Annotated in this window: 138 protein-coding genes and 1 tRNA gene (1 of these 139 only partly in view); 80 read left to right on the top strand and 59 right to left on the bottom strand. The window is 59.1% G+C overall.

The annotated features are described in order from the left end of the window. From pstS to BM70_RS0111360, 6 genes are all read left to right on the top strand, one after another. Positions 1-186 carry the end of a phosphate ABC transporter substrate-binding protein PstS gene (pstS, locus tag BM70_RS0111385; protein WP_025856132.1) on the top strand. Its footprint begins 843 nt before the window's first position, so the window shows 186 of its 1029 coding nt (coding positions 844-1029); its start codon lies beyond the left edge, outside the window; the stop codon is at positions 184-186. Between the two features lie 74 nt (positions 187-260). Further along, positions 261-1226 (top strand): phosphate ABC transporter permease subunit PstC, encoded by a 966-nt coding sequence (gene pstC / locus BM70_RS0111380; protein ID WP_025856131.1) that lies wholly within the window; start codon positions 261-263, stop codon positions 1224-1226. Further along, positions 1226-2119 carry a phosphate ABC transporter permease PstA gene (gene pstA, locus BM70_RS0111375; protein ID WP_025856130.1) on the top strand — a complete coding sequence of 298 codons (894 nt, stop codon included), beginning with the start codon at positions 1226-1228 and terminating at the stop codon, positions 2117-2119. Before pstC ends, pstA begins: the two co-directional genes overlap by 1 nt. A gap of 76 nt (positions 2120-2195) precedes the next feature. After that, positions 2196-2957 (top strand): phosphate ABC transporter ATP-binding protein PstB, encoded by a 762-nt coding sequence (gene pstB / locus BM70_RS0111370; RefSeq protein WP_218187290.1) that lies wholly within the window; start codon positions 2196-2198, stop codon positions 2955-2957. Positions 2958-2989: 32 nt separating this feature from the next. Next, positions 2990-3688, top strand: a complete 699-nt coding sequence (locus BM70_RS0111365) for a hypothetical protein (RefSeq protein WP_025856128.1) — start codon at positions 2990-2992, stop codon at positions 3686-3688. After that, on the top strand, positions 3688-4278 hold the full coding sequence (locus BM70_RS0111360; RefSeq protein WP_025856127.1) for a hypothetical protein: 591 nt from the start codon (positions 3688-3690) through the stop codon (positions 4276-4278). The genes BM70_RS0111365 and BM70_RS0111360 overlap by 1 nt, the downstream gene beginning before the upstream one ends. A 59-nt stretch (positions 4279-4337) precedes the next feature. Here BM70_RS0111360 and BM70_RS0111355 read toward each other — a convergent pair whose 3' ends face one another. After that, complete coding sequence (locus BM70_RS0111355; RefSeq protein ID WP_025856126.1) at positions 4338-4943, bottom strand: cysteine hydrolase; 606 nt, start codon at positions 4941-4943, stop codon at positions 4338-4340. 255 nt (positions 4944-5198) lie between these two features. On the opposite strand from BM70_RS0111355, the gene BM70_RS0111350 reads away from it, so the two are divergent. From BM70_RS0111350 to BM70_RS0111315, 7 genes are all read left to right on the top strand, one after another. Further along, positions 5199-5996, top strand: coding sequence for a helix-turn-helix transcriptional regulator (locus tag BM70_RS0111350; RefSeq protein ID WP_051556752.1), 798 nt, complete (start codon positions 5199-5201; stop codon positions 5994-5996). A 46-nt stretch (positions 5997-6042) separates the two neighbouring features. After that, the gene (locus BM70_RS0111345) at positions 6043-7425 is read left to right on the top strand and encodes an aspartate aminotransferase family protein (protein WP_025856124.1); all 1383 of its coding nucleotides are present in this window, start codon (positions 6043-6045) and stop codon (positions 7423-7425) included. A gap of 148 nt (positions 7426-7573) precedes the next feature. Further along, on the top strand, positions 7574-8953 hold the full coding sequence (locus BM70_RS0111335; RefSeq protein ID WP_025856123.1) for an APC family permease: 1380 nt from the start codon (positions 7574-7576) through the stop codon (positions 8951-8953). 25 nt (positions 8954-8978) lie between these two features. Beyond that, on the top strand, positions 8979-10469 hold the full coding sequence (locus BM70_RS0111330; protein WP_025856122.1) for an aldehyde dehydrogenase: 1491 nt from the start codon (positions 8979-8981) through the stop codon (positions 10467-10469). Positions 10470-10565: 96 nt separating this feature from the next. Further along, the gene (locus BM70_RS0111325; RefSeq protein ID WP_025856121.1) at positions 10566-10763 is read left to right on the top strand and encodes a hypothetical protein; all 198 of its coding nucleotides are present in this window, start codon (positions 10566-10568) and stop codon (positions 10761-10763) included. 296 nt (positions 10764-11059) lie between these two features. Continuing rightward, positions 11060-12274, top strand: coding sequence for an efflux RND transporter periplasmic adaptor subunit (locus BM70_RS0111320; protein WP_051556751.1), 1215 nt, complete (start codon positions 11060-11062; stop codon positions 12272-12274). A 7-nt stretch (positions 12275-12281) separates the two neighbouring features. Continuing rightward, positions 12282-15473 (top strand): efflux RND transporter permease subunit, encoded by a 3192-nt coding sequence (locus BM70_RS0111315; protein WP_025856119.1) that lies wholly within the window; start codon positions 12282-12284, stop codon positions 15471-15473. A 262-nt stretch (positions 15474-15735) separates the two neighbouring features. Here BM70_RS0111315 and xerC read toward each other — a convergent pair whose 3' ends face one another. The 10 genes from xerC to BM70_RS31855 all read right to left on the bottom strand — a co-directional run bounded on the left by xerC (position 15736) and on the right by BM70_RS31855 (position 21691). Continuing rightward, positions 15736-16770, bottom strand: a complete 1035-nt coding sequence (gene xerC, locus BM70_RS0111310; RefSeq protein WP_025856118.1) for a tyrosine recombinase XerC — start codon at positions 16768-16770, stop codon at positions 15736-15738. Further along, positions 16771-16983 carry a DUF4224 domain-containing protein gene (locus BM70_RS0111305; RefSeq protein WP_025856117.1) on the bottom strand — a complete coding sequence of 71 codons (213 nt, stop codon included), beginning with the start codon at positions 16981-16983 and terminating at the stop codon, positions 16771-16773. An 83-nt stretch (positions 16984-17066) separates the two neighbouring features. Continuing rightward, on the bottom strand, positions 17067-17717 hold the full coding sequence (locus tag BM70_RS0111300) for a hypothetical protein (RefSeq protein WP_025856116.1): 651 nt from the start codon (positions 17715-17717) through the stop codon (positions 17067-17069). Positions 17718-17781: 64 nt separating this feature from the next. Continuing rightward, complete coding sequence (locus tag BM70_RS0111295; protein ID WP_025856115.1) at positions 17782-18117, bottom strand: hypothetical protein; 336 nt, start codon at positions 18115-18117, stop codon at positions 17782-17784. 49 nt (positions 18118-18166) lie between these two features. After that, positions 18167-18802: a hypothetical protein gene (locus BM70_RS0111290; protein WP_025856114.1), complete on the bottom strand. Its 636-nt coding sequence runs from the start codon at positions 18800-18802 to the stop codon at positions 18167-18169. Then, complete coding sequence (locus BM70_RS0111285) at positions 18799-19122, bottom strand: hypothetical protein (protein WP_025856113.1); 324 nt, start codon at positions 19120-19122, stop codon at positions 18799-18801. Before BM70_RS0111285 ends, BM70_RS0111290 begins: the two co-directional genes overlap by 4 nt. Before the next feature lie 46 nt (positions 19123-19168). Further along, complete coding sequence (locus tag BM70_RS0111280; RefSeq protein WP_025856112.1) at positions 19169-19636, bottom strand: hypothetical protein; 468 nt, start codon at positions 19634-19636, stop codon at positions 19169-19171. Between the two features lie 287 nt (positions 19637-19923). Continuing rightward, entirely contained in the window at positions 19924-20256 is a 333-nt protein-coding gene (locus BM70_RS0111270; protein ID WP_025856110.1) for a hypothetical protein, read from the bottom strand. 10 nt (positions 20257-20266) lie between these two features. Beyond that, the gene (locus tag BM70_RS0111265) at positions 20267-20824 is read right to left on the bottom strand and encodes a hypothetical protein (RefSeq protein ID WP_025856109.1); all 558 of its coding nucleotides are present in this window, start codon (positions 20822-20824) and stop codon (positions 20267-20269) included. Positions 20825-20878: 54 nt separating this feature from the next. Beyond that, on the bottom strand, positions 20879-21691 hold the full coding sequence (locus BM70_RS31855) for a DNA cytosine methyltransferase (protein ID WP_025856108.1): 813 nt from the start codon (positions 21689-21691) through the stop codon (positions 20879-20881). 96 nt (positions 21692-21787) lie between these two features. Here BM70_RS31855 and BM70_RS0111255 point away from each other — a divergent pair, with 96 nt between their 5' ends. Further along, positions 21788-22033, top strand: coding sequence for a hypothetical protein (locus BM70_RS0111255; protein ID WP_025856107.1), 246 nt, complete (start codon positions 21788-21790; stop codon positions 22031-22033). Positions 22034-22081: 48 nt separating this feature from the next. Here the strand turns inward: BM70_RS0111255 and BM70_RS0111250 are convergent, their stop codons facing one another. From BM70_RS0111250 to BM70_RS0111190, 12 genes are all read right to left on the bottom strand, one after another. Continuing rightward, positions 22082-22567, bottom strand: a complete 486-nt coding sequence (locus BM70_RS0111250; protein WP_025856106.1) for a hypothetical protein — start codon at positions 22565-22567, stop codon at positions 22082-22084. Positions 22568-22636: 69 nt separating this feature from the next. Then, entirely contained in the window at positions 22637-23230 is a 594-nt protein-coding gene (locus BM70_RS0111245) for a hypothetical protein (RefSeq protein WP_025856105.1), read from the bottom strand. Continuing rightward, entirely contained in the window at positions 23227-23844 is a 618-nt protein-coding gene (locus BM70_RS0111240) for a lambda exonuclease family protein (protein ID WP_025856104.1), read from the bottom strand. The genes BM70_RS0111245 and BM70_RS0111240 overlap by 4 nt, the downstream gene beginning before the upstream one ends. Beyond that, positions 23828-24610, bottom strand: a complete 783-nt coding sequence (locus BM70_RS0111235) for an ERF family protein (RefSeq protein ID WP_025856103.1) — start codon at positions 24608-24610, stop codon at positions 23828-23830. Before BM70_RS0111235 ends, BM70_RS0111240 begins: the two co-directional genes overlap by 17 nt. A gap of 7 nt (positions 24611-24617) precedes the next feature. After that, positions 24618-25721, bottom strand: a complete 1104-nt coding sequence (locus tag BM70_RS0111230; protein WP_025856102.1) for a hypothetical protein — start codon at positions 25719-25721, stop codon at positions 24618-24620. 43 nt (positions 25722-25764) lie between these two features. Continuing rightward, complete coding sequence (locus BM70_RS0111225; RefSeq protein WP_025856101.1) at positions 25765-26274, bottom strand: zinc-finger-containing protein; 510 nt, start codon at positions 26272-26274, stop codon at positions 25765-25767. A 131-nt stretch (positions 26275-26405) separates the two neighbouring features. Beyond that, a complete protein-coding gene (locus tag BM70_RS0111215; protein ID WP_025856100.1) occupies positions 26406-26981 on the bottom strand; it encodes a hypothetical protein in 576 nt (191 codons plus the stop codon). Beyond that, a complete protein-coding gene (locus tag BM70_RS33335) occupies positions 26978-27127 on the bottom strand; it encodes a hypothetical protein (RefSeq protein WP_010566434.1) in 150 nt (49 codons plus the stop codon). The genes BM70_RS0111215 and BM70_RS33335 overlap by 4 nt, the downstream gene beginning before the upstream one ends. Further along, positions 27124-27315: a hypothetical protein gene (locus tag BM70_RS0111205; protein ID WP_025856099.1), complete on the bottom strand. Its 192-nt coding sequence runs from the start codon at positions 27313-27315 to the stop codon at positions 27124-27126. Before BM70_RS0111205 ends, BM70_RS33335 begins: the two co-directional genes overlap by 4 nt. Beyond that, positions 27312-27749, bottom strand: a complete 438-nt coding sequence (locus BM70_RS0111200) for a hypothetical protein (protein ID WP_025856098.1) — start codon at positions 27747-27749, stop codon at positions 27312-27314. Before BM70_RS0111200 ends, BM70_RS0111205 begins: the two co-directional genes overlap by 4 nt. Positions 27750-27768: 19 nt before the next feature. Beyond that, positions 27769-27966 (bottom strand): hypothetical protein, encoded by a 198-nt coding sequence (locus BM70_RS0111195; RefSeq protein WP_025856097.1) that lies wholly within the window; start codon positions 27964-27966, stop codon positions 27769-27771. Positions 27967-27997: 31 nt separating this feature from the next. Continuing rightward, complete coding sequence (locus BM70_RS0111190) at positions 27998-28531, bottom strand: HNH endonuclease (RefSeq protein WP_025856096.1); 534 nt, start codon at positions 28529-28531, stop codon at positions 27998-28000. An 886-nt stretch (positions 28532-29417) separates the two neighbouring features. Here BM70_RS0111190 and BM70_RS33070 point away from each other — a divergent pair. Beyond that, positions 29418-30050: a hypothetical protein gene (locus BM70_RS33070; protein ID WP_155952150.1), complete on the top strand. Its 633-nt coding sequence runs from the start codon at positions 29418-29420 to the stop codon at positions 30048-30050. Positions 30051-30544: 494 nt separating this feature from the next. Next, positions 30545-30856, top strand: a complete 312-nt coding sequence (locus tag BM70_RS0111180) for a DUF1654 domain-containing protein (protein WP_025856095.1) — start codon at positions 30545-30547, stop codon at positions 30854-30856. Positions 30857-30912: 56 nt separating this feature from the next. Here BM70_RS0111180 and BM70_RS33065 read toward each other — a convergent pair whose 3' ends face one another. The 7 genes from BM70_RS33065 to BM70_RS0111140 form a co-directional block, all read right to left on the bottom strand. Next, a complete protein-coding gene (locus BM70_RS33065; protein ID WP_025856094.1) occupies positions 30913-31140 on the bottom strand; it encodes a helix-turn-helix domain-containing protein in 228 nt (75 codons plus the stop codon). Positions 31141-31734: 594 nt separating this feature from the next. Continuing rightward, the gene (locus BM70_RS0111165; RefSeq protein ID WP_025856092.1) at positions 31735-31998 is read right to left on the bottom strand and encodes a hypothetical protein; all 264 of its coding nucleotides are present in this window, start codon (positions 31996-31998) and stop codon (positions 31735-31737) included. A gap of 179 nt (positions 31999-32177) precedes the next feature. Next, a complete protein-coding gene (locus tag BM70_RS0111160; RefSeq protein ID WP_025856091.1) occupies positions 32178-32762 on the bottom strand; it encodes a hypothetical protein in 585 nt (194 codons plus the stop codon). 5 nt (positions 32763-32767) lie between these two features. Next, positions 32768-33823: a hypothetical protein gene (locus tag BM70_RS0111155; RefSeq protein WP_025856090.1), complete on the bottom strand. Its 1056-nt coding sequence runs from the start codon at positions 33821-33823 to the stop codon at positions 32768-32770. Between the two features lie 108 nt (positions 33824-33931). Next, complete coding sequence (locus tag BM70_RS0111150; RefSeq protein WP_025856089.1) at positions 33932-34147, bottom strand: hypothetical protein; 216 nt, start codon at positions 34145-34147, stop codon at positions 33932-33934. 4 nt (positions 34148-34151) lie between these two features. Further along, positions 34152-34397 (bottom strand): hypothetical protein, encoded by a 246-nt coding sequence (locus BM70_RS0111145; RefSeq protein ID WP_025856088.1) that lies wholly within the window; start codon positions 34395-34397, stop codon positions 34152-34154. Between the two features lie 4 nt (positions 34398-34401). Next, a complete protein-coding gene (locus BM70_RS0111140) occupies positions 34402-35262 on the bottom strand; it encodes an XRE family transcriptional regulator (RefSeq protein WP_025856087.1) in 861 nt (286 codons plus the stop codon). A gap of 83 nt (positions 35263-35345) precedes the next feature. Here BM70_RS0111140 and BM70_RS0111135 point away from each other — a divergent pair, with 83 nt between their 5' ends. From BM70_RS0111135 to BM70_RS0111055, 16 genes are all read left to right on the top strand, one after another. Beyond that, a complete protein-coding gene (locus BM70_RS0111135; protein ID WP_025856086.1) occupies positions 35346-35585 on the top strand; it encodes a hypothetical protein in 240 nt (79 codons plus the stop codon). 81 nt (positions 35586-35666) lie between these two features. After that, positions 35667-36089 (top strand): phage regulatory CII family protein, encoded by a 423-nt coding sequence (locus BM70_RS0111130; protein WP_025856085.1) that lies wholly within the window; start codon positions 35667-35669, stop codon positions 36087-36089. Then, positions 36089-36388, top strand: a complete 300-nt coding sequence (locus tag BM70_RS0111125) for a hypothetical protein (RefSeq protein WP_025856084.1) — start codon at positions 36089-36091, stop codon at positions 36386-36388. The genes BM70_RS0111130 and BM70_RS0111125 overlap by 1 nt, the downstream gene beginning before the upstream one ends. 136 nt (positions 36389-36524) lie before the next feature. Continuing rightward, a complete protein-coding gene (locus tag BM70_RS0111120; RefSeq protein WP_025856083.1) occupies positions 36525-37334 on the top strand; it encodes a Rha family transcriptional regulator in 810 nt (269 codons plus the stop codon). Beyond that, positions 37334-38083: a DnaT-like ssDNA-binding domain-containing protein gene (locus tag BM70_RS0111115; RefSeq protein WP_025856082.1), complete on the top strand. Its 750-nt coding sequence runs from the start codon at positions 37334-37336 to the stop codon at positions 38081-38083. The genes BM70_RS0111120 and BM70_RS0111115 overlap by 1 nt, the downstream gene beginning before the upstream one ends. Further along, the gene (locus tag BM70_RS0111110; RefSeq protein WP_025856081.1) at positions 38080-38793 is read left to right on the top strand and encodes a replication protein P; all 714 of its coding nucleotides are present in this window, start codon (positions 38080-38082) and stop codon (positions 38791-38793) included. The genes BM70_RS0111115 and BM70_RS0111110 overlap by 4 nt, the downstream gene beginning before the upstream one ends. Beyond that, the gene (locus BM70_RS0111105; protein ID WP_025856080.1) at positions 38790-39242 is read left to right on the top strand and encodes a hypothetical protein; all 453 of its coding nucleotides are present in this window, start codon (positions 38790-38792) and stop codon (positions 39240-39242) included. Before BM70_RS0111110 ends, BM70_RS0111105 begins: the two co-directional genes overlap by 4 nt. Further along, positions 39239-39478 (top strand): hypothetical protein, encoded by a 240-nt coding sequence (locus tag BM70_RS0111100; protein WP_025856079.1) that lies wholly within the window; start codon positions 39239-39241, stop codon positions 39476-39478. The genes BM70_RS0111105 and BM70_RS0111100 overlap by 4 nt, the downstream gene beginning before the upstream one ends. Next, positions 39471-39941: a hypothetical protein gene (locus BM70_RS0111095; protein WP_025856078.1), complete on the top strand. Its 471-nt coding sequence runs from the start codon at positions 39471-39473 to the stop codon at positions 39939-39941. The genes BM70_RS0111100 and BM70_RS0111095 overlap by 8 nt, the downstream gene beginning before the upstream one ends. Next, a complete protein-coding gene (locus BM70_RS0111090; RefSeq protein WP_025856077.1) occupies positions 39938-40207 on the top strand; it encodes a hypothetical protein in 270 nt (89 codons plus the stop codon). The genes BM70_RS0111095 and BM70_RS0111090 overlap by 4 nt, the downstream gene beginning before the upstream one ends. After that, complete coding sequence (locus tag BM70_RS0111085; protein WP_025856076.1) at positions 40204-40791, top strand: recombination protein NinG; 588 nt, start codon at positions 40204-40206, stop codon at positions 40789-40791. Before BM70_RS0111090 ends, BM70_RS0111085 begins: the two co-directional genes overlap by 4 nt. Further along, positions 40788-41465: a hypothetical protein gene (locus BM70_RS0111080; protein WP_025856075.1), complete on the top strand. Its 678-nt coding sequence runs from the start codon at positions 40788-40790 to the stop codon at positions 41463-41465. The genes BM70_RS0111085 and BM70_RS0111080 overlap by 4 nt, the downstream gene beginning before the upstream one ends. A 1085-nt stretch (positions 41466-42550) precedes the next feature. Then, on the top strand, positions 42551-42922 hold the full coding sequence (locus BM70_RS0111070) for a chemotaxis protein (RefSeq protein WP_025856073.1): 372 nt from the start codon (positions 42551-42553) through the stop codon (positions 42920-42922). Further along, positions 42922-43239 carry a hypothetical protein gene (locus BM70_RS0111065; protein ID WP_025856072.1) on the top strand — a complete coding sequence of 106 codons (318 nt, stop codon included), beginning with the start codon at positions 42922-42924 and terminating at the stop codon, positions 43237-43239. The genes BM70_RS0111070 and BM70_RS0111065 overlap by 1 nt, the downstream gene beginning before the upstream one ends. Positions 43240-43288: 49 nt before the next feature. Next, entirely contained in the window at positions 43289-43480 is a 192-nt protein-coding gene (locus BM70_RS0111060; protein ID WP_025856071.1) for a hypothetical protein, read from the top strand. Continuing rightward, positions 43477-43731, top strand: coding sequence for a hypothetical protein (locus BM70_RS0111055; protein WP_025856070.1), 255 nt, complete (start codon positions 43477-43479; stop codon positions 43729-43731). Before BM70_RS0111060 ends, BM70_RS0111055 begins: the two co-directional genes overlap by 4 nt. Positions 43732-43770: 39 nt before the next feature. On the opposite strand, the gene BM70_RS0111050 is transcribed toward BM70_RS0111055, so the two are convergent. Continuing rightward, positions 43771-44022 carry a hypothetical protein gene (locus tag BM70_RS0111050; RefSeq protein ID WP_025856069.1) on the bottom strand — a complete coding sequence of 84 codons (252 nt, stop codon included), beginning with the start codon at positions 44020-44022 and terminating at the stop codon, positions 43771-43773. A 91-nt stretch (positions 44023-44113) separates the two neighbouring features. Between BM70_RS0111050 and BM70_RS0111045 the strand changes: the two genes are divergently transcribed. The 16 genes from BM70_RS0111045 (at position 44114) to BM70_RS0110970 (ending at position 55177) form a co-directional block, all read left to right on the top strand. After that, the gene (locus BM70_RS0111045; protein WP_025856068.1) at positions 44114-44737 is read left to right on the top strand and encodes a putative metallopeptidase; all 624 of its coding nucleotides are present in this window, start codon (positions 44114-44116) and stop codon (positions 44735-44737) included. Positions 44738-44768: 31 nt separating this feature from the next. After that, positions 44769-45230, top strand: a complete 462-nt coding sequence (locus tag BM70_RS0111040) for a DUF2280 domain-containing protein (protein WP_025856067.1) — start codon at positions 44769-44771, stop codon at positions 45228-45230. Further along, positions 45217-46518 (top strand): terminase large subunit domain-containing protein, encoded by a 1302-nt coding sequence (locus BM70_RS0111035; protein WP_025856066.1) that lies wholly within the window; start codon positions 45217-45219, stop codon positions 46516-46518. Before BM70_RS0111040 ends, BM70_RS0111035 begins: the two co-directional genes overlap by 14 nt. Then, positions 46515-47933: a DUF4055 domain-containing protein gene (locus tag BM70_RS0111030; protein WP_025856065.1), complete on the top strand. Its 1419-nt coding sequence runs from the start codon at positions 46515-46517 to the stop codon at positions 47931-47933. The genes BM70_RS0111035 and BM70_RS0111030 overlap by 4 nt, the downstream gene beginning before the upstream one ends. Continuing rightward, a complete protein-coding gene (locus BM70_RS0111025) occupies positions 47908-48993 on the top strand; it encodes a minor capsid protein (RefSeq protein ID WP_025856064.1) in 1086 nt (361 codons plus the stop codon). Before BM70_RS0111030 ends, BM70_RS0111025 begins: the two co-directional genes overlap by 26 nt. Positions 48994-49076: 83 nt before the next feature. After that, the gene (locus BM70_RS0111020; RefSeq protein ID WP_025856063.1) at positions 49077-49805 is read left to right on the top strand and encodes a hypothetical protein; all 729 of its coding nucleotides are present in this window, start codon (positions 49077-49079) and stop codon (positions 49803-49805) included. Positions 49806-49817: 12 nt separating this feature from the next. Next, positions 49818-50780: a major capsid protein gene (locus tag BM70_RS0111015; RefSeq protein ID WP_025856062.1), complete on the top strand. Its 963-nt coding sequence runs from the start codon at positions 49818-49820 to the stop codon at positions 50778-50780. Positions 50781-50826: 46 nt separating this feature from the next. Next, complete coding sequence (locus BM70_RS0111010; protein ID WP_025856061.1) at positions 50827-51417, top strand: hypothetical protein; 591 nt, start codon at positions 50827-50829, stop codon at positions 51415-51417. Positions 51418-51476: 59 nt separating this feature from the next. Continuing rightward, positions 51477-51980, top strand: a complete 504-nt coding sequence (locus tag BM70_RS0111005) for a DnaT-like ssDNA-binding protein (protein WP_025856060.1) — start codon at positions 51477-51479, stop codon at positions 51978-51980. A 17-nt stretch (positions 51981-51997) separates the two neighbouring features. Beyond that, positions 51998-52369: a hypothetical protein gene (locus tag BM70_RS0111000; protein ID WP_025856059.1), complete on the top strand. Its 372-nt coding sequence runs from the start codon at positions 51998-52000 to the stop codon at positions 52367-52369. Beyond that, complete coding sequence (locus tag BM70_RS0110995; RefSeq protein ID WP_025856058.1) at positions 52366-53022, top strand: hypothetical protein; 657 nt, start codon at positions 52366-52368, stop codon at positions 53020-53022. The genes BM70_RS0111000 and BM70_RS0110995 overlap by 4 nt, the downstream gene beginning before the upstream one ends. Continuing rightward, the gene (locus BM70_RS0110990) at positions 53019-53438 is read left to right on the top strand and encodes a phage tail terminator-like protein (RefSeq protein ID WP_025856057.1); all 420 of its coding nucleotides are present in this window, start codon (positions 53019-53021) and stop codon (positions 53436-53438) included. The genes BM70_RS0110995 and BM70_RS0110990 overlap by 4 nt, the downstream gene beginning before the upstream one ends. A gap of 72 nt (positions 53439-53510) precedes the next feature. Beyond that, entirely contained in the window at positions 53511-54167 is a 657-nt protein-coding gene (locus tag BM70_RS0110985; RefSeq protein WP_025856056.1) for a phage tail protein, read from the top strand. 3 nt (positions 54168-54170) lie between these two features. Beyond that, positions 54171-54551, top strand: coding sequence for a phage tail assembly chaperone (locus tag BM70_RS0110980; protein ID WP_025856055.1), 381 nt, complete (start codon positions 54171-54173; stop codon positions 54549-54551). A gap of 47 nt (positions 54552-54598) precedes the next feature. Further along, positions 54599-54877, top strand: coding sequence for a DUF1799 domain-containing protein (locus BM70_RS0110975; RefSeq protein WP_025856054.1), 279 nt, complete (start codon positions 54599-54601; stop codon positions 54875-54877). 60 nt (positions 54878-54937) lie between these two features. After that, positions 54938-55177 (top strand): hypothetical protein, encoded by a 240-nt coding sequence (locus tag BM70_RS0110970; protein WP_025856053.1) that lies wholly within the window; start codon positions 54938-54940, stop codon positions 55175-55177. On the opposite strand, the gene BM70_RS0110965 is transcribed toward BM70_RS0110970, so the two are convergent. Continuing rightward, positions 55174-55443: a hypothetical protein gene (locus BM70_RS0110965; protein ID WP_025856052.1), complete on the bottom strand. Its 270-nt coding sequence runs from the start codon at positions 55441-55443 to the stop codon at positions 55174-55176. The two genes, BM70_RS0110970 and BM70_RS0110965, sit on opposite strands and share 4 nt — an antisense overlap. Positions 55444-55564: 121 nt before the next feature. On the opposite strand from BM70_RS0110965, the gene BM70_RS32320 reads away from it, so the two are divergent. From BM70_RS32320 to BM70_RS0110890, 15 genes are all read left to right on the top strand, one after another. Beyond that, on the top strand, positions 55565-55828 hold the full coding sequence (locus tag BM70_RS32320) for a hypothetical protein (protein WP_081782056.1): 264 nt from the start codon (positions 55565-55567) through the stop codon (positions 55826-55828). Positions 55829-56178: 350 nt separating this feature from the next. After that, positions 56179-56535, top strand: coding sequence for a VOC family protein (locus BM70_RS0110955; RefSeq protein WP_025856050.1), 357 nt, complete (start codon positions 56179-56181; stop codon positions 56533-56535). A 379-nt stretch (positions 56536-56914) separates the two neighbouring features. Next, positions 56915-57670 carry a hypothetical protein gene (locus tag BM70_RS0110950; protein WP_025856049.1) on the top strand — a complete coding sequence of 252 codons (756 nt, stop codon included), beginning with the start codon at positions 56915-56917 and terminating at the stop codon, positions 57668-57670. Next, entirely contained in the window at positions 57660-58004 is a 345-nt protein-coding gene (locus BM70_RS31850) for a hypothetical protein (protein WP_155952149.1), read from the top strand. The genes BM70_RS0110950 and BM70_RS31850 overlap by 11 nt, the downstream gene beginning before the upstream one ends. A 63-nt stretch (positions 58005-58067) precedes the next feature. After that, complete coding sequence (locus tag BM70_RS0110940) at positions 58068-61283, top strand: phage tail tape measure protein (protein WP_025856047.1); 3216 nt, start codon at positions 58068-58070, stop codon at positions 61281-61283. A gap of 2 nt (positions 61284-61285) precedes the next feature. Beyond that, entirely contained in the window at positions 61286-61624 is a 339-nt protein-coding gene (locus tag BM70_RS0110935; protein ID WP_025856046.1) for a phage tail protein, read from the top strand. A gap of 10 nt (positions 61625-61634) precedes the next feature. After that, positions 61635-62384, top strand: coding sequence for a phage minor tail protein L (locus BM70_RS0110930; protein WP_025856045.1), 750 nt, complete (start codon positions 61635-61637; stop codon positions 62382-62384). 2 nt (positions 62385-62386) lie between these two features. Further along, a complete protein-coding gene (locus BM70_RS0110925) occupies positions 62387-63142 on the top strand; it encodes a C40 family peptidase (protein ID WP_025856044.1) in 756 nt (251 codons plus the stop codon). Continuing rightward, on the top strand, positions 63139-63720 hold the full coding sequence (locus BM70_RS0110920) for a tail assembly protein (protein ID WP_025856043.1): 582 nt from the start codon (positions 63139-63141) through the stop codon (positions 63718-63720). The genes BM70_RS0110925 and BM70_RS0110920 overlap by 4 nt, the downstream gene beginning before the upstream one ends. Before the next feature lie 57 nt (positions 63721-63777). After that, complete coding sequence (locus BM70_RS31195) at positions 63778-67344, top strand: phage tail protein (RefSeq protein ID WP_043274210.1); 3567 nt, start codon at positions 63778-63780, stop codon at positions 67342-67344. 331 nt (positions 67345-67675) lie between these two features. Then, positions 67676-68332: a hypothetical protein gene (locus BM70_RS32305; RefSeq protein WP_081782054.1), complete on the top strand. Its 657-nt coding sequence runs from the start codon at positions 67676-67678 to the stop codon at positions 68330-68332. Positions 68333-68341: 9 nt separating this feature from the next. Next, the gene (locus tag BM70_RS33600; protein WP_025856042.1) at positions 68342-69550 is read left to right on the top strand and encodes a hypothetical protein; all 1209 of its coding nucleotides are present in this window, start codon (positions 68342-68344) and stop codon (positions 69548-69550) included. After that, entirely contained in the window at positions 69547-69888 is a 342-nt protein-coding gene (locus BM70_RS0110900; RefSeq protein ID WP_155952148.1) for a hypothetical protein, read from the top strand. Before BM70_RS33600 ends, BM70_RS0110900 begins: the two co-directional genes overlap by 4 nt. Positions 69889-69945: 57 nt before the next feature. Next, positions 69946-70479: a glycoside hydrolase family 19 protein gene (locus BM70_RS0110895; RefSeq protein WP_025856040.1), complete on the top strand. Its 534-nt coding sequence runs from the start codon at positions 69946-69948 to the stop codon at positions 70477-70479. Next, a complete protein-coding gene (locus BM70_RS0110890; RefSeq protein ID WP_025856039.1) occupies positions 70476-70991 on the top strand; it encodes a lysis system i-spanin subunit Rz in 516 nt (171 codons plus the stop codon). Before BM70_RS0110895 ends, BM70_RS0110890 begins: the two co-directional genes overlap by 4 nt. Before the next feature lie 16 nt (positions 70992-71007). Here BM70_RS0110890 and BM70_RS0110885 read toward each other — a convergent pair whose 3' ends face one another. The 3 genes from BM70_RS0110885 to BM70_RS0110875 all read right to left on the bottom strand — a co-directional run bounded on the left by BM70_RS0110885 (position 71008) and on the right by BM70_RS0110875 (position 72119). Continuing rightward, positions 71008-71481: a hypothetical protein gene (locus BM70_RS0110885; protein ID WP_025856038.1), complete on the bottom strand. Its 474-nt coding sequence runs from the start codon at positions 71479-71481 to the stop codon at positions 71008-71010. Positions 71482-71658: 177 nt separating this feature from the next. After that, positions 71659-71868 carry a hypothetical protein gene (locus tag BM70_RS0110880; RefSeq protein WP_025856037.1) on the bottom strand — a complete coding sequence of 70 codons (210 nt, stop codon included), beginning with the start codon at positions 71866-71868 and terminating at the stop codon, positions 71659-71661. Positions 71869-72032: 164 nt separating this feature from the next. Next, positions 72033-72119: transfer RNA gene (locus BM70_RS0110875), tRNA-Leu, on the bottom strand. Between the two features lie 386 nt (positions 72120-72505). Here BM70_RS0110875 and BM70_RS0110865 point away from each other — a divergent pair. After that, entirely contained in the window at positions 72506-72697 is a 192-nt protein-coding gene (locus tag BM70_RS0110865) for a hypothetical protein (RefSeq protein WP_025856036.1), read from the top strand. Between the two features lie 52 nt (positions 72698-72749). Here the strand turns inward: BM70_RS0110865 and BM70_RS0110860 are convergent, their stop codons facing one another. Together BM70_RS0110860 and BM70_RS0110855 are read right to left on the bottom strand one after the other, a co-directional pair. Further along, positions 72750-73031, bottom strand: a complete 282-nt coding sequence (locus BM70_RS0110860) for a hypothetical protein (RefSeq protein ID WP_025856035.1) — start codon at positions 73029-73031, stop codon at positions 72750-72752. 220 nt (positions 73032-73251) lie between these two features. After that, a complete protein-coding gene (locus BM70_RS0110855; protein ID WP_025856034.1) occupies positions 73252-73779 on the bottom strand; it encodes a DinB family protein in 528 nt (175 codons plus the stop codon). A gap of 124 nt (positions 73780-73903) precedes the next feature. Here BM70_RS0110855 and BM70_RS0110850 point away from each other — a divergent pair, with 124 nt between their 5' ends. After that, a complete protein-coding gene (locus tag BM70_RS0110850; RefSeq protein ID WP_025856033.1) occupies positions 73904-74593 on the top strand; it encodes a tellurite resistance TerB family protein in 690 nt (229 codons plus the stop codon). Here BM70_RS0110850 and BM70_RS0110845 read toward each other — a convergent pair. The 5 genes from BM70_RS0110845 to BM70_RS0110830 form a co-directional block, all read right to left on the bottom strand. Then, on the bottom strand, positions 74590-75411 hold the full coding sequence (locus BM70_RS0110845) for a hypothetical protein (protein WP_025856032.1): 822 nt from the start codon (positions 75409-75411) through the stop codon (positions 74590-74592). The two genes, BM70_RS0110850 and BM70_RS0110845, sit on opposite strands and share 4 nt — an antisense overlap. Before the next feature lie 18 nt (positions 75412-75429). Next, positions 75430-75777 (bottom strand): DUF2493 domain-containing protein, encoded by a 348-nt coding sequence (locus BM70_RS0110840; RefSeq protein ID WP_025856031.1) that lies wholly within the window; start codon positions 75775-75777, stop codon positions 75430-75432. Positions 75778-75913: 136 nt separating this feature from the next. Then, positions 75914-78628, bottom strand: coding sequence for a magnesium-translocating P-type ATPase (gene mgtA / locus BM70_RS0110835; protein WP_025856030.1), 2715 nt, complete (start codon positions 78626-78628; stop codon positions 75914-75916). Between the two features lie 223 nt (positions 78629-78851). Beyond that, positions 78852-79145 (bottom strand): hypothetical protein, encoded by a 294-nt coding sequence (locus BM70_RS32295; protein ID WP_081782053.1) that lies wholly within the window; start codon positions 79143-79145, stop codon positions 78852-78854. A 398-nt stretch (positions 79146-79543) separates the two neighbouring features. After that, on the bottom strand, positions 79544-80827 hold the full coding sequence (locus BM70_RS0110830) for an arsenic transporter (protein WP_025856029.1): 1284 nt from the start codon (positions 80825-80827) through the stop codon (positions 79544-79546). Between the two features lie 250 nt (positions 80828-81077). Between BM70_RS0110830 and BM70_RS0110825 the strand changes: the two genes are divergently transcribed. The 4 genes from BM70_RS0110825 (at position 81078) to BM70_RS0110810 (ending at position 82894) form a co-directional block, all read left to right on the top strand. Further along, positions 81078-81293, top strand: coding sequence for a hypothetical protein (locus BM70_RS0110825; RefSeq protein ID WP_025856028.1), 216 nt, complete (start codon positions 81078-81080; stop codon positions 81291-81293). Between the two features lie 71 nt (positions 81294-81364). Beyond that, positions 81365-82060, top strand: a complete 696-nt coding sequence (locus tag BM70_RS0110820) for an AzlC family ABC transporter permease (RefSeq protein WP_025856026.1) — start codon at positions 81365-81367, stop codon at positions 82058-82060. Next, a complete protein-coding gene (locus BM70_RS0110815; RefSeq protein WP_025856025.1) occupies positions 82057-82368 on the top strand; it encodes an AzlD domain-containing protein in 312 nt (103 codons plus the stop codon). Before BM70_RS0110820 ends, BM70_RS0110815 begins: the two co-directional genes overlap by 4 nt. 172 nt (positions 82369-82540) lie before the next feature. Continuing rightward, positions 82541-82894 carry a hypothetical protein gene (locus BM70_RS0110810; RefSeq protein WP_025856024.1) on the top strand — a complete coding sequence of 118 codons (354 nt, stop codon included), beginning with the start codon at positions 82541-82543 and terminating at the stop codon, positions 82892-82894. A 144-nt stretch (positions 82895-83038) separates the two neighbouring features. On the opposite strand, the gene BM70_RS0110805 is transcribed toward BM70_RS0110810, so the two are convergent. The 7 genes from BM70_RS0110805 to BM70_RS0110775 form a co-directional block, all read right to left on the bottom strand. Continuing rightward, positions 83039-83743 (bottom strand): YoaK family protein, encoded by a 705-nt coding sequence (locus tag BM70_RS0110805; RefSeq protein ID WP_025856023.1) that lies wholly within the window; start codon positions 83741-83743, stop codon positions 83039-83041. 204 nt (positions 83744-83947) lie between these two features. Beyond that, positions 83948-84985 carry a DNA topoisomerase IB gene (locus BM70_RS0110800; RefSeq protein WP_025856022.1) on the bottom strand — a complete coding sequence of 346 codons (1038 nt, stop codon included), beginning with the start codon at positions 84983-84985 and terminating at the stop codon, positions 83948-83950. Between the two features lie 78 nt (positions 84986-85063). Then, positions 85064-86143: a molybdenum ABC transporter ATP-binding protein gene (modC, locus tag BM70_RS0110795; protein ID WP_025856021.1), complete on the bottom strand. Its 1080-nt coding sequence runs from the start codon at positions 86141-86143 to the stop codon at positions 85064-85066. A gap of 5 nt (positions 86144-86148) precedes the next feature. Then, entirely contained in the window at positions 86149-86829 is a 681-nt protein-coding gene (gene modB / locus BM70_RS0110790) for a molybdate ABC transporter permease subunit (RefSeq protein WP_017734225.1), read from the bottom strand. Then, entirely contained in the window at positions 86830-87588 is a 759-nt protein-coding gene (gene modA, locus BM70_RS0110785) for a molybdate ABC transporter substrate-binding protein (RefSeq protein WP_025856020.1), read from the bottom strand. 119 nt (positions 87589-87707) lie between these two features. After that, positions 87708-88766, bottom strand: a complete 1059-nt coding sequence (locus BM70_RS0110780) for a nitronate monooxygenase family protein (protein WP_025856019.1) — start codon at positions 88764-88766, stop codon at positions 87708-87710. Between the two features lie 109 nt (positions 88767-88875). Continuing rightward, complete coding sequence (locus tag BM70_RS0110775) at positions 88876-89754, bottom strand: alpha/beta fold hydrolase (RefSeq protein WP_025856018.1); 879 nt, start codon at positions 89752-89754, stop codon at positions 88876-88878. 174 nt (positions 89755-89928) lie between these two features. Between BM70_RS0110775 and BM70_RS0110770 the strand changes: the two genes are divergently transcribed. Together BM70_RS0110770 and BM70_RS0110765 are read left to right on the top strand one after the other, a co-directional pair. Continuing rightward, complete coding sequence (locus BM70_RS0110770; RefSeq protein WP_025856017.1) at positions 89929-90522, top strand: ABATE domain-containing protein; 594 nt, start codon at positions 89929-89931, stop codon at positions 90520-90522. A gap of 20 nt (positions 90523-90542) precedes the next feature. Further along, entirely contained in the window at positions 90543-91025 is a 483-nt protein-coding gene (locus BM70_RS0110765) for a GyrI-like domain-containing protein (RefSeq protein ID WP_256220889.1), read from the top strand. Here BM70_RS0110765 and ada read toward each other — a convergent pair. From ada to BM70_RS0110745, 4 genes are all read right to left on the bottom strand, one after another. After that, positions 91022-92074 (bottom strand): bifunctional DNA-binding transcriptional regulator/O6-methylguanine-DNA methyltransferase Ada, encoded by a 1053-nt coding sequence (ada, locus tag BM70_RS0110760; RefSeq protein WP_025856015.1) that lies wholly within the window; start codon positions 92072-92074, stop codon positions 91022-91024. The two genes, BM70_RS0110765 and ada, sit on opposite strands and share 4 nt — an antisense overlap. Before the next feature lie 75 nt (positions 92075-92149). Next, positions 92150-92815 carry a DNA oxidative demethylase AlkB gene (alkB, locus tag BM70_RS0110755; protein WP_025856014.1) on the bottom strand — a complete coding sequence of 222 codons (666 nt, stop codon included), beginning with the start codon at positions 92813-92815 and terminating at the stop codon, positions 92150-92152. Between the two features lie 4 nt (positions 92816-92819). Beyond that, positions 92820-92987, bottom strand: coding sequence for a hypothetical protein (locus BM70_RS33330; RefSeq protein ID WP_177326550.1), 168 nt, complete (start codon positions 92985-92987; stop codon positions 92820-92822). Positions 92988-93012: 25 nt separating this feature from the next. Then, on the bottom strand, positions 93013-93315 hold the full coding sequence (locus BM70_RS0110745; protein WP_003191319.1) for a DUF1883 domain-containing protein: 303 nt from the start codon (positions 93313-93315) through the stop codon (positions 93013-93015). A gap of 212 nt (positions 93316-93527) precedes the next feature. On the opposite strand from BM70_RS0110745, the gene BM70_RS0110740 reads away from it, so the two are divergent. Both BM70_RS0110740 and BM70_RS0110735 read left to right on the top strand, forming a co-directional pair. Continuing rightward, complete coding sequence (locus BM70_RS0110740) at positions 93528-93881, top strand: hypothetical protein (RefSeq protein ID WP_012724161.1); 354 nt, start codon at positions 93528-93530, stop codon at positions 93879-93881. Positions 93882-94101: 220 nt separating this feature from the next. After that, positions 94102-94332 (top strand): hypothetical protein, encoded by a 231-nt coding sequence (locus BM70_RS0110735; RefSeq protein ID WP_025856013.1) that lies wholly within the window; start codon positions 94102-94104, stop codon positions 94330-94332. A gap of 9 nt (positions 94333-94341) precedes the next feature. Here BM70_RS0110735 and BM70_RS0110730 read toward each other — a convergent pair whose 3' ends face one another. Together BM70_RS0110730 and BM70_RS0110725 are read right to left on the bottom strand one after the other, a co-directional pair. Beyond that, entirely contained in the window at positions 94342-94623 is a 282-nt protein-coding gene (locus tag BM70_RS0110730) for a hypothetical protein (protein ID WP_025856012.1), read from the bottom strand. 142 nt (positions 94624-94765) lie between these two features. Further along, positions 94766-94951 (bottom strand): hypothetical protein, encoded by a 186-nt coding sequence (locus BM70_RS0110725; protein WP_025856011.1) that lies wholly within the window; start codon positions 94949-94951, stop codon positions 94766-94768. A gap of 310 nt (positions 94952-95261) precedes the next feature. Here BM70_RS0110725 and galU point away from each other — a divergent pair, with 310 nt between their 5' ends. Both galU and gorA read left to right on the top strand, forming a co-directional pair. Next, positions 95262-96101, top strand: coding sequence for a UTP--glucose-1-phosphate uridylyltransferase GalU (galU, locus tag BM70_RS0110720; RefSeq protein WP_003173830.1), 840 nt, complete (start codon positions 95262-95264; stop codon positions 96099-96101). Between the two features lie 105 nt (positions 96102-96206). Further along, entirely contained in the window at positions 96207-97565 is a 1359-nt protein-coding gene (gene gorA / locus BM70_RS0110715; protein WP_025856010.1) for a glutathione-disulfide reductase, read from the top strand. Between the two features lies 1 nt (position 97566). Here the strand turns inward: gorA and BM70_RS0110710 are convergent, their stop codons facing one another. Then, entirely contained in the window at positions 97567-98574 is a 1008-nt protein-coding gene (locus BM70_RS0110710) for a DNA-binding protein (protein WP_025856009.1), read from the bottom strand. 170 nt (positions 98575-98744) lie between these two features. Between BM70_RS0110710 and BM70_RS0110705 the strand changes: the two genes are divergently transcribed. The 3 genes from BM70_RS0110705 to ahpF all read left to right on the top strand — a co-directional run bounded on the left by BM70_RS0110705 (position 98745) and on the right by ahpF (position 102080). Further along, positions 98745-99677, top strand: coding sequence for a site-specific integrase (locus BM70_RS0110705; RefSeq protein WP_025856008.1), 933 nt, complete (start codon positions 98745-98747; stop codon positions 99675-99677). A gap of 145 nt (positions 99678-99822) precedes the next feature. Further along, positions 99823-100386 (top strand): alkyl hydroperoxide reductase subunit C, encoded by a 564-nt coding sequence (gene ahpC, locus BM70_RS0110700; RefSeq protein ID WP_010210361.1) that lies wholly within the window; start codon positions 99823-99825, stop codon positions 100384-100386. A 128-nt stretch (positions 100387-100514) separates the two neighbouring features. Beyond that, complete coding sequence (ahpF, locus tag BM70_RS0110695) at positions 100515-102080, top strand: alkyl hydroperoxide reductase subunit F (protein WP_025856007.1); 1566 nt, start codon at positions 100515-100517, stop codon at positions 102078-102080. 50 nt (positions 102081-102130) lie between these two features. Here the strand turns inward: ahpF and gloA are convergent, their stop codons facing one another. Continuing rightward, entirely contained in the window at positions 102131-102652 is a 522-nt protein-coding gene (gloA, locus tag BM70_RS0110690; RefSeq protein WP_025856006.1) for a lactoylglutathione lyase, read from the bottom strand. 196 nt (positions 102653-102848) lie between these two features. Between gloA and BM70_RS0110685 the strand changes: the two genes are divergently transcribed. Next, on the top strand, positions 102849-103385 hold the full coding sequence (locus BM70_RS0110685) for a DUF4946 domain-containing protein (RefSeq protein WP_025856005.1): 537 nt from the start codon (positions 102849-102851) through the stop codon (positions 103383-103385). 111 nt (positions 103386-103496) lie between these two features. On the opposite strand, the gene BM70_RS0110680 is transcribed toward BM70_RS0110685, so the two are convergent. Further along, positions 103497-103862, bottom strand: coding sequence for a histone-like nucleoid-structuring protein, MvaT/MvaU family (locus BM70_RS0110680; protein WP_025856004.1), 366 nt, complete (start codon positions 103860-103862; stop codon positions 103497-103499). Between the two features lie 198 nt (positions 103863-104060). After that, entirely contained in the window at positions 104061-105602 is a 1542-nt protein-coding gene (locus tag BM70_RS0110675) for an EAL domain-containing protein (RefSeq protein ID WP_025856003.1), read from the bottom strand. A 389-nt stretch (positions 105603-105991) separates the two neighbouring features. On the opposite strand from BM70_RS0110675, the gene hppD reads away from it, so the two are divergent. Next, the gene (hppD, locus tag BM70_RS0110670) at positions 105992-107068 is read left to right on the top strand and encodes a 4-hydroxyphenylpyruvate dioxygenase (protein WP_025856002.1); all 1077 of its coding nucleotides are present in this window, start codon (positions 105992-105994) and stop codon (positions 107066-107068) included. The last annotated feature ends 14 nt before the right edge of the window (positions 107069-107082 follow it).

Here is a 107082-nt window from a genome sequence, read left to right as displayed (position 1 = left end):
ATCACTTCCTACACCTGGATGATCTTCCGCAAGGACAACGGCAACCCGGCCAAGGCCAAGGCCATGCGTGAAATGGTCGAGTACAGCCTGACCGAAGGTCAGAAAATCGCCGATTCGATGGGCTACATCCCGCTGCCTCCATCGGTTGTCGATCAAGTTCGCAAAGCTTCCGCCAACATCCAGTAAGGCTCGCCAGGCCGCTTCCGGTGTGGGCTGTCAGCCACGCCGGGGGCGTTCCCCCCTTGTTCCGGAATTAGCCAATGAACACACCTTTTGTCGTACCGGTTAACCCGGATTCTGCGTGCCAGCCACCTTCTACGAAGGACTTCCTGGTTGACCGCACCTTCCGTGCGCTTGCACGCATAGGCGTGGTGCTGGTGCTGGCGCTGGTTTTCGCGCTGGTCTTCGAAGTAGGGCGCAAGGCACTTCCAGGCATGGAAAAGCACGGTTTCGACGTGCTGTTCGGCAGCGTCTGGGATGTTAACCAAGGCAAATACGGCATTCTGCCGGCAATTTGGGGCACGCTTTACAGCGCCCTCATCGCGTTGCTGATCGCGGGTTTTTTCGGCGTCAGCATGGCGATCTTCCTCACCCAGGATTTCCTCCCGGCCAAGCTGGCTGCGGTGTTCCGCACCATCGTTGAATTGCTCGCCGCCATCCCCAGCGTGGTCTACGGCCTGTGGGGCATCTATGTGGTGATCCCGGCGATCCGCCCGCTGACCGCGTGGCTGAACAGCGAGCTCGGCTGGATTCCCTTCTTCGGCACCTCCTTGAGCGGGCCGGGGCTGTTACCGGCAGCGCTGGTGTTGGCCATCATGATTCTGCCGACCATCGCTGCCGTCTCCCAGGACGCCCTCACGGGTGTGCCGATGAAGACCAAGCAAGCGGCCTACGGCATGGGCACCACCCATTGGGAAGCGATTCTCAAGGTGATGGTGCCGTCCGCTGCGACCGGCATCTTCGGTTCGCTGGTGCTGGGCCTGGGCCGCGCACTGGGTGAAACCATGGCGTTGGCCATGCTGGTGGGTAACGCCAACAACATTTCGCTTTCTCTGTTTGCACCGGCCAACACGTTGGCGGCCTTGTTGGCGCTGAACTTCCCCGAAGCCGGCCCGAACGAGATCGAAGTGTTGATGTACGCCGCACTGGTGCTGATGTTCATCACGTTGCTGGTGAATATCATCGGTTCGATGATCATGGTCTACGCCCAGCGGGGTAACAAATAATGACTGACCTCTCATCCCCAATCACCGCGATGCCGAGCCTGCAGCGCCGGTTCGAAGGCCGTGCCCTGCGCAGCCTGGTGTTGACCACTCTGGTGTGGTTCGGCGCGCTGCTGGCCAGTGTGCCGTTGATTTCCGTGCTCTACATGCTGATCACCCGTGGCGGCGCGCGCCTGAGCCTGGAAGTGTTCACCGAGCTGCCACCCACCGGTTTCGAGACCGGCGGCGGCTTCGGTAACGCCATGGCCGGTACCTTCGTGATGGTCGGCATTGCGGCCGCCATCGCCGTGCCGGTGGGCATCCTGGCCGCGATTTTCCTCGCGGAGCTGGGCCCGGACAGCAAGCTGGCGAACGCTTCGCGCTTTGCCGCCAAAATGCTCACTGGCTTGCCGTCGATCCTGGCGGGTGTGTTCGCCTACGCCCTGGTGGTGATGACGACCGGGACTTACTCGGCACCGGCCGGTGGCGTGGCGCTGGCCGTGCTGATGCTGCCCATCGTCGTGCTGACAGCGGAAGAGTCGATGAAGATGGTGCCCAAGATCATGAAGGATGCCGCCTACGGGATGGGCTGCACCCGTTCGCAGGTGATCTGGAAAATCGTCTTGCCCACCGGCATGCCGGCAATTCTCACGGGTGTGATGCTCGCCGTGGCGCGTGCCGCCGGCGAGACCGCGCCGCTGTTGTTCACCGCGCTGTTCAGCAACTACTGGATCTACCACGACGGCAACCTGGCAGTCATGAATCCGACGGCATCCCTGGCCGTGCTGATTTACAACTTCTCCGGCATGCCTTTCGACAACCAGCTCGAGCTCGCATGGGCGGCCTCGTTGGTACTGGTAATGATCGTGCTGGTCGTGAATATCGTGAGCCGTATTTTCGGCAAGCCCAAGTATTAAGAACGGGAGCATCTGAATTTTGAACATGTCATCTGCGCAAGTAGCCGCTCCGTTTATCACCCAGTCGCCTGTGGTCATGGACTGCAAGCTGGACAAGATTTTCTACGGCAACTTCATGGCCGTCCGTGACAGCCATGTGCCGATCGAGAAGAACAAGATCACCGGCTTCATCGGCCCGTCCGGCTGCGGCAAATCCACCGTACTGCGTAGCCTCAACCGCATGAACGACCTGGTGAAGGGCTTCCGTTTCGAGGGCCACGTGCACTTCCTCGGCCAGGACGTCTACGGCAAGGGCGTTGACCCTGTCGTCGTGCGCCGTTACATCGGCATGGTGTTCCAGCAGCCGAACCCGTTCTCGATGAGCATTTTCGACAACGTGGCCTTTGGCCTGCGCCTCAACCGCTACAAGGGCGACCTGGGCGACCGCGTCAAGCACGCGCTGCAAGGCGCCGCGCTGTGGGATGAGGTCAAGGACAAGCTCAAGGTCAGCGGCCTGTCGCTCTCCGGCGGCCAGCAGCAACGCCTGTGCATCGCCCGTGCCATCGCTACCGAGCCGGAAGTGCTGCTGCTGGACGAACCCTGCTCGGCGCTGGACCCGATCGCCACGCGTCGGGTCGAGGAGCTGATGGTCGAACTGAAGAAGGACTACACCATCGCGCTGGTGACGCACAACATGCAGCAGGCGATCCGTGTGGCCGATACCACCGCGTTTTTCTCGGTGGATATCTCCCAGGGCACGCGCACCGGCTATCTGGTGGAAATGGGCCCGACCACACAGATCTTCGAAAACCCGCGCGAACAAATGACCGGGGACTACATCAGCGGCAAGTTCAGCTGATCCTGCCATCCACCGTTTCTTCAGGATTGCCAATGACTGCAACACGTCGTCTTGATTTGCTTGCGATCGAACGCGCATTGCGTGCGGTACAGGGCCGTTTTGCCCAGCTCAGCCGGGACTTTACCGAGCCACGCGACCCATTGACAGACGAAGTGCTGCAGAATGTGCTTGAAGGCTATGCCCTGATTGACGACTATGTGGCGCGCGGCGTCGACTTGTTCGACCTCCAGCAGTTGAACCTGATGCTGGAGATCAATGCCACCGTGCTCTGCGGCACAGACCCGGTTCGCAGGCAAGAATACGCCCAGCACCTGGCCGCCACCGAAGTGCACTTTTTCAACAATGTCGAGGGCGGTATCAAGGATTTGTATCACTGGTACTGCAAGCATCACAGTGAATCGGTGTGGAAGCGCGCAGCCGGTGTCTATGTGCGAGTGCTCAGCAAGCCGCAGTTGTTCATCGAGGGCAATCACCGCAGTGGGTCGTTGATCGTCAGTTACCTGCTGATGCGCGAGGGGTTGGCGCCTTTCGTACTGACGCTGGACAACGCCGAGGGGTATTTCAACCCATCCTCGGTCATTCGCAACTCCGCCAAGCATGGCGTAATGGCCTTGTACGAATTGCCCAAGATCAAGAAAAAATACGCAGCGTTCCTGGAAGACAAAGCCCCTGATCCCATGGCGTTTTTCCTGGACGACGCACCAGCGCCCGCCTACCAGGGGGGCCATTGATGGGAAGGTTTCCAGTGCTCGACACAATCACGCGTGTGATCAAGCGTCAGCGCATCCGTATTTCATTCGATATCGATGACACGCTGGCCTGCCAGTTGCACCACAGCGCGACCGAACACAGCCGGCTGCCAGCCTGTGTGCATCGCTGGCTCGGCGAGCCGCTGCGCAGCGGTACCCGCGCCTTGACCCGTGAACTGCGTCGCCAGGGCTGCAGCGTCTGGGTCTATACCTCGTCCGGTCGCACGCCGTCCTACATCCGCCGTTGGTTGTTGCTGTATGGCATCCATGTCGACGGCGTGGTCAATAGCGTGCGGCACAACCAGGCCCTCACTGCGCGTGGGCTGGCGACAACGCCGTCGAAATTCCCGCCGGCTTTCGACATCGACTTGCACGTCGATGATTCCGAGGGGGTACAGCTTGAAGGCTTCGATCACGGCTTCCGCGTCGTGGTGGTGGACCCGGAAGATGCGCAATGGGCGCAACGCGTGCTGGATGCCGTCGCGCAGGTGCAGGTACAGCTGGCCCGCCAGCAACCGCAGCGGCACAAGCTGCCTGTGCGGGCCTATCCGGGGCTGACGTTGAACGGATAAGCGATTGCCTGGGCCAAGCAAAAAGGGGCGACTGATCAATCAGTCGCCCCTTTTTTTGCTTATTGGGCGTTCAACGCCCCAAGAAACTCGGTATGGCGCAACGTCTGCGAAAACATCGGCAGCGTGAAGTTCTCGGCAGCCTTTTGCTGTTCATCGGTGAACGTCGCCGTGCAGTCGGTCAGGGTCACCACGTTGTAACCCTTCTCATACCCTGAACGCACCGTCCCTTCGACGCAGCAGTTGGTCAGAAAACCGGCCACCACCAGGTTCTGGATGCCGTTGTTGCGCAGCACCAGGTCCAGGCCGGTGGTGGCGAAGCCATCCAGCCCGCGCTTGCCTTCCACGAGGATATCGCTGGCTTCACGCGTCACCGCGTCGGTGATGTCGGCCCCCCAACTGCCGGCACGGAAGGCGCTGCCATCGGCAACGCCTTTGAGGATCCCGTAGTGACGCGTCGTCAGTTCCGGGTAGCCGTCGGCAAACTGGATCGGCAGATGGATGATCTTCACCCCCAGTTTGCGCGCTTGTTGCACTGTGGTGGCGGTGTTGGCCAGCATGTCGGAGGTGTGCATGACGTCTTTGACGGCGTCATGGAACACGCCACCGGGCGTGGTGAAGTCGTTCTGGAATTCGATCAGGACAAGGGCGGTGGTGTGGGGGTTCATGGTGGGTCTCCGATAAGTGGGTTCAATCACTGCGTTCGAGTGTCAAGCGTAGGAAACTTTCAACGCCACGGTGAGATTGTTACCGCGCGCCGGTGCAATCGCCCGAAAACACTACGCCTGGGCTAACAACGTGGCCAGCTCACCCTATCGGGTGATTTCGATGATTTCCCGGGTGTGGGAGCATCCTTCACGTTCTTTCAGCGAGTCTTTGAAGTGGAAAACGACCGGCTTTCTTCTGCGCAATGGTTCGAACAGATGGCCCGGGTCACCGAAAGCATCGGGCAGGCAAGCTTTGCCGCCACGTTGTTCGAGGCCCTCGGTTGTATCTGGCCGATCCAGGCTACCACGCTGTACCTGTATCCCCACGGCGGCATGCCCAGTGCATTGTTCGAGTTGGAAGGGCCCTGGTTGCCCCAGGGCAATGTGCGCCAGTACCTGTCCGGTTTCTACTTGCTCGATCCGTTTTATGGGGCGTGCGTGGAGGGCGTCGCTTCAGGCTGCTACGACCTGGCGGATGTCGCGCCCGATCACTTCGAACTCAGCGAGTATTTCCAGTCGTTCTACCGGCATTCGCACCTGGAGGATGAGCTGAACTACATCCTGCAATCGAGCGCCGGGTTGAGCCTGTCGGTGTCACTGGCGTTCACGCAGAAGCTGGACGCGGCCACGACCCAGCAATTCAAGCGTATCGCGCCGTGGGTGCTGGCGGTGCTGGGCAAGCATTTCGTTGGCCTGGATGCGCGGGGTGCACGCTTTGAAAGCCTGTTGGAGCAGCGTATTCACTCGGCACTGAACAACTTCGGCTCATCGATCCTGACCGAGCGCGAATGCCGCATCGCCCAACTGATCCTGCGTGGCCACTCCACCCGATCGCTGGCCGAGCGTCTTGGTGTGTCGGAAGACACCATCAAGTCCCACCGCAAGCACATCTACAGCAAGCTCGACATCGGCGCGCAGTCGGAGCTGTTTTCCTTGTTTATCGACTCCCTGGCCGAAGCCCAGGGCGTGCTGAGCAAAGACCCCCTCGAGAACTACATGAACAAGATCCGCTGAGCGGGTCTGCCAACCCTTGCGTCACTACTAACAAGAGAGAAAAGGCATGAACCTACCCTTCGAACCGAAGCGCCAGACCGAGGATTATCAGAAATCCGACGCGGCCCACCATATCCACGCGTTTCTGGATCAAAAGGCGCTGAATGCCGAAGGCCCGCGCGTCATGGTCCGTGGCGAAGGCCTGTACCTGTGGGACAGCGAAGGCAAGCGCTACCTGGACGGTATGTCGGGCTTGTGGTGCACCCAGCTCGGTTATGGTCGCAAAGACCTGACCGCCGCCGCTGCGGCGCAGATGGACCAACTGGCGTACTACAACATGTTCTTTCACACCACCCACCCGGCGGTGATCGAACTGTCCGAGTTGCTGTTCAGCCTGCTGCCGGGTCACTACAGCCACGTGATCTACACCAACTCCGGTTCTGAAGCCAACGAGGTGTTGATCCGCACGGTGCGCCGCTATTGGCAGGTGGTCGGCCAACCGCAGAAAAAGATCATGATCGGCCGCTGGAACGGCTATCACGGTTCGACCTTGGCGGCGTCCGCGCTGGGTGGCATGAAGTTCATGCACGAGATGGGCGGTCTGATTCCGGACGTCGCGCATATCGATGAACCCTACTGGTACGCCCAGGGTGGTGAGTTGACCCCGGCTGAGTTTGGCCGTCGTTGCGCACTGCAACTGGAAGAAAAGATTCTTGAACTCGGCGCCGAAAACGTCGCGGGCTTTATCGCCGAGCCGTTCCAGGGCGCCGGCGGCATGATTTTCCCGCCGCAAAGCTACTGGCCGGAAATCCAGCGCATCTGCCGTCAATACGACGTGCTGCTGTGCGCGGATGAGGTGATCGGTGGTTTTGGCCGCACAGGCGAGTGGTTCGCCCACGAGTACTTCGGTTTCGAGCCGGATACCCTGTCGATCGCCAAGGGCCTGACGTCCGGCTACGTGCCCATGGGCGGCCTGGTACTGAGCAAGCGCATGGCGGATGCGCTGGTGGAGCGGGGTGGGGTATTTGCCCACGGCCTGACCTATTCCGGGCACCCGGTCGCGGCAGCGGTGGCCCTGGCCAACCTCAAGGCGCTGCGCGATGAAGGCATCGTGCGCACGGTGAAAGAAGACACCGGGCCGTACTTGCAGCAGATCCTGCGCGAAGTGTTCGCCGGCCATCCGATGATCGGCGACATCCAGGGCGCGGGCCTGCTCGGGGCCTTGCAGTTTGCCGAGGACAAGGCCACGCGCAAGCGCTTTGCCAACGAAAACGACCTGGCCTGGCAGTGTCGCACCTTTGGTTTTGAGGAGGGCGTGATCATTCGCTCCACACTCGGCCGCATGATCATGGCGCCGGCCCTGGTGGCCACGCGGGCGGAACTGGACGAGCTGGTTGAAAAGACCCGCATCGCGGTAGACCGCACCGCGCGGATCGCCGGAGCGCTGTGAAGTGAGCTGTTCACCCCCTCGCTGAGGGGGTGAACGACAGCGCCGCATCGCCCAGCGTGCCCATAGGGCGGTTCACTCTTGAACGGATAACGGTATCGATCTCATCGCATACCGCGGCGCCCTGCATTCCAATTTCCAGGAGTCAGCAATGAATACAATAAAAAACGTGGCCGATACTCCCTCCCATCACACACCCTTCGCAGCCGCTTCGTCGCGCAGGTTCCGCCAGCCTCTGGGGCTTGTCGGGCTGGTGCTGTTCGGCCTGGCGTACATGGTCCCCCTGGCGGTGTTCACGACCTACGGCCTGGTCACCCAGATGACCAAGGGGCACCTGCCAACCGCCTACCTGCTGACCCTTGCGGCCATGCTGCTGACGGCCTACAGCTATGGGCGCATGGTCCAGGCGCACCCTTATTCGGGGTCGGTCTACACCTATACGCGCAAGGCGTTTGGCGCCTATTTCGGCTTCATTGCCGGATGGACCCTGTTACTGGACTACATTTTCCTGCCGCTGCTCAGTTACCTGCTGATCGGCATCTACATGTCCGAATACTTTCCCGGGGTGCCCACCGCCGTGTGGGTGCTGGGCTCCATCGCCCTGGTGACGGCGCTCAACCTGTTCGGTATCGAGTCGATCACGCGGGTCAACTGGGTGCTTATCGTCGCCCAACTGGTGTTCATCGTGGTGTTTGTGGTGCTCTCGATCCATAACCTGAGCGCGCAATCCGCGCCGGTATCGCTGCTTGGACCGTTTCACCATGAAGGCTTCAGCGTACCGTTGATCATGACCGGCGCGGCAATACTCTGCCTGTCGTTTCTCGGTTTTGATGCCGTGTCGACCATGGCCGAGGAAACGCCCAACCCGCGCCGGACCATCCCGATCGCCATCATGGCGGTGTCGCTGCTGGGGGGCTTGCTGTTTCTCGTCGTTTCATATTGCGCGCAGATGGTCTTTCCGGAATGGAACAGCTTCGCCGACCCCGATTCGGCGTCCGTGGACGTGATGCGGCGCGTCGGCGGTGAACTGCTGGTCACGGCCTTTACCGCCACCTACGTGGCGGGGTGCTTTGCTTCGGCGATGGTCTCCCAGGCGAGTGTCTCGCGCGTGTTGTTCGCTATGGGGCGCGACGGCGCACTGCCGCGTGTGCTCGGCAAGCTGGTGTCGAAAAAACGCGTACCGGCCACGGCAATCATGCTGGTCAGCCTGTTCTCGCTGATTGCGCTGTTCATCACCCTGGACACCGTCGCCAACATGATCAGTTTCGGTGCGCTGTTCGCGTTCTCGGCGGTGAACCTGGCCGTGATCAAGCACTACCTCGGCGACCAGAAGCTGCGCGGCACCCGCAACTACCTGCTTTACGCCGTGCTGCCGGCCCTGGGGTTCCTCAGCACCCTCTGGCTGTGGACGAGCCTGTCCGGCATGTCGTTCACCATCGGCTTGTGCTGGATGGGCTTGGGGCTCGTTTGTTTGCTGGGGGTTACACGTGGCTTTCGCTTGAAGATGCCTGAATTGCAGATCGCAGAATAAAAAGTCACCCACTCGGGAGTACACCATGTTTGACCTTAACCACTGGCAGCAACGTGCTGCCCGCCAGGTATTCATCGACACAGCCCTGATCGACGGGAGGCCAGTGTCGTCGCTATCCGGCGCGACGTTCGATGCCATCAACCCGGCCAACCATCAACTGCTGGCACGGGTTGCTGCATGCGGTATCGAGGAGGTCGACCTGGCGGTGCGCTCCGCCCGCCGAGCCTTCAATAACGGGCCCTGGCGGCGTATGGCCCCAGGGGAGCGCAAGAAAATCCTGATCAAGCTGTCCGAGCTGCTGATGACTCATCGCGAAGAGTTGGCGTTGCTGGATTCGCTGAACATGGGCAAGCCGGTGATGGATGCCTACAACATCGATGTGCCCGGCGCCGCGCATGTCTTCGCCTGGTACGGCGAAGCGCTCGACAAGGTCTACGATCAAGTGGCGCCGACGGCCCGCACTGCACTGGCGACCATCACCCGCGAAGCCCTGGGCGTGGTCGCCGCCGTGGTGCCGTGGAACTTTCCATTGGACATGGCCGCCTGGAAGCTGGCGCCGGCCCTGGCGGCTGGCAACAGCGTGGTGCTCAAGCCGGCCGAGCAATCACCGTTCTCGGCCTTGCGCCTGGCCCAACTGGCCCTCGAAGCCGGTGTCCCGGAAGGCGTGCTGAACGTGGTGCCCGGCCTCGGCGAAAGCGCAGGCAAAGCCCTGGGGTTGCATCCAGACGTGGATTGCCTGGTGTTTACCGGGTCCACCCAGGTGGGCAAGTACTTCATGCAATACGCTGCGCAGTCCAACCTCAAGCAGGTGTGGCTGGAGTGCGGCGGCAAGAGCCCGAACCTGGTGTTTGCAGACTGCCAGGACCTGGACCTGGCTGCGGAGAAAACTGCCTTCGGCATTTTTTTCAACCAGGGCGAGGTGTGTTCGGCCAATTCCCGCTTGTACGTGCAACGCTCCATTCACGACGAGTTCGTCGAGCGCCTGGTCAGCAAGTCGCGGGCCTGGATGCCCGGTGATCCCCTGGACCCCGGCAGCGCCGCCGGGGCGATCGTCGACAGTGAACAGACCGCCCGCATCATGCATGCAATCGGTGAGGCGCGCGCTGACGGCGCCAGGCTGGTGTGCGGTGGCGAGCAGTTGACCATCAACGGCTCTTCCAACTTCATGCAACCGACGATCCTCGGCGGCGTGACGGGCGACATGCGCATTTCGCAGGATGAGGTGTTTGGCCCGGTGCTGGCGGTAACTGCCTTTGACACCGAAGAGGAAGCCATACAGCAAGCCAACCACAGCATCTACGGCCTGGCGGCGTCGGTATGGAGCGATGACCTCAATCGTGCCCACCGCGTGGCCCGCGCCCTGAATGCCGGTACGGTGTCGGTCAACACCGTCGATGCGCTGGATGTGTCGGTGCCCTTCGGGGGTGGCAAGCAGTCGGGTTTCGGCCGCGACCTGTCGCTGCATTCGTTCGACAAGTACACGCAGCTGAAAACCACCTGGTTTCAATTGCGTTGAAACCGGCGCCATTCGTCTATTGCCTGGCACTCTGGATGCTGTGCTGTCTCTCACTAGTAAGCGCGGATACCCCGAGCGTACGACCGGAGAGCCAGCATGGACATCAATGAGAACGCCCCAGGCAACCTTTCACAGCAGGACGTCACTCGCGGCACCGATAACGAAACAGGCCACGACCCAAGGCGCGACGAGGACAATATCCCGTTGCCGCCGGACGACGATGCACCGTTGGAAGAAGACATGTCGGATGTGGACGCCGCCGATTCAGTCGCCAGCGAACACCCCGATAACTGACAGGTTCAAACATTGCTGCTCGCCCTGGTCAACAGGGTCGAGTGGTTCCACTGCTTCGGGCAGCACGATCCACACAGGCGCCTGCTTGGCTTATACGGGCCAGGCAATCGATCTGCGCCAGACTGATGAGATTTAGTTCATACCGTATGCGGTAATTCCCCCGTTATCACGCCCCAACCCTCCCGATAAAGTTGCGATGTTCCCGGTGGTCCGTCTCGCTGTGCTGTGCTGTGCACGTGGCGATTGGCCCGATTCCGGAATATTCGAGTCGGCTTTATTCGTAGAGAGGTGCAGCGGTGAAAACTAACCTGTGGTTACGGCGTTTGCCTGGGGCGTTGGTCGGTGTCGTCGTGCTGGGCGCAGCGGCCTACGGGTGGAGTCGCCCGTCCTCCACACCCGGTGCTGCACCAGTCGCGGCGGTGCCCCTGGCGGTTTCGGTGGCGCAGGTGGAGCGCCAGGACGTACGCGTCTGGAGGCAGTTTTCCGGTCGGCTGGAAGCGGTGGAGCAGGTGGTGGTGCGTTCACGTGTGGTGGGCGAGGTAAAGGCGCTGCATTTCACCGAAGGTGAGTTGGTCAACAAGGGCGATTTGCTGGTGACCATTGATCCGCTGCCTTACGCCGCCGAGGTGCAACGCGCTGAAGCGCAAGTGGCCGGCGCCCAGTCGCGGCTGAGCTTGGCCGCGGCCGACCTGGCGCGAGCGCAACGCTTGTGGCCTGCGCGGGCGATCGCGGAACGCGAGCTCGACGAGCGTGCCAACGCCCAGAAAACCGCCGCCGCCGACCTGGCATCCGCCCAGGCTTCGTTGCAGATGGCGCGCTTGAACCTCGGCTACACCGGCATTCGAGCGCCCGTGGCCGGCCGGGTAGGGCGCCGCGAGGTCACCGTGGGCAACCTGGTGGACGCCGGCCCCAACGCGCCGGTATTGACGACGCTGGTGTCGGTCAACCCCATCTATGCCAGTTTCGATGCCGACGAAGCCGCCGTGAACCAGGCTTTGAACAGCCTGGAGCAAGCACAAGACCGCCAGGGCCAACTGGCGCAGATCCCGGTGGACATGCAAGTCGACGGCAGCGCACAGCCTTCCCGGCAAGGGCGTTTGCAGTTGATCGACAACCACGTGGATACCCGCAGCGGCACGGTACGGTTGCGGGCACGCTTCGATAACGCCGATGGCAGGCTGACGCCGGGGCAGTTCGTGCGCCTGAACCTGGGGCAGGCGCATGCCCGCACGGCCTTGCTGGTCTCCGAGCGCGCCATTGGCACTGACCAGAATCGCCGTTACGTGATGGTGGTGGGCACCGACAACGTCGCCCAGTACCGCGACGTGGTGGTCGGCGACAGGGCCAATGGCATGCGCATCATCACCCAGGGGCTTGAACCCGGCGAACAGGTCGTCGTCAACGGCCTGCAACGCTTGCGCCCCGGCATGGTCGTGGCGCCGCAGGTGGTGCCGATGCTGGCGTCGGACGCAGCGCTCGCACCTGTCACTCCCGATAACAACCGGACTTGATCGCCCCATGGACTTCTCCAAATTCTTTATCGACCGGCCGATCTTTGCCTGTGTGCTTTCGGTGCTGATCCTGGTCGCCGGGTTGATCGCCATACCCAACCTGCCGGTGTCCGAATACCCCGAAGTGGTGCCGCCCACGGTGGTGGTCACGGCGCGCTTTCCGGGTGCCAGCCCGCAGGTGATCGCCGACACGGTGGCCACGCCACTGGAAGAGTCGATCAACGGGGTCGAGGACATGCTCTACATGAGCAGCCAGACCACTACCGATGGGCTGCTGACACTGACGGTCACTTTCAAGCTGGGCATGGACCCGAACCTGGCGCAGCAACTGGTGCAGAATCGCGTCTCCCAGGCCGAGTCGCGCCTGCCCGACGACGTGCAGCGCCTGGGCGTCACCACCGTCAAGAGCACCCCCGACCTGACCTTGGTGGTGCACCTGTATTCCCCCGATGGGCGCTATGACATGGCCTATCTGCACAATTACGCCTACCTGCATATCCGCGATCGCCTGGCACGCATCGAGGGCGTCGGCACGGTACAGGTGCGCGGTGCCGGCGAGTACTCGATGCGCATCTGGCTCGACCCGCAGAAGCTCGCCGAACGTGGCTTGGCGGCCAGCGACGTAGTCACGGCGATCCGCCGGGAAAACTTCCAGGCCGCCGCGGGGATTGTCGGCGGGTCCCCGAACGGGCTGGATATCGACACGCAGATGTCCATCAGTGTGCAGGGCCGCCTGCAGAGCGAAGAAGAGTTTGGCGACATCGTCGTGCGCAGTGGGGCGGACGGCGCGGTCACGCGTTTGCGCGATGTGGCGCGGGTCGAATTGGGCACCGCCGAATACGCTGCTCGGGCCTTGCTCGACAACCAGCCGGCGGCGGCCTTGTTCGTATTGCAGGCGCCGGGTTCGAACACCGTCAATATCGGCAACGATGTTCGCGCACTGATGCTTCAATTGAAGAAAGAGATGCCCGAGGGCGTTGATTACCGCATCGTGTTCGACCCTACCCAGTTTGTCAGCGCTTCCATCCACGCGGTGGTCCAGACCTTGCTGGAGGCCATCGCGCTGGTGGTGCTGGTGGTGATTCTGTTCCTGCAAACCTGGCGGGCGTCGATCATCCCGTTGTTGGCTGTGCCGGTATCGGTGATCGGCACGTTCGCGGTGATGCAGGTGTTCGGTTTTTCGATCAACACCCTGACGCTGTTCGGCCTGGTGTTGGCGATCGGCATTGTGGTCGACGACGCGATTGTGGTGGTGGAAAACGTCGAGCGAAACATCGAGGCCGGCCTGAGCCCGCTGGAGGCCAGTTATCAGGCGATGCGCGAAGTGTCGGTGCCGATCATCGCGATCGCGCTGGTACTCTCGGCCGTGTTCGTGCCGCTGGCGTTCAGCAGCGGGCTGACGGGGCAGTTCTACCGGCAGTTCGCCTTGACCATTGCCATTTCCACGGTGATTTCGGCGTTCAACTCGCTGACCCTGTCGCCTGCGCTGGCGGCCTTGCTACTCAAGCCCCACGACGCTCCCAAGGACTGGCTGACCCGTGCCATGGAGCGGCTGCTGGGTGGTTTTTTTGCACGGTTCAACAGGGTATTCGCCCGTGGTTCCCAGGGTTACGGCACCGGCGTGCGCAAGGCCCTCAGCCATAAGGGCTGGATGCTGGGCCTGTATATTCTGCTCACGGCCGGTGCCGTGTGGCTGTTCAAGGAAGTGCCCAGCGGGTTCGTGCCGGCGCAAGATCGCACCTACCTGCTGGCAGTGATTCAACTGCCGGATGGCGCGACCCTGGATCGCACGGAAAAGATCGTGCGCCAAGTCAGCGAGATCGGCCTGGCCAACCCGGATGTCCGTGCGTCGCTAGCGTTTCCGGGCATGTCCATCAACGGTTTCACCAACAGCTCGAATGCCGGGATCGCCTTTCTCAATCTCAAGCCATTCGATCAGCGCGTCGGGCCCGAGCACAGTGCTGCCAGCATTGCCGCGCAGTTGAACCGGCAGTTCGTGCAGATCCAGGACGCACGTATTGTGATCTTCTCGCCGCCTCCCGTGCGCGGCCTGGGCACCACGGGTGGCTTCCGCCTGCAACTGGAGGACCTGGCATCCCTGGGTTATCCGGCGCTGGACGCGGCGACCAAGCGCTTTATTGCCGCGGCCAGCCAGGCGCCCGAGCTGACCGGATTGTTTTCCAGCTTCCAGGTCAACGTGCCGCAGCTGCAGGCCAACATCGACAGGACCAAGGCGCGCCAGCTGGGGGTTGAGGTGTCTGACGTGTTCAGTACCCTGCAGATCTATATGGGCAGCCTCTACGTGAATGACTTCACGCGCTTCGGTCGTACCTACAGCGTGCGTGCGCAAGCCGATGCGCCTTTTCGCGCGCATGCCGAAGATATCGGCGAGCTGCGGGTCAAGGCTGGCAACGGGGTGATGGTGCCGCTGTCCGCGCTGATCACGGTGAAGCCCGGGTTCGGCCCGGAAAGGGCCATGCGCTATAACGGTTTTCCAGCGGCGGATGTCAGCGGCGCGGCGCGTCCAGGGTTCTCCAGTGGCCAGGCGCGGGCGGCGGTGGAACGGGTGGCGGCGAGCACGCTGCCGCCGGGTATCGGGTTTGAATGGACTGACCTGGTGTATCAGGAAATCCTCGCCGGCAGTTCCGGCCAGTGGGTGTTTCTGCTGGCCGTATTACTGGTGTTCCTGGTGCTGGCGGCGTTGTATGAAAGCCTGACACTGCCCTTGGCAATCATCCTGATCGTACCCATGGCGCTTCTGGCCGCGATGTCGGGGGTGTGGCTGACCTCGGGCGACAACAACATCTTCACCCAGATCGGCCTGATGGTGTTGGTGGGGCTGTCGGCCAAGAATGCCATCCTGATCGTCGAGTTCGCCCGCACACTGGAGTTCGAAGGCCGTTCACCGATCCAGGCGGCGATCGAGGCCAGTCGCTTGCGCCTGCGACCGATCCTGATGACCTCGATGGCGTTCATCATGGGCGTACTGCCGCTGGTGTATTCCAGCGGGGCCGGCTCCGAGGTGCGACGGGTGATGGGGGTTACCGTGTTTTCGGGCATGCTCGGGGTGACCTTTTTCGGCCTGTTCCTGACGCCGGTGTTCTATGTGCTGATGCGCGGCTTGACCGGCAATCGTGCGTTGCGGCATCACGCCGGGGCATCGAGCAACTCACCCGGCAGCGAGCTGGGAACACACTGACAAAGATTCCGAGCACAAAAAAACCTGCGCAATGCAGGTTTTTTTGTAGGTTCCAAAGACGTCCTGGGAGGTCTTGAAACCGAGAGATGGTGCCCGAACCCGGAATCGAACCGGGACGCCCTTACGAGCGGGGGATTTTAAGTCCGCAAAGTATTTACGTTAAATCAATAGTTTAGCGATTGTTCTGCACCGCTATGCACGGACATTGCCTCCCTTGCAGCCCTTTGTTTTAAAGGGGGTAAAAATGATTGCGGTGCAGAAATCACTTGGTCGGCGTGACCTTTTTGCCGATCCTTTTCCTGATGTAGTTCTCGGTCATGACAACCGTGGTGTGCCCAAGTTGGTCGCGCGCCTGGAGAATGTCACCACTCGATTCCGCTTTGTCAGTACCCGCCTTAGCGCGTAGATCGCGCATCTGAAAATCTCCCTTCTCAACACCCGCCGCTTCTCTGGCCGCGTCAAACCTCCCGCGCAACATGCTGCTGGTCATTGGCTGACCGTTGTCCATAACAATGAGCCTGCTTGTTCGGATCTTGTGTCCGGCCTTTCTGGCCAGGATTCGATCAATCACGACCTTCAACTGCCCAGTAATTTCAATCCTCCTTTTCACATTGGTTTTACCCTGCATGACGGCCAGCCGGTTCTCGCGGATGTCACGCTCATCCATTTTTAGGGTGTCGGCGATCCTCTGCCCGGTCAGGTAGAACAGGTCTAGGGCATCCCGCAACGGTTGTTCGGCGTGCTCGTAGACGAGGGCGAACATCTCGTCCTCAATGTACTGGTCACGCCCAGCTTCCTTATGTCCCTTGACGCCGGCGCACGGGTTGGCCAGGGCCGTATAGCCACTGCTTCGGGCAAAGTTCCAGATCGCGCTGAGCAATGCCTTTTCTCGGTTGGCGCGCACTGGCGCTGTCTTGCCGCGCTGACGGAGATATTGAACGACATGTTGCGGCTCAATCGCCTCTAAAGGCGCTGGTGGATCATCGAAGAACTTCAGGAGTTGCTTAAGCTCCCGCGCATTGTCCTTCTGTGTTGCCGGGCTCTTAGTGGGCACCACCTCGTCCATGTAGATGTTTGCGACATAGGCGAACGTCAGCACTGCCTGCACCATGGCAGATGAGGCTCGACTCTTTTCCAGCTTCGCGTATTCGACAATCGCCAGTCCGTAGTCACTGCCCAGGGCGATTTCCTTCCTTGGAGATCCGCCGATGTCGTAGTAGTAATAGATGGTCCCGCTGCGCTGCTTGCGCTTCCTGAGGCGTGTAACGCTGTCAGGGTTGGTTGGCTTCCTTCCCATTTAACTCACCAGCCGCGGCTGCCATTTTGGCTTCTCTGCTGATACGGCAACCGCCTCGCCAGTGAGAGCGGAAGCGATGACGCATGGCCATCCACTGCGCTTGATGGTGTGGCGAATTCCGTTTTTCTTCAGTACCTGCAACTGGCCGGCTTTGGTTCTGGCGCCGGTGAGCGTGCAGACGTCTTCGTGCGACAGGAAGTGAATTCCGTCCATAGCTACCTCCCGCAGCCCATTTCGGGCCACGCTTCATTGATGTTAATGGGGTGTCCTTGCCGCGCTGGGCGGCAGAAGGTGGTTTATTCGTCGTCTTCGTCGTCAGCGGTACGCCCTGTCAGATCGAGCGCGAAAGCTTTCCATTTGTCCCGCTCTGCTTGGCTCATCTGGTTCCAGCTGGGCGCGACGTCCGACTTGATGATCTCGCCGGCTTTGAAAATCAGGGTTCCGCAGTTGCTACCGATGTCTTCATCGGCGAACCGTAGCGTTATTTCGGCTTCTGGATGAAGGCCGGAGAGCGCCTTGATTACTGGTTCGGGACATGACCACGCTGTATCAAATTGGAAAGCGCCCTGATCTAAATCAACCAGCTGGCTATAGGCGTTCCATTTGGTGCCCCACTTATCGCGGGCGAAATCCAGAGTGTGAAAGTGCCCAGTAGCACGCTTGTTTCGCAGCATCTGCACGAACTGTTCGAATTGCTCGTCGCTGCACCCTGAGATGCTGGCTCTGCTCCTGCTGTCATGCTGCAGCGAGGCGACTAGAGGATGATCATTCAGCGGGGTTCCGGTGATTGCTTCTGCGCAGGTCTCGGCCAGGCCGTCGATCCCGCACCAATCAAACTTACCTAGGAAGGGGATCAGGGTGTTGAAGTCGATCTTGCCTTCGGCATTCAGAAGGGAGGCGAGGACTTCTTTCGGGGCGTCGAGTTTGTTGGTGATATGGTTTGGCATGTGCATAGCTCCGCCCGCCGCTCACCGGCAGGCATGTAGGGGGATTGGGGTTGGGGCTAAAGGATTACGGTTTCCAGCTTTTGCCCACGCGGAAAACCATCATCAGGTTGTGATGGAGAGGGACCTTGAGAACGTGGTCGAAGAACTCGCCCTTGCCGGTGATGAACCCCGTAGGCACCTTGCTTTCAGCGGTACCGAATTCCCGCCAGCATTCTTCGCCACCGTTCTTTTCCCAGTAGGCGCGTTCGCGTTTCGGAATCTCATCGTAGGTTTTATAAAACACAGAGTGATCGGGGATATCACAGATGCGGCGCCATGCGGGATGGCGCTTGCACCACTCGGCGGCATGCTGAGAAGCTTGCTCGGTAGAGTAAAATTCTTTGATGTTTTGCTCGGTCATGGCCTGGGCCCTCGGTAGATGAACACGTAGGCGAACCAGAGGGTGGCGATCATGGCGTCACCCGCTTGAACTCGACCACCCAGACCCACGGGTTGGCTTGCCAGTCGCCGCCGACGGATGACCACAGCAGTTCGAACGATTTGCGCGGATCAGCGCTGTATGTCTCGATCCCCTCGACGTGCCACCAGTCACCCAGTTCGGCATGATCGGTGTACAGACGCACGCCTTCCGCCTTGGCCTGCTCTTCGCTGATGTCCTGCAATCGCTCGACGCGCACGTCGGTGATCTCCAGCAGGATGCGGCTGGCCCAGCGCGGCATGTGAATGCTTGGTCGCCACCGGATCAGTTCCTCTTCTCCCTCCCAGTCCGGTGTTCCATCGGCCCGGTAGATGATTTGGCAATCCGCTCGCTCTGCCTCGGGCACGCCTCCGTCGCGGAAGTCATTGATAAGGCAGGTCTCGCGCACCCAAAGCCGGTCACCGGGTCGTCCATGGGGGCACTCCGGGTTGGGCTTCGTAACATCCGGGTGTCGAATGAATGGCTGGCCCAGGCCGTAGCTGCCGATGTCGGCTTTCGAGCGGGGCTGAATCTTCAATGCCCGCCGCGTGACCGTCTTCCGGCCTTCCAGGATGGCGCGCACCATCGGCGCCGAGAACAGGATGGGGCGTTCTTTGATCTGGCTCACGGTGCCACCGCCTGGCGCACCCACACGCAGATAGGGCCGTCGTCGGTGTCGTGAATCGAGAAGATGAACCAGCCTTCGCCAGGAGGATTGGTCGGGTGCCAGGCCGCACAATCGGCGATACCTTCAGCAAGCCAAGACGCCTGCACTTCCTCTGACGCGTCGTATTCGAAAGCCAGTTCGCGCGCTTCCAGACCGCGCGAGTCAAACCAGGCGTATGGGATCAACTCGTCTTCGGTTGATGGCCAAGCCGGGTGGGTCCAGTAGCCGTGTGCGTCACGCTCAACTGGCTGCGATTGGATCAAAACAGTTTCTTCAGGCATGACTTCGTCCTTGCCGCTATAGCGGCTGACTTTGAAGGGGGAGTGGTTACAGATAGGGGTTGAGGCGTTTCAGCTCGTCGAGGCAGGCGTTCCAACCGTCCGCACTTGCGCGTTTCTCGACAAAGTCCAGCGGATCGAAAGTTCTGCGCTCAGGCATCACCACCGCTACCGGCGCGGGCTGCTCGGCGTAGAGCGGGCCAAGCTGGCGCACGGCATGCTCGTATGCGTTCCATCCATGCCGCCACCCATTCGCATACATGTCGTTCTCAGCTGTGCCAAGTGATTCGTCACGAGCTGGCAACCTCACTGCCACTGGCTCGCCCTGGGGCTGGGCGGCTGTCGCGCAAGAACCATCACAGCCGTCGAGTTGCACGGGGCACGGATGCGCATCCAGCAGGGCGCGTAGGAACTCTCTCATCCCTATCAGCGCTTCCTTGTGTTCGCTACGCGTACCGTTTACGAGGTCTTGCAGCATCTTGAGCGGCACGCCGTCAATCGTTTGGTTGGTGGTCATGGCTTCGGCTCCTTCAACTCAGGTACGAGCCTCTTGAGGTTCGGTAAGATCCAGGAGCAGCTCCATAGCCGGTATCTTTCGATAAGTTCGGCCTCGACTAGCATCTTCTGTTCTTCTGTCAGGCCGGCGTCACTGAAATTCATGCTGTAGCTCGGTCCTTTCGTTGCGGTCTTTAGAAGCTCGGCAGCTCGTTGTTTTCGGGTCGGGTTGTAGTACATAAATCACCTCAGCAAATCAGTTGTGCCAGTGCCAGCAGGCACCAGCAGTAGGCGGGGAGTTGGTGCATATCAGCCTTCCTCGCCGCAGCAGTCGGGGCAGTCCATGACATGGCCTTCCAAGAGATTGCTCGGTACGGTCTTCCTGTCCAGGCACAGGAGGCAGTTCGGCTCATTTCTATCCTCTGCTGGCTTGAGTGCGGCGTCGATACGGCGACAGTCCTCTCCCGTAACATGGGTATCGACCCAAGCCATTCGCAACATAATCAACAGGTCAGACGCCCGCTCATCCGCTGCGGTCAGGAGCTGTTGCAGGGCGTCACGCTCCTTGATTGCCTGGGCATGCTTACCGCGCCAGTGCAGCACCGCATCCAGTTCTTCAACCGTTTGAATTGGCTTGCTCATGCTCATAACCTCAATTGTCTGTGCCGGTGTAGGTGCGCCATGGCACCTTCACGCCGTTGACCAGAAAGCCCCAGTCACCACGCCACTTGCTGGTGATGAAGAGGGTGTAGACGCCGCCTGGTGATATCTGGTCGATGCGGTGGTACTCGCCGTGGTTGAGGCGGGCGGTGTCGCCGGCGCGCCGATCGATGTACTCGGTGGCCTGGGCGCCTAAAGGAACGTTGATGCCCGACAACACCGGGTCTTCGCTATCGAGCAGTCGCTGCTCCACATACCAGCCGCGCAGGATGATGGTGCGGGCGTTCCACGGGTGGTCGTGCAGGTCCCGGTCTTCGTCGTGCCGCATGATGTGGTGGACGCGGAACGACCACGGGCACCACCACAGCGCCGGCTTGTGCGTGTCGCGGGAGTAGGGGTTGAACAGCCACCAGCGGCCCATGTACATCTCGGCGCCGTCGGCGGACATGATGTGCAGGTAAGGGGAGCGCTGGGCGCGGGCGATGAGCCAGGCGGCAACCGCCGGGCGCGCAAGCAGCTTGGCGACGATGCGCCAGAACAAGTTGATCACGGGGAGTCCTTGCCGGGCCATGCCCGGGCGGTGGAGTGGGGGAGTTATGCGGCGTCAGTCGTTGTTGATCGAGAGCAAGGGGAATGCTGTTGCTGCCACTCGAGGAACTTGTCCATTGCCAAGGGCTTTAATTCGGTCCACCCGATGGGCCACCCCATCAGCCACTCGACCCATTCTGGGTTCAACTGGCCACCGACTGTTTCGTTCAGGGGCTTGCCACGTGTTTGGCTGGCCCGCTTGGCTTTGCCGGCTTGGGAGAAAACCCCGCTCTTTCCGTCCCGTGCCAGTGGAGTCGGCCAAAGCTTCACGGCTGAACTCAGCCCCCAGCCGGCATTCTTGCTGCTGCCAGGCTGGTTGTGGTTGCCGTGCACGGTTATCGTTGGCCACAAGCCAGCATCGATCGCGCTGATGGGGCGCTCCGCAGTCGGATGCTGAAACAATGCACCATTGAGCGTCATACCCCATTTCGGCAAGGTCACCGAGGACCACGGCAAGTCCTCTTCCCACAAGCAAAGGTGAGTTTTCCAGGTATGCCTTTTTAGGTCGTACCTCGCCGATGATTCTCGCCATTTCACGCCAGAGCCCAGAGCGGGCGCCGTCGATTCCAGCGCCATTCCCGGCAACTGATATGTCCTGACACGGGAATCCGCCAGAAACCACGTCAACAAGGCCGCGCCATGGTCTTCCGTCAAAACTGCACACGTCAGACCAAATCGGGAAAGCTGGGAGGGCTCCATCGTTTTGTCGTTGCGCCAGAACTTGTGCGGAGTAGGCATCACGCTCAACGGCGCCGACGGTGCGCCACCCGAGCAGGTGGCCGCCGAGTATTCCGCCACCAGAGCCTGCGAAAAGAGCCAGCTCATTCATTTATCCTCCGGGCAGCCGACAACCTTGCCGGCTGGCGTGATTCGTTCATATGGGGTATTACGGGTGACCGGCATGGGGCCAATTCAAGGAGCGAAGATGTTTGCGAAAATAGTTGTGGGGATACTGATCGGCTTTGTCGTAGGTTTCGTTGATTCTAAAGGACCATTCTGGACAAAGAGGGCTGAGACTATTCTGCAGGTCCTGATTCTCCTTGTTGGTCTCTCGTTCCTCGCGTCGTCCTTCATCGCCGGCGTAATTTACGGCGTGATGGCAATTGCCGAGATCGGTCTCGGCTTCTGCGCGTATGGAATAGTATTTAGAGCAAGAAGGGGATACTTCTAGCTTCCATTTAGTAGGGCTCCACCCGCCGGATGCAGCGAGTAGGGTGGGTTATTCGTCGCCGTCGTCTTCGGCGTTCATTTGGAGAGATTCAGCGAAGCCTGCTTGGCGTAATTTACGCGCCACGTTTTCAGATACGGTCATATCGTGGCGCGGAATTGCGAGCAGGTAGGCGGACTTCTCGGCACCAAGCGAGTGGGCGTGTGCGATCAACCGCCAAATGGTGGACCGGTCTTTCGTCTCGCCCAGGTCGGCGGTGAGCGCCGCCAGTCGTTCACGCATCCTCTCGCGGAAGTAGTGGCGGATGATGTCGGACGGGCCTTTGACTTTCGGCGCCGCCGCCGGCAAGTCGTCGGCCCGACCGTTCAGCACCAGCAGCTGCACCGCCTCGCTCGTTTCCTTGATCTTATGCCAGTGCATCAGCTCGTCGAGCATCTTCCGGGCGCCGTATGGCACCGTGTGCCGCAATTCCTGCTCGCCCAGCTCCTGCCGTTTCTCGGCAAGCCTGGCCGTTCGTTCTTCCTGGGTCACAGCCATGGCCTACCTCTTCTATTCCGCTGGCCGGCAGTGCGAGCCAGGTTTGACGTTTTCGTTGCTGGGTGCGGGCTATGCGGCGCATGAGGTGCTGCCGCGCCGCGCTTTTGGGTAGTCGATGCCGTGGGCGGCGATGATCCGCTCGAAGGCCTTATTGCCGATCGCCAGCTTTCCGCAGCACTGACGCCGGGTGATGCCCAACTCCAGGAAGGCACGGATGCGCTCGGCGAGCTTGGCGTCGCGGGTTTCGTCAATCTCCCTCCGCACAAGATTGTGGGCGCCGCCTCGGGTTGGCGCCTTGAACGTGATGTCGTACCGGGCAGCGTAGTTGTAGATCAGCCGTCGGCTTACACCAAGCTCAGCGGCGACCTCGGTCTGGGTGAGCGTTACGCCCAACTGGCGTATCTGCTCGGCCATCCTGAGGCGCGCCTGGGTGCGGATGTCGGTCTTGTCCAGGGGCAGGGGAGTAGTCTCAACTTTGCGCCGAACAAATGGTTTCGGCGCCGGCGGCATCTGGTTGCTGTAGGTGATCGGCTTGGGCTTGTAACCGATCGGCTCGGCCACTTCGATCTTGCCGCCGGCCGCCAGGTACTGCTCGACCTGGGCGGCCAGTTCATCCGATGCTGGCCGTAGTGCCTCGACCAGGCTGAGGTGGTTGCTGATCATGCTGCGATCCCCAGTACTTGGTTCATGCGGTCTTCGAGGATTTCGTAGAAGGTCTTAACCCGCTCGGTGATCTTGCGAATCATCGCCTCATCCCGGTACGCGCGCTTGATGAACAGCGGCATGCCCGGCCAGTAGCAAACAAAGTCGATCCACTCGCGCTCCGAAACCCACAGGCCACCCTGGCACTGGGCGACGTGTTCTTTTGGAATCTCGCCCGACAGGATTACTTCGACCTGAAATTTAGGCAGCTTGGTTTTAATTTCCGTCAGGCCCTTGGGCCCCACCAGCGAGTCAGGAGAATAGCCGGCGCCGTGGTTGAGGATGATTGCCACCTGGTTAGTTTCAACTTCCTCGCGCTGCTCGTAGAGCTTGCGGGCAACACCTTCCAGCTCGTGGCCGCGCTCTGTGTGGCGGTTGCCCGTGAACGTGTCGGCGGCCTCACCGGTGATGCGCTCGCCGATCAGCGTGTGCATGTAGGTAAAGGCGCCTACACCGAAACCGGCTTCGCCCTTACCGTTGGTAAGCAGGCATTCCAGTTCAGAGCAGGTGACGATACCCAGGCGCAGGGCCAGCCATTCCGGCGAACCCTGCTCAACCTCAGTGATTATCTGCATCATTGTTCTCCTGAGATGCGGCGTGTTGTGCTGCTGACTTGGTGAGCATGCCCAGCACCTGATCAAATACCGCCTTCTCAACGGAAGCCGGTGCACCATGAATTTTCTTAAATGCTTCCTTGGCCTTGTCGCTGCACTTATCCAGCAAGGTCGCCAACTGTGTGGCTTGGGCCGACGTGACGCGCGGCGTGATCTGGGCGGCCGGCCCGTTGCCGTCATCATCTTCGCCAGTAGTGGTGATGTTCAGCAGCAATCCGGCGGTATAGCGCTTGCCGTAGCTGACGCTGGAGGCCACGGCCTGTACGCCGTTTTTGCTGCCAGTGGCATCTACAGGAAGGACGATTGAGGTCACTTCACGGTGCCCGGCGCGGTGACTGAGAACGCCCTCAACCTCAATGCCTCGCTCGTTGCGAGGCGTGCGAAAGGTGATGGCGAACCCGTGTTTCGCCATTACCGGCTTGATCATCTCGTTTACGTCCTCCCAGAGCGCATAGGTGCTTTGGATGCGTCCGTTTTTATCCTTGATCCCGCCTCGCTCGCCGATTACGGGCATTTCCTCCTGCATCTGTGCCAACGCTTCGTCGTACATCTGTTTCGCGCTCTGCGCCTGCATGCGCTCATGCATTTCCATCAGGCGCTCAAGCTTGTTGATGTCGCAGGAAGGATCGGAGGCGGCGCGGCTGATTACCGCCATGATGCTGGTGTCGGAACTGATGGGAACCACCGCTTGGCGCCGCTGATCCGGCATGATGATTTCTGTGCTCATGGAAACCTCAGTATGAAATTGAAACGGCTGGAATCTTGCGTTGGGCGATCATGGTGACCGCCTGCTTGGCACAAGCCTCCGGCATGCCGCCGGCAATGAACGCTTCCAGGGCGGCGCGATTGATCTTCGCTTGGTGAGCCTTGTCGGCCTCGCGGGCTGCTGCCTGGCGCAAGATTTCGTCGGCGGCTGCGTCGGCGCGAGCCTTCTCGTCCAAGCGGGCCTGCTCAACAGCCCGCTTCTGGTCTTCGATGCCTTGCAGGCGGTCGCGCTCCGCCTTCTGCTCTGCCTCGACCTTTTCGCGCTTCGACTGTTCTGCCTTGCGCTCGGCGTCGGCGGCCTGCAACTTCAGGTCGTTCTCCCGCTTTTCGGCGGCGGCCTTTTCATCACGGACGCGCTGTGCTTCGGCTTCGCGATCCTGCTGGGCCTTTGCCTCGGCCTTGCGTGTTGCTTCCTCGGCTGCTTCGCGGGCAATGCGATCCTCGTTGTCCTTCTTGTCGCGGGCTTCCTTCTCCAGCCGCAGGCGGGTCAGTTCGGCCTGTTCGGCTTCGTACTGAGTTCGCTCGGCGTGCAGGGTGCGCAACTTCGCCAGGGTCTGGTCCTTCACCTGGGCAGCTTCGGCCAGGAACTCTTCCCAACCATCGTTGATTTCGATGGCTTCGAGGTCGGCGATCATCCGGGCAACTACGGACGCCGGAGGCGTTGCGCCGAACAGCGCCATATCCTTCATGCTGTCGATACCGTCGACGTGCTTATCTTTGCGCGCCTGCTCGGCGTTTTCCCAATCAGTCAGTGGCTGGCGGGTGGAATCGCGCAGGTTGTCCATCTTGGTGACGAAATCGCGCAACTCGGCCTCGACCACCTTCGGCATTTCCTTGAGGCGGCGCAGGTAGTCACGGCCCGGCTTTTCCACGGCTGCTTTCGACTTGCTGACTGTGGCGGCCAGGGAGGCGATACGCTCCCGGCCCTTGCGGGTGGTGAGGTCAGGCACCTCGCCGGTAACCTCGGCCTTCACCGCGTCGAAGAACTGGCCCAGACCGCCAGCTATGTAAATGGCCGGCGCGTTGTCGGCGCTGATGTCGTCGATGGTGATTACTTGCTGTTGTGCGGACACGGTGACTCCCTGCCGCGATGCTCGCAGCGATTGAAGGTGTGGGTTATTGAGCCTTGGCGAACGCCTGGGCCATTGCTGTCTGAGGCGAGGACTGCTCGACGACCTTTTTAGCCGCTAGGCATTCGGCATGATCGAACCACCCAAAGTGGCAGACGCCGACGTCGATGTTCATTTGGCCGGCGAGCCATTGGTAGGCGCCGGTTCGACTCATGCCGGCTTTCTTCATGTAGTCGTGAAAAACAGCCTTGGTCTTGTTGCGCACTGCTCGTAGCTTGTCGTCGGCTAGCGTGCCCAGCGGAATATCAGTGTCAGGGTGGAGACCTACATAGGCCCTGCACCCTTGGCAGAGGTAGGCGTAAGGCCAATCCCCATAACTGCGGCCGTTGTAGATTTCTGAGTTGCACACCAGGTGGACCTCATCACCGCAATAGCGGCAAACGGTCGGCGCAGGGATTGGATTCTTCACGCGTTTGAGTGCGCGGCGGCTGATGTGAGGCAGCGGTGCAGGCGCAGCAATGCGCTCGGGGGCGTGTGCCCGAGGATCGATCGACATGGTGTGTACCTATTGAGTGATCAGGCCGCCAATGGCTGGGCCCAGTAGAACGATGGTGAGGAAGGTCAGGCCAACGATGGCCGAGGTCCAGCGGATGGCGCGGCGCCGGTGCCGCTGGTGGGTATTCATGGCTACACCTGCTTACGCCAGCCAGCGTCGTACAGATTGATGCACGCTTCTTCATGAATCCTAAGCTGGGTCAGATGATCAACACCGTGTCGGCCTCCAGGGTGATCCTTGATTGCGCCGATCATTAGGTTTAGCTCGACGAGGCGCGCCTCCTCGGCGATCTGCTCGGGCGTGCGGATGGGTCGGAAGCAACCGTATGCGCCTTGAGTGACTTGCAAATATTCGAACTCAGGAGGCGCAAAAAAGGTGAATGCAGCCACCTCGAAAGAGCCGCTCATGAAGTGGGCTATCACCGTTACTTGGTCGCCAACACGCGGATCCGTCGGCATGGTTTCCTCGGGATTGAAACCGGCGAACTCGCATACCGTCCCAACAGGCGGAAGGCCTCCGCCGGTCCAGGGTTCAGGCTGGGCAATCTCGAGATAGGAGTTGCTCATGCACCCGAAGCCCATCTCCCACTCGCCATTTTTGAAGAACTGATAGCTGCCAGAATTTCCACCAAAGCATTTAATCCAAAGGCCGGAATGCGGGTTTATGTGGGTGGCGCCTTCGGGCTTTTTGGTCAGATCAATCTTCATGCCTTAACCTCATAAGCGACAGTCCACTCACCGCACAGGCAGGCTCGGCGGCTCCAGGCGTGGACGTTTTCGATACCAGCGTCGTAGGCCAGCGACAGGGCGCCGAGCCAGGACTTGTGAGTGAAAGCGAGGGTCATGCTATTCATGCGGCCTCCTTGCGCTGCCTGGTGATCTTCAGGAGGCGCTGGCAGTAGTGGGCGAACTCTTCGTTGGTGATGGCGTTGCCGGTGAGCATGTTGGTGATCATGGTCAGGACGACGCGCTGGGCGCCGGGCTCGCTGGCGGGATGCTCCAGGGCTTCGAGAGCTTCATCGATAAGGATGTGAGGGCTCATAGGTCGTTATCCACATCGTCTTCGGCCTCTTCCCGCTCTGCTGCCACTGCATCGGCGGCGTAGGGCCTGAGCAGGTCCATGGCGAATTTCTCGACCGTTTCTACTGGGCGCTCATTGCCGATCAAGTCACATGCATGACCGCGCGCCTCGCTGTGGCTGCCTAGGATTGCCGATAGGAACAGGCGGGCGAACGAATCACGATCATCCAGTCCTTCGATCTGGCGCTGATTCAGGACACCCTGCAGGTACGTGCAGAACCGGTCGAACGTCACCACCTGCGGCTGGCCATAGCGGCGCTTCCACTTGATGTCCATGCCGCACACCAACTGTTCCGCCGAGTGTTCCAGCCACTCCTGTTCCGCGCTCGCCTCGCTGACCTCTGGAGGCAACTGAGCGTCGAAACGCTCCTGGCATATCTTCAATGCTGCGTTCATGGTTGCCTCCAGGGTGGCGTTATTCGGTGGGAATCAGCTTGAACAGCTCGATCTCGTCGATTGGGTAAGCGCCGTTTTGCTCGCCGTAGAACCAGCGCTTGCGGTCGTTAGGCTCGGTCACCTCGACACACTTCTGCTCAGCACCATCCAAAATCATCAGGTATGAGGCGCCCGGCTTGGCCTCTGGCAGATCCTCAACCTTGATCCAATCGCTCATGGCGACCTCCAGTGTTTGGGGTTAGGCGGAATCAGCGGCCGTGATTTGGGTGAAAGCCGTGGCGAAACTCTGCCGACTTCCTGGCCGCTGCTGCGTCAATTAGGGTTTTGTGATAGCCGAGGTAGATGTGTTTCCTGTCTACGACTATGTGGGCTTGGAATCTGTTGTAGCGGTGGAGGAACACGACCCCGTGCAGTCCGCTGGTGTTGCGGTGTGAAAGCCTCATGTTCCGGTTGTTTTCGGTAATTGTTACGGCGCGCAGGTTGGCGGCACGGTTGTCCCGGCGATCGCCATTTACGTGGTCTATCTGCATGCCATCTGGGATGGGCCCGTGGAGCAGCTCCCAAACTAGCCGGTTGGTACGGAATTGATTTCCGCCCACTCGTATCACTTCGTAACCGTCGCTGTTCGACGATCCGGCACGCTTGTCGGCGTACCTCCTGTTCCAGTTATCAAGCATTTCGGGGCAGTTAACTTGATGCGACTGCCTGGTCTTCCAGTACATAGCGCCGTCGGATGGGTCGTAACGGAGCAAACAAATAACGTAGGAGCTGCTTATGCTCATCTGCACCTCTGATCTGGTAGGGCGGAGGGGATGATGGGTAGAGGTGGGGAAGGGGGATGCAGATGCCGGAGCTGATCCCGGCCTTTCAGGTTCTGCCAGCGCGCTTAGCAACGATCGTCACGCAACTGCTGGCAACATAGAGCCTCGTTTTGCTCCGTCCTCCTGACTACGTCTTCACGCATCAGCCTGCGCGTTCATCTGCATCGGGGTGTGATCTGGCCGGTGCTGGTCTCCGGCTTTCGATTGTCCTGACCTTGATCAGAGCCTGAGCCGTGATCGCCACGCTCCTGTCCGACTGGAAGCAATGTCGGTATGGGTGCCAGTCAGTTATTGCGCATCAGCCTGCGCACTCAGATCACACTCCGATGCAGCCTGGTGCTGGGGAGTACCAGGGCCTCGGGCAGTTAACGACAGGCTGTCGTGGCGCTGGTTGGTCTTGCGATTACCGCCATGGGTAGCCCGGGTACGGCTCTCCAGTTAATCCATGCTCAGCCTGTGCGGCCAATTTTTCCCAAAGTGACTTCAGTCGCTTGCGGCCCTTCTTGGTCTCTTGATCGGGTATTACTGTTTTGGCCAATTCCAATCCGCATTCTTCGCTGCAACAGCTGAAGCAGTGTCCCCAGGACGTGCTCCACATGCGTGCGCCGCCCCATTCGTCCTTGGCATCTTTCGCACCGCATTGCGGGCAATCGTGGGTGAGGTAGTACTGTCTGGTGCGCATGTTGCTGCCCTCGGTTGATTTCCCGTCAGGCCCTCTTGCGAAGGCCTATCGGTGAAATCCCAGGCCCGCTACTGGCGACGGCCTGGGCTGGTGGTAGCGCTTTGCCGCTGGTAATCTCGAGCAATTGCAAATTTCGCGATGCAGCCAGGGAACGGGCTTTTCCATATGGACGCTAAGATCCACAAGAAGCATCAGCGGTCGTTAAAGGGGGCTCCTGACTCGGATGCCGTCGCAGATGCTCATGTCGCTGGACGAGGCTTCAGCGAGGAATCAGCACGGTTCTTTGCTGGTGTCGGGGCCAAGAAGCGCGACGATATTCAAAAGCAATTTTCGCAAGACGAAACGCCTGAGCCAGCTAATGCAGCCAGACCTGATCACGAGTTGGATAGGGTGACGCTGCAGCTCAGAAGAGAATTCGCACTGCTGAACAGGATCTTCGAACTCCGGGAGATGGCCCGGGACCGTAGTAGTAAAAAACTTAGTCGCAAGGCTTCAAGGGACGCGATAAAACAGGCGAAAGAGGCTGGCGCCGCCAAAAAGCCGAAAAAAGTCCAGCCATCAAAGCGTACGAAACCTTCTACAAAGGAGGCTGAATCAAAGTGGACTCGAAAGACCTGCTGGCGCTGTAATTCAAATTTTTCGATTCATGCTGACTGGGAAAAGCCTCCAAGCCTTTGTCCGGCATGTTCGAAGGACATCAACGAAACTTATCTCCCTTCTGCGCCAGAACGATCAAGCCCCGTCGGCTGGGTCCGCATTGTTAATGGCGGCGCCCCTGGTTTAGGGAGGCGCCGGTAGCTGCTCTGCAGTTGGCTTCCGAAAGCGCCTGATTCAGGCGCTGACGTGAAATCTTCTGTTGGCCGGCTTCTCGCTACTGGCGTCGGTCACCGGCTTGAATCAAATGTTCTTCCAGCCGCGGGCCTTTCGGCTTGTTCTCCCGCTGGATAACTGTTCTTGGCGCTTTACGCTGCACGCCCGGGTCAGTTGCCAACCCTCTGAACCGTTTAGGCCGGTTCATCGCTGCCTTTGAATCTGGGCCGGTGGTGATCCGGCAAGGGGTGTCGCTAAAGAGCGGCGGGCGGTAGCCCTTCGCAGTGGCGGTGTGTCGCTGCGATGGATTAAATATGAACTACAGGTTCACGTTCAGTCAAGTACCAAAAGTACATAATTTCTGGTTCACTTTCGAAGGGAGGAAAAACGGCGGACGAAATGGGATTTACGCTGAACCAACGGTTCGCTATGCTCGCGCCACAACTGTACGCATATACAGTATTTAGTCAGGAGGGAGTTTCATGGCAAAGAAGCAGGCGGCACCGGCAGCGCGGCAAGACATGAGCGGAATTGAGCGGCTTGCACTACGCGTCTCATCGATGATCAATCACCCGGTCGCGCAGGCGCAGCGCTGGGTGACGATTCATCGCCTTGACACGGATGGTGATCGGGAATGGGATGAGGTGCTGGGCGTGATCGCTGATACCGACGAGCTTGAGCTGACACTCAATGACGACGGCAGCGTGACGGTCAGGTGGGAGCAGCAGGAGGTCGAGCCAGTGGGGAGGGGAGAGGTCGAGTTTGAGCCAGAAGAAGAGACGGCGCCTTTCTGACGGGCACAAAAAAGCCCGCTCAGTGGCGGGCTATTCAGTTCAGCAAAGGGGGGGCCTTAGGATTTGGGCGACCCAGAACAGGGTGTTCGCCCGCCTGTCAAAATATAAAGCACGTCTACTCCACCCGTTGCTATGCTGGCCAGGTAGATCGCGTTAGGAACCCTTAATCCTCGCTCGTAGATGCTCTGCGCGTTCACTTTAACCCCGCCTAGGGTCCCAAGCTCTTCCTGAGTGAGTCCGAGGCGCTTACGCTCTTCGCGTAGACGCTGCGCAATCTCTTTCATTGGATCCCCCCATAATTGAGCCCGCACTCTACCATCCGTGGCGTACGGCCACCATTGGTCGAAAGCTAGGCTTTAGCATTGCCGTCGCGACTAAGCTGAATCTGCCTAGAGCCGTGATAGAGGCTGAGATGAGAGAAAAGCATCGTAAGTTGTACATGTCGGCCTGGTGGGAGCTCTTTGCTTTGGACCAGGGCCAGCATCAAGCCGAAGACAAATACTTCCAACTGCTCAGCGCCGCTGACGATATGGAGCGCAGGCAACTTATTACGAGCGACGAATGGAGATACCTTATCCGCCGGGCGGGCACTTGCCTGAGTGATGGATCTGAAGGCTTTGATCTGATAGGGATGCTAAAAGCTAGGCGTGCGCCTCAAGACTCATGAAATAACGGCGGTGTTTACAGCTCATAAAAAAGCCCGCATGCGCGGGCAAAAAGGGATGAACCAAAAGGAGTGCGTATTACATATCATATATATTTCAGTTTTATTAAAGCATTCTGGGTTTTGCTAAATTTGCTGAAATCGAAATTCACCACTCGAAGCCTCTAAATTGTAGGGCGGCGCAGATAGAAGTCGCTCACGACAAGACTGGCATTCATTTCTCAAGAAAGGTGATGTAGCGCCGAGAGGTCTGTCGCGATATCACCATTTCCTCAAGGATTTCCCTGGCGAGCTTATTGATACCTGCCTCCCCATGGTATTGGCGGCGATCTATATTCACGACTGTGAACTGATCCGACTCCGGCCCCGTCACGTCGATTGACAGCGTGTTGTCAGCGCTGATCGTGCATGAAATTACGCAGTTGGGGAGGCGACTGGTGAGGACGGCCTCAATCTCGGCCCTGCTTAACGTGTCCATACGTCCTCCAAATTCCAGGGCATGAGCTGTAAATCCTAGACTCTTTAGCAAGGTTGTAAATGGTGCCAATGCTTCGCCGACGAATCTGGTGAAAGAGATACGCCTTCGGCTGCCGGCGAAATCTAAGGCCTTGCATTAGGTGCAGGCAGATACAAGAAGCCCGGCACTGGGCCGGGCTCTTATTTCTGGGGTGGTAAAATTTGACCATACCCATCAGGCAGCGCCCTTGGCGCTTTAGCATCAGCCTGAACAGCCTTCACTTTCACCGCTGCTGATCGTTTAGCCGCGTTGACGACCAACTCGCCTCGAAGATGGTGAAGAGAAAGCATACCTTCGAATAAGCCGAGCATCTTTACCATTACAAAGCACGTAGTACTTGCGATCAGGAAGCATGGAATGCTGGCATATGTAAAACCATGCCATTCCTGTGGGAGCGTCTCAAGACGCGTCTTCAGCGCGGAACTAATGATGATCACCATCATTGCAAATATGGCACTGCTCAGAAGGGCGATCCAATAGTGCTGCTGTTTGGTGAGGGATCGAGTAAGGCGCTCTGCCTCAGTGGGGTTCAGTTGGTCGGACTGAAGGAAATTGGCCGTTATGGGCATGACCTGCACGACAGCTGCACAAAGGAAACCCAAGAAGGCGATTAATCCTTCTTTCATGTCAAACCAGAACGCCAGTGGCGTCCAGTAGGCCGCTGCGACCCCTGATGCGAGAGGGAGGGTAATCGCAGCTAACCTGGAGATCACGATAAGCCGCATTTTGCCTACTCAGGTATTTTTCCATTTGCCAGAAAATTTGAATACGCCTCAACTGTAGCACGCTGCACATCTACAGGGTCCAAAAGCGTGCCAATGATTTGATTGTCGCCATCTTGAGCTTTGATAAGGCGAATGGAAGCGTTGTGATGAAGCCTGATTGAGCCGTCTGCGCCTATTTTCCCACCCTTAGCACGAACTTGAAGCTGGCTATCAGGAAGATTGCGCAACCCAGTTTCCAACTGTGCCAGCGCTACACGGTCTATTTTCCTTTTTTTCGTCTGAAAGCCGATATGGACTTGGACATTCAGCTCTGCGTCAGGAGGAACTGACTCCATCAGGGAAGCAACGTTGGCATCACCACCTAGCAGTTCACTTAGTATTTTCCGCGCCGTTGCCCATCCTGTACGTCTGCCCGTATCAATCTGTCCGGTCTGGGTAACCTCGCTGACTCTTTCTACGGTTCGCGGTGGCTCATCAGGTACCGTCGGAGGTGGTGTGGCTACGCCTCCAATAATAATTTCCTGAATATCTTCTAGATCGCCTCCCACTTCTTGGACGTCGAATTTAGAGTTCAGTGTTATTGCCGCCGTTGCAGGAAGGGTTGTTGTCTTGCTCTTAAGTAGCCACGACAAATATTCTTCAAATTCAGCTGTTTTTAGCGACATGCTCTGCACAATGAACGCATGATCATCTTTTACCATCCAGAACATCTCAGAATGGACATATTCCGATTGCTCTGGAGCTCGCAGTTGATGGACGGGGACGAGTTCGGCTGTATCATCCGCCGTCTGACACAGCGCCTGAAGATGGCCTTTTGTAAAGTGCAATATATCGCCAAAAACGAAGGTGGTTTGTTCGTTCGAGTCGTTATACCAATTGATGAATAGGCTATCGTTGCCTTGTTCGTATAGCCTCTCAAGGTAACGAGTTTTAATAGGGCTGCCGGATGTCCCAATCGACTCCATCGCTGACCTGATCATTGCCTCAAGAGTTACCGTCACCCCGGCAGGTCGAGAAAATTTTCGGTAGTGGATGGTTACCGGCTTGCGTTCCAATGCCATGTTGATGTCCTTGTAGGTTCTCGAGTCGTTAGATTTTTAATCTGCGGTATCTTTAATCACTCTACACGCCTGCCGGGCTGCCGCCCTACCGTACAATGCCTCCCGTCTTCACCTCACCCACACGCCACCATAAAAGTGGTTCAGCGCTATCAGCTCAACCACCGCGACGATGGTGCAGAGCACAACGAAGCCGGGGCTGAAGACTCGCTTGCGATTAGATGAACCATCACCCAGCCAGAACGCGCCGGTGCAGCTGGTAACGACGGCCATGAACGCCAGCCAGGCCCAGACCCAAAACTTGCTCCAGAAGCTCTCCTCTGCCATGCAGTTATTTTTTCTGTTCCGCAGCGCGAGTTATTCGGCCGTTCTTCACCTCATCCGCATAACCCGCCAGCCGATCCTCATCCGCATGAAACACGGTACACATCCTGAGTACGGCCTGGGCGTCTACTTCATTCCCTGCAAGACTCAGCCGCTCAGCAATCCTCATCAGCTCTACGGCTGACCACTTGAGATCGGAGGCAATGCCTTGCAGGTCGCGCTTGAGGTCTTGGTTGGGCTTGGTCAGAGACATAGCTTCATACCGGCTGTCCGTTCCACACGTAAAGCACCCGGGCCAGGATGTGGGTGTCATCCACACGGATGTCCTCGGGGTCGTGATGTTTGTTGTCCGAAATCATCTTGAAGCGGTCCTTGCCTTTCTTTTGCAGGCGCTTCACGTACAGCATTTCGTCGTGCGAGAAGAGGTAGATACCGTCGCCTGTGAACTCCCGGATCGTGATGTCCACGAGTAGCGGGTCGCGGTCCTTGATCGTGGGCGCCATGGACTGGCCCCACCCGGTGATCATCTTCAGGTGAAAGTGTTCTTTGAAGGTAAGGCCCAGGTCGCGCAGGTGCTTGGGGCTGACCCTTATGTCCTGGAGCATTTCCGGGTATTCGTGCGGGATCTGCCCGCCGCCCATCGCTGCGCGTACGTCGTAGTGAGCAATCCATACCTCGTCACCGACCTGGCCGGGGCGAGAGAAGTCGACGGTTATGACGTTGCTCGCGGGTTCATTTGCTGCCGTCGCAATGCGCTGACGGACCTCTTTTGGCAGTCCTTTTCCGTGCTTTTCAAGCATTTCGCGCACTAGATCGGCTGCAGAAGGGGCGTCTACGCTCATCGGGGTCGAGGACTTGCCCAGGCTGGAATGGCCAGGCTCATCACCCGACCCATGCTGTAGCCACTCAATTTTCACATCGAGCGCCTCGGCGATAGCCTGCATTTTGGCGGGACCGGGAATGGACTCACCGTTCAGCCATTTGCTCGCTGCCTTCGGTGTGACTTTGGCTATTTCAGACAGCCGAGCGCCAGCGCCCCATTGGTCGATGCCTTTTGCGGCAACGGCTTTTTTGAGGCGGGAGGCAAACGCTGCGCGTATCTCTTCGATTTGAACCATAGGTTCAATATCGCATGGCCTTGCATGTACTTTCAGTTCCGACATAACATGTACTGCAAGTTCATATTTCGCTTGGAGGCCACATGAGCCCGCTTAAGAAATCAATTGATGATGCCGGCGGCGTTCCGGTGGTTGCTCTGGCATGCGGCAAGACGCCTCGGGCCGTTTACAAGTGGCTTGCCGCCGACTGCCTGCCCCGCACCGAATACACCGGAGAGACACGGTACGCAGAAAGAATCGCCGCCCTGGCTTCTGCAAATGGCAAGCCATTTGAGCCTTCTTGGCTTCTTTCCGAGGCCCATCCGAAGAAGACGGCCGCCTGACATCTCTGTCGCCGATCCATTGAGCAAATGATCGCCTCTGCACCTGCGGGGCGCCACGTAAAGAATTTCGAGGTTTTAGGCATGCAAGATTTTTTGAGGGCTTGCGACACCGTCGTCGAAGAGGCGAACACCAAAAATCTCGCCACGTTGATGAGCATGCCACCGGTGAGCTTGCTCCAGCGCGCCAACGCGAACTACGACGGCGCATGGTTCAACGTGAAGCACCTGTACTCCTTGCTTCTGCACACGGATGACATGCGCCCCTTGGCTGCATTGGCTGGCGAGTTTGGTTATTCGATCCTCAAGACAGATCAGCCCAAGGCGATCGACATCCACGAAGCGCTTGGGCGAGCAACCTTGGAGTTCGCCGAAGTCACTGTCGAGACGCATGCAGCCATGGCTGATGGCCGAGTAGATCAGGTCGAGCGCGCACGAATCCTGCGCGAGATCGACCATGCCGAGAGCGCTCTGGCACAGCTGAAAGCCTCCGTGAAGGTCGCCTGATGAAAGCCGAACTGAAACTTCAACTGAACGCTCAGCCCGGTCTTTCCGAGCTTGAAGGGTTATTTGCCGCCCTTGAACAGATTCTCTCCGATGTTCCGCACCTTCGCTTGAAGGTCCTCGATCTGCTTTTCACCCTCAGCGACGGCAGCCTCAAACCCGGCTTTGTCGAGTTGGTGGCGATTCCCGCATTCGGGGCAGATGGTCATTCGGTCATTGAGCTTCAGATAACCGACCGAATGAGGGAATTGGTGGGCGCACTCGCCGCAGGTGATGTTGAAGTTTTGAGTATCTATCAATGACATGTCCGGCCTCCTGGCCTTCGTTTGTGGAAATTCGAAATTACCACGGATGCGCCGGACACCTATAACGCCTGAATTTCAGGCACAAAAAAGCCAGGTTCGTGGCCTGGCTCATTGCTACATCAGCGAGGCAATAATGAATACACAATCGATTCCCGTCAATACCCCTGCCAATCCCGCGCCACGTTTTTCGCAATCTGAAAACGTGGCGCGGACTATGTCGTCACGCGAGATCGCGAATCTCACCGGCAAACGTCACCCAGACGTGAAACGCGATATTCAGGCCATGGCCGTAGAGCTGAAAGTAGATGTGAGCGAATTTGCTCACATTTACAACGACAGCCGGAATCGAGAGCAGGTTGAGTATCTGCTTGACCGCGAACACACGGATTGCCTGCTGACAGGGTACAGCGCTGGCCTACGCATGAAAGTGATCCGTCGCTGGCGTGAACTGGAACAGCAGCAGGGTGCTCGCGAACAGGTCCAACTCACCGGCACCAAGGTAATCGGCGAGATCGCCATCATGGAGTGTTTCACGCACCTGCTGAAGCCTGCCGCGTCCTGTCAGATGGCAATGCTCACCAAGATCGCCCAGAACAATGGCCTGGATCCTAAGTTCCTCCCAGGGTACGCCGTTGACGCCGCCCCCGATGCCGCTGGTGGCTCTTCGATGCCCACCAAGGCAATCACCGCCCTGATCAAAGATCACGCCATCGCCAGCACCGCCCGCGCCTTCAACCTTGCACTTGAGGCCCACGGCTTCCTCAAGGTGCTCCAGCGCAAAAACTCCAAGCAGGAAATGGTGGACTTCTGGTCCGTGACCGAGAAGGGCATGGCCTACGGCAAGAACCTCACCAGCCCTCAAAGCCCCCGCGAGACGCAGCCTCACTGGTACGTGGATCGCTTCCTCGAATTGGCCGGCCTTGTCGGCAAAGGAGCCAAGTAATGGCCGGTGATTGGATAAAATTCGAACTGTGCACCCTGGACAAGCCAGAGGTTTGCCAGATCGCGGAGTGGGCTGGTATCGATCCAGATGCTGTCGTGGGCAAGCTCATGCGCGTTTGGGGCTGGTTCGATCAGCAGACAGAAAATGGTAACGCTCCGAGCGTTACTAAAAAGTTACTTGATCGTCTCGTTGGCGTTAACGAGTTCTGCGACTACATGAAACTGGTCGATTGGATGGTTGAGTGCGAGGGTGTTATCAGCCTCCCTCATTTCGACCGTCATAACGGGAAGACCGCTAAAAACAGGGCTTTGACGGCTCGCAGGGTTGCCGGACATAAGTCAGGTAACGCAAAAGGTAACGCTGCCAGCGTTAAAAGTGCGTTACCTAAAGAAGAGAAAGAGAAGAATAAAGAACCTCTCTCTGCGCGTGAGTCGGTTGACCCTCGCATGCCCAGCGAAATGACCCTCGACTGGAATCCTGATCACAAGCTTCTGAAAACCTACTCGGTTCACTCTGGCGTGGCGCTGGACCTGTTCACCGAAGAGGCGCGGCGCGCATTCACTGCTCACTACGAACCTCGCGGCCAGGTGAATACTCAGGCCGAGTGGGTGCAGATGCTGGTGAAGTGGGTGCTGAACGACCGAAATCGCGCAGCGGCATCGAACATCAGGCAGTTCCCGGCACGCCAAAGCAATGAGCCCGACTTCGACAGCAACGCCTGGGCCGAAGGGATTGTGGTGAGCCCATGAAGCCAGCCAACCAACTGATGGCTACCATGGGCAACCTGCCTGCCGTAGAGCCTCGCCAGCCTCTCCAGGTGACGCCGCAGACGGCGGAAGTGGTGAATGACCTGTTCCGTCGCCTGCGCGGGATCTTCCCTGCATGGCGCCAAGCCTGGCCATCCACCGAAGCGCTCGACGCCGCCAAGGCCGAATGGATCAAGGAGTTCGCCGACGAGGGTATCCGCACCCTGGAGCAGATCGAGTTCGGTATCCAGAAGTGCCGCAAGCTCAAGAAACCGTTCGCTCCGAGCGTCGGTGAGTTCATCGCCATGTGCACACCAGGGCCTGAGGACTTCGGCATGCCAGCCGTTGGTGACGCCTGGATTGAAGCGCTGATGACCACGTACAGCCACGAAGCGGTGAAGCTGGCCGCCGAGGCTACCGGTCTATTCGACCTTCGAGGCGCCAAGCAGGAAGACAAGGGGCTGCGCGCCAGGTTCGACCGCAACTACGAAATCATCCTTCGCCGTGCCCAGGCCAGGTTGCCGCTCGACGGCCGGATCGCAACCGGAATCGGTCACGACAGCCAGAAGACCGAATTCGAACTGGCCAACGAACTGGCTGACCAGCGGACCCAAGCGCGAATCCTCAAGCAGGGCATCCCGGCCGACGGCAAGTCCGCCCGCGAACTGCTGCTGGCCAAGTTTGGCAAGAAGACCACGGAGCAACGGACATGAGCGAAATCACCAGAGGTGCAATCGGAATGCCTTTCGAGATGGCAATGGAAAGCGAGTTGTCCCGCCGTCAGTTCCATTCCATAGCCCAGGCACTGCTGGTCGAGCGCGACCAGCTCAAGGCCGAGAACGAAGTGTTCGAAGAAGGTATGCGCTCCCTGGCGTCGACTTTGGGTGCTGGCGGCTACAACGCCGAAACGCTGACCGCCATTCAGCTAGTTGGAAAGGTCCAGTGGGGCGTTAACCACCTCGCTGATACCTCCGCTCGCATAGCTGATGATCTTCGGGCCGAGAACGATGCGCTGCGCAAGCATCAGCCAAGCGACGAAGTGATTTGGTGTGCGTGCGGTGATGGTCATTCAGCGAACAGCTACGGCGCTGGGTTCATGGATGCGAACAACGGGGCTTGCGCAAACTGCGACGCCGCCATGGGCAAGGGGCAGCAGTCATGACAGGTATGGCGAAAAGCGTATTCAACATGCTGGAAAAGGTTTTCGCGGCTGAAATTGAAAACCGCCTTCCATACCAGACCAAATCCAAGCTTGCCGTGGAGATGGAAGAGTTCGGGTATCTGGAGTTCGGCAGCGAGCGAAAAGGCATCGTCAGCGTTTCTGGTTACTACCTGACTCATGCTGGGCGGCTTGCCTACTGCGAAGAGTGTCGGGACGTGGAGGTGCCGAATGACTGACAAAATCTCCGTCAACTGCCGCTCCATGCTCACCGAGGCAATCACCCGCATGTCCAAGATGTTCGAGGACAAGCACTTTGTGGTGGTGAGCCTTCGCCCGGGCAAGGACCGCACCCTCGACCAGAACCGCCTTTGGTTCGCCATGTACAAGCGCATCGCCGAGATGACCCAGATCGGCGACGCCGCCGACGCCCGCCAGTACTGCAAATTGCACATCGGCGTGCAGATCCTGCTGAACGAGGACGCCGGCTTCCAGGCCGAGTGGTACCGGGTGATGCGCCACCTTCCTTACGAAACGAAGCTGGCCATGATGGGGGAGTGCAAGCTGTTCGGCCCTGACGGCTTCCCGGTGACCAGCCTATTCAATCGTGCCCAGGGCATCGCCTACACCGACCGCATCGTCGCTCGCTTTGCACCGCAGGGCGTGTACTTCTCTGACCTGCTTAGCCAGGAGGCCGCATGAGCCATAACTTCAAGCCGGGCGACCTGGCGCTGGTTATCAATCACACCTTCCCACCAGTGATCGGCACATGCGTCGAGTTGATAAGCCGTCATCTGGTGAGTCCCGTGGATCGCAAAGACCCAATGGATCCAGGTGTGTATGAGCAAGAAGGTGGCGATCCGGTATGGGTCGTGAGCGACGACAAGGCCATCGTTTGGGAAAAGTGGTTGATGCCCCTGCGCGGCGACTTTGCTCCCGAGCAGCGGAAAGCCAAGGAGGCTGTATGACCATCGAAAGGAAGCCGGCCAAGCCGAAAAAATGCCGCGTTGCTACGTGCAGGGCCTCATTCGTCCCTTCGCGCATGGGCCAGGCGGTATGCAGCCCGGCCTGCGCAATGATCGACGCGCCCAGGCATGAGCCGAAGGCGCGCAAGGCCTTGGCCAACATCGAACGCAAGGACATCAAGGTCCGCAAGGAGAAGCTGAAGAGTAGGGCGGACCACCTCAAAGACACGCAACAGGCCTTCAACGCCTGGATACGGGCGCGTGATGCTGGTCGGCCATGCATCTCATGCGGCACCACTGCAGACGTTCAGTATTGTGCCGGCCACTACAGGACGACCGGATCGTGCCCAGAGCTCCGCTTTGAGCCGCTGAACGTGCACCTCCAGTGCAACAAGAACTGCAACCTATCGAAGTCCGGCAACATCCTCGGCTACCGCCCGCGCTTGCTGGAAAAGATTGGCGCCGAGGCAGTTGAGTGGCTGGAAGGTCCGCATGAGCCGAAGAAATACACCATAGAGCAACTGAAGGCGATGACCGCCGACTACCGGGCAAAGACCAGAGAACTGAAAAAGGGGCTCGCAGCATGAAACTGATCAACGCAAGGCAGGTATGGACTGAGGCTCAGCACGAATCGAATGCGTCGATCAGCGCTGTAGCCATCGACAAGGCCCAATCAGCACCGATCAAGAAGGGGCAGCGTATGCGCCGGGCCGAGGCGGTGTTCGCTGCGCTGGGGGATGACAAGGAAGAGCGCATTCAGGTTGTGCGCCAGAAGATTAGCATAAGCGAGACGCGCGGTACGCCCGCCGGCCGCTCCACTGCTCGCGCCGCGCACCTGGCCACCATCGGCAAAGTACTGCGCGCCATCGACACGCTTCCGTTCCAGGTGCAGCAGTTCGGGCACTACCTGTACCACCCGGCGATGAACATGAAGCATCTGTTGAACGCGGTGCTGCTGATAACCGCCAAAGCCGCGCTGCCTGACCTGACTTCGGCCAAGCGCGTGAAGGCGCAGTACCTGGTCACCCTGGCCCTGCAATCGTACAAGGGGGAGGTGCACGGGGCTGCGGAGTGGGGGCCGGCGCGGGTAGCCGCTGAGATGAATGCGTTCTTCGGCGTGACCATCGACCCGAAGAACTGGACGCGTGACTGGCTCGACCTGTGGGAATCTCTGAAAGAAGTGATAAAGGAAGTGGATATTCAAGCTCAACAACCACTATGGCAGGTGATTCACTCGGAAAAAGATCAAAAGGCGGCATAATAATATTGACATGATGGGGTTTTGCGCGTACTTTTCCCATAGTGCACAAGTAACGCGAAACGCACACGAAACCCTGAACCCGGCCAAGCGTCGGGTTTTTCGTTTTATAATGGCATTAAGCCATTGAGTTTTTTACTCCGATTGATAAGACTCCACCTTTCATGAAAGGAGTCTTAAAGTGGCAAAAATATCTATCGCAGCTTTCGAGCAAAAGGTTTTTGAAATCGAGGAGATGAGGGTTGTCGTTCGCGGAAACCCTAATGAGCTCGTCGAAGATTATGACTATGATCGGGCTACCAGCTCTCGTACCAGTATTACCAAGTGGCTTGAAAACCGAATCAGGCCCTGCGTTGGGGAGCACGTTGTAGTTGTGATCGCCGGTGAAGGGACGATTCCTAACGGCCGAACTCACGTTAGCAACCTGCGCAAAAGTTACGTGGAATAATACCGAATACCTAAAACCCGGCATGTTGCCGGGTTTTTTATTGCCTGAGTTTCACTGCAGCCAGGACAGCATCAGGGAAGGTAATTCAGTGCATCAATAGTGCGATCCCTGTTTATCGAAGCGGTAGCTATGTTCCATCTAACGCTTCTGATGTTCCTTCGATCGGCTACTCGCTTGGCTTGCTCTAGAGTGGTTAGGGACGTCAGCTCTTCAAGGAATGCGCCCTCATATAGAGATGCGATCAGCCATGCGCTCATTTCAGTCATGCCTTCTCGACGAAACAAAACTACTTTCTTGGACCGACCTTGCATGTAGTGAATCTCATAAAGTCGCAATGGACGATCGCTCGTGTAAGTGGTGCCCGGTGGAATTGGACGCTGGTCTAAAAGAAGCGAGGCCAGACACATTTAGAAATAGTCGAGATTGTTTTTTGGTCCCATTAGGAAATTTCTATCGTGTCGATTATAAAAAAACAGAACTCGTCGTTGGATGAGTCTGAAAATACAGCACAACCACTCTAAGGCTCGCCATAACGGCGGGCCTTTTCGTTTTCGGTTCCGCCACTCCCTTCGCTCTGAGCTGGGAGTGCCGCCGGGGCTGACCTATTACTGGCCAAGGCCAATTTCTTCATGGAGTGACGATGGATCCTACTGACCTCGGCCCAGGCACAGCTACCTGGCTGGGCGGTAGCGCCACCGTTGTACTGGGCGGCCTGCTTTGGCTGCGCCGCTTCCTTTCCAAGGATGCGACCGATCGCGCAATGGATAGCGCCGATATCGGTACGCTGAAGCGCCTGAACGAGTTGCTGAACCAGGAGCGAGCCGCCCGCAAAGAAGCCGAGGCCCGTGCCGATCAGTTCGCGAAAGAGCGGAATGACCTGGCAGCCGCCGTGGGGCGCATGGAAGGGAAGATTGAGGCACTGACCAGCCAAGTCGCCCAACTCACTGACCGCGTGACGCAGCAGAGCGACGAGATCACTCGCCTGCGCACCAAGCTGGGAGGAATCGCCTGATGGACAGATGCGCACTGGAATTTATCGCCCGCCGCTGGTGGCGACGGGCCGAGGTCTGGGCTATCGCCATTTTGCTGGTTGGTGGCGGCGCCGTTCTCGGCTACCAGGCTGCCTACTGGTCTCTCGCCGAGAACCAGAGCAATCAGGTCAAGGGCATCCGCGAGGCATACGACACCGCGATGACTGAGCGTGACAAGCGCTTGGAAGAGCTTACTCGCCAGACTGGCACCGCAGCAGAGAAGGCCACCAAGGCAGCAACGTCTGCAGCCCAGGCAGTCGACAAGGTGGACGAAGCTCTAAACCGGACAGCCCAGTAATCCGCGCCACGTTTTCGAATGCGTCAAATCGTGGCGCGAGGTTCTGCAGATGAACAAAGTCACCCGCCTGCGCCACGCGCTACCGATGAGCCCTGACATCAGCAGGGCCGTGAACGATCTGGATGGCGCCATCGCCAAGGCGGTAGACACTGCGAAGACTGCCGGAATTCCCCAAGGCCTGATCGTCGGATTGCTCCACGGTCATGCACACGCTCAGACACACCAGATGGTGACCGCATGACCATCAAGGTTCTGGAGTTCAAGCGGGAGGGCTGGCGCGATGCTGCCAAGACTCTGCGCAAGATCGCCGACAACCTTGATGCCGGTGAGCATCCCGAGTGCACCGTAGGCGCCTTGACGCTGATCGGCGCGAAGGGAGAGGTCACGGTATTTGGCCTTGGCCCAAAGTGCGACGACCTACAGTGCTTGGGTGCGATGCGCCTGGGGGAGCAGAAGCTGATCGATGTGCTGCTGAAGGGTGGGGAGGGGTAGGTGTGCCGCAGGTGAGAGCGGCACGCTTTTAGGTTAAGACTATTTGATCACTTTCACCGTGGCGGTGATCTCGTAGGTAGAGAAGCCCTTAGACTGGAAGTCATCCCAAACAGTTTGGGGGTCGAAGCCGATGAGTTTTTCGGATGTATCGAGCTCTCTGAGCTGCTCCTCCACTTGCGGGCCTATCCAGAGCTTTTGCTCATCCGATAGATCGTTCAGCGTTTTCTCATCTGGAATGGCTAGCGCCCGATGTTTTGACTGGTTGTAGTAGGCCTTTACCTTAAACTTCATCGTCTTGCTCCTTGAGTGTTGGAGCAGCATCAATACTGGTAAATGGTCGCCTCATCAAGTTACGCGCAGCTTTCAAGAGGGTGATATGACAATAGCTCGTCCATACCCTCCATCGACACTGCTTGAGCTGTCCGATCTATCCGACTTCGGCATTCGCCTTACTCCAGCCCCTGAAGTATGGGAATGGCTCCAAGCCGAGATCCTTGCCGACACCGGCAGCATTCACAACGAAGACCATGCCCACCTTCTGGATGCAGACATCCGGGTCATGTGGGCGTCGTCCAGCTTCGAGAGGCAGGGCCGGACAGTCCTGGGCCAGGCCGAACAGGTAGCGTTCCGCGCCGGCGGTTGGCAGAAGGCACGGATGGAGCAACAGATGCGCGATTGGTTCGGCGACGTGCCGGCCTTCATCATCACCTTGGCTGCCGACTACTGCGCCGAGTGCAGCGACACCGACTTTTGCGCCCTTGTTGAGCATGAGCTTTATCACATCGCTCATGCCCTGGATAAGTACGGCCAACCAGTCTTCACCAAGGACGGCGCACCCAAGCTGGAGATGCGCGGCCACGACGTAGAAGAGTTCGTCGGTGTCGTCCGCCGCTACGGCGCGAGCCCTGACGTTCAAGCGTTGGTGGATGCTGCAAACAGTCCTGCTGAGGTGGGGAAATTGAACATTGCGAGGGCCTGCGGAACCTGTCTGCTCAAGCTGGCTTAATCCTTGACAGCCCTTGACGGAAAACGAATCTATGGCAGCCCTGAAAGATGAGGTGAAGGCCTTTATTGTCCAAGCCCTGGCCTGCTTCGACACCCCCAGTCAGGTTTGTCAGGCCGTCAAGGAGCAATACGGCATCGAGTTGTCCCGCCAACTGTGTGAGCGATACGACCCAACCAAGTATTCCGGTCGTGACCTAGGGCAGAAGTGGAAAACGTTTTTTGAAGAGTGCCGCAAGCGCTTCAGGGAAGAGACTGTCGATATCCCGATCGCCAACCGTGCATTTCGCCTCCGCGCCATGAACCGCTTCGTGGAGAAGGCCGAATCGATGAAGAACATCGGCCTGGCCATGCAGATCCTCGAGCAGGCCGCGAAAGAAACCGGCGATATGTTCGTCAATCGCTCCAAGAAAGAAGAGGCTGGCGACGAACCGGTAATCCCGACCCGCATCCAGGTCGACGTGGTGGACGCGAGGAAGCCGAATGCCGAGCCTTAATGTTCCGCAGGCTCAGTTCCTCACGCTGCCCCACAAATTCCGTGCGTTTGTTGCCGGGTTCGGATCAGGCAAGACCTGGGTCGGGTGCTCGGCGCTGAGCAAGCACTTCATGGAGTGGCCTGGCGTTAACGCTGGATACTTCGCACCGACTTACCCGCAGATCCGGGACATCTTCTACCCGACCATGGATGAGGTGGCCTACGACTGGGGGCTGAAGACCAAGATCAACCAGGCGAACCACGAAGTTCACATCTACAGCGGACGGCAGTATCGCGGCACTGTGATTTGCCGGTCGATGGAGAAGCCGCAGACCATCGTGGGTTTCAAGATCGGCCATGCCCTGGTGGATGAGCTGGACGTGCTGACTGCTGTCAAAGCACAGCAGGCCTGGCGCAAGATCATTGCCCGGATGCGCTACAACCTGCCTGGGCTGAAGAACGGGGTGGATGTCACCACGACGCCGGAAGGCTTCAAGTTCGTCTTCCTGCAGTTCGTGAAGCAGCTGCGCGACAAGCCGTCGCTCAAGGAGATGTATGGCCTGGTGCAGGCCAGCACGTTCGACAACGAGCTGAACCTGCCGGATGACTACATCGCCTCCCTGATGGAGTCGTATCCGCCACAACTGATCATGGCATACCTCAAGGGCCAGTTCGTCAACCTGACTTCCGGCACGATCTACACGGCCTACGACCGCAAGCTCAACGAGTGCTTCGACACCGTGCAGCCTGGTGAGCCCCTGTTCATCGGGATGGACTTCAACGTCGGCAAGATGGCGGCGATTACTCACGTTAAGCGCGACCAGGGGTTGCCCAGGGCCGTAGATGAGCTGATCGATGGCTACGACACGCCCGACATGATCCGCCGCATCAAGGAACGCTACTGGCAGCACGACGGCAACGACTTCAAGAAGACGTGCGAGATCAGGATCTACCCGGATGCCTCGGGTGATTCACGCAAGTCCGTGAACGCCAGCATTACCGACCTGGCCATGCTGAAACAGGCCGGTTTCGCGGTCATCGCTCCAGCGGCAAACCCGCCGGTGAAGGACCGAATCAACGCAATGAACGCCGTCTTCTGCAATGCGCAGGGCGAGCGCCGCTACCTTGTCAATCCGTTCACCTGCCCAACCTACGCCGACGGCCTGGAGCAGCAGGTGTGGGGCGCGAACGGGGAGCCAGACAAAAGCGCCGGAATCGATCACGCGAACGACGCCGGCGGCTACTTCATCCACCGCGAGTACCCGATCATCAAACCGGTCACCGCTATCAAAATGGGATACGCCCGATGAGCAACGACGTCTCCTTCAAGCGGGCGGAATACACGGCAGTGCTGGACCGCTGGGCTACCGTCCGCGACGTCTGCGCGGGTCAGCACCGTGTAGTCGATCGGCTGCCGTACATCAACGCACACGACAAGTCGCCGGAGAACGAAGACCGGAACCGGGCCTACCGCGAGCGGGCAGTGTTCAAGAACGCCACCGGGCACACCCGTAACGGGCTGCTGGGCCTGGCCTTCCATAAAGACCCGACGCTGACAGTGCCCAAAAAGCTGGAATACCTGCAAGACAACGCCAACGGTTCCGGGGTGAGCATTTACCAGCACTCCCAAGGCACGCTGGAAAAGGTGTTGGAGGCTGGCCGGCATGGCCTGTACGTCGACTACCACCAAGACAACGGTATCGGTGGGCACGCTGTGATCCTCACCTACTGCGCCGAGGACATCATCAACTGGCGCACCGGCATGGTAAATGGTCATAGCGTTCTGACCCTGGTGGTGCTGAAGGAGTCGCCGGAGATCCCTGACGGCTTCGGCTTCAAGACGGTTGAGCAATACCGGGAGCTTGCCCTGGAGGATGACGGCTTTGTTTGCCGTGTCTGGCGTCGGTCAGGTCCTGAAAGTGGCGGTCCGTTGACGATTGTCGAAGAGTTCCAGCCTGTAGGTGCCGGCGGGCGACTGAAGGAAATTCCGTTCACCTTCGTCGGTGCGCAGAACAACGATCCAAGCATCGACGAGTCGCCGCTGTACGACATTGCCATGATCAACCTGGGCCATTACCGCAACAGCGCTGACTATGAGGACAGTGTGTTCTGGTGCGGGCAGGCCCAGCCGTGGATTAGCGGACTCGATGAGTCTTGGCGCGACTGGATGGAGAAAAACGGCATTTATGTCGGCTCCAGGGCCCCGATGATGCTGCCAGCTGGCGGCCAGTTCGGTTACGCGCAGCCACTACCGAACACGCTGGTTAAGGAGGCAATGGCCGACAAGAACCAGATGATGATCGAACTGGGCGCCCGGATGGTGGTGGCATCACTCGCCACCAAGACCGCCACCGAGTCGCGCGGGGATCAATCAGCATCGACGTCGGTCCTTGCCGGCTGCGTGGCAAACGTCAGCGAAGCCTACACGCGAGCCATCATGTGGTGCTGCGCCTACATGGGCATCGCTGACAAGAAGGTTGCCTACCAGGTCAACCAAGAGTTCGTTGAGCTGACAGCTGATCCGCAAATGATCACGGCCCTGGTTGGCTTGTGGCAGAACGGCGGCTTCGCCAAGGCCGATCTGCGGGCATACCTGCGCAAACTGGGGCTGATCGCGCCGGAGCGCACTGACCAGCAGATCGACGGCGAGCTGGAAGAGCAGGGCGACGGCCTGGGCCTAGAAGATGAGGGCAAAGTAGATGGCGGCGAACCAAGCGATACTTGATGCCACGATCCGGCACGCTGTCTTCCTCGAAAAGCTGAAGGCAGGGGAGGTGGGCAAGTTCGCCCCCTTCCTCAAGGAGATTGACCGCTCGATCCGTGACCGGCTCACCCAGTCGGACCTGACTGAGTACAACGTTAAGCGTCTGGAAGCGTTGCTGAAGGAAGTGGACAGCCTGTTGCTGGGCATCTTTGACCGCTACAGCGCGCAACTGAACCTCGACCTGGTGGATATCGCGAACTACGAGGCTGAGTTCGAGGCGACCAGCCTGGCCAAGTCTGCACCGGTGGGCGTTTCGCTCGATGTCGTGGCACCCACTGCTGCGGCAATCCGCACAGCGGTGCTGACGAACCCACTCAGCGTGCGCGGCACTGGTGGCGGGAAGCTACTCAAGGCCTTCATCAAGGGCTGGACCAGTGCTGAGCGTGAGCGAGTCACCGGCACCATCCGGCAGGGCTTCTTCGAAGGGCAGACGAACTTCCAAATCATCCGCAACATTCGCGGCACCAAGGCGGCCGGATACAAAGACGGCGTCCTAGCGACCACCAACCGCAATGCCAGCACCATCGTGCACACCGCGATTCAGCATGTGTCGTCTCAGGCGCGCATGGAGGTGGCAAAGGCCAACACCGACATCGTGTCCGAGATCCAAATCGTTGCGACGTTGGACAGCAAGACCAGCCAGCAATGCCGCTCACTGGATGGTCGGCGGTTTCCCGTAACGTCAGGGCCGCGACCGCCGTTTCATCCGAATTGCCGCACCACGTTTGTCTTGCTGACCAAGCTCAGCGATATGTTCGCCAAGGGGGCGACACGTGCGGCAGTAGGCGCAGGCGGAGCAGGGCAGGTCAGTGCCAGTCTCGACTACTACAACTGGCTCAAAGATCAGCCAGCAGCGTTTCAGGACGAGGCAATCGGGCCGATGCGGGCAAAACTGTTTCGCGAGGGTGGCCTGACAGTTGAGCGCTTCACCGAACTGCAACTTGATCGCAACTTCGCGCCGCTGACTCTGGTGCAGATGAAGGGCTTGGAGCCTTTGGCCTTCGAGCGCGCCGGAATTTAACCGAACACATTCAATCAGCCGGCCATGCGCCGGTTTTTTATTGCCTGCAAAGCGGGCAGAACATACCTAAGGGGTGCATCACCGTGGCAGAAGAAAACGCAATCGACCTGGAAAACCCGGCAATCAAGGATGCTATCGCGACTGCCGTTGACGCATCTGTTTCCGGCCTGAAAGCCAAAAACTCCGAGCTGCTGGGAAAGCTGAAGGACACCACCACCAAGCTTACCCAGTTCGAAACCCAGTTCGAAGGCATCGACATCGACGCCGTGAAAGGCTTGCTTAGCCGCGCCGGTCAGGACGAAGAAACCAAGCTGCTGACCGAGGGCAAGGTTGACGAAGTGTTCAATCGTCGTACTGAGCGCCTGCGCGGTGACTACGACAAGCAACTGAAGGCCGTCACCGGCCGCGCCGAGAAGGCCGAAGCCTTCGCCGCCAAGTTCCAGGGCAAAGTCCTGGGCGACTCGGTGCGCGGCGCGGCCTTGAAGGCTGGTGCACTCCCCGAAGCAACCGACGACATCATCCTGCGCGCCAAAGGCGTGTTCTCGCTGAACGAAGAGGGCGAAGCGGTCGCTGTTGACGAGAATGGCCAGACCATCCTCGGCAAAGACGGCAAGACTCCTCTGACCCCGCTCGAATGGGCGGAATCCTTGCGCGAAAGCGCACCTCACCTGTGGCCTAGGGCTTCAGGGACACAAGCCCCGGGCGGGGGTGGCGGCCAGGCTGCATCGAAGCGCTCCGAAATGACCTCCGAGCAGAAGCGCGATTTCCAGCGCAAGCACGGCCAAACCGCATACCTCGCATTGCCCAAGTAAGGGGAAAGACCCATGCCAACGACTGTAAACAGCGACCTGATCATCTACAACGATGAGGCGCAAACCGCATACCTGGAGCGTATTCAGGACAACTTGGACGTGTTCAACGCCTCGTCCAACGGCGCAATCGTCCTCGACAACGAACTGATCCAGGGTGACTTCCGCAAGCGCGCTTTCTACAAGCTCGGCGGGGGCCTGGAACACCGTGACGTCAACTCCGATGGCAAGGTAACCGCCAAGAAAATCGGCGCTGGCGAGGCCGTAGGCGTCAAGGCGCCGTGGAAGTACGGCCCATACCAAACCACCGAAGAGGCGTTCAAACGTCGCGGCCGTGCGGTGGAAGAGTTTTCCCAGATCATCGGTGCCGACGTGGCTGATGCCACCATCGAAGGCTTCATCGAGTACGCCACCGGAGCGCTCAAAGCTGCCATCGGCTCGAACGCCTCCATGGTGGTTTCCGCCAACATTGAAACCGACGGCAAAAAGACCCTGACCCGTGGTATGCGCAAATTCGGCGACAAGTTCGGCCGCATCGCGCTGTGGGTCATGCACTCGTCGGCCTACTTCGACATCGTTGATGAGGCGATTGCGAACAAAGTCTACGAAGAAGCTGGCGTCGTGATCTACGGCGGCCTGCCTGGCACCCTTGGCAAGCCGGTTCTGGTGACCGACAAGGCACCAGTGGACGCGATCTTCGGCCTGCTGCCGAACGCCGTGGTCATCACCGAGTCCCAGGCCCCTGGCTTCCGTTCGTACGACGTGAACGACGAGGAAAACCTGGCAATCGGCTACCGCGCCGAGGGCACCGTCAACATCGACGTGCTGGGTTACAGCTGGAAGGAAACTACTGGTGGCACCAATCCAACCCTGGCGGCCGTCGGCTCTGCTGCGAACTGGGTTAAGCACTCGGACAGCAATAAGGTCACCGCAGGCGTGATGATTAACCTCACCACCACGCCACCAGTCGGCGGCTGATTACCACCCCAGCAAGCGGCCAGCGATGGCCGCTACGGAGATTCCGATGGAACTTGTATACACGAACCAGCTTGACGGCTTTGAGCCCGGCAAGCGTTACCGCGTCCCCGGGCTGTTCCGCAGCGTAGAGCGTGATGCTACGGCAGTAACCGTGGTAGGCGATTATCCTGAAATCGTCACGGCATACGAAAATGCCGGTGTCGACGTTGAGGTGGTCGCGTTGCCGGCGCCTGCTATTGTCGGCACGCAGGCGGTTGCAGATAGCGAACTATCTAAGCTGCTGGCCGATCTGCAGGCCGAGAGCGGCGCAATGGTTCTGCTGATCGACGGCCTGGAGGCTGGCGAAATCCACCGTCCAGAAGCTGGCGAGTTGGCGTTGCGCTTGTTTGAAGTGTTGGGAACCATCCATAACTCGGTTGGCGAACTGACCGCCGAGCGTGATGGGCTGGTGCTGACGGTCGACACGCTGCGGGGAGAGGTCGAAGCGCTCAAGAAAGCTGCAATCGCGCCGCCGGCTGATGAAGCCGGTGAAATCTCGGCGCTGAAAGCAACGCTGGACGAAGCCAAGGTGCAGTACCGGGCCAACGCCTCGAAAGAATCCTTGGAAAAGCTCGTCGCTGATCTGCCCAAGGCGTGATAATGCTGGCTGCCGGTGACTCGGTGGCCAATCTTCAAACCATTCCAGCGAGTTGACGCATGACACTCATCATCGAGGACGGTACCGGTAAGCCGGACGCCGAAAGCTACGCGAGCGCCGAGGACCTGGCCATGTATGCCGTGAAGTTCGGCACGGTCATCCCCGCGGGCGTTCCCGAGCAGGAAGCGTTGTTGCGCCGGGCCGCCTTGGCGATGGATGGCAAAACCTGGAAAGGCCGCAAGATGAGCAGCGAGCAGGCGCTGGCCTGGCCGCGTCGGGGTGTTGAGCTGGACTGCCAGATCAAGCCAGATAACTACCTGCCGGCGCGGATCCAGTACGGCCAGATAGCCCTGGCCGCCGAGATCCATCAGGACGACATCGACCCAATCGACAAGCGTAAGGGCGCTGTGACGCTGGAGCGTGTCGAAGGTGCGGTAACCCGCGAATACGCGACGATCTCCAACACCAGCAATCGGCTTTTGCCGGCGGCGCCCGATCGACCGAGCGCTACTCAATTTGCCGACTACCTACAAAAGCGCGGGTTGTTCGCGATTCGCGCATAGCTGCAATGGAGACCACCATGGCCACCTTCTACGACGAAATGGCCGTGACGGCTCTGGATATGATCACAGAGTTCGGCCAGCCCGTGACCATCAGCAAGACTGAGCCGGGCGAGTACGACCCGGAGACGGGCGGGGAAGCGCCTGGCGCAACTGTCGAGCAAATCGCCCAGGGCATCCTGCTCGACTTCACCGGCCAAGAATTTCAAAACAACAGCCTCATCAAGCAGGGTGACAAGAAGCTCAAGATTGCCGCACAAGGATTGGCCTGGGTACCGGGTCTACTCGACAAGGTGGTGGCCCAGGGCCGCACCTGGTCAATTGTTCCTCCGCTGAAAGAGGTCAACCCAGCCGGGACGCCCATCTTGTATGAGCTGCAGGTGCGGTCATGACGAACAAGTACGCGAGCATGAACGGCAGCTTTGCCAAGAACATTCGTGACTTTGCTGAGAGAGCGAAGGCCGGAATCGACGCGACCATTCGAGAGATCGTCATCGAAATCGGCAGCAGCGTTATTCGCATGTCACCGGTGGGCAAACCCGAGATCTGGGCAGCGAACGTCATTCACCGCCAGGCGAACAAGCGAGCCGCCGATGACTACGACTTCAAGGTCGCAGTGCGCAACACGATCATCAACCTCAACGAATCGAACTTCACCAAGGCCGGCAAGCTGCGGCGCGGTGTGAAGTACGCAAAGCCCCTGACAAAGACAGAGCGCGACCAGAATTTCAACGTGAACGGTTTGGTAGCGGGCAAGGATTATGTAGGCGGGCGGTTTCGCGGGAACTGGCAGTTTTCGATTGATACGCCGGCCGAGGGAGTGCTTGATCAGATCGATGTCAGCGGTACCGTCAGCATCGCCGTGCTCAAAGCACAAGTTCAATCCCTGACAGCGGGTCAAACTGCCTACATCGTGAATAACCTGCCCTACGGTATCGCACTAGAATATGGACACAGCACACAGGCGCCGGGCGGAATGGTCCGGATCACGCTGGCCCGCTTCCAACAGATCGTCGACGAAGCCATCAGGAACAACCAGGTATGAGCCATAACCTAATCGCCTCGATCTACGAGGCCAAGCTGATTGCCTGGAGCAAGGCCCGGGCGGAGCTGATTAAGGTTGTGTTCGAGAACGTCCAGTACGATCCGGCAGACGGCGAGACCTATCTTCGGGCGTTCTTGCTCCCGGGCGATACCGCGAGCAGCACGCTCGCTGGCGACCACCGAGCATTCATCGGCGTCTACCAAGTCAGCATTGTGGCCCCGGCCAATACCGGCAAGACCAAGACGAACCCGCTTGTGGCTGAACTGACCGCGCTATTCCCGCTGTATGCGCGAGATACAAAGGCCGGCCTCACCGTAGTTACGATGTCGCCAGTAGATCCTGGACCGGGCATTCCTGATCCACCCACATATACCGTGCCGGTGTCGTTCGAGTATCGAGCTGACATCGCCACCTGAATACGCCCGTTGGGCAAACCCCGAAACCCGCCTCAGTGCGGGTTTTGTCATTTCTGAAAAGAGGAAACACCCATGGCCGGCATCCAAATGCCCAACGGCGCCACCTTCGAGATTGCAGCCACCTATGGTCCCGCGATCCCATTCACCGCTTTGACTAACGCCAATCCAGCCGTCGCTACCGCGGCAGCGCATGGCCTGGCCGAGGGTGATGTTATTGCCGTCAACTCCGGCTGGACCCGACTTGAAGGGCGGGGCGTTCGTGTCGGCGAGATCGCCAGCGGCACTTTCGCGTTGGAAAACGTGAATACCCTCAACGTCCAGCAGTATCCGGCCGGCTCAGGCATTGGCTCGGTGCGGGAGGTGACCGGTTTCACTGAGATTTCGCAAATCACCGAGCTGAATTCCAGCGGCGGCGATCAGCAGTTTCTGACCTTTGGTTTCTTGGCTGACGACGATGATCGCCAGATGCCAACGACTAAGAATCCGATCACGCTGACCATCACCGTCGCCGATGATCCTTCCAAGCCCTATGTGGAAGTCTGTGAGGCCGCTGACGACGACAAGCAAGCACGCCTGCTCCGACTCAACCTTCCTGGCGGCAGCAGCATCATCTACAACGGCTACGTATCGATCACTTCGACGCCGACCATGTCCCGTAACAACCTGATGACCCGTGTTATCAGCATCGCCCTGACCGGTCGTCCAACTCGCTACGCGGCCACGGTGTAATCCATGGCCAAGTTCAAGTTGATCCAGAAGCCGACCTTCAAGGCGCCGGTGATGATCCAGCGCGCAGGCTACAACGCCGAAAAGGTGGAGTTCGAGTTCAAGTACCTGGACCGAACCGCGCTGGCCGAGCTTTACACCAACTGGAACGAGCGGCACGACGAGCTGGGCAAGCAGGTTGGGGATATGGACCTGAAGGACTTCACGGCTGCTCAGATCGCCCTGCAAGCAGACCAGTTGCTGGATGTGGTGGTGGGATGGGATATCGAAGAGGAATTCACGCCTGAAAACGTGCGCATCCTCGTTAATTCGATCAACTCGGCGCCGAAGGCAGTGTTGAATGCTTACGCCGAAGCCTTCAGCGAAGCCCGCCTGGGAAACTCCTAAGCGCCTCCCGCGCGCTGTATGAGCCGGGGCCGTCAGATGCAGATCTGATGGCTTTCGGCTTATCGCGTCAGGACATCCCCGACAAGGACGTCGGAATCTGGCCGGACAACTGGGAGGCCTTCAAAGTCTTCGAGGCCATGAGCACCCAGTGGCGCACAGGCGCGTGCGGCGCAACAGGCATGGACTACAGCGTTCTCCCCGGTGTGATTCGGATGAGTGGCGTACCGATCAGCCAGCGACAAACCATTTTCAGCGACTTCCGGCGGATGGAGGCTGAAGCCCTGCAGGTGATGGCGGAGCAGCGGGAGAGTGCGAGGGGCGCCTGATCCTCAGGCATAAAGACGCAAAATAACCAACATGACGCGGCATGGCCGCAGGAGCAGGATATGACTCAGCCGTTTGCATTCGATGAAGAAGGGCGAGTTTTCATTAGCGAAGCGGAGATTCTGAAAGGCCAAATGTTTGTCTCGGCTGTCGGAGTTTCTTTGTCGCCTGATTTAGCTGAAAAGGCGCAGGAGAAAGCCGACCTACTGGAGCGCCGGCTTCGCCGTATCGAGCTTGCCCTTGGGATAGGTGCCACACCAGAGAGCACGGCAGCACTCGAAAAAGCGTTAAATCACCTTTAACTGGATGGATTCATGAGCGCCTTTACCCGTGTGGCAGTCTTCAACGCTTGATGGATCGGTGCCTCAAAGTTCTTTCGAACTTCGGGGTCGGCATTTTGGAAAATCTCCGAGTCGAGCGCTGCTGTAAGTGCACGCACAACAACATCGCTATCTTTGCCAGCCAGTTGTTGAACGGCCCTAGTCAGTGCAATCGTAACGGCAAGTGTGCCTAGACCGATTGGCGAGCTAAGTCCCTCAAGTGGATCGAGCATTCCGTCTTTTGACATTTGACCTCCAGGTCATAAACGCGCCGAAATTGGCGCAACCCCAGTCCTTGGGCTTGCAGGCGAAGGACTGGGGAATCCTTAAATTCATTTCTCACTGCCCGCCCGGCAGAAGGGGGGCTGGATGCAGCCAAGCCAGCGTTACTTGCTAACCATTCACGACCTTTTCACCGTTATCGACGGACATATCTGCGGGGCTGAAGCCGAAGTCGCCATCCTGGACGGCGGTGCCGAGATCGATCGCATGAAATTCTCCGGCAAGTGCCAGAGCAAAGGTGGTTACAGTCGTAGTTACACAGGCAAACCTGGGCTTACCGCTGAGGTTGCGTCTGGTCCTGGGGTAGTCCATTTCGAAAAAGCGAATCGTCATGCGATTTCGGTGGTGTAAGGCCGCCGACGAATTCGTTGGTGCCGATGCAGTGAGATCCATACTCGACGATATTGCGAGGACCTCTAGCGGTGGCCTCAGCCCGTGCTGCATCCTCAGATGCATAGATACCGATGAATCTCCAGGGTGATTTTTGAATAACCCCCCAGCCGAGGACAGACCCCAAGTTGTCGGGATCCTTCGGAAGATTATTGAAAAGGCAGATGACTGGCATGACCGATCCTTGGCGCTTGATGACGTCGTAACGCTACTACGGAGAGTGTGGAAGCGGCTACTGGCATTCCATACACGCTGGATGCCTGGCCAGGATCGAGTCATGATGAGGCTTTTGTACAGCAAGGAGGTGAATCATGAGTGTTAGAGGAAACGATCATCAAATCGACAATGTCGAGTTCAACGTTAGCGACATTTCCCGCAGTAAAGCTTTCTATGGCTCGGCATTTGGTTGGACATTCGTAGACTACGGGCCCGGCTATACCGAATTCAGCGATGGCAGGCTCACCGGAGGATTCACAACTGGAGAGCCCGTTCGACCTGGCGGTCCGCTAGTAATTCTTTATGGTGATGATCTTGAGGAAACTCAGCGTCGTCTCTGCGCAGCAGGAGCGACAATAAACCGGGAGATTTTTTCGTTCCCTGGGGGCAAAAGATTTCATTTCATTGACCTGGATGGATATGAGTTGGCGGTCTGGAGTGCGGAGTCATAAACGTTTGCTAGCCCAGCCCTGCGCTGGGCTTTTTGTTGCGCGCCCTTTTATTTTTTGACATTGTACAAGCCTGGATTCCAATTTCGACTAACCGATCCGCCAATGAGGCGTTGGAGTCGGAGTGCAGATCAGGCCCAGCCCACGCGCTGGGCTTTTTGCATCTGGCAATTCCCAACGACACCGCCTAGCCCCCCACAATCCCGAAGAACCCCGCCCATGCGGGGCTTTCGTGTTGGCGTTTCAACAGTCAATCCGTCAGTGGTAGAGTCTCCCGTCTTTGAACAGGGATGCTCGCGATGTGAACATATTAAAGCTGGTCCAACCTTATTTGCTTGAGCCTCACGAGACAGTAAATCCAACTGACCGAGAGTGCTATCGCTTGACGGCTGATGACAAGCGGCAAATCGAATCGGCCATCGAAAAGCATGGAGCTCGTGCCCTTGAAAACGTCACCAAAGGCGGTGCGATGCTTTACCTTCGGTTCCCCATGCGCTTTGCTGGTGCTGATGAAAAGTATCTGAGGTCGCTATTTGCGCCCGAAACCCTGGAGCGTGGGCCGTGGGCAGGGCCAGAGGAAATTGTTCTCAACGTGTCAGACACAGGGAAAATTGGCGCAGACGGTAAGCGCATTCAATTGGTCGAGACGTTTAACCCCTTTGTCGAGCGGTATTACCGTCTTCCATATCGCAACATGCTTGCCCCATCGGGCAATATAGTCGGCTACCGCTTTGTTGCCATGCCTTGGAGAAATAACCGGCTTCATATCCTCCGGCAGCATGGGCGCATCGAGTGTATTCCCCCGGGAATGCTGCCCATCTTCATCGAAGAGGACTGGCAGGGAGGTTGGCACCCGATCACCAAGAGCCAGATCGAATTCAAGGGCTGGCAGCAAATGTCCTCAGATATCGGTTCCATTCACGTGAGTGGTGGCGACTACCTGCGTTTTTTGCTCATGGCCAAGACCATTGGCTCGACGATATGCAGCTACCGGGAAAAGCTTGGACTCCTTGAGGGGATGAGGGTTATGTGCGGATCGGACGGTCACTTCTTTGATGACTTCATTGAGAAGGTCGGCGGCTTTCGAGGCCTGGTTAGAATTATGGAAACGGAATGCGAGGATGAGGATGAGGAATAAATACGCGATGCTCTGGCCCGTGGTTGTTGTTTCGGCACTGCTTGGCGGGTGCGGCAATGGCGACGTGCAGCAGGCAAGAGAAGAGGTTAAGCGGAATCTATTTGATGCGGGCTCTGCGCAGTTCAGAAATGAGCAAGTGTATCGAGTGGGTAATGAGGCCGTGGTCTGCGGGGAGGTGAACGCAAAGAACCGCGCCGGCGGATATGGCGGGTACGCAATGTACGTGGTTGAGGGTATTGGCCTGTACCCAGTTGCGAAATTCACCGCCGAGAGCCAGGCAGATATTAAAACCACCTGCCAACTTGCTGAGAAGAACGCCAGCTTGAAGAAATAGCCACCAAACCAATGTTCAAACAAGCCCGCCATTGAGCGGGTTTTTTATTGCCCGGAGAAAATGATGAGCACTAACTTCGCCTCCTTGGGCATTGCCGTTGAGTCATCGCAAGCGGCAAAGGCTGCAGACGACCTGAATAAATTGGTGGACTCGGCAGAGGGCGCCCAAAAGGCGATTGATGACCTGGGCAAGACTGGTGAGGGCTTGGCCAACACGGGCAAGAAGATCACTCAGGCAGAAAATGAGATAGCCCAGGGCGTCGATAAGTCGACTGCCGCGATAGATCGCAGATCCGGTGCGAGTCGCAAAGCAGCCGATAGCGCTGTCTCTGAAATCAACGTGATTGGCCAGCTTGATCGAGCCATGACCAGCAACATTACTAGCATGGAGTCGCTGATTCAGGCAGAAGGCTTGCTTGAGCGCGCACGCAAGGGCGGATTGGTCACTATCGAGGAACAGGCCAAGTACCAGGACCAGTTGGGCAAGGCCTACGACAAAATCGAAAAGGCCGAAGCTAAGGAGTTGGCGCAGAAGCAGAAGCTGATCGATGCCGAAAACCGCCAGATTGAGGCGCTGAAACGAACTGTCAATGGGATTGACCCGGTGACTGCCAAGCTGGCGAAGCTTGAAGCTCAGGAGAAAGCCCTCAACGATCTGCACAAGTCTGGTCAAATTGACGCCGATCGTTACAACGATGCGCTGGCCAAGATTGGGAAGGATCGTGCAGGGCTGACGGACGCCGCGGGAGCTTTTGACAAACTCAAGCTCGGCACCCGCCAGGCTCAAGAAAACGTCATGCAGCTGACGAACGCCATCCAAGCCGGCGACTGGGGAAGTGGCGCTAGAGCTATTGCGCAACTTGGCGCTGGAGCGGGGGCATCAGCATCTAGCATGCTGGCTTTGGCTGCGCCTGTAGGCATTGCCGCAGCGGCTGTTGGAGCACTTGCTTATGCGTATTACAGCGGGATCAAGGAAACAGAGGCCTTCAATAATGCGATTATCCAAACTGGGAATTTTGCAGGCACGAGCTCTGGCCAACTAAGTGTAATGTCCAGGCAGGTGAGCGCGACAGTGGGCACCACGGGAGCCGCTGCTGATGTTCTCGCATCCTTGGCAGCCAGCGGAAAATTGGCCAGAGAAAGCTTTGTAGAGATCGCCGAAGCTGCTCTCTCAATGGAGAAGGCGACAGGAAAATCCGTTGACGCGACGGTCGCGGAGTTCGTCAAAATCGCGGAAGATCCTGTATCGGCAGCGAAATCCCTAAACGATCAATATCATTTTTTGACTGCGGCAGTTTATTCGCAGATTGTGGCTCTGAAAGAGCAAGGCAACGAGATCGGCGCAACAAAGCTGCTGACCGATACATATGCCGAGACTGTCCAATCTCGTTCGGCCCAAGTCATACAGAATTTGAGTCTCTGGGAAAAAGCCTGGAGAGGCATAAAAAGCGCTGCAAGTGGTGCGCTGGATGGCCTTGGAGATGTCGGTCGCGAGAAAACGCTTGAAGACCAGGTAAAAGAACTGCAATCAAAGCTAACCGGATCTGACGCTTTTGATGTTGGTGGCGTTCGGATTAACTCTCAGGAGGTAAGCCCTAAAGAAAGAGCAGCCATTCAGGCGCGCATTAATTTTCTCCAGCTTCAAATTGAGGGAGAGAAAGCCAAGAACAAGTACATAGGCGACAGCAGAAAGACCGAAGACGATGCGATTGAGGCCGCCCAAGGCTTACATACAAGTTATCTGGCCGGGCTTGATAAAGAGCAGAAGAAAAAGCTCGAAATTGAAGAGTTGGATCGTAAAAGGGCCAAGGCTCTTGCCGGTAGTAATGTCGATGCGGATCGCATTAATCGTGAGTACGCGGTGTCGCTTAAGTCGGTCAGCGACAAGTACAAAGACCCCAAGGCCGCCAGCTCTCAAGTCGATCTGTCCAGCTTCAACAACGCCAAAAACAACCTGTCCGACATCGTCAATGAATACCGGAATGCCCAGAAGGAGCTGGAGGCTGAGCAGAAGGCTGGTGTGGTATCGCTGTCGGACTATGCCAAGCAACGGTCGGCCCTGATCAGCCAGGAAAAGGATGATGTCACTGCGGCTTACCAGGCCGAGATCGACGCTTTGGAGGCTGCCAAGGCCAAGAAAGGCACAACGGCGGCTCAGAGCATTCAGCTTGACCAGAAAATTGCCGATGCACGGCAGGGGATGGTCAAGGCTCAGAAGGATGCAGACAGCCAACTGACGGTTATCGCCACAAACGAGAAGGGTCGCGTGGAGCAGCTGAAGGCCGCCTCAAAGGCGTACGTCAATCAGCTGGAACGTCAGCGTGCCGCACTGGAAGCTGCTGGCTCCCGCGCAGCAAACGGTCTGGGCCTGGGAGACCGGCAAGCAGCACTGCAAGCGAGCCTCGACGCAACCACGGACAAGTTCAACGACGAGCGCGCCAAGCTTCTGGATCGTCGCAAGACCGCGCCTGACAAGTACAGCCAGGAAGACTACATGCGCGACCTGGCCAGCCTTGAGGATGCGGAAAGGAAGTACCGCGACACCGTGGTCGATAACTACGACAAGATGTCGGAGGCCCAGGGTGACTGGCGTAGTGGAGCATCGTCGGCTTTCCAGAACTATCTGCAATCTGCAAACGATGTGGCGGGACAGACCAAGAGCCTGTTTACCAATGCCTTTTCCAGCATGGAAGACGCAGTCGCGAATTTTGCCATCACCGGAAAACTTTCGTTCTCGGACTTCACCAAGTCGATCCTGGCGGACATGGCGCGCATCGCTACTCGGCAGGCAGCATCCAGTATTTTTTCGAGCATAGCGGCTGCATGGGGCGGGGGAGGCACCAGCTTCGGCTCCAGCATTGGCAGTGCCATTACTGCGAACGCCAAGGGCGGCGTGTACGACTCGCCAAGCCTTTCCAGCTTCAGCAACCAGGTGCACGACAAGCCGCAGATGTTCGCCTTCGCAAAGGGCGCGGGCATCTTCGCCGAGGCTGGGCCAGAGGCAATCATGCCGCTGACCAGGACGGCTGGTGGTGAACTTGGTGTGCGCGCGCTAAGCGGCGGTGGGGTATTGGGTGGGGGTGGAAACACCGAGTCGAAGACGGAGATCACCATCAACATCAATCGTAATGGCGAAGCCGATGCGACCGCAGATACTGCGCTGGGTCAAAAGTTGGCCCCGCAGTTCCTCACCTTGATCCGGGCTGAGATCGCAGCAAATGAGCGCAGAACGTTGAGCCCCAGTGGGGGCGCAACGTGGCGCGTGATCAACGGGAGATAACCATGGCGATTGAAACGTTCACTTGGGCCACCCAGCACGGAGAGGCACCCGATATTACCTATCGGGTGCGCACCTCGCAGTTCGGGGACGGCTACAAGCAAGAGGTCGGGGATGGGATCAACAACAAAGTCGATTCCTACCCGATCACCCACACGGGCGGGCAGGCAAGAGCGCTGGAAATTATGGCGTTCTTCGACCGTCACAAGGGCGCCAAGGCCTTCTTGTGGACCACGCCGCTGGGCCAGCTTGGCCTGTTCACCTGCAAAAACCCAACCCCGACCCCCATGGGTGGGGGCGTATTCAAAGTGACGGCGACGTTTGAGCGCGCCTTCCACCCGTAAAGGTCAATCCATGTCGCTGATCAACGCTATCCAGACTCTTGAGCCTGGCAACGAAGTCATTCTGTTCGAGCTGGACGGCAGCGATTACGGCGCCGATGTGCTGCGCTTTCATGGTCATGCAATCCCGCATACGCCTGCTGAACTGATCGCCGCCGGCGGCAATGCTGACCAACTGCCGGCCAAGTCGATCTGGTGGAAGGGTGAAGAGTACGGCGCCTGGCCCATGCAGTACGAGGGCAGCGAGGCGAATGGCGACGGTACGGCGGTGCGCCCCAAGTTGTCGGTTGGCAACGTGAACGGGCGCATCACCGCGCTTTGCCTGGCCTTTGAGGACCTGCTCGAGTTCAAGCTGACCATCCGCAACACCTTGGCCGAATTCCTCGACGCGCTGAACTTCGAAGGCGGCAACCCTACGGCCGACCCTACCCAGGAATCGATTGAGGTCTGGTACGTCGACCAGAAGACCAATGAGGACGGCGAGACGGTCAGCTGGGACTTGGCCAGCCCGGGCGATGTCGGCGGCGAAACGATCGGGCGGCAGATGACCACGCTATGCCACTGGTGCCTCACGGGGGGGTACAGAGGCCCCAACTGTGGCTACACCGGCCCCTACGTCACAAAGGACGGAGTTGTCACGGATGACCCGGAACTAGACGAGTGCGACGGTACGCTTGGCAAAGGTTGTGACCCACGATTCGGCATAGGAAACCCCGCCTCATTCGGTGGATTTCCAGCTGTGTCACTTATTTCCCGGAGCTAAACATGCGCAAACACATCATTGCGGCCATCCAGGCGCATGCGGCAGCCGAGTACCCGAAAGAGTGCTGCGGGCTGATCCTGGCCGTGGGGCGGGCGCAGAAGTACTTCCCTTGCCGGAACACAGCCACTGAGCCAAACGAAGAGTTCAGGATTGATCCGGAGGACTACGCCGCGGCGGAAGACCTGGGCCAGGTGATCGGGATTGTGCACTCGCACCCGGACGCCACCAGCCGCGCGTCATCGCGCGACCTTGCGATGTGCGAGGCCACGGCGATGCCCTGGCACATTCTGTCCTGGCCCGAGGGCGACCTGCGAACGATCACCCCGACCGGCAGCACGCCGCTACTCAAGCGCCCGTTCGTACACGGCGCCTGGGATTGCTGGCAGGTCTGCGCTGATTGGTATCAGCGTGAGTGGGGCCTTGAGTTTGAGACCTTCCAGCGCGCTGATGGCTGGTGGGAGAGTGCAGACAGCACCAGCCTTTACGAGGCGAATTACGCCGCCGCCGGTTTCGAGCAAGTCGACAGCCCACAGCGAGGCGACATGATCGTGATGGAGGTGGGCCGCACAGTTCACCCTAACCATGCTGGAATCTACCTGGGGACTGACCCGGCGCTGCCCGGCGAAAAGTCTGGCGTGTTCGGCCCTGGGCCTTTCGTCCTGCACCACCTCTATTCACGGCCTTCTGAGGTCATCGTCTACGGCGGGCCGTGGCTGCAGCGCACCCGCTTAATTCTTCGACACAAGGAGGCCCGATGAGCGCCATCGTTTATTCACCGATGACCACCATCAAGCTGTCCGGCTCGCTGGCTCAGAAGTTCGGCCGGCTGCACCGGCGGCAGGTTGCGTCCGGCGACACCTGGGAAGTCTTCCGTGCGCTGAAGGCCACCATTGAAGGATTCGAGGCAGAGATTCGCCGCCTTGACCGTCTGGGCCTGCGCTTCGCAATTTTCCGCAATCGCAAAAACGTTGGGGCGGATGAATTCGGCATGGGCGGCGCCAAGGAGATCAGGATTGTACCGGTGGTGGAGGGTGCCAAACGTGCGGGCCTGCTCCAGACAATCATCGGGGTTGTACTGATTGCGGCGTCCTACTTCACTGGCGGATCGACCCTCAGTACAGGTATCGCGCTGGTCGCGGGCGGCGTAATCCAGATGCTGAGTCCTCAGGCTTCTGGACTTAAGCAGAGCGCGTCCCCGGAAAACATGCCCAGCTACGCGTTCGGCTCTGCCAAGAACACCACGGCCAGCGGCAACCCCGTTCCTATTTGTATCGGCGAGCGTCGCTGGGGCGGGGCGATTATTTCGGCTTCCATTTACGCCGAAGACAAGACATAGACGTAACGCAGCAAATGAGCCGCCCTCGAGGCGGCTTTTTATTGCCTGGAGGAAAGTATGGGCGCAGCAGCACAGATCGAAATACGCGGCGAGAAGGGGGGCAGCAGTAAGCCGAAGTCGCCAGTCGAAGCCAGTGATAGCCTGCGCTCGACAAACCTAGCGAAGCTGCTCATCGCTGTCGGGGAAGGTGAATTTGACGGCACACCCACCGATTACGACATCTACCTGGACAACACGCCCATTCGCGATGTCAGCGGCAACTACAACTTTACCAACGTGAAGTGGGACTGGCGCCCGGGCTCGGTTGATCAAACTTATATCCCTGGCATTCCGGCCGTGGAGAGCGAGACCTCTCTAAACATTGAGTTGCGCAGCGATACGCCCTGGGTGCGCTCGATCACAAATCTTCAGCTGTCAGCGGTTCGTGTGCGCTTTGCATGGCCTGCGCTGCAACGCTCGGACGATGAGGGCAATGTCGGTGGATACCGTATCGAGTACGCAATCGACCTGGCCACGGACGGCGGCGCTTATCAGCAAGTTTTCCCGGACGCCGTAGACGGCAAGACCACGACGCGCTACGAGCGCTCCCGTCGTGTTGATCTGCCTCCCGCCACCACGGGATGGCAAATACGCGTACGCCGCCTGACACCAAACCAGAACAGCAACAAGGTTGCGGATACGATGCTGATCGCCGGCATCACGGAGGTGATCGACGCCAAGCTGCGCTACCCGAATACAGCACTCTTGTTCATTGAATTCGACGCTGAGCAGTTCACCAATATTCCGGCGGTAACGGTGAAGTGCAAGGCCCGTCGCTGGCAGGTGCCCAGCAACTACGATCCGGTGTCCAGGACGTACACAGGTGCTTGGGACGGCACTATGAAGGAGGCTTGGACCAACAACCCAGCCTGGGTAACCTTCGGCATCTGCACCCAGGATCGCTTCGGCCTTGGCCGGCGCATCAAGCCATGGATGGTGGACAAGTGGGAGCTCTACCGCATCGCACAGTACTGCGACCAGCAAGTGTCTGACGGGGCTGGAGGAGTTGAGCCGCGCTTCCTGTGCGACATGAATCTTCAGGGCAAGGCTGATGCCTGGTCCCTGTTGCGCGACATCGCCGGCATCTACCGAGGCATGACGTATTGGGCGCAGGGCCAACTGGTCATGCAGGCTGATATGCCTCGGGCGCAGGACATGGACTACGTTTTCACCCGGTCGAACGTCATCGACGGCAAGATATCCTATGGCAGCGCATCGGCGAAGACACGGTTTACTCGCTGCCTGGTCAGCTACGACAACCCACTGAACAATTACGACACCGACGTCACCGTCTATGCCGATCTGCCGCTCCAGCGCCGTCTGGGCGACAAGCCAACCGAGATCAGTGCTATCGGCTGTACTCGGGCATCTGAAGCCCAGCGCCGCGCTAAATGGCTGGTGCTGAGCAACAACCAGGACCGTACCATCAGCTTCAGAACCGGCATGGAAGGCCGTATCCCGCTGCCAGGCTTTATCATCCCCGTCGCCGACTCGCTGCTGGCGGGCCGTGAGATCGGCGGGCGCATTGCAGCAGCGGCGGGGAAGGTCATTACCTTGGACCGCGATACCCTGGCCAAAGCGGGCGACCGGCTGGTGATCAATCTACCTGGCGGCCGGGCGGAAGGCCGTACCGTCGAAAGCGTGAGCGGCCGCAACGTAACCGTGACGGTTGCTTACAGCGAATCGCCTGCGGTACAGCTTCAGTGGGCTATCGATGCGGATGATCTCGCCATACCCCTCTACAGAGTGATGAGGGTCGCGAGAACCCAAGAGGGCGACTACGACATCAGTGCTTTGCAGTATGAACCGAGCAAATTTCCCAGCATCGATACTGGCGCTCGCCTGGAAGAGCGCCCGATCAGCGTCATCCCCATTACGGTCGTACCGCCGCCGGAGAGCGTCTCAGTTACGTCTGACGTTGCTATCGATCAAGGCTTGGCGATCAGCACCATGAACATCTCGTGGCCCGCCGTGGCAGGCGCGGTCGCGTATGACGTGGAGTGGCGCAAGGACAGCGGCAACTGGATAAAGCTGCAGCGCACATGGGCGACGAGCGTGGACGTCACCGGTATTTACTCGGGTGCCTATCTGGCCCGGGTTCGCTCGGTGAGCGCCTTCGAGATCTCCTCGATCTGGAAGAATTCCAACCTGACCAACCTGGAAGGGAAGGTTGGCCTGCCGCCGGCGGTGGCGTTCCTGTCCACCACCAGCGAACTGTTCGGCATCGGCATCCGCTGGGGTTTCCCCGCTGGCGCCGAGGATACCCAGCGCACCGAGCTCTGGTATGGCCAGGCCAATGACCTGTCGGCGGCATCGAAACTGGCAGACCTGGCCTACCCCCAGGCGGATTACAGCATGCAGGCCCTACAGGCAGGTGCGCAGTTCTTCTTCTGGGCACGCCTGGTGGATCGCACCGGCAACATCGGTCCTTTCTACCCTGTCGGCAACGGTGTCATGGGCATGGCCAGCTCTAATGCGGATCCAGTGCTGGACTTGATTGCTGGACAGGTTGGGCGCACGGAGCTTGGCCAGGACATCGTCGACGAAATCGACAAGATCCCAGGCTTGCAGGCGCAGATCGATGCGCTCGATGGGCTGTCGGCCTACGACCCTGAGTCGGTCTACCTCGAAGGCGACCTGGTGGTTGTTGGAAAGCGGATCTACCAGGCTACGCAATTGGTACCGGTGGATACCTCGCCGCCGAACGCCGCGTACTGGGTGGACGTGGGCCAGGTGCTGGTCACCGCGAACGGGCTGGCGCGCCAGGTCGAGATCAACACCACCAGCATCACCGAGTTGGACGGTGTGGTCACGGCCCAGGCGTCAAGCCTCCAGGCCTTGCAATCGGCCTACAGAGACGACACCGGTGAAGGCGATCTTGCTGATGCACTCCAGGGCTACAACGCCTCGGCGAGTTTCGCGCAGGAAGTGAAGACGCGCGCCTCCCAGAACGCGGCCATGGTGCAGCGCCAGACTGAACTCACCGCCGAGGTGGGCGAGGTCAGCGGCTCAGTAAGTGAGCTCGAAAGCGTCGTGGTCACCGACAGAGAGGCGACGGCCCAGGCCATCCAGCAGATCGGCGTCAAGATCGACGACAACTCAGCGGACATCCAGACAGTAAGTCGAGCCCAGGCTGACACTGACGGCAAGTTGTCCACCATGTGGTCGGTGAAAATGAGGCTCAACCAAAACGGGCAGTACGTAGCTGCATCCGTGGGATTGGGCATCGAGAACGTCGACGGTGTGCTGCAAAGCCAATTCCTGGTGAGCGCTGACACCTTCGCTGTGGTGAACGACATCAACGGTGTTCTCTCGTCGCCGTTCACGGTGCAAAACGGGCAGGTCTTCATGCGCTCCGCGTTCATTCAGGACGCTTCTATTGGCGTGGCAAAACTGACTCAAAGCATCCAGTCGGCAAATTACGTTCCTGGCAAAACGGGACTGATGATCAATTTCGTAACCGGAGAGTTCGAGTTAAACAGCACCGTTGGCGTGGGTGGCCGTCAGACCATCAACAATCGCGGTGGCAAGGTTTACGACGAGAACGACGGCAAGCGCTTCCAGTGGGGGGATCTTGAGGCATGAGTTACGGCATAAGGGTATGGGGCGCGACCGGCGCCCTTGAACTAGACGAGAACTCATTTACCGTGAGGGTAATTTACTCAGCCATTGTTCAGTGGCCTGGGGTAGCCGGCAGGAGCGTATTTATACCAATAGCTGGAGTTTCACCAGCGACTCACTCAGCTGTTTGCATACCCATAGCTGCATATGACACTACCGCTCAAAACATTGCATCCATTCAGTACACTCCAATTGTGGGCAATGGCGGAGTTACGCTGTATTACGGATATCCAGGAACAAATACCGGGCCGGTTGGAACTGCACCTCAACGTCTAATGGTAATGAGGTATAGGTGATGTCTTTTGGGGTTAAGTTTTCAAATAATAATGATGTTGTTGTGCTTGATTCAGAGTTTGCAAGGCTGGTTAAGTTGGATGGCGGCTCGTGGAGTGGAAACGGTTCAGGTGTATTTGTTCCTTTTTCAGTGACGATTACCACCGCAGAACCACCGCTAGTATTTGTCAGGCTTAATCAGTCAAACACTCTGTGCTTCTGCTTAATCAATGGATCTGCCGGCAACTGGACGGGCTTCTCGTTTCGTGGAATTTCCGGTGTTGGGATCTCCGGCACTTGGTTTGTCGCGGCATTCAAATCTCAACCAACAGCTAAGTATGGGTTTCGCATTTGGGATGCCACATCAAAACTACTGTTTGATAGTGGAACCCCCGCTGCTCAGTTTACAAGAACTATCGCGAGTTGGAGTTATCTGGGCGCTGAGCAAACGAGTGTTGGTGTTTACAGGCTTAGCTGGACGGCGTTCAGTCCGTTGAATACTGGTGATTATATGTTGCTTAATAACATAGCTATGGACGTAGCGGGCGGAACGTCCAGACAAGGAAATATGTACGCCGTATGGGACTATGGAAATAACCGATTGGTTATGCAAGTGATCGGTGTCGATATACAAACAACTTTATATACGCCAGTTGTCTGGGCCAAACCAATTTCCTAGGGGTATTACATGACCTGGTACAAAACAGGCACAGTTGCTGTGACACCTGGCAGCAATGCCGTGCTCGGAACTGGAACGTCCTTCATCGCGAACGCTCGCGTCGGTGATGCATTCCGCGGACCTGATGGTGAGTGGTACGAAGTCACCAACATTGCCAGCGACACAGCGCTATCCATCGCGCCTAACTACCAAGGCGTGGCCGAGGCCGCTGGCGGTTACTCGCTGGCGCCAATGCAGGGCTACGTCAAAGATTCGGCTGATGCCTTGCGGGCTGCCACACAGGTGATCGCCAGTGGTGTGGCCGACATGCAGGAGCAGGTGGCGGCTGCGACCGAGGCGGCACAGTCAGCCGGGCAGTCGAAGGCTGATGCCACTGAGCAGGCCGGTATCGCAAGCGCTGCGGCTGAGGCCTCCACCGACAACAAGGACGCTGCGCAGTTGGCCGCTCAGCAAAGCCAGGGCTCGGCACAGGCGTCTGGCGCGGCAGCCGACCGATCAGAAACAGCCAGGGATTCCATTATCCAATCCGAGCAAGCGGCGGCCGCCTCGGCAGCAGCAGCGGCAGACTCGGCTGCGCACGCTGAAGAGGTTACTGAAGGCAAGGCAGCGAGCGGCGACAACAACGACATTACTTCACTTCGCGCCCTAACCGCCGATGGGTTCGACCGCGTACGGCAGGGTCTCGAACCTGTGGTCGGCGCGACGGCTAGCGTTGCGGGCACGAAAGGCTTAGTACCAGCTCCCTCGGTGGCTGATCGATTGAAGGTGTTGAGCGGGGCAGGCACATGGGTGCCGCTTTCATCAGGTGCTAGCTGGGGCGCAATTACCGGCTCGCTTTCCGCCCAGGCTGACTTACAGACGGCACTAGACTCCAAGCAAAGTCTTTTAAGTGCGCCGTTTACTAAGTTTTTCGAGAGCCCACAAACAGCATGGACCGTCGGTGGGCAACTGACGTTTACGCATGGCCTTGGTGCTATCCCTAAGTATGTCGAGATTGAGGTAATTGCTACGGTAGCATTCAACGCTACACCAGTCGGGACTCGATTCAACGCTATCGTAGTTATCAGTGGCAGCTATCTCGGCGCTCAAGTCGATGGGAAAACGGCAACCTCTATAACGGTAAGGTGCGGATCTACAATGGTTAGGATGGTCAACCAAAACTCCGGGGACCAGGGCACACCAACAAATACTCAATTGATAATCAGGGCGGCGGCATGAAATATTACGTTGATGTCAGCGGTAGATTTCTAGGCGGATGGGATCAAGACCCGCCAGAAAGCTCGATTGAAGTTGCCGTGCCGCCGGAATACGCCGACCAAATTTGGCTTTCTTCTGGTTGGGGACCAAGCGCATCCAAAGCCGCGCAAGAGGAAAGCAAGTGGCGTGACCAGCAGATGCCTATTGCTCAGCAGAATGTTACCGCCATTGATTACGGCGCAAAAAACATTCCGGGCTCCGCCGAGGAATGGAAAAGTTACTGGCTGGGCCTGCTTGGGTGGACCAGCGATAACCACGACTTCCCCGACAGCAGCAAGCGCCCAGTGGCGCCAAGCTGATCGCTACCCGAACACCGCGCCCGCCATGAGCGGGCTTTTTATTGCCTGGAGAAAGTCATGCCGATCACCGAGCAGCAGCTGCTGCAGATCCTCCCGAACGCCGGTCGCCAAGCCGGCGTTTTTGTTCCTGCTCTAAATACCGCAATGAATCGCTACGGCATCGTGGGTACTGCGCGCGCTGCTGCATTCATTGCCCAGATCGGACATGAGTCAGGCCAGTTACGCTGGCTTCGCGAGATCTGGGGGCCGACGGCACAGCAGGCCGGTTACGAAGGGCGCGCCGACCTTGGTAACACAGTTAAGGGCGACGGCTCCAAGTATCGCGGACGCGGCCTGATCCAGATCACCGGGCGCGCGAACTATGCGGCGTGCGGGGAAGCGCTGGGATTGGACCTGATCGACAAGCCGGAGTTGCTTGAACTGCCCCAGCACGCAGCGATGTCGGCGGCCTGGTTCTGGTCTACGAAAGGCCTGAACACATTGGCGGATCAGGGTGATTTCCCGAAGATCACCCGCCGCATTAACGGTGAACTGAACGGCCTGGAAGATCGGCTGCAATTGTGGGAGCGAGCAAAAAAGGTGCTGGCATGACGCCGGTGCAGAAGCTGGCCGGCCTGGTAGTACTGATCCTGGTGCTGATGGCGGGCGCCGCAGGCGTGACCTGGCAGGTTCAGGACTGGCGCATGGGCAAGCAGCTCGCTGAGCAGGACGCCCTGCACAAGGATGATTTGGCGGCAATCAGCAATGCCGCTGCCGCCCAGGCCCGCACCGAGCAGGACAAGCGCCTGGCCACAGAGCAGAAGCTCGCCGCCCAGGACCAACAACACACCAAGGAATTATCCGATGCCCAGCGCAATCAGGCTCTCCTGCGTGACCGTCTTGCTACTGCTGATGTGCGCCTGTCAGTCCTCCTCGCCGAGGATCCAGCCAGTGGCTGCAACGTGCCTTCCGCCCCCGGAGCCGGCGGCGTGGTTCATGCAACCCGTCGAGCCCAACTTGACCCAGCGCATGCTCAACGAATTATCGCCATCACCAACGAAGGGGATAACGCCGTAATCGCGCTGCGGGCGTGCCAGGCGTACGTCGGGGCTATAGCGCGCTGATGTCAAATAAAAATCTCTACTTCATTGCAAGTGTCGTTGCCGTTATAGCTTGATCTGGACCTAGCTTCAGGTTTTTCATGCCTTCTGATAGCGCCGTGTTAGCAACACTCAGCGCTCCACTAAGCGAGCTCAATTGGCTTTGCAAATTGCTAGCCTTTATCCGTGCATCCTCAGGCGATAGGCTGGAATCCGCCATTATCGCCTGCAGTTCAGCCATCTTTTCAGCGATTTGCTTTTTTATCTCTCGGATCATCTTGAGTGTTTGCTGAATGCTGTCTGGCAGGCCGCTATTCTCAATGTCGCTATTTTCATTTTTGGATCCAGAGGCTTTTTGTAGCCCTGCTCCGGAAATCGTCACTTTCACCCCTTCCGTAACAACTGGTTTTTCCTCCGAGGATACTTTAGTAGCGCTTTCTGGGGCGGGTTTTGAGGATGATGGCAGGACGGAGGGCTGGGAGGGGGCTTGAGGGGACGGCATGATTGTTAGCATGGCAGAACCTTGATTATAGACGTTGTAATGCTATCGTCCGCTGGCGACCTTGCTTTAGCCTGGACGGGAAATAAATTTCCACATCGTCAGCGCTCGCAACGTCTGTCCCGAGCCCGCCTAAAGCCACCCAACTGTCGTATGCCCACTTGTTCAGCCCGTTGCAGGTTTACCCGATGATCAGTCAGGCGCCATGAGCACAGCGAGGGTCAGCTTGATGAACTCTTCGTTCTCGTCGATGGTGTGCAGAGCGCCCCGGATATTTTCTGCCACGTCAGCGGAGCCGCGCTGCTCGACCCAGTTCGAAAGCTCCATGATCGATGCTTCGAGGGCCAGTTGGTTTTCGTAGATCTTGGAGAGCAGCGAGGGAATCAGGTCTGAGTTGGGCATCGGCGTTCCTCTGGTGGAGTGAACAGCTTAGCAGTTGGTCTTTGGAGTGGTTTATGTTCGTCGGCAGGACGCCGGAGATGGAAATTGCGGAGCAAGCTTGGAAATTGCGAAGCGTAAAAGATAAGGGCCTGCACGAAGTTTATCATGCAAGCCCTTGATATCCTTGGTGCCCGAACCCGGAATCGAACCGGGACGCCCTTACGAGCGGGGGATTTTAAGTCCCATGCGTCTACCAGTTTCGCCATTCGGGCGGTAGCGCGGTGTAGCAGGGTTGGGAATATATAGACCCAGGCGCTTCGGCGCAAGGTCGGAAGGTCGGTTTATTGCACAAGGGCGCGCCTGAAAAAGCGTGGCAGATCAGTGATCTACACCTGCGTTGAGGGGGTTGGCCAGTGTATTCCCACAGCACGGGAACAAGCTGCAAGCGGCGCAGAAAGGCAGTGATGGCGGGCTGCAAGATCTGAACAGAAAGCTGGACGCGCAGGATCGCGCATTCGATGAGTTCAAGCGCAGCCTCGATTCCTTGAGCAGCAAGGTCAAGTAACCTGGCGCCGCGACACGCGGTCGGTCATCACCCTGGATGCGGGTGTAAGGTAGGGTTTCAACGCTGGCAACATCTCAGGAAAGCGAGGTGACTATGAGCGCTCCAATGCTGAACAAGCTGCACATCAATGGATACGACGTGGTGCAGGTCAACTTCGGACCGTGGCGCGTGTGCACGCCCCAGGACCGGTTGGCGTCGTTCAACTCCCGCGAGCAGGCATTGGCCTACGCCGCGACGCTGCCGTGCTACCGCGTGCGGAACAGGCCGGTTTCCAATGATGATTGAGTGAACGTAAAAACAAGCCCCGGTTCGTCCGGGGCTTTTTTGCATCTGTGGCTCAGACGAAGGGCTGGCCACTGAAACCGCGTGGCAAACGCTGCAAGCCGGGCAGGTCGGTCAGGCGTTGCGTCCAGGCGCTGCGCCAGTCGATGACCGAGTGGGTCCTGGCTTTGCGGTTGGCGCGGCGGGCGGCGTTGCGCTGGGTGCGGCGCGCTTCCTTGTAGGCTTCGGTGTTGCGGCAGGTACGGCATTTGACTCGGTTCAGCTCAGTGCTGGATGGGAGGTTGGTACCGTGGTGGCCACAGGCCAAGTGCCCTGCGACTTTGAAGTGAATGACCATGTAAGCGTCTCCTTCTTGGGGGTACGCGCATTGGTAGACCCACAATGCACGCGGGGAGGGCGGGGCGATAGAAATCCCGGCACCTGGGATTTCGACCCCATCGGCGTGACAGCGTTCGGTTTGGTTTGCGGGCCTGTTCAACCCCTGGCCTGGACGTTGACCTGCCACGCAACCCATCAATAAAAAGGAAGCGATGATGAGTGTCGACACCCAGCCACATTCAGTCGATCAGCGCCAGTAAATCTGTAGTCCCCACATCCAACCCCGCCTGGGCCAGCAACGTCGTTGCCTGGCCCCGGTGGTGGGTCTGGTGATTGAAGAAATGCACCAGCAGGCTGAAGAAGTCTTTATCGGCGGCTACACCCCGCATGTTGTGGTAGTGCAGGCGATGATCGAGGTCGGACTCCTGCACGGTGCTGACCCAGTCGATGATGAGCTGGTCCAGCCAGGCGCGACGGACCGCCAGCTCATGCAGATCGGCAAAGGCCAGTTGCTGGAGATCGACAGGTGTTGCGATCGTGTGCAATGGCGCCAGCGCTGCGTAGCCTGCGGGGTGCTGGGCAAAACGCTTGAGCCAGACCGTGTCGCCCAAGGCCAAATGGTTCAGCGTCCCGAGGATCGAGCCGAAAAACGCCTGGCGGTCCATGCGCAACTCGGCATCCGACAAGGTGCTGGCCACGTCGTAGAGCTTGCGGTTCATCCACTGGTTGTAGCTCGCCATCAATACGATGTGCTCAATCCGGTTCACTGGGTGTTCCCTCGAAGGCACGATGACGCCATGATAGGCCGTGCCCGCCCGGCGGTCATGGTGTTCCGGCACGGGCGGGCTATGGTTGTTGGACGCCAATATTGCGCCCTGGGAGGGTGACACCATGAACACCAGCGACTTACTGGAGCAACTCTTGCGCACCGGGCAAGGGGGCAGTGCTCCCTCAGGCGGTCTGGGCGGGCTGCTCGGCGGTTTATTGAAAGGCAGCAGCACCGGCAATGCTTCGGCCGGCGGCGGTTTGGGAGGTCTGTTGGGCGGCCTTGGCGGCCTGCTGGGAGGGGCAACGGGCACGCCTGCGGCACGGGGGCGCTCCGGCGGGATGAACTACGCCGCGCTGGCATCCCTGGGCATGGCGGCGTTTCAGGCGTATCAGGCCTGGCAGCGCCAGCAAGCCCATGCGCCGCAGCAAGCCTTCCAGACGGTGGACCAGCTTGACGGCCCTGAAGCCGAGGCCCACAGCCACGCCGTATTGCGCGCCTTGATCGCGGCCGCCAAGGCTGACGGGCGCATCGATGAAAAAGAACAACAGCTGATTTCCAGCGAACTGGGCCGGCATACCGACGACCCGCAACTGCAGCAGTGGCTCGACGCCGAAGTCGCCAAGCCCCTGGATGCCGCGGATTTCGCCGAGTTCGCCAGCGACCCGGCGGTGGCGGCGGAGGTGTACCTGGCCAGTGTGATGTTGGTGGATGATCAGCAGGACGCCGAACGCAATTATCTCGATGACCTGGCGGGGCAACTGCAGATCGACCCGCAATTGCAGCTGCACCTGGAACAGCAGGCCAAGGGCTAGAAACGTAAGGTGGCACCCGTGGTCAGCCATTGCGTCCGCTCGCCGATCAGGCTGCGCCCGACGATCAGGTCGACGTCGACAAACTCGCCCAGATGAAACCTGGGCCCGGCCTGCCAGGCCTGATCGCCGCCATCCTGGCCGTAACGCTCGGCGATCAGCGTCAACACAGGCGCTACCTGGTATTCCACGCCGCTGCCCCAGGTCAGGCGATGCTGTTGATCGCCGTCGTTATAGGCATGGGACCAGCCGGCATTCAGGTTCAGCCGCAGTGGCTCCAGCGGCTGCCACGTCAACGGAATGTTGAAGTCTGCGCCATCAAAACCGTGCCGGCGATCCAGCGCAATGTGCGCGCCGGCAGCCACGGCCATTTCCAGGCCCAAGTCTTGCCGCGACCACACCTGCGCCTTGAGCTGCGGGCTGACCTGAGTTTCACCTTGCTCCGGGTCAGTGGCACGTGACAGGGCCACGCCCCATTGCACCAAGGGCATCGCGGCGAACGTGCACGCCGGCGACAGCGTTTCATTGTGGGTACTGCCATCGTGCCGATTGGCGGTGTACCAGGCGTCGACATTGCATTCGCCTGGCGCATTGATCGCGCCATCGTCGACCCCATACGCGCCACCGGCTGCATTGGCCTTCGACAGCAAGGCAATCACCAACAGAATGCCCAGGGTCAACCCGATAAAGATCAGGTTGCGCTGCAACGCACGGCGTCTGGCCGGCGGTAGCAACAGTAAAGTGTGGCGTGCGCCCCGGTAGTGACGCGCACGGTATTTGGCGAACCCGTCCTGGCGGCCAGGGGTGTGTTTTTTGTGCATGATGCACCTCGCGTGAATTCAGCTTTCTACGGTCAGCACCGAAATGCCGCTGGCCTTGGCCTGGCAGACCAGCTCGCAGGTGTCGTCCCCACCGGGCAGGGCGATGACCACATCGGGGCGGCTGTCGGTGAGCATGAAATGGTTGCGCTGGCGTTCCGCCTGTTTGCCGTGGCGTTGCCAGTTGGGCGGGTAGCGCACCACGTCGATGCCCAGTTCCCGCGCCCAGTCCTCGACGTCGCTGCCGAGGAATTGGTTGCCGCCGTGAATGAGTACCCGCACCGGGCGCAGGCGATGGTAAGCGTCCAGCACTTGGCGGGACATGTGGGTGTCGGCGTAATGACGACCTGCACAGATCAAGACGCGCATAAAAATTTCCTTACATGGCAAACGCTGCCTTTGCGTAGGAGCCGGCTTGCCGGCGATGAGGCCCTTGGGGTCACCGTTGTTTAACGGGACGCCATCGCCGGCAAGCCGGCTCCTACAAGGAGGGGCAGTGTGAAACTCAGTACCACTGCTTGAAGCGGCGGATGTAGATCGTCTTCATCAATTGGGCCACGCAGCAGTAGCTGAGCAGGGTGCCCACCAACCATGGGAAGTACGCCATCGGCAGCGGTTGCAGGCCCACCAGGGTGCCCAGCGGCGAGAACGGTACGTAGATCCCCAGCACGATCACCACGCAGGTCATCATCAACACCGGCCAGGCGGCGGTGCTCTGGAAGAACGGGATCTTGCGGGTACGCAGCATGTGCACCACCAGGGTTTGCGAGAGCAGGCCCTCGATAAACCAACCGGACTGGAACAGGGTCTGCATTTCCACACTGTTGGCGGCGAACACGTACCACATCAGCGCAAAGGTGGTGATGTCGAAGATCGATGAGGTCGGCCCGATCCAGATCATGAAGCGGCCGATGTTTTTGGCATCCCACTTGCGTGGCTTGGCCAGGTATTCCTTGTCCATCTTGTCCCACGGCAGGGCCAGCTGGGAGATGTCGTACATCAGGTTCTGCAGCAGCAGGTGGATCGACAGCATCGGCAGGAACGGAATGAACGCACTCGCCACCAGCACCGAGAACACGTTGCCGAAGTTGGAACTGGCGGTCATGTTCAGGTACTTCATGATATTGCCGAAGGTTTCACGGCCCTTGAGCACACCTTCTTCCAGCACCATCAGGCTCTTTTCCAGCAGGATGATGTCGGCCGATTCCTTGGCAATGTCAGTACCGCTGTCCACCGAGATACCCACGTCGGCATCGCGCAGCGCCGGCGCATCGTTGATGCCGTCACCGAGGAAGCCCACGGTGTGCCCATTGGCTTGCAGCGCCTTGAGCACCCGGGATTTCTGCAGCGGTGTCAGTTTGGCGAACACGGTGCGTTCTTCCACACGGCGCAGCAGGGTGGCGTCGTCCATCGCTTCGATTTCGGCACCCAGCAGCGGCTCGCCCGGCTCCAGGCCGACCTGGCGGCAGATCTTGCTGGTGACCACGGCGTTGTCGCCGGTCAGCACCTTGATCGCCACGCCGATCTGTTGCAGTGCAGCAATGGCAGGGCCTGCGGTTTCCTTCGGTGGATCAAGGAAGGTCAGGAAGCCCTGGATTACCAGGTTGCGCTCATCGGCGGTGGTGTACTGCTGGCGTGCCAGCGATTTAGGGATGTGACGGGTGGCCACCACCAGCACACGGAAACCGTCTTCGTTGTAGTCGTTGGCCAGCGCCAGCAATTCCTCGCGGCGGCGCTCATCCAGCGGCACGGCTTTACCGGCTTCCAGCATGTGCGTGGAAATGCTCAGCATCTCCTCCACGGCGCCTTTGCACACCAGCAATTGGTCGTCAGCGGCATCCTTGACCACGATCGACAGGCGACGGCGGACAAAGTCGAACGGCAGCTCATCGACCTTGCTGTAGGCAAATGGCACCTGGAACTTAGGGTTCTGCTCCGAGAACTGCACCACGGCCCGGTCCATCAGGTTCTTCATGCCGCTCTGGTGATAGCTGTTGAGCCAGGCCAGGGACAGCACTGCGTCATCACGCTGGCCAAAGGCGTTGACGTGATGCTCGAGGATGATCTTGTCCTGGGTCAGGGTGCCGGTCTTGTCGGTGCACAGCACGTCCATCGAACCGAAGTTCTGGATCGCATTGAGGCGCTTGACCACCACTTTGCGCTTGGCCATGGCGTTCGCGCCCTTGGCCAGGTTGGCGCTGACGATCATCGGCAGCATTTCCGGGGTGAGGCCCACCGCAACCGCCAGCGCGAAGAGGAACGCATCGCCCCAGTCGCCCTTGGAGAAACCGTTGAGGAAGAACACGATCGGCACCATCACCAGCATGAAGCGGATCAACAACCAGCTGACGCTGTTCACCCCACGGTCGAAGGCGGTTTGCACCCGAGAGCCGACAATCGCCTTGGCCAGGGAGCCAAAGTAAGTGCGCGGCCCGGTGGCGACCACCACGGCTTTGGCGCGGCCGCTGACCACGTTGGTGCCCATGAAGCAGATGTTGGGCAGGTCCAGCAGGTTGCCCTGGTCGGCAGCCACCGGCCCGGCGGATTTCTGTGTGACATCGCCGAGGGTGTCGTACTTCTCCACCGGCAAGGCTTCGCCGGTCAGCACCGCCTGGCTGATGAACAGGTCGCGGGATTCGATCAAGCGGATGTCCGCCGGGATCATGTCGCCGGCCGACAGCTGCACGATATCGCCGGCCACCAGCTCGCGCATCGGCACTTCGCGCAGGGTGGGTTGCGAACCTACCTGCTCACGGCGCAACACGGTGGCCGTGGTGCGTACCATGGCTTTCAGGGCTTCGGCAGATTTGGCCGAACGGTGTTCCTGCCAGAAGCGCAGCAGGCTGCTGAGCAGCACCATGGTCATGATGATGATGACTTTGGTCGGGTCTGCGTCTTCGCCTTCCTGCATTGGTAGCCAGCAGTCGGTGAAGAAGCTGATCCCGCCCAGGGTCAGCAGCACATAGATGAACGGGTTGTTCAGTGCCTGCAGGAACTGGACGATGGCGTGAGGCGGCTTGTCATGGGCGACTTCGTTGTAGCCTTCCCGTTGCAGACGGGCAGAGGCGTCCAGCTCGGTCAGGCCATCCTGGGTGGCACGTACGTTCGCCAGGGTGGCCGACAGGCCGTTGTGGGCTTCGCGGGCGGCACGCATCGACAGTTTGGTGTCGGCATCGGTGCCATTTTTCTTGTGCAGCGGCGGGTTTTTTACGGCGCTCATTGTGTGTACTCCTGTCGCCAATTTTCGACAAAACATACCCGGTACTTACCTGACTGCAGGCGAGCGAAAGCATGCCGAGTCGCTAACTTCGCGATCGGTTTAAATAAGGTACTTACATAACTTCTACGGGTGCGTTAGTTAAAACGCGCGCAGCGGTTTACAACTGGAAGTGTTCATAAAGAACTCCAGGGTCTTAATTGGGAAGTTGCTGTTTCCAGCCGGTTCAGGCGGCGCGAGCGCTCAGGTAAAGACCGAGCAGCAGGCCGGTCTGGGCCGGTCTGGAAACCTGCGGTCTTTGTGGGTCTTGAGGGTCGGCGTGGTCCCACTGCTGGACCAATTGGCCGGTGGCAGGGCAGACACGCCAGTGCGCCAGCGGAGGGGCCGGGCGCACTTGGGGGGAGGGTGCAGCAAAGGCTGAACGAGTTGGCGAAAAGCCAACAGGCTCGCGGCACAGCTTGGCGCGCAGGGCGGCGGCAAGGGTGCGTACATCGGGCAAAGCAAGGGTTAGCAAGGTCATAACACACCTCGGGACCGGACGGGCGACCGGCGAGGCAGTTACGGTGGAGCATCGAGCTCCAGCGCAGCTTACCGGACCGGGGAGGCAAGTCCTGTCATATTCTGGATTTGGCGCCCGATGCCCGCAGATGCGGTGCTCGGACAGCGACTAGATACTGTGTCCATTGGCTTCTTTTGTGAGGTTTAAAAAAGGCCCCAGTGGCGGGCAGGGGCAATCTACTCAGGCGGTTACAAAATGTCAACGCATGATTAATTAAAGTGCCCGATGTTCAGAGTTCATTCAGACAAGAGGCACTCGCAAGTTGACGGGTATATAACTTCATTTGCCCTGTGCCGCCAGAACTGCCAGATAGATCAATACCACGCTACAGACTTACTGATTGCCCGCAATATTCTCCGCTAAAGGCTCAGGCGCAAGGCGAGGGCGGCGAGGGTGATCAACAGCACCGGCAGGGTCAGCACGATGCCGACCTTGAAGTAGTAACCCCAGGTGATGATGATGCCCTTGCGTGCCAGGATGTGCAGCCACAGCAAGGTGGCCAGGCTGCCGATGGGGGTGATTTTCGGGCCCAGGTCGCTGCCGATCACGTTGGCGTAGATCATCGCGTCCTTGACCACGCCGACGGCATGGCTGGACTCGATCGACAGCGCGCCGATCAACACCGTCGGCAGGTTGTTCATCGCCGAGGACAACAATGCCGTCAGCACACCGGTGCCCATGGCCGCGCCCCACACGCCATAAGTGGCGAAGGTATCGAGCCAGGTGGCCAGGTAGGTGGTGAGGCCGGCGTTACGCAAGCCGTAGACCACCAGGTACATGCCGAGGGAAAAGATCACGATTTGCCACGGTGCTTCCTTCAGCACTTTGCGCGTGGAAATTTTGTGGCCCTTGGCGGCGATCACCAGCAGGAGCACGGCGCACACGGCGGAAATCGCGCTGATCGGAATGCCCAACGGCTCCAGGGCAAAGCAACCTACCAACAGGATGCCCAGCACCCACCAGCCGGCGCGGAAGGTGGCACGGTCGTGGACGGCGCTGGCGGGATCTTCGAGGTCGGCAGGGTCGTAGGTCTGCGGGATATCGCGACGGAAGAACCACAGCAGCACCGCCAGTGTGGCCGCGACGCTGACGACATTCACCGGCACCATCACGGCGGCGTATTCGTTGAAGCCGATCTTGAAGTAGTCCGCCGAAACGATATTGACCAGGTTCGACACCACCAGCGGCAGGCTCGCCGTGTCAGCGATAAAGCCTGCTCCCATCACGAACGCCAGGGTCGCTGCCGGAGAAAAGCGCAGCGCCAGCAGCATCGACATCACGATCGGCGTCAGGATCAGCGCCGCGCCGTCGTTGGCGAACAGCGCCGAGACCAGGGCGCCGAGCAGCACCATATAGGCAAACAATCGCCGGCCGCGTCCGCGCCCCCAGCGCGCCACATGCAGGGCGGCCCAGGCAAAGAAACCGGCCTCGTCCAGCAACAGGCTGATGATGATCAGCGCGACAAAGGTCCCGGTGGCATTCCAGATGATGTGCCACACCACCGGAATGTCACCCAGGCTGATCACGCCGAAGGCCAGGGCCAGGATCGCGCCCATCGTGGCGCTCCAGCCCACCCCCAGACCCTTGGGCTGCCAGATGACCAATACGATGGTGAAGATGAAAATGGCAATTGCGACAAGCATGGGTTAACGCTCCGATGGCCCAGCAAGTGTTGCTGGCGCGCCGTGGTCGGTGGGGCAAAGCATGGATCAGTTCGCGATCGCAAAGTTCGCCTGCAGGTGAATTCGATGGCGTCGTCGCTGAAGTAACGGTCAAACCCGGTTTCAATTGATATGGATCAAACGCCTTTGAATCCGCCACAAGTGATTGAAATTAAAATGAAACACGAATGTCCTAAAATGCCTGCCCATTGCTGATGAAGGAAGACCCCGCGTGACCCGTGCCACTCGCAACCTGCGCAAGACCCTGGATTCCGTCGCGGAAAATAACGAAACCGCGGCGTTCGACCTGATGCGCGCCGTCGAAAAACTCGGTGATGAAGTGCTGCGCCAGCGCCTGCTCAATACCATCCACCGGCTCAATCAGGATGCCCACGAACTGCGCGAAGCGCGTGATTCGGTGGAGCAGGTGTCGGTCCGGCTCGCCTGAGCAAGATCGTTCAAGACAAGCCCCTTGTTGCGCTGGCATGCTTGTCGACTGTCTGTCGATGAGCCGTTTCCATGCCTACCGCCTTACCTCATTACGCCTTCGCTCGCGGCGCCATCGCCGTCATTCCCCTGTCCCTGGCCTGTGCGCCATGGGGGCTGCTGGCCGGTTCCATGGCCATTGATGCACAATTCAGCCCGCTGGAAGCCCAGGGCTTGTCCGCCATCGTGTTTGCCGGTGCCGCGCAACTGGTTGCCATCGGCATGGTCAAGAGCGGCGCCAGCCTGATTTCCATCGTACTGACCACGTTGCTGCTGACTTCCCAGCATTTGCTCTATGGCATGCACTTGCGCCCGATTCTGTCACCGCTCAAGACCCGTTGGCGCATGAGCCTGGGCTTTCTGCTCACCGACGAATTCTTCGCACTGGTCAGCCACTACGACCGCGAGACCTTCAATCGCTGGTATGCGCTGGGCGTCGGGCTGACGTTTTATATCGCCTGGAACCTGTTCACCCTGGCCGGCATCGTGCTCGGCAAGAGCATTCCCGGCCTCGATCAACTGGGCCTGGAGTTTTCCATCGCCGCCACGTTTATCGCGTTGATCACGCCGGTGGTGCGTGACCTCCCGACGGTGGTCTGCGTAGCCGTGTCGTTGCTGTTTTCGGTATGGCTGAGTTTCCTGCACTGGGAATCGGCGGTGGTGGTGTCCGGCGTGCTGGGCATGAGCGCGGGGTATGCGTGCAAGCGATTGGGAGTGGGGCAACGATGATCTACGTCATGATTGTGGCCATGGGCCTGGTGGTATTTTTCAACCGTTACCTGTTTATCGAACCGCGACTGCCGGTACGCCTCAACCGTGGCGCGCGGGAGTTCCTGGGGTTTGCCGTGCCGGGGATGCTCACGGCGATCTGTGGGCCGATCATTTTCCTGGCCGACCACCAACTCAACCTGAGCCCGGCCAACCCGTACCTGCTGGCGGGCATCAGCGCGGTGGCGTTGATGTTCTGGACGCGCAACGTGTTGATGACCGTGCTGCTGAGCATGGCGTTGTTCTATCTGTTCCGCTGGCTGCTTTGAAAAGCCAGGCGAAAAAAGCCCGCGGGAGGGCGGGCAGAAGGGAGACTTCTAAAAATGAGCGTCGCCACTATAGGTGGCACCTGCGCCCTTCACAGTGAAACAAAGTTCATGCAGCCGTCAGTCGGCAGCGCGGCAGTGGTACAGTCGCGTTTTTTTCCAACGGAGCAATGGCATGCACAAGGTGGTAATTGGCGCACTGGTACTGGCGGCCCTGGCCGGTTGCGCGGGTTCGAAGATGAAAGAGGCGCGTGCGGGCACACCTTACAAAACCCTGGCTTCGGACAAGGCCACCCTGGTCGTTGCCGAGTGCGTGCAGTTCGGCTGGCAGGATGAAAGTGTGTTCGGCGTTGACGCTGGCGGCTTCAAGGAGCCAACCGGGGCGGGCGGTTTTACCGTTTACACCACTGCGGGAGATTACTTTGTCGACGTGCTGAGCGCGGGCACCGGTTCCACCATCAAGTACTACGCCGCAGAAGACAATATGCCGGCCAAGCGGCGATTGGCCGCACTCGCGACCTGCCTGTAATCCCTTGCCTTAGTGGTTTTAGGAAATGCCTGGCACGACAGCCGCGAGGCATTAGCTTATGATTCACCCGCTCGCCCGACATGATGGCTCTTTACCAGCACACGGACGTCGAGGCCTAAACGTCGGGCGAGCATCCCCCATTCTTCAGCGCGGCATGTACCCCAGGTGCCAGCGCCGGGGGATTTTCAACGAGAGCAGCCCCAACAACCCCGCCAACACACCGCTGACCAGCAGCGCCTTCAAGCCCATCTGCTGCTCCAGCAGCGCCCCTATCACGGCACCCACGAACATCCCGGCCCACGGGATCAACTGTACGCGCCAGCCACTGCGGCGCTCGCCGAGCAGCCAACGACCCAGCCCGCGGCCAAACCGAGAAAGCGCCCCGGTCACATACGTCAGCCCCACCGGCAGTCCGTTCACCTCTTCCACTGCCGCATTAAGCATGCCCATCGCGATGATCGCCGCCAGCAGCGCCGGCAACGTATCGGCGAACGGCAGCAACGCCGCCGCGCATAGCAGCGCAGCAATACACAACAGCAAAGGCAAGGCATGGCGACGGCTCATGCGGCTGATCACCACGCCCACGGCGTTGCCGACGATAAATGTCGCCACCAACAACAGCAGGCGCCCGGTCAGGCCAGGATCGCCCGCGCTGATTGCCACTGCCAGGCGTGTGGTGTTGCCGCTCATGAACGAAACAAAGTCGCCGCTTGCCATGAAGCCGATGGCATCTGTCATGCCTGCCAGTACCGACAGGCTGGCGACCAGCATCAGCCCGACTCGGCCACGCCAGCGCTGTTGATGGGCAAGTGCAGCATTGACGTAAGGCTTGCGGGGTGAAGGCAGCATAGGGCCGGGTTCCTCGGTGAGATTATCCGGCCACTACCGTAGGACGCTTTCAGCGCGCATGCAATGACCTCAGGCACGCTCCAACCCGCAAGACAGGCAAGACCCTTCCAGGCCAACAAGCGCGAGGCGGCTCGTTGCAGATTCATTTGGAAGGCTTAGCTGTTCGCGTGGCGTTCGTCTTGCGAGTCAGAAAGGAGGCAGCGCCTAACCCGCCTTGGCTTTTTCCGGCAAGTCCGCGGCCAGTTGTTCAAGGAACATCGCCAAGGCCACTTCTTCGGCCTTGAGCCCTTTGCGTATCCTTGGTTTGGGCAGTCTGGAGAGTTCACCCAGGCTGAAATGCTCCAGCACGGCGGGGTGGATGTAGCACTTGCGGCACACCGCCGGGGTGTTGCCCAATTGTTTGGCGACGGCCTTGACCATTGCCACGACGTGTCTTTTTGCATCGGACTCCGGCTGCCACTCCAATTCCCGCAACACCGCCAGCGCCATGGCGGTGCCGGCCCAGGTGCGGTAGTCCTTGGCGGTGAAGTCCGCACCGGTCAGGCTGTGCAGGTACTCATTCACATCGTTCGAGCTGACGGTGTGCCGCTCGCCGTCTTCGTCCAGGTACTGGAACAGGTTCTGCCCCGGCAACTCCAGGCAGCGTTTGACCACCGTGGCCAGGCGCCGGTCCTTGACGCTGACCTGATGCTCGACGCCGCTCTTGCCGCGAAACTGGAACTGGATCTCGCTGCCTTTTACATCCACATGGCGGGTGCGCAGGGTGGTCAGCCCGTAGGATTTGTTGTCCCTCGCATACTGGGTATTGCCGACACGAATCAGCGTTGCGTCCAGCAGCATCACCACCGTGGCCAAGACTTTTTCGCGGGTAAAGCCGGGTTCGGCGATTTGCGCTTCCAGCTGTCTGCGCAGTTTCGGCAGGGCGTTGCCGAACGCCTGCAGCCGAGAGTACTTGTCGCTGTCACGCACCTCGCGCCAGCGCGGGTGATAGCGGTACTGCTTGCGCCCACGCGCGTCGCGGCCGGTGGCTTGCAGGTGACCGCGCGAGTCGGCGCAGATCCACACGTCGGTGTAGGCCGGCGGGACCGCCAGGGCGTTCAGGCGCTTGATCTCGTCGGCGTCGGTGATGCGCACGCCCTTGGGGTCGAAGTATTGGAACTTGCCGCGCACCGTCTTGCGGCGGATGCCGGGCTGGGTATCGTCAACGTAATGCAGGTCGCGGGGCAGCGCAGAGTCGGACATGGGGCGGGTTCCTTGGCAACAAATCAGGCCGGTATGTCTGATTGACCGCAGCCGTATGCGGTCGTGCCAAAAGGTTGTTCACGCCAGTACGGCGACCGCCTTGATCTGCGCCCACAGCGTCTGGCCGGGGTGCAAGTGCAGTTGGTCGCGGGAGAAGCGCGTGATACGTGCGAGCAACGGCGTGCCTGCGGCGTCCAGGCGTACCAGCACATGCGCGCTGTTGTCCGCCGAGATCTCCTGGGTGACCGTCACTGGGAGGCGGTTGAGGATGCTGCTGTGTTCCTCGGCCTGCAGGCTCAGGCTGACATCACGCGCCTGCACCTTGATGCGCAGGGCTTTGCCGACGGCCAGCGGTGCATGGGCCACGCGCATGTTCAGGCTGCTGGCCGGCAATTGCAGAGTGAGCAACTGGTAGTGTTCGTCGTAGGCGCCGACCGTGCCGTTGATGACCACACCCGCGTCGTCGCCCAGGGCCATGGGCAGGTCAAGCCGCGCCAGGGTTTCGCCGATGGGGCCGCTGGCCAGGGCCTTGCCGTCGCTGAGCAACACGATGTGATCGGCCAGGCGTGCCACTTCATCCTGGGCATGGCTGACGTACAGCACCGGGATATCCAGCTCATCGTGCAGGCGTTCGAGGTACGGCAGGATCTCGCTTTTGCGCTTGCTGTCGAGAGCGGCCAGGGGCTCGTCCATCAACAGCAGGCTGGGGCTGGTGAGCAAGGCGCGGGCGATGCCGATGCGCTGGCGCTCACCGCCGGAGAGGTGCTGGGGGTTGCGGTCGAGCAGGTGACCGATACCCAGCAACTGCGTGGCCTGGGCCATGTCCACACGCCGCTGTTGGCGGGGTATGCGCTTGAGGCCGAACTCCAGGTTGGCCCGCACCGACAGATGCGGGAACAGGCTGGCCTCTTGAAACACATACCCCAGCGCACGTTTATGCGGGGGCGCAAACAACCCAGTGCGGCTGTCTTGCCAGACTTCATCGTTGATCTGGATGAAACCGTCTTCGGCCCGCTCAAGCCCGGCGATACAGCGCAGGCAGGTGGTCTTGCCGGACCCGGAATGCCCATACAACGCGGTCACGCCGCGCCCAGGCAGGTGCAGGTCCACGTCGAGGGCAAAGCCCGAATACGTAAGGTGCAGGCGTACATCAATCATCGACATCAGCTCCAGCCCATCTTGGTTTTACGGCTGGAGTAGAGCGCCAGCAACACCAGGAACGCGAACACCACCATGGAGCCGGCCAGCCAATGAGCCTGGGCATATTCCATGGCTTCCACATGGTCGTAGATCTGTACGGACACCACCCGGGTCTTGTCCGGGATATTGCCGCCGATCATCAGCACCACGCCGAACTCACCGACGGTGTGCGCGAACCCCAGGATGGAGGCCGTGATGAACCCTGGCCGCGCAAGGGGCAGGATCACGGTGAAAAAGGTGTCCCACGGGTTGGCGCGCAAGGTCGCGGCCACTTCCAGCGGGCGTGTGCCGATGGCGGAGAAGGCGTTTTGCAACGGCTGCACCACAAACGGCATGGAATAGATCACCGAGCCAATCACCAGCCCGGCGAAGCTGAAGGTGAGGGTGCCCAAGCCCAGCCACTGGGTGAACTGGCCGAAGTAGCCATTGGGGCCCATGGTCAACAGCAGGTAGAAGCCGATCACCGTCGGTGGCAACACCAACGGCAAGGCGACGACAGCACCGATGGGGCCGCGCCACCAGGAACGGGTGCGCGACAGCCACAGGGCAATCGGAGTGCCGATGACCAGCAGGATCACGGTGGTCAGTGAAGCCAGTTTGATGGTCAACCAAATAGCGGAAAAATCGGCACTCGATAACGGCATTTACTTGGCCAGCTCGTAGCCGTAGGACTTGATCACGGCAGCGGCTTTAGGACCTTTAAGGTACTCGACCAAGGCTTTGGCAGCGGCGCTGTCCTTGCCCTTGTTGAGGATTACTGCGTCCTGTTTGATCGGGTCGTGCAGCGAGGCTGGAACAATCCAAGCCGAACCGCTGGTGACCTTGCCGTCTTTGTAGATCTGCGACAGCGCTACAAAACCCAGCTCTGCGTTGCCGGTGGACACGAACTGATAGGCCTGGGTGATGTTCTGGCCTTCGACGATCTTGTCCTTGACCTTCTCGGTCAGCCCTTCCTTGGCCAGCACTTGGGTGGCGGCAAGGCCGTAAGGTGCGGCTTTCGGGTTGGCGATCGACAGGTGCTGGAACGCGTTTTTCTTCAGGACGTCGCCTTTGGCGTCGACGTAACCCTCTTTGGCAGACCACAGCGCCAGGGTGCCGACGGCGTAGGTGAAGCGCGAACCCTTGACGGTGTCGCCTTCGGTTTCGAGCTTTTGCGGGGTGGTGTCGTCGGCGCTCAGGAACACTTCGAACGGCGCGCCGTTCTTGATCTGGGTGTAGAACTGGCCGGTGGCGCCATAGGCGGCGACCAGTTTATGGCCGGTGTCTTTTTCGAAGTCGGCGGCAATTGCCTGGATCGGCGCGGTGAAGTTGGCAGCCACGGCCACCTGGACTTCATCGGCATGGGCCGAACCGAAGGCGAGGGCAGCGACCAGGACGGCCAGGCGTGAGGCGTGAATCTTCATGAAGCAGCTCCTTTGAGGGTGTACGGCTTGTTATAGGTAGAAGGCTTAACCGCTATGTATGGGAATATATAGCGGTTGGCCATTGCCGGTACAGTGCAAAGTTGCCTTGGGCGAGGGTTCTATTTGAACTTGGCCAGCGCCTGCTCCGCCAGCTCTCGTGTCAGCTCATACGTGCTGATGTCTTTGCCCAGGCGCAGTGCCTGGCCGGACCACAGGTTGCTGAAGCCCGCTTCATCCTTGGCCTTGAGCGGGATCAGCGCGCCGCCGGCGGTTGGGAAGGCGGGCGCAGCCAGGTTGATCGCACCCAACTCACGCATCACTCGGTTGACGATGCCCCGCGCCGGGCGACCGGTGAACAGGTTGGTCAGCGCGGTCTCGCTGGCCTGGGCATGGCGCAACGCATAATGATGGGACGCACTGACGTTGGCTTCGGGGGTAAACAGGTACGCCGTACCGATCTGCACTGCCGATGCACCGAGGGCGAATGCCGCAACGATCCCGCGCGCATCGCCGATACCACCGGCGGCAATCACCGGCACGCTGACGGCGTCGACGACTTGTGGCAACAGGGCGAACAACCCGATCTGGGTGTTGAGGTCATCGCTGAGAAACAACCCACGATGCCCGCCCGCTTCACTGCCCATCGCGATGATTGCGTCGCAGCCGTGCTGTTCCAGCCAGAGGGCTTCTTCCACGGTGGTGGCCGAAGACAGCACTTTCGCGCCCGTGGCTTTTACCCGGTCCAGCAGGGTTTTTTCCGGCAGGCCAAAGTGAAAGCTGACGACTTCGGGGCGGAATTCTTCCACCACCTGGCACGCCGCTTCGTTGAACGGTTCACGGTTGGACACCGGGGTTGGCGCGTCATAGTCGGCCCCCAATTCGCGGTAGTAGGGTTGCAGCAACGCCTTCCAGCGTCGATCGCGCGCAGCATCCGGTGCGGGCGGTTGGTGGCAGAAGAAATTCACGTTGATGGGGCGTGGGCTGGCCTGGCGAATGGTGGTCAGCGCGTCGCGCAGTTGCTCGATGCTCAGCGCTGCAGCCGGCAATGACCCCAGCGCGCCCGCCTGGTTGGCGGCGATGACCATGGCGGGGGTGGTGCCGACGGCCATGGGGGCCTGGATGATCGGCACATCAATGCCCAGCAGGTCGATAAGGCGGGTGTCTGGCCAGGTGCTCATGGGGTGCTTCTCCAGCGTTGATGAGGCTTTTCGCTGTTTTAACAGGGCCCCAGGCACCCGGCCAGTCTGTTTTATTCACTGGACGAACGCGCGGTTTCGTGGTGTGCCATCAGTTGATGGCGTTGCCCAGTACCGCGTGAATCCGCTCGGCGATATGGGTCGCGTGGGTTTCGAGGGCGAAGTGGCCGGTGTCCAGCAGTTCCACCACAGCGTTGGGGTTATCGGTTTTATAGGCATGGGCCCCAAGTGGAATAAAGAACGGATCGTTCTGGCCCCAGATCACCAGTGTCGGCACTTGTCTGGCCTTGAAGAACGCCTGGAACGCCGGGTACAGCGTCAGGTTGTTGCGGTAGTCGAGGAACAGGTCCAACTGGATCTCGTCATTGCCGGGGCGCTGCATCAGCAGGACATCGAGCATGTAGGATTCCGGCGCCACCCGTTCCGGCTGGTTTACCCCGTGCAAGTACTGGTAGCGCGTGCCCTCCAGGCTGATCACGGCGTTGCGGATCACCTCGCGATTGGCCTGGCTCGGCTCGGCCCAATAGGCACGGATCGGCGCCCACGCATCGCCCAGGCCTTCCAGGTACGCGTTGCCGTTTTGCGACACCAAGGCGCTCACACGTTCCGGGTGAGCTACCGCCAGACGCAGGCCGACCGGCGCGCCGTAATCGAAGACGTACAAGGCGTAGCGGTTCAACGCCAGCGCATCGACAAAATGTCCAACCGTGATCGCCAGGTTATCGAAGCTGTAGTGGTAATCGCGCTCGGCCGGCACTTCGGTAAAGCCGAAGCCGGGCAAATCCGGGGCAATCACCCGGAAACGCGTGGCGAGCAGGGGGATCAAGTCGCGATACATGTGCGACGAACTGGGGAAGCCGTGCAGCAGCAACATGACTGGCGCGGACGGCTCGCCAGCCTCGCGGTAGAACAGGCGAACGCCATCGACATCGACGTGACGGTAGTGAACGACAGGGGCTGGAGTGGTCATGAAAAATGCACCTCATGTAACTAGATTGGATTAAATTAAGGGTTACCGTTTTCAAAAGCTGCGCGTAAAACAGTAACCTGTCAAATGAATTATTCAGGTTAGTATTTTGTCGTGTGTAACTACCCATCAAATGAAATAGCGGTTACGATGCCAGCGTTCTCAAGAGGATTGACCATGACCCTTTCCGCACCGACTGCCGCCCCCTCGGAACCCTATGTCCTGGCCGACGATCCGGTGCTGGACATGCTCAATACCCTGGCGAATATCGACGGTGTGCCGTGGGATTTCTGGCAGGGCGATGCCGACGTAGCCGCCTGGCTGGTGCGACTGCGGTGGGTTGAGCAGGACAACCTGCCTGAATTTGCACCCGGTGCTTTACTCCGCGCTGCGCGAGAACTGCGCGAAGTGATTCGTGAGCTGGTGGCCGTGCGCAAAGCCCAGCAGCCCGGCAACCCAGCAGCGCTTAACGCCTTTTTACGCAAGGCGGTGAGCCATGCGCAGTTGGTCTGGCCAGCCTGCGAGGCACCACGGCTCGAGCGCCAACGCAAGCAACAAACGGCGGAGCAGTTCCTGGCGCCAATTGCCGAGGCGGCAGCCAGATTGTTGGTGGAAGGGGATTTCAATCTGATCCGCCGCTGCGAACATCCGGAATGCATCTTGTGGTTTTATGATCGCACCAAGGCCCACAAGCGTCGCTGGTGCAGCATGGCGCTGTGTGGCAATCGGCATAAGGTCGCCGAATTTCGTAAACGCAAATTGAAGCTTTAAAGGAGATGGCTTTGAAGGAGATGGCTTTGAAGGAGATGGCTTTGCAGGAAATCCAGGAGCAATACGTTGAGGCAATCCGGGTCTCGGGCTTAAGCATCCGCACCCGCAACGCGGACGAGATGACACCGTCCAGTGCGAAGATCGGCCTGTTGTGGCAGCGTTTTTTCAGTGAGGGGCTGTGCGAAAAGATTCCGGAGAAACGACCGAACTCGCCCGTCTATGGCGTGTACAGCCGCTATGAGTCGGATGCGAATGGCGCGTTTGATGTGACGGCGGGTGTCGCAACCGCTGAGCCGGCTGCCGGTTTTGAGAGCTTGGTGATAGAGGCCGGGCGCTACCTGGTATTTGAGGCCCGTGGCCAGATGCCGGACGCGATCATCAAGACCTGGCAGCAGATCTGGACTTGTTTCCAGCAGCCTGGCGCCCCAGCCCGTGCCTACGTCACCGACTTCGAGGTTTATCAGGCCGGCGATCTGGCATTCATCTATATCGGTGTTCGCTAAGGCTTGAACGCCTGCTCCCGCGCCAGCAACTGCTGTTTGCGCTCCACGCCCCAGCGATAGCCGGACAGGTCGCCATTACTGCGCACCACGCGGTGGCAAGGGATTGCCACCGCCAGGCTGTTAGCGCCACACGCTTGTGCCACCGCCCGGAAGGACTTCGGGGCGCCGATGCGCTCGGCGATCTGCGCGTAACTTGCCGTGCTGCCCGGCGGGATATCGCGCAAGGCTTGCCACACCCGTTCCTGAAAGGCCGTACCGCGCAGATCCAGCGGCAAGTCCAGGCCCAGCGCCGGCGCTTCGATAAACCCCACGACCTGTGCGACCAACTGTTCGAAGCGCGGATCGGCGCCCACCAGCTCGGCCTTGGGAAATTGGTCCTGCAGGTCGTGCACCAATTGGTCCGGGTCATCCCCCAGCAGAATTGCGCACACGCCACGGGCACTTTGCGCCACCAGAATCGCGCCCAGCGAGCACTGCCCGACGGCGAACAGGATCGCGTTGTGGGTGCCACCGGCCTTGTAGTCACTGGGCGTCATGCCGAGCAACTGATTGGCCGACGCATAAAAGCGGCTGCTGGAATTGAAACCGGCGTCATACAGCGCATCTGTCACCGAGTGCGCACCCTTGAGGCTATTGCGCACCTTGCGCGAACGGTGGGCGCTGGCGTAGCCCTTGGGGGTCAGGCCGGTGACGGCCTTGAATACACGATGAAAGTGGAAGGGACTCAGGTTGGCTTGCAGGGCCAGCGCGTTCAGGCTGGGCGCGGTTTCAGCCTGTTCGATATGGCGACAGGCGTCGGCCACCAATTGTGCATGGTGCGCCGCGAGCTGCGTTTGATCCCCGGCTGCGCGCTGGCTGGCGCGATAACCTGCGGCTTCGGCTTGTGCCGGCGTGTCGAAGAATTCGATATTTTCCGGGCGTGGCAGCCGCGAAGCGCTGCTGGGGCGGCAGTACACCCCGGTGGTTTTCACGCCGTAGACGAACAGCGCATCAGCCTGGGGATCTCGGGCCAGAATGGCGGCCCAGCGGGGGTCATGTTCGGTACTCATGGTCGGCACTCTTGACGGATCCTGGCCAGATTAGTCGTGCCGCGAGCGCCTGGCACTCTGAAACTTGCGGTCAAATCAACCGGCGGTGCGAAAAGTCAGGTTGATGCGCTGCGGGCCCATGACCGGGTGCACGCCTTCCTTGATCGGCATCACGCCGTGAAAGCGCAGGCGATCCACGCCGCCCCAGACCAGCACGTCACCATGGAACAGTGAGACTTTCTGGGGCTTGTCACTGCGCTCATGGCCGCCAAACAGGAAAATCGCTGGCAACCCGAGCGACACCGAGACCACCGGTTCGCTGTAGCGGCGCTCGTTTTTGTCCTGGTGCAGCGACATTTTGGCGCCTGGCACATAACGGTTGATCAGGCAGGCGTCAGGAGCAAAGTCGACAAAGCCGGCTTCTGCCGCCGCCACGACGGCCAACTGCCGCAAGGCGTCCGGCATCGGCGGCCAGGGCCGCTGGGTGCGTGGGTCGAGTGGCGCGTAGCGGTAGCCGGAGGTGTCGGTGGTCCAGCCCAGGTCGCCGCAGCTGCTTAATGCGGCTGACATGGTAAAGCCGCCGGGCGTGACCATTTGCCGAAACGGTGATTGGGCCAGCACCTGCCGTAGTTCCGGCAGAAGGCGCTCAATCCAGGGCAGGGCGTAACCCCTTAATACGTAGGACTGTTCGCCGATTTGCTCGCGCCCCGCAGGTTGCTGCAAGGCGTCATCGGCGAACAGGTCAGCGGTGGGGCCAGGCATCGGCTTACAGCGCCTTGCTCACATTGATGTCGGTGATTTCGTCACTGGCATCGTGAATCTTCGCCAGGGCTTGCTTGGCTTCTTCCGCGCTGTTGGTGTGCAGTTGAGCGAACTCGAAGCGACGTTCGCCGTTGAGCTTGTACTTGATCACGTATTTGGTGGTAGCGGTCACGGTGATTTCCTGTGGGGTATTCGGTTCAGCTCAATTTGGAGCTGGTACGCCGCACAATGCGGATCTTGTGGGACAACGCGGGTTTGCGGGTCACGCTGATTGCACGGCGCGTGACGACGTCCAAGGTGATGTTCCAGAAACCGGTGCTCGGTGCGGTGATTTTGGCAGGGAACTTGTCGAATGCGCCGCCGTGGTAGGTGTGGCGACCGCCGTTCTTGAAGCTACGAAAATTCGCGTCGCTCATCAGGCGAATATTACAAGTCTGCGAGCATTCGATGACAACAATGTCTCCCTCGTTGAGGTGCTCGCGCTGGTGGATGAATTTCATGAGGGTGTCTCCAGAAGGGCTTTTTCTGAAAAATCAGAACGATACGTAGGTTAAGATGGAGTTTATCAGCCCCAGCGCGTTTATTATCGGCCCGTATTCAACGACGTCGACAATTTAAAACAGTTATTTACCGAGTTATCAGGGATAAATCCTACGTGGGCGGGAGAAAAATACCATCCCCGCTGTCGTAGGGTCTTTATCGGAGGTTTTGTATGAAGTGGAGTGTGTTGGTTCTGGCCCTGGCGATTGGTGGATGTGCTTCGGTTGCAGATATCAAGCAGACCCCGCCGACCTTGGCGGTCATTTCCGGGAAGAAACCACAGGAATATGCCGCGTGTGTGGTGCAGAAACTGTCGGCGACCCGCCGGCCGCCGCAGATCGAGCCACATAAGGACGGTGGTGTGCAGGTAATCGTGCCGCAGAAATTTTCCGCCGACCCTTCGGCGATTTTCGAAATTGATGAGCGTTCCAGTGGCAGCAGCATCAAGCTCTACGAGAGCATGTCAAATGTGCCGATCCGTCCGGGTGACGTGAAGAAGGCAGGCGAAGAGTGCATTTCCGGCTGATAAGGCCCGTTCAACCCAGCGACTTCGATTCCGATAAAAGCCTGGCCCGACCCACGTGGGGCCGGGCTTTTTTTGTTGGCCAGCAGGCAGCGGCTGTGCGATCCAACCCGCAGAAGACGTGCCGACGGGGCAGGGCATCCGTTAAACTCTCGCCCCATCAATGCAAACATGCCGCGCAAACCTTCTGTTCGTGCGGCATTTGTCTTCTTCGGGAAATTTCATGAAGCGTGAACACGTCAGGGCCCGCCAGGCCGAAGGCCAGATAACGGCCACTCACATCATCCAGAACCCGGCCGACCTGGGCGAGTGGATCGTCTTCTTCAAGAAAAGCGGCGGCCGCAGTTTTTTCCTGGTGGACGATCAGGATGAAGTCGAGTCGTTCCCGCGTCTTGACGACCTGGTGGAGACCATTCGAGGCCTGGGTATCAAGTTCGCCGATATTCAGCTGTAAACGTAACGCCTACTTACAAACCACCACCACACTGCGGTTTTTGTAGTTGCCCACGTCCTGGCCCAGTGTCTTTTCACTTTCCTTGAGTGAAGGCGTGCCTTCGGTGCCGACGATACGGTAGCCGGTGCCCGCACAAGAAGCGTCGGCCTTTTCATAGCAACTGGCCCAGGAATTGGCTTCGCCGGAGCAGTCGATGGTCAGGCCTTGTTCGCCGTTTTTCAGGTAGACGTCAGAAGTGGTGGTGCACCCGGCGAGCGCCAGTACCGCAATCAGTGCCAGAATCTTGTTCATGTGTGTTCATCATCGAGGGTGTTGGAGGGGCGCTGACACTGTCGTGGGGCGTTTCGGCGAGATTATAGCGAACTGCCATCTACGTACAGGCAAACACAAAAAAGCCCCGGTCACCGGGGCTATTTGCGCAGGGCATTGATGCTTACTTGGTCTTGGGGCGTTTGCTCGAGGCATGGCCCGCTTCATCCACAAACACCTCTGCTACGGCGATTGCCTGGCTTTCGCTCGCGAATGCGCCAGCAACGCTGTCGCCGTGAAAGTTGATCAAGTGCCAACCGTCCGCTCGCTTGGTGATCAGGTAGCCGTTCACGCCTTTTGGTTCTGACATCTATCAAGTATCTCGTGGTCTGGTTCAAGGGCCTAATGATAGCGCCAAATGTCGCGAGGCCGCGCAAGTTATTCTAGGTCAGTGTTCTGGGTCCGAAAGCGTGCTAAAAAGGTTGCAGCCCTTTGAGAATCCGAGGTGCGGGCATTTTTTGCCGTGCCGGTGAAAACCCGCTGTGCAATTTGAGCGGAACTTACGCCGACATTTTTTCTCTATGATGACATCGCAACGCCAGCAGGACCCATTGTAAGGTGACTGCGGCCTGATTAGACTGCGCCGAATTCCGTACGCACAGCCCTTTGTAAGGACCCATATGATCAAGAAATGCTTGTTCCCAGCAGCCGGTTACGGCACTCGCTTCTTGCCAGCGACCAAGGCCATGCCCAAAGAGATGCTGCCGGTGGTGAACAAGCCACTGATTCAGTACGGCGTCGAAGAGGCACTGGATGCCGGTCTGAACGAGATCTCCATCGTCACCGGTCGCGGTAAGCGCGCGCTGGAAGACCACTTCGATATCAGCTACGAGCTGGAAAACCAGATCAAGGGCACCGACAAGGAAAAATACCTGGTCGGTATCCGCAAACTGCTCGACGAGTGCTCGTTCTCCTACACCCGTCAGACCCAGATGAAAGGCCTCGGCCACGCGATCCTGACCGGCCGCCCACTGATCGGTGACGAACCGTTCGCCGTGGTCCTGGCGGATGACTTGTGCGTGAACCTGGAAGGCGACGGTGTGCTGACCCAGATGGTCAAGCTCTACCAGAAATACCGCTGCACCATCGTTGCGGTGATGGAAGTGAACCCGACCGAAACCAACAAGTACGGCGTTATCGCCGGCGACGACATTGGCGATGGCCTGATCCGCGTACGTGACATGGTTGAAAAGCCGGCACCGGAAGACGCACCTTCCAACCTGGCGATCATCGGGCGCTACATCCTGACCCCGGATATCTTCAAGTTGATCGAAGAAACCGAGCCAGGCAAGGGTGGCGAGATCCAGATCACCGACGCCCTGCTCAAGCAAGCCAAAGACGGTTGCGTGATCGCCTACAAGTTCAAGGGCCAGCGTTTCGACTGCGGCGGTGCCGAAGGCTACATCGAAGCGACCAACTTCTGCTACGAACACTTCTACAAGACTGGCAAGGCTTACTGATTCACGGTGTAAGCAGTCCGCTCTAAAAAAGCCACCTTCGGGTGGCTTTTTCGTTTTTCAGCCCCATGTAAGTCGGTATGCTGATGTCCTGCCGAGGAGAGTGAAATGGCCTACGATTTTGACCTGTATGTAATTGGCGCCGGTTCCGGCGGTGTTCGCGCGGCGCGCTTTGCGGCGGGCTTTGGTGCCAAGGTGGCCGTGGCGGAAAGCCGCTACCTGGGCGGCACCTGCGTCAACGTCGGCTGCGTGCCGAAAAAGCTGCTGGTGTACGGAGCACATTTTGCCGAAGACTTTGAGCAAGCCAGCGGTTTTGGCTGGTCGCTGGGCGAGGCGAATTTTGACTGGGCGACCTTGATCGCCAACAAGGACCGCGAGATCAATCGCCTCAACGGCATCTACCGCAACCTGCTGGTCAACAGCGGCGTGACCCTGCATGAGGGGCATGCGCGCGTGGTTGATCCGCATCAGGTCGAGATCAATGGCGAGCGCTTCACCGCCAAGCACATTCTGATTGCTACCGGTGGCTGGCCGCAGATTCCGGAGATTCCAGGGCGTGAACACGCGATTGGCTCCAATGAAGCGTTCTTCCTCAAGGAGCTGCCCAAGCGCGTGTTGGTCGTCGGGGGTGGTTATATTGCCGTCGAGTTCGCCGGGATCTTCCACGGCCTGGGTGCGCAGACAACCCTGCTGTATCGCGGCGATTTGTTCCTGCGCGGCTTCGACGGTTCGGTGCGCACGCACCTGAAGGAAGAGCTGACCAAGCGCGGCCTGGACCTGCAATTCAATGCCGACATCGAGCGCATCGACAAGCAGGCCGACGGCAGCCTCAAGGCGACGCTGAAAGACGGCCGCGTGCTGGAAGCCGACTGCGTGTTCTACGCCACCGGGCGTCGTCCGATGCTGGATAACCTGGGGTTGGAGAACACGGGCGTCAAGCTCGACAAGCGTGGCTTCGTTGAGGTCGATGACCTGTACCAGACCGCTGAATCATCGATCCTGGCCATCGGCGACGTGATCGGCCGCGTGCAACTGACGCCGGTTGCCCTGGCCGAAGGCATGGCGGTGGCGCGCCGCCTGTTCAAGCCTGAACAGTATCGCCCGGTGGATTACGCGATGATCCCGACGGCGGTGTTCAGCCTGCCGAACATCGGCACCGTGGGCCTGAGCGAAGAGGAAGCAAAAGAGAAGGGTCACAAGGTGCAGATTTTTGAAAGCCGCTTCCGGCCGATGAAACTGACCCTGACCGAGTGCCAGGAAAAGACCCTGATGAAACTGGTGGTCGACGCCGACACCGACAAAGTGTTGGGTTGCCACATGGTCGGTCCGGATGCGGGTGAAATCGTGCAGGGCCTGGCGATCGCGCTCAAGGCGGGCGCGACCAAGCAGCATTTCGATGAAACCATCGGCGTGCATCCCACGGCGGCGGAAGAGTTCGTCACCATGCGCACGCCCGTAGCGGGCTGAATCAGGCTTTGGGGGTTGCCTCTGGCGCCGTTGCAACGGCGGCCGCCAGGCGCAATGCCTCGATACTGGCCTGGGCCTTGATCAACTCCAGTTCCAGGCTCTTGTTGTTGCGCTGGTGTTCGGTCAGCGCTTCCTGGCGTGACTGGCTCTCCAGCACGGCCACCCGTAGGCGTTCCTGAAGCAAGGTGCGCTCGCTGTCTATCAGGCCGACCTGTTCGCTCAGCTTGAGTTGCTGGGCTTGATCCTTGCGGGACTGTTCCTGCAAGGCGGCCAACTCCTTCGCGGTCACCCGATGTTCGATCAACAGGCGCTCGTTGTCGCGATGCAGTTGGGTGATCTCATCCTGACGCACCATGGCGCTTTGCTGTGCCTGGCGCAATTCGGCCTGGACCTGCTGCAACTGGCCTTCGTGGCGGCGCTGTTCCTGCTCGCGCTGCTCCTTGATTGCATTGCGGTAATGCTCCAGGGCGTCTCGGGCATGCAGGTGCTTTTCTTCCAGCGAACGAATCTGTTCGTCCTTGTCGTTGATCCGTAACTCGTAATCGCTGCACGCCTGGCTCAGCCCGGCGTTACGGGTTTGTTCGGTCTGCAGGCTGGTGCTGGCGGTGTGCAGGGCAGCGCTTTCTTCTGCCAGGGCTGCGGCCTGGATATCAAGCTGTTGCTTGAGCTGCCCATGAGCGTCTTCGAGCGCTTCTATCTGGGCGAGCAGGGCGGCTTTTTGCTGTTCGAACTGTGCCAGGGCCAGGTCGATTGGCTCCTGGGCCTTGTCTTTCAGGCGCTGGGCCAGGCGTGCGACCAGTTCGCCAAGTTCGTCGTCGATCGGCGCCTCAGTGATGGTGACGCGGGTTTCGCTGTCGTCCAGCTCTTTCAAATAGCGATGAATCGTGGTTTTCGAACCGGTGTTGCCCATTTCGATGCGTACAGCGTCGATGCTGGGGTTTTCGCCACGGGCGAGGATCGCCAGGCGTGCCGTTTGAACTACTGCTTTATTGATGCCGCCGCGAGCCATGGGGTCTCCGTCGATTTCGTAGTGTGGTACGTGGTATGTATATACGTACTGTAACAAGAATAAAAATCTGTTTAAATTCATAGTTTAACAGATGGGATATTGGCGTATTATCCCGTGTCATGCGCATTTAATCCGCGAAAGTACCCGCCAGCAGTACGAATAGGCCTCCCATGAGCGATCTGGATCGTTACCTCAACGCCGCTACCCGCGATAACACGCGGCGTAGCTATCGCGCGGCCATCGAGCATTTCGAAGTGAGTTGGGGAGGTTTCCTGCCGGCGACCAGCGACAGCGTGGCGCGGTACCTGGTCGCTCATGCCGGAGTGCTGGCTGTCAACACCTTGAAGCTGCGGCTCTCTGCGTTGGCGCAGTGGCACACGAGCCAGGGTTTTCCCGACCCGACCAAGGCGCCGGTGGTGCGCAAGGTGCTCAAGGGCATCCGTGCCGTGCACCCGGCGCAGGAGAAACAGGCCGAACCCTTGCAGCTCAAGCATCTGGAGCAGGTGGTGGCGTCTCTTGACGTTGAGGCGAAAGAGGCGGCGCAGGCACAGGACCCGCCGCGGTTGCTGCGCGCCAAGCGTGACACCGCACTGATCCTGCTGGGCTTCTGGCGTGGCTTCCGTAGCGATGAGCTGTGCCGTCTCGACATCGAGCATGTGCAGGCTACGCCCGGTGCGGGCATCAGCCTGTACCTGCCGCGCAGCAAAAGCGACCGCGACAACCTCGGCAAGACCTACCACACCCCGGCGCTGTTACGCCTGTGCCCGGTACAGGCCTACAGCGAGTGGCTCAGCGCCTCGGCATTGGTGCGGGGCCCGGTGTTCCGAGGCATCGATCGCTGGGGCAACCTGGGGGAGGAGGGCTTGCACCCCAACAGCGTGATCCCGTTGCTGCGCCAGGCGCTGGAGCGCGCCGGCATCCCTGCCGAGCAATACACCAGCCACTCACTGCGTCGCGGTTTTGCCACCTGGGCTCATCGCAGCGGCTGGGATCTCAAGTCGTTGATGAGTTACGTCGGCTGGAGCGACATGAAATCCGCCATGCGCTATGTTGAAGCGACGCCCTTTCTTGGCATGACCTTGGCGACCCAGCCGCTGCTTTGAGATTTCTTCTATTAATACAGTCACCTGATAGGGAAAACCAATCGTCAGCATCAGGTTTGCCAATGAGCCATCGGCCGAGAGAGTGGGTAGGATTCACTTCATCAACTTCTTCACCCCTTCTACAAAACCTGACGGAGAGTCAACGATGCCTATCATCAACAGCCAAGTAAAACCGTTCAAAGCTACCGCCTACAAAAACGGCAACTTCGTAGATGTGTCCGACGCTGACCTGAAAGGCAAGTGGTCCGTTGTGTTCTTCTACCCAGCCGACTTCACCTTCGTTTGCCCAACCGAGCTGGAAGACCTGGCTGACAACTACGCCGAATTCCAGAAACTGGGCGTCGAAATCTACAGCGTTTCCACCGACACTCACTTTGCCCACGCTGCCTGGCACAACACTTCGCCAGCCATCGGCAAGATCCAGTACACCATGATCGGCGACCCAACCCTGACCATCTCCCGCAACTTCGACGTACTGATCGAAGAAGCTGGCCTGGCAGACCGCGGTACTTTCGTGATCAACCCAGAAGGTCAGATCAAGATCGTTGAACTGAATGACGGTGGTGTTGGCCGTGACGCTTCCGAGCTGCTGCGCAAAATCAAGGCCGCTCAATACGTCGCTGCCCACCCAGGCGAAGTCTGCCCAGCCAAGTGGAAAGAAGGCGAAGCCACCCTGGCTCCGTCCCTGGACCTGGTCGGCAAGATCTAAGTCTGTGAAGTCTCAAGGGCGGGAATCCGCACTTAAGTAAGCTGCATCCGCCCCCAAAAACGCCCGGGCGAGATTCGCTCGGGCGTTTTTTTGTCTGCAATAAACCGAATTAATAGGAAATCGCCCGTATGTTGGACGCCAATCTTAAAGCTCAGTTGAAGTCATACCTGGAACGGGTCACCCAGCCGATCGAGATCGTCGCCTCCCTCGACGACGGTGCGAAATCCCAGGAAATGCTTGCTCTTTTGCAGGACGTTGTCAGCCTCACTACGCTGATTACCCTGAAAACCGATGGCGATGATGCGCGCAAGCCTTCGTTCTCCATCAACCGCCCGGGTGCCGATATCAGCCTGCGTTTTGCCGGCATCCCCATGGGCCATGAATTCACTTCGCTGGTGCTGGCCCTGCTGCAAGTCGGTGGCCACCCGTCGAAGGCCAGTGTCGAAGTGATCGAGCAGATCCGCGCCCTCAAAGGCGAGTTCAGCTTCGAGACCTACTTCTCGTTGTCGTGCCAGAACTGCCCGGACGTGGTCCAGGCATTGAACCTGATGGCCGTGCTCAACCCGAACATCCGCCACGTCGCCATCGATGGCGCGCTGTTCCAGGCTGAAGTCGATGAGCGCCAGATCATGGCGGTGCCCAGCGTTTACTTGAACGGTGTGAACTTCGGCCAGGGCCGTATGGGTTTGGAAGAAATCCTCGCCAAGCTCGACACCAGCGGCATTGAAAAAGCCGCCGAGAAAATCAGCGCCAAAGACGCTTTTGATGTCCTCGTCGTCGGTGGTGGCCCCGCCGGTTCTTCGGCGGCGATCTACGCGGCACGTAAAGGCATCCGTACCGGCGTCGCTGCCGAGCGTTTTGGTGGGCAGGTGCTGGACACCATGTCCATCGAGAACTTCATCTCGGTACAGGAAACCGAAGGCCCGAAACTGGCCAGCGCCCTGGAAACCCACGTACGCCAGTACGACGTGGACATCATGAACCTGCAGCGTGCCAGCAGCCTGATCCCGGCGAAAAATGCCGGTGACCTGCACGAGATTCGCTTCGAAAGCGGTGCGACTCTCAAGTCCAAGACCGTGATCCTGGCCACCGGCGCACGCTGGAGAGAAATGGGTGTGCCCGGTGAGCAGGAATACAAGGCCAAAGGCGTCTGCTTCTGCCCACACTGCGATGGCCCGTTGTTCAAAGGCAAGCGTGTCGCGGTGATCGGCGGCGGTAACTCCGGCGTGGAAGCGGCCATCGACCTGGCGGGTATCGTCAGCCATGTCACTTTGCTCGAGTTCGACAGCAAACTGCGCGCCGATGCCGTGTTGCAGCGCAAGCTCTACAGCCTGCCGAACGTTGACGTGATCACCAGCGCGCTGACCAGTGAAGTGAAAGGCGATGGCCAGAAAGTCACCGGCCTGGCATACAAGGATCGCGACAGCGGCGAGTTCAAGACCATCGACCTGGAAGGCATCTTTGTGCAGATCGGTTTGCTGCCCAACACCGATTGGCTCAAAGGCACCGTAGAGCTGACACCGCGCGGCGAGATCATCGTCGATGCGCGTGGCGAGACTTCACTGCCGGGTGTGTTCGCCGCCGGTGACGTCACGACGGTGCCGTACAAGCAGATCGTGATTGCGGTGGGCGAGGGCGCCAAGGCTTCCCTGAGCGCTTTCGATCACCTGATCCGCACCTCCGCCCCGGCGTAATACCGAGCCCGGAAATGAAAAACCCCATGAGCGATCATGGGGTTTTTTGTTTACAGCGGCGCTGGCTGGATAATCTCGACCCAGTACGCATCCGGGTCCTTGATGAAGGCCAGGCTCTTCATGCGGCCGTCGGTCAGGCGCTTTTGGAAGTCGCAGCCCAGGGCCTCGAAACGCTCACATGCAGCGACGATATCCGGTACCGAGATGCAGATATGGCCAAAGCCGCGCGGGTCGGTATTGCCATTGTGGTAGGCGAAGTCGGCGTCGTTTTCGGTGCCGTGGTTGTGGGTCAGTTCCAGGATGCCTGGGATCGACTTCATCCACTGGGTACGTTCGGCGGCGTCAGCCGGGATCTGGGATTTGTCCACCAGGGCCAGGAAGTACAGGCTGAATTCGGCTTCCGGGAAGTCACGTTTTTCAACCAGGGAAAAGCCCAGGACGCGGGTGTAGAAGTCCAGCGACTTGGTGATGTCCTTGACCCGCAGCATGGTGTGGTTGAACACGAAGTTGGCGGTGGCGGTGTCAGGTTGGGCGGTGACGCCCGGGAAAGTGTTCAGTTCGTGCAGGCTCATGGGCCCTCCAGAAAAAATGGGGCAAACGCAGCTCTAAAATGTGAGCGGTTCCTTGGCTTGCGGCTGGCATCCGTGCAGCCGGACCATGATACGCAAGGCTCGCCCTGTGCGCCAAATGAAAAAGCCCACGCAGGCCTTGCGGCCCATAGCTGCCGGGGCTCAAACTTTGTTCCTTGGACCTTGGGTGTTTTTCGTAATGATCGAACTTCGTAAACCGCTGTTGAGTGCTGTGTGCTTGCTGTTGGCCAGCCCCCTGGTGATGGCGGCCGACCCTGAAATTCATTGGCCCAGCGGCTGGCAGGTCGAAGAAGTCGTGCCCGACGATGAGGCGCCAGTCGCGCCACAGCCGGTGTCTCGGCAACGGGCCATCAAGAATGATGAAAATGGTGCGACCTTGATGGTCATCGAGTTGACCGGAACACCCATTGAAGCGGGCCATAAGGTTAATCTCCAGGGGGTATTGCTGGAGATGCGCAAGTCCATTCAGAAAGACTTCGCCCAAGGAGGTTATCAAAGTGTGTGCAGCAAGATGCACCCTACAACATTGAGCCGCCTTGATGCGCTGGAAACTACGTGTGTGATTACCGAAAACGGGCGTCACGTGCTTTCGCAAACATTGGTGGGGGCGGTTGATACCGATAAGGCCTATGTTTTTTCATACGCTGGGCAGGCGGATGCGTACGACGCCAGCAAGGATGAAGTCAGTTCGGTGCGCGATAGCCTGAAACTTTAAGTGTTTAATTTCTGTCGATTTTGAACATTATGAAACGTTATTTAAGTTCGGTTTCGAACAGTTGAATAAAAAAAGCCCCGCATAAGCGGGGCTCTTTATTAGTGCAGCCGATCAGCCGCGAAGCCACGAATCTACAGTGGCGGCGCCGTACTGTTCTTTCCAGGCCTTGAGGCCGCGGTGGTTGCCGCCTTTGGTTTCAATCAACTCACCGGTGTGCGGGTTCTGGTAAACCTTGACCACACGAGCGCGGCGCTGTTTTGGTGCGGTAGCGGCAGTAGCGCTGGACTTGCCCAGGTTCGGATCAAGGATGGAAATAATGTCGCGCAGGCCTTTGCCATAGGTCTTCATCAGGGCTTGAAGCTTTTCTTCGAATTCGATTTCTTTCTTCAGGCCGGCGTCGTTCTTCAGGGATTCCAGCTGGGCAAGCTGCTCTTGAAGGGCTTTTTCTGCTGCGCGAAATTCGGCGAGTCTGGACAAAATCTGTACTCCAATAGTGTATTTGGCTGATATCAACTGCAGACAAAGCTATAAGCCAAGCGCTTTAAGGCGACTCAAGAAAGAAGCCGTCCCGCGAGTTCTGCACAGGCAGGAAAAATTGTAGTAGTTAATTTGCCACGAGTAAATCATGTCTTTTGTTTGAACAACATTATTTCAGCCCAGGTAGTGCATGGCTATTCAATGGCTGCCCAGGGATTTAATAAATTCATCGCAGGGTAAAGGTTTTCCAAACAGGTAGCCCTGCAGGAAATCCACGCCTTGAGCCGCCAGGTAGTCGCACTGTTCCGCGGTTTCCACACCTTCTGCAACGATGCCCAAGTCGAGCTTGCCGGACAGTTCTATGATGCTGTCCAGAATATGCCGTGATAGTGCATCGGCACCAATCATGGCGACAAAACTCTGGTCGATCTTCAAGTAGTCCACGTTGAAGTTGCGCAAGTAGCCCAGGCTGGAATGGCCGGTGCCAAAGTCATCAATGGCGATCATCACCCCCAGTTGGTGCAAGGCGTCGAACAGTTGGCGGGTGATGTCGGTGGGTTCGATCAACTCACGTTCGGTCAACTCCAGCACCAGGGTCACCTGGCCCACGGAAAAGGCGGCGAGAAACTCACGGCAGTCATCCACCAGCGCCAAATCCTGGCAGTGGCGCGCCGTGATGTTCACGCCGATATGAAACCCAGGGCTGAAGCGCGCTGCATGGGGTGCCAATTGCGCAGCGGTCTGGCGCAGCAGGGCGCGGGTCATCGGCACGATCAGGCCCGAATGCTCGGCCAGGGGGATAAACAAATCCGGGCGCACCAAGCCTTCTTTAGGGTGTCGCCAGCGCATCAGTACTTCACAACCTGCCCACTCACGGGTATCGCCGCGTACAACGGGCTGGAAATACGGAATGAATTCATTGGCCCCCAATGCGCGCTGCAGCTCGTGGGTCGGGGCCGAAGAGCGTTTCTGCAGCCAATGGGCCAACACGCCCGCGAGCACCCCAAAGAACACCACCAGGCTGAACAAAGCCGGGTAGCGGGCCTGCATGTAGCGCCACACTTCGCCGGCCGGCATGCCGACGTCGACGCTGTAGTGATAGCGCTCGGACACTAACTGATGATGGGCCACCGCAAACACCGGCACGGCGGTGTCATGCACCTTGCCATCAGCGCCCAGCCAATTTGGACCGACTTGCAGCACCAAGTGTGCGTAGCGGCTGATCAGGCGCAGGGCGTTGGTCAGGTGGAAGCCATCAATCGACGCAAAAGCAGCCTTGTCGCCGTCAACCAGTCGGTAGACCAACAGCGCGGTATCCGGTGTCACCGGGTTGCCATTCATCAACCATAACTTGCCGTCGACATAGTCGTCCGGGTTGACCGGCGATTCGTAGTTGTCACCAAACAGTGAGCTGCAATAGATGTTTTTTTGCCAGGACAAGGTCGTTGCACGCACGAACGGCCGGCGTGTGACTTGTTCGCGCAAGGCCAGTTGTGCACCGTTATCACAGGGCTGCCCCGCCAACGGCAGCAAGGCCTGGGCGGCGAGGGCGGTGTTGTCGAGCATCAGGTCGAACTGGCGCACCGCTTCCTGCGCGGTCTGGGCGGTGCTCAGTTGCAGGGTGCGTTCGGCCTGCCAATGCAGGATGACGACGCCGAGCGCAATCGGCAGCAACCCACTGAGAACGGTGATCACGTAGCGAGTGGCGCGTTTTCGCGGGCCGTTGACGGTCAGGGGCATGAAGGAAACGGCCTGTTGCAGAGGTCAGATTCCGTCGATGATAGTTGGCTCGGCGCAAATAAGCTCGCGCTCCACACACTGAACGATGCCGGGCATCTTCCCGCGCAATAAACCCCTTGCGCGGGCCAAGGCAAGGGGATTTGATAAGAGTACGGACAAACACGGTTACGCTGTGTAGAATCGATTTACGCATACAAGAATATGGACTTGCGCTCACGCAAGCCTAAGCCGTCAGAGACTGATGTAACCATGAAGCTACTCGGCTCCCCCCTCATCTTTGGTGACTTCCTCGCCCGCAGCGTGCGAGGCCTCTCCTGTGCGCCGCCCGTGCTCCTCATCCTTGCTGGCAACTGAAACCTTCACACACAAGAATGATGAGGCGCCAAATCATGGCAGATCTATACGAAAACCCAATGGGCCTGATGGGCTTTGAATTTATCGAATTCGCGTCGCCGACGCCGGGCACCCTGGAGCCGATCTTCGAGATCATGGGCTTCACCAAGGTCGCGACCCACCGTTCCAAGAACGTGCACCTGTACCGCCAGGGCGAGATCAACCTGATCCTCAACAACGAACCCAACAGCATCGCCTCCTACTTTGCGGCCGAACACGGCCCGTCGGTGTGTGGCATGGCGTTTCGCGTCAAGGATTCGCAAAAAGCCTACCACCGTGCCCTGGAGTTGGGTGCGCAGCCGATCCACATCGAAACCGGCCCGATGGAGCTGAACCTGCCGGCGATCAAGGGTATCGGCGGTGCGCCGCTCTACCTGATCGACCGTTTCGGCGAAGGCAGCTCGATCTACGATATCGACTTCGTCTACCTCGAAGGCGTGGAGCGCCATCCGCAAGGCGCAGGCCTGAAGGTCATCGACCACCTGACCCACAACGTCTATCGCGGCCGCATGGTCTACTGGGCCAACTTCTACGAGAAGCTGTTCAACTTCCGTGAAGCCCGTTACTTCGACATCAAGGGTGAGTACACCGGGCTGACCTCCAAGGCCATGAGCGCCCCGGACGGCATGATTCGCATCCCGCTCAACGAAGAGTCGTCCAAAGGCGCCGGGCAGATCGAAGAGTTCCTGATGCAGTTCAACGGTGAAGGCATCCAGCACGTGGCGTTCCTCACCGACGACCTGGTCAAGACCTGGGACGCGCTGAAGAAGATCGGCATGCGCTTCATGACCGCGCCGCCGGACACCTACTACGAAATGCTCGAAGGCCGCCTGCCGAACCACGGCGAGCCGGTGGATCAACTGCAAGCGCGCGGCATCCTGCTGGATGGTTCTTCCGTCGAAGGCGACAAGCGCCTGCTGCTGCAGATCTTCTCCGAGACCCTGATGGGCCCGGTGTTCTTCGAATTCATCCAGCGCAAGGGCGATGATGGGTTTGGCGAGGGCAACTTCAAGGCCCTGTTCGAATCCATCGAGCGTGACCAGGTGCGTCGCGGTGTATTGACCGCCGACTAAGCGTAAAAAAGCCC

Origin of the sequence: Pseudomonas sp. CHM02 (assembly GCF_000612585.1) — a bacterium.
In the GTDB taxonomy this organism is placed as follows: domain Bacteria; phylum Pseudomonadota; class Gammaproteobacteria; order Pseudomonadales; family Pseudomonadaceae; genus Aquipseudomonas.
The sequence above is the reverse complement of the archived record's forward strand: the minus strand, read 5'-3'. Positions and strand labels throughout refer to the sequence as shown.

Excerpts from the sequence above, each read along its gene's own strand:
- pstC (WP_025856131.1), top strand. The coding sequence starts at position 261 with ATGAACACACCTTTTGTCGTACCGGTTAACCCGGATTCTGCGTGCCAG.
- pstA (WP_025856130.1), top strand. The coding sequence starts at position 1,226 with ATGACTGACCTCTCATCCCCAATCACCGCGATGCCGAGCCTGCAGCGC.
- pstB (WP_218187290.1), top strand. The coding sequence starts at position 2,196 with ATGGACTGCAAGCTGGACAAGATTTTCTACGGCAACTTCATGGCCGTC.
- BM70_RS0111365 (WP_025856128.1), top strand. The coding sequence starts at position 2,990 with ATGACTGCAACACGTCGTCTTGATTTGCTTGCGATCGAACGCGCATTG.
- BM70_RS0111360 (WP_025856127.1), top strand. The coding sequence starts at position 3,688 with ATGGGAAGGTTTCCAGTGCTCGACACAATCACGCGTGTGATCAAGCGT.
- BM70_RS0111355 (WP_025856126.1), bottom strand. The coding sequence starts at position 4,943 with ATGAACCCCCACACCACCGCCCTTGTCCTGATCGAATTCCAGAACGAC.
- BM70_RS0111350 (WP_051556752.1), top strand. The coding sequence starts at position 5,199 with ATGGCCCGGGTCACCGAAAGCATCGGGCAGGCAAGCTTTGCCGCCACG.
- BM70_RS0111345 (WP_025856124.1), top strand. The coding sequence starts at position 6,043 with ATGAACCTACCCTTCGAACCGAAGCGCCAGACCGAGGATTATCAGAAA.
- BM70_RS0111335 (WP_025856123.1), top strand. The coding sequence starts at position 7,574 with ATGAATACAATAAAAAACGTGGCCGATACTCCCTCCCATCACACACCC.
- BM70_RS0111330 (WP_025856122.1), top strand. The coding sequence starts at position 8,979 with ATGTTTGACCTTAACCACTGGCAGCAACGTGCTGCCCGCCAGGTATTC.
- BM70_RS0111325 (WP_025856121.1), top strand. The coding sequence starts at position 10,566 with ATGGACATCAATGAGAACGCCCCAGGCAACCTTTCACAGCAGGACGTC.
- BM70_RS0111315 (WP_025856119.1), top strand. The coding sequence starts at position 12,282 with ATGGACTTCTCCAAATTCTTTATCGACCGGCCGATCTTTGCCTGTGTG.
- xerC (WP_025856118.1), bottom strand. The coding sequence starts at position 16,770 with ATGGGAAGGAAGCCAACCAACCCTGACAGCGTTACACGCCTCAGGAAG.
- BM70_RS0111305 (WP_025856117.1), bottom strand. The coding sequence starts at position 16,983 with ATGGACGGAATTCACTTCCTGTCGCACGAAGACGTCTGCACGCTCACC.
- BM70_RS0111300 (WP_025856116.1), bottom strand. The coding sequence starts at position 17,717 with ATGCCAAACCATATCACCAACAAACTCGACGCCCCGAAAGAAGTCCTC.
- BM70_RS0111295 (WP_025856115.1), bottom strand. The coding sequence starts at position 18,117 with ATGACCGAGCAAAACATCAAAGAATTTTACTCTACCGAGCAAGCTTCT.
- BM70_RS0111285 (WP_025856113.1), bottom strand. The coding sequence starts at position 19,122 with ATGCCTGAAGAAACTGTTTTGATCCAATCGCAGCCAGTTGAGCGTGAC.
- BM70_RS0111280 (WP_025856112.1), bottom strand. The coding sequence starts at position 19,636 with ATGACCACCAACCAAACGATTGACGGCGTGCCGCTCAAGATGCTGCAA.
- BM70_RS0111270 (WP_025856110.1), bottom strand. The coding sequence starts at position 20,256 with ATGAGCAAGCCAATTCAAACGGTTGAAGAACTGGATGCGGTGCTGCAC.
- BM70_RS31855 (WP_025856108.1), bottom strand. The coding sequence starts at position 21,691 with ATGAATGAGCTGGCTCTTTTCGCAGGCTCTGGTGGCGGAATACTCGGC.
- BM70_RS0111255 (WP_025856107.1), top strand. The coding sequence starts at position 21,788 with ATGTTTGCGAAAATAGTTGTGGGGATACTGATCGGCTTTGTCGTAGGT.
- BM70_RS0111250 (WP_025856106.1), bottom strand. The coding sequence starts at position 22,567 with ATGGCTGTGACCCAGGAAGAACGAACGGCCAGGCTTGCCGAGAAACGG.
- BM70_RS0111245 (WP_025856105.1), bottom strand. The coding sequence starts at position 23,230 with ATGATCAGCAACCACCTCAGCCTGGTCGAGGCACTACGGCCAGCATCG.
- BM70_RS0111240 (WP_025856104.1), bottom strand. The coding sequence starts at position 23,844 with ATGCAGATAATCACTGAGGTTGAGCAGGGTTCGCCGGAATGGCTGGCC.
- BM70_RS0111235 (WP_025856103.1), bottom strand. The coding sequence starts at position 24,610 with ATGAGCACAGAAATCATCATGCCGGATCAGCGGCGCCAAGCGGTGGTT.
- BM70_RS0111225 (WP_025856101.1), bottom strand. The coding sequence starts at position 26,274 with ATGTCGATCGATCCTCGGGCACACGCCCCCGAGCGCATTGCTGCGCCT.
- BM70_RS0111215 (WP_025856100.1), bottom strand. The coding sequence starts at position 26,981 with ATGAAGATTGATCTGACCAAAAAGCCCGAAGGCGCCACCCACATAAAC.
- BM70_RS33335 (WP_010566434.1), bottom strand. The coding sequence starts at position 27,127 with ATGAATAGCATGACCCTCGCTTTCACTCACAAGTCCTGGCTCGGCGCC.
- BM70_RS0111205 (WP_025856099.1), bottom strand. The coding sequence starts at position 27,315 with ATGAGCCCTCACATCCTTATCGATGAAGCTCTCGAAGCCCTGGAGCAT.
- BM70_RS0111200 (WP_025856098.1), bottom strand. The coding sequence starts at position 27,749 with ATGAACGCAGCATTGAAGATATGCCAGGAGCGTTTCGACGCTCAGTTG.
- BM70_RS0111195 (WP_025856097.1), bottom strand. The coding sequence starts at position 27,966 with ATGAGCGATTGGATCAAGGTTGAGGATCTGCCAGAGGCCAAGCCGGGC.
- BM70_RS0111190 (WP_025856096.1), bottom strand. The coding sequence starts at position 28,531 with ATGAGCATAAGCAGCTCCTACGTTATTTGTTTGCTCCGTTACGACCCA.
- BM70_RS33070 (WP_155952150.1), top strand. The coding sequence starts at position 29,418 with ATGGACGCTAAGATCCACAAGAAGCATCAGCGGTCGTTAAAGGGGGCT.
- BM70_RS0111180 (WP_025856095.1), top strand. The coding sequence starts at position 30,545 with ATGGCAAAGAAGCAGGCGGCACCGGCAGCGCGGCAAGACATGAGCGGA.
- BM70_RS33065 (WP_025856094.1), bottom strand. The coding sequence starts at position 31,140 with ATGAAAGAGATTGCGCAGCGTCTACGCGAAGAGCGTAAGCGCCTCGGA.
- BM70_RS0111165 (WP_025856092.1), bottom strand. The coding sequence starts at position 31,998 with ATGGACACGTTAAGCAGGGCCGAGATTGAGGCCGTCCTCACCAGTCGC.
- BM70_RS0111160 (WP_025856091.1), bottom strand. The coding sequence starts at position 32,762 with ATGCGGCTTATCGTGATCTCCAGGTTAGCTGCGATTACCCTCCCTCTC.
- BM70_RS0111155 (WP_025856090.1), bottom strand. The coding sequence starts at position 33,823 with ATGGCATTGGAACGCAAGCCGGTAACCATCCACTACCGAAAATTTTCT.
- BM70_RS0111150 (WP_025856089.1), bottom strand. The coding sequence starts at position 34,147 with ATGGCAGAGGAGAGCTTCTGGAGCAAGTTTTGGGTCTGGGCCTGGCTG.
- BM70_RS0111145 (WP_025856088.1), bottom strand. The coding sequence starts at position 34,397 with ATGTCTCTGACCAAGCCCAACCAAGACCTCAAGCGCGACCTGCAAGGC.
- BM70_RS0111140 (WP_025856087.1), bottom strand. The coding sequence starts at position 35,262 with ATGGTTCAAATCGAAGAGATACGCGCAGCGTTTGCCTCCCGCCTCAAA.
- BM70_RS0111135 (WP_025856086.1), top strand. The coding sequence starts at position 35,346 with ATGAGCCCGCTTAAGAAATCAATTGATGATGCCGGCGGCGTTCCGGTG.
- BM70_RS0111130 (WP_025856085.1), top strand. The coding sequence starts at position 35,667 with ATGCAAGATTTTTTGAGGGCTTGCGACACCGTCGTCGAAGAGGCGAAC.
- BM70_RS0111125 (WP_025856084.1), top strand. The coding sequence starts at position 36,089 with ATGAAAGCCGAACTGAAACTTCAACTGAACGCTCAGCCCGGTCTTTCC.
- BM70_RS0111120 (WP_025856083.1), top strand. The coding sequence starts at position 36,525 with ATGAATACACAATCGATTCCCGTCAATACCCCTGCCAATCCCGCGCCA.
- BM70_RS0111115 (WP_025856082.1), top strand. The coding sequence starts at position 37,334 with ATGGCCGGTGATTGGATAAAATTCGAACTGTGCACCCTGGACAAGCCA.
- BM70_RS0111110 (WP_025856081.1), top strand. The coding sequence starts at position 38,080 with ATGAAGCCAGCCAACCAACTGATGGCTACCATGGGCAACCTGCCTGCC.
- BM70_RS0111105 (WP_025856080.1), top strand. The coding sequence starts at position 38,790 with ATGAGCGAAATCACCAGAGGTGCAATCGGAATGCCTTTCGAGATGGCA.
- BM70_RS0111100 (WP_025856079.1), top strand. The coding sequence starts at position 39,239 with ATGACAGGTATGGCGAAAAGCGTATTCAACATGCTGGAAAAGGTTTTC.
- BM70_RS0111095 (WP_025856078.1), top strand. The coding sequence starts at position 39,471 with ATGACTGACAAAATCTCCGTCAACTGCCGCTCCATGCTCACCGAGGCA.
- BM70_RS0111090 (WP_025856077.1), top strand. The coding sequence starts at position 39,938 with ATGAGCCATAACTTCAAGCCGGGCGACCTGGCGCTGGTTATCAATCAC.
- BM70_RS0111085 (WP_025856076.1), top strand. The coding sequence starts at position 40,204 with ATGACCATCGAAAGGAAGCCGGCCAAGCCGAAAAAATGCCGCGTTGCT.
- BM70_RS0111080 (WP_025856075.1), top strand. The coding sequence starts at position 40,788 with ATGAAACTGATCAACGCAAGGCAGGTATGGACTGAGGCTCAGCACGAA.
- BM70_RS0111070 (WP_025856073.1), top strand. The coding sequence starts at position 42,551 with ATGGATCCTACTGACCTCGGCCCAGGCACAGCTACCTGGCTGGGCGGT.
- BM70_RS0111065 (WP_025856072.1), top strand. The coding sequence starts at position 42,922 with ATGGACAGATGCGCACTGGAATTTATCGCCCGCCGCTGGTGGCGACGG.
- BM70_RS0111060 (WP_025856071.1), top strand. The coding sequence starts at position 43,289 with ATGAACAAAGTCACCCGCCTGCGCCACGCGCTACCGATGAGCCCTGAC.
- BM70_RS0111055 (WP_025856070.1), top strand. The coding sequence starts at position 43,477 with ATGACCATCAAGGTTCTGGAGTTCAAGCGGGAGGGCTGGCGCGATGCT.
- BM70_RS0111050 (WP_025856069.1), bottom strand. The coding sequence starts at position 44,022 with ATGAAGTTTAAGGTAAAGGCCTACTACAACCAGTCAAAACATCGGGCG.
- BM70_RS0111040 (WP_025856067.1), top strand. The coding sequence starts at position 44,769 with ATGGCAGCCCTGAAAGATGAGGTGAAGGCCTTTATTGTCCAAGCCCTG.
- BM70_RS0111035 (WP_025856066.1), top strand. The coding sequence starts at position 45,217 with ATGCCGAGCCTTAATGTTCCGCAGGCTCAGTTCCTCACGCTGCCCCAC.
- BM70_RS0111030 (WP_025856065.1), top strand. The coding sequence starts at position 46,515 with ATGAGCAACGACGTCTCCTTCAAGCGGGCGGAATACACGGCAGTGCTG.
- BM70_RS0111025 (WP_025856064.1), top strand. The coding sequence starts at position 47,908 with ATGGCGGCGAACCAAGCGATACTTGATGCCACGATCCGGCACGCTGTC.
- BM70_RS0111015 (WP_025856062.1), top strand. The coding sequence starts at position 49,818 with ATGCCAACGACTGTAAACAGCGACCTGATCATCTACAACGATGAGGCG.
- BM70_RS0111010 (WP_025856061.1), top strand. The coding sequence starts at position 50,827 with ATGGAACTTGTATACACGAACCAGCTTGACGGCTTTGAGCCCGGCAAG.
- BM70_RS0111005 (WP_025856060.1), top strand. The coding sequence starts at position 51,477 with ATGACACTCATCATCGAGGACGGTACCGGTAAGCCGGACGCCGAAAGC.
- BM70_RS0111000 (WP_025856059.1), top strand. The coding sequence starts at position 51,998 with ATGGCCACCTTCTACGACGAAATGGCCGTGACGGCTCTGGATATGATC.
- BM70_RS0110995 (WP_025856058.1), top strand. The coding sequence starts at position 52,366 with ATGACGAACAAGTACGCGAGCATGAACGGCAGCTTTGCCAAGAACATT.
- BM70_RS0110990 (WP_025856057.1), top strand. The coding sequence starts at position 53,019 with ATGAGCCATAACCTAATCGCCTCGATCTACGAGGCCAAGCTGATTGCC.
- BM70_RS0110985 (WP_025856056.1), top strand. The coding sequence starts at position 53,511 with ATGGCCGGCATCCAAATGCCCAACGGCGCCACCTTCGAGATTGCAGCC.
- BM70_RS0110980 (WP_025856055.1), top strand. The coding sequence starts at position 54,171 with ATGGCCAAGTTCAAGTTGATCCAGAAGCCGACCTTCAAGGCGCCGGTG.
- BM70_RS0110975 (WP_025856054.1), top strand. The coding sequence starts at position 54,599 with ATGGCTTTCGGCTTATCGCGTCAGGACATCCCCGACAAGGACGTCGGA.
- BM70_RS0110970 (WP_025856053.1), top strand. The coding sequence starts at position 54,938 with ATGACTCAGCCGTTTGCATTCGATGAAGAAGGGCGAGTTTTCATTAGC.
- BM70_RS0110965 (WP_025856052.1), bottom strand. The coding sequence starts at position 55,443 with ATGTCAAAAGACGGAATGCTCGATCCACTTGAGGGACTTAGCTCGCCA.
- BM70_RS32320 (WP_081782056.1), top strand. The coding sequence starts at position 55,565 with ATGCAGCCAAGCCAGCGTTACTTGCTAACCATTCACGACCTTTTCACC.
- BM70_RS0110955 (WP_025856050.1), top strand. The coding sequence starts at position 56,179 with ATGAGTGTTAGAGGAAACGATCATCAAATCGACAATGTCGAGTTCAAC.
- BM70_RS31850 (WP_155952149.1), top strand. The coding sequence starts at position 57,660 with ATGAGGAATAAATACGCGATGCTCTGGCCCGTGGTTGTTGTTTCGGCA.
- BM70_RS0110940 (WP_025856047.1), top strand. The coding sequence starts at position 58,068 with ATGAGCACTAACTTCGCCTCCTTGGGCATTGCCGTTGAGTCATCGCAA.
- BM70_RS0110935 (WP_025856046.1), top strand. The coding sequence starts at position 61,286 with ATGGCGATTGAAACGTTCACTTGGGCCACCCAGCACGGAGAGGCACCC.
- BM70_RS0110930 (WP_025856045.1), top strand. The coding sequence starts at position 61,635 with ATGTCGCTGATCAACGCTATCCAGACTCTTGAGCCTGGCAACGAAGTC.
- BM70_RS0110925 (WP_025856044.1), top strand. The coding sequence starts at position 62,387 with ATGCGCAAACACATCATTGCGGCCATCCAGGCGCATGCGGCAGCCGAG.
- BM70_RS0110920 (WP_025856043.1), top strand. The coding sequence starts at position 63,139 with ATGAGCGCCATCGTTTATTCACCGATGACCACCATCAAGCTGTCCGGC.
- BM70_RS31195 (WP_043274210.1), top strand. The coding sequence starts at position 63,778 with ATGGGCGCAGCAGCACAGATCGAAATACGCGGCGAGAAGGGGGGCAGC.
- BM70_RS32305 (WP_081782054.1), top strand. The coding sequence starts at position 67,676 with ATGTCTTTTGGGGTTAAGTTTTCAAATAATAATGATGTTGTTGTGCTT.
- BM70_RS33600 (WP_025856042.1), top strand. The coding sequence starts at position 68,342 with ATGACCTGGTACAAAACAGGCACAGTTGCTGTGACACCTGGCAGCAAT.
- BM70_RS0110900 (WP_155952148.1), top strand. The coding sequence starts at position 69,547 with ATGAAATATTACGTTGATGTCAGCGGTAGATTTCTAGGCGGATGGGAT.
- BM70_RS0110895 (WP_025856040.1), top strand. The coding sequence starts at position 69,946 with ATGCCGATCACCGAGCAGCAGCTGCTGCAGATCCTCCCGAACGCCGGT.
- BM70_RS0110890 (WP_025856039.1), top strand. The coding sequence starts at position 70,476 with ATGACGCCGGTGCAGAAGCTGGCCGGCCTGGTAGTACTGATCCTGGTG.
- BM70_RS0110885 (WP_025856038.1), bottom strand. The coding sequence starts at position 71,481 with ATGCTAACAATCATGCCGTCCCCTCAAGCCCCCTCCCAGCCCTCCGTC.
- BM70_RS0110880 (WP_025856037.1), bottom strand. The coding sequence starts at position 71,868 with ATGCCCAACTCAGACCTGATTCCCTCGCTGCTCTCCAAGATCTACGAA.
- BM70_RS0110865 (WP_025856036.1), top strand. The coding sequence starts at position 72,506 with ATGAGCGCTCCAATGCTGAACAAGCTGCACATCAATGGATACGACGTG.
- BM70_RS0110860 (WP_025856035.1), bottom strand. The coding sequence starts at position 73,031 with ATGGTCATTCACTTCAAAGTCGCAGGGCACTTGGCCTGTGGCCACCAC.
- BM70_RS0110850 (WP_025856033.1), top strand. The coding sequence starts at position 73,904 with ATGAACACCAGCGACTTACTGGAGCAACTCTTGCGCACCGGGCAAGGG.
- BM70_RS0110845 (WP_025856032.1), bottom strand. The coding sequence starts at position 75,411 with ATGCACAAAAAACACACCCCTGGCCGCCAGGACGGGTTCGCCAAATAC.
- BM70_RS0110840 (WP_025856031.1), bottom strand. The coding sequence starts at position 75,777 with ATGCGCGTCTTGATCTGTGCAGGTCGTCATTACGCCGACACCCACATG.
- mgtA (WP_025856030.1), bottom strand. The coding sequence starts at position 78,628 with ATGAGCGCCGTAAAAAACCCGCCGCTGCACAAGAAAAATGGCACCGAT.
- BM70_RS32295 (WP_081782053.1), bottom strand. The coding sequence starts at position 79,145 with ATGACCTTGCTAACCCTTGCTTTGCCCGATGTACGCACCCTTGCCGCC.
- BM70_RS0110830 (WP_025856029.1), bottom strand. The coding sequence starts at position 80,827 with ATGCTTGTCGCAATTGCCATTTTCATCTTCACCATCGTATTGGTCATC.
- BM70_RS0110820 (WP_025856026.1), top strand. The coding sequence starts at position 81,365 with ATGCCTACCGCCTTACCTCATTACGCCTTCGCTCGCGGCGCCATCGCC.
- BM70_RS0110815 (WP_025856025.1), top strand. The coding sequence starts at position 82,057 with ATGATCTACGTCATGATTGTGGCCATGGGCCTGGTGGTATTTTTCAAC.
- BM70_RS0110810 (WP_025856024.1), top strand. The coding sequence starts at position 82,541 with ATGCACAAGGTGGTAATTGGCGCACTGGTACTGGCGGCCCTGGCCGGT.
- BM70_RS0110805 (WP_025856023.1), bottom strand. The coding sequence starts at position 83,743 with ATGCTGCCTTCACCCCGCAAGCCTTACGTCAATGCTGCACTTGCCCAT.
- BM70_RS0110800 (WP_025856022.1), bottom strand. The coding sequence starts at position 84,985 with ATGTCCGACTCTGCGCTGCCCCGCGACCTGCATTACGTTGACGATACC.
- modC (WP_025856021.1), bottom strand. The coding sequence starts at position 86,143 with ATGATTGATGTACGCCTGCACCTTACGTATTCGGGCTTTGCCCTCGAC.
- modB (WP_017734225.1), bottom strand. The coding sequence starts at position 86,829 with ATGCCGTTATCGAGTGCCGATTTTTCCGCTATTTGGTTGACCATCAAA.
- modA (WP_025856020.1), bottom strand. The coding sequence starts at position 87,588 with ATGAAGATTCACGCCTCACGCCTGGCCGTCCTGGTCGCTGCCCTCGCC.
- BM70_RS0110780 (WP_025856019.1), bottom strand. The coding sequence starts at position 88,766 with ATGAGCACCTGGCCAGACACCCGCCTTATCGACCTGCTGGGCATTGAT.
- BM70_RS0110775 (WP_025856018.1), bottom strand. The coding sequence starts at position 89,754 with ATGACCACTCCAGCCCCTGTCGTTCACTACCGTCACGTCGATGTCGAT.
- BM70_RS0110770 (WP_025856017.1), top strand. The coding sequence starts at position 89,929 with ATGACCCTTTCCGCACCGACTGCCGCCCCCTCGGAACCCTATGTCCTG.
- BM70_RS0110765 (WP_256220889.1), top strand. The coding sequence starts at position 90,543 with ATGGCTTTGAAGGAGATGGCTTTGCAGGAAATCCAGGAGCAATACGTT.
- ada (WP_025856015.1), bottom strand. The coding sequence starts at position 92,074 with ATGAGTACCGAACATGACCCCCGCTGGGCCGCCATTCTGGCCCGAGAT.
- alkB (WP_025856014.1), bottom strand. The coding sequence starts at position 92,815 with ATGCCTGGCCCCACCGCTGACCTGTTCGCCGATGACGCCTTGCAGCAA.
- BM70_RS0110745 (WP_003191319.1), bottom strand. The coding sequence starts at position 93,315 with ATGAAATTCATCCACCAGCGCGAGCACCTCAACGAGGGAGACATTGTT.
- BM70_RS0110740 (WP_012724161.1), top strand. The coding sequence starts at position 93,528 with ATGAAGTGGAGTGTGTTGGTTCTGGCCCTGGCGATTGGTGGATGTGCT.
- BM70_RS0110735 (WP_025856013.1), top strand. The coding sequence starts at position 94,102 with ATGAAGCGTGAACACGTCAGGGCCCGCCAGGCCGAAGGCCAGATAACG.
- BM70_RS0110730 (WP_025856012.1), bottom strand. The coding sequence starts at position 94,623 with ATGAACAAGATTCTGGCACTGATTGCGGTACTGGCGCTCGCCGGGTGC.
- BM70_RS0110725 (WP_025856011.1), bottom strand. The coding sequence starts at position 94,951 with ATGTCAGAACCAAAAGGCGTGAACGGCTACCTGATCACCAAGCGAGCG.
- galU (WP_003173830.1), top strand. The coding sequence starts at position 95,262 with ATGATCAAGAAATGCTTGTTCCCAGCAGCCGGTTACGGCACTCGCTTC.
- gorA (WP_025856010.1), top strand. The coding sequence starts at position 96,207 with ATGGCCTACGATTTTGACCTGTATGTAATTGGCGCCGGTTCCGGCGGT.
- BM70_RS0110710 (WP_025856009.1), bottom strand. The coding sequence starts at position 98,574 with ATGGCTCGCGGCGGCATCAATAAAGCAGTAGTTCAAACGGCACGCCTG.
- BM70_RS0110705 (WP_025856008.1), top strand. The coding sequence starts at position 98,745 with ATGAGCGATCTGGATCGTTACCTCAACGCCGCTACCCGCGATAACACG.
- ahpC (WP_010210361.1), top strand. The coding sequence starts at position 99,823 with ATGCCTATCATCAACAGCCAAGTAAAACCGTTCAAAGCTACCGCCTAC.
- ahpF (WP_025856007.1), top strand. The coding sequence starts at position 100,515 with ATGTTGGACGCCAATCTTAAAGCTCAGTTGAAGTCATACCTGGAACGG.
- gloA (WP_025856006.1), bottom strand. The coding sequence starts at position 102,652 with ATGAGCCTGCACGAACTGAACACTTTCCCGGGCGTCACCGCCCAACCT.
- BM70_RS0110685 (WP_025856005.1), top strand. The coding sequence starts at position 102,849 with ATGATCGAACTTCGTAAACCGCTGTTGAGTGCTGTGTGCTTGCTGTTG.
- BM70_RS0110675 (WP_025856003.1), bottom strand. The coding sequence starts at position 105,602 with ATGCCCCTGACCGTCAACGGCCCGCGAAAACGCGCCACTCGCTACGTG.
- hppD (WP_025856002.1), top strand. The coding sequence starts at position 105,992 with ATGGCAGATCTATACGAAAACCCAATGGGCCTGATGGGCTTTGAATTT.